We start from the raw sequence: 110,436 nt of genomic DNA, 5'->3' as shown, positions 1-110,436 counted from the left end.
GCGCGGGGTCGCGGCGCTGGAACCGCGGCGGTTCGACCCGGCGCTCGCCGTACGGGCCGTGCTGACCGGGCTGGCGGCGAGCGCGCCCGGTGCCGAGATGCTGCTCTCGATCCTGACCGGCCGATGAGCGTGGACTACGACGGGCGCGTGTTCCGCCCGCTGAACAACCCGCCGGGCTCGCCGACCGGGCTCTACCGGCAGCGCGGGAACCTGATCTGGGCCGAGTTCGGCGGCGGCCGGCTGCACTTCGGCCGGCTGGTCGGCACCTGCGACGAGGGTGGCACCATCACCGCGACGTACTGCCAGCTGGCCACCGACGGATCAGTGACCGCCGGCAGCCTGCACAGCGTTCCCGGCCGGACCGCCGAGGGGGTGCTCACGCTCACCGAGCACTGGCACCGCCTCGACGGCTCGAAGGGGATCTCGGTGATCGAGGAGGTCGACGCCGCACTGGCGCCGGCCTCCCCCACCACCATCGAGGTCGCTCAGCCGAGGTAGTCGCGCCAGGGACCGGTGATCGCGAAGGTGATGCCCGGGGTCTGCATGTTGACGAAGAGCACCTTGCCGTCGTCGGAGAACGTCGGGCCGGTGAACTCGGAGTCGTTCAGCATGTTCCGCGCGATCGCGTACGTCGGGCCGCCCGGCACCGAGCTGAGCACGTGGCTGCTCTGCAGGCCGTCCTCGGCGAGGATCAGCGAACCCCACGGCGTGACGGTCACGTTGTCCGGAGCGTCGAAGTTGAAGTCGTTGTACTTCGCCGCGGAGCCCTGGTCGGCGGCCGGGTTGGCCGGGAAGTAGGTGACCAGCTGGATGGTCTCCTTCTCGTAGTTGTAGAACCAGACCATGCCCTCGTGCGGGACGCCGTCGGCCGGGATGTCGGTGGTGCCCATCTTGGCGAACGAGTTCACCACGTACACGCCGTCGTGGGTGCCGTAGACGCCCTCGAACTTCTTGCCGCGGGTGACCTGGCCGTCGGTGAACTGCTTGCGGGTGGACACCGAGACGGCGTCGCGGTCGGGGACCTTCACCCAGGCCACGCGGAACGGACGCAGCAGCTGCGCCGACGTCAGGTACGCGACGTCCGGGATCGGCTTGCCGTCGTCACCGAGGATCGCCATCGCCTCGAGCGTGCCGAAGTCGACGTCGGCCAGGTCCTTCCAGCTGCGCTGGTCGAGCCGGTACTTGCGCGGGCCGGTCCACCGGTAGAACAGGCCGTTCGGGCCGGAGGCGTCCTCGGACAGGTAGATGTGCTCGCGGTCGTTGTCGATCGCCAGCGCCTCGTGCGCGTAGCGGCCGAGCGCCTTCAGCGGGACCGGGTTCGCGGTCTTGCCGTCGCCCCAGACCTCGAAGACGTAGCCGTGGTCCTTCAGGCGGGAGGTGCCGTTGGCCTTGCTCTCGGTCTCCTCACACGTCATCCAGGTGCCCCACGGGGTCGGGCCGCCGGCGCAGTTGGTCAGGGTGCCGGAGATGCCGACCCACTCACCCTGGTTCTTGCCGTTGCGGTCGACCGAGATGACGGTGCAGCCGCCGGCCGCGCCGACGCCCGCGTCGTACACGGTGCCCTTGATCTGCGGGACACCGAGCGGGTCGTTGCCGCCGATCTCGTGGTTCTGGATCAGCAGGTAGTCGTGGCCGTCGGAGAACGCGGCGGTGCCGTCGTGCAGGCCCGGCGTCGGCTGGCCGCTCTTCAGCTTGGTCTCACCGGCGCGGGTGACGATCGTGTACTTGAAGCCCGGGGGCAGCGCCAGCAGACCCTTCGGGTCGTCCATCAGCGGCGGGAACGGCTTGTTCTGCGGGAACGTCCCGCCCTTCTCCTGGGGCGAGGCCTGCGCCAGCGACGGCACGGCACCGACAGCGGCGAACCCGACCCCACCCACAGCTGCTCCACGCAGCACTGCACGACGATCTAAAGACATGGCGACCTTTTCCTCAAACCCGATGGCGCTCCCCACGCGCCCTGATCACCCGATCCTTGCCTGACAGATCAGCCGTCCGGCAAACAGCACCTGAACAAATTCCGCTGCTCGATCCGGGGCGGGAAAGTTTGCTGAGGCTAACCTGTTCTGCGGTATTTCTCTGGGTTATCTGTTCACTACAGCCGGCAGAATTCTGGCGCCCGGGACCGGGCCCTCGGCCTGGCGGACCATCCGGCAGAGACCGGATTCGGACAGTTCCACGGCCAGGTCGACCGCGCGGCGGCTGTCGGCGGCGAGAAAGAGGCAGGTCGGGCCGGAGCCGGAGATCATCGCGGCGAGCGCGCCCTGGTCGAGGCCGAATTGCAGGGTGGCGGCCAATTCCGGGCGCAGCGAAAGCGCCGCCGCCTGGAGATCATTGCTGACGGCAACTGCGAGGGCCGCGGGGCGGCCGGAGAGGAGAGCCGAGAGGAGCTCCGGGCGGACTTCGGGGGCCTCGACGCGGCGGAGCGGGCGGAGGCGGTCGAGCTCGGCGTACACCTCGGGAGTGGACAGGCCGCCGTCGGCGATCGCGAAGACCCAGTGGAAGGTGCCGCGGGACATCACCTCGGTGACCTGCTCGCCGCGGCCCTGGCCGAGGGCGGTGTGGCCGACGAGGCAGAACGGGACGTCGCTGCCGAGCTCGGCCGCGAGGTGCTGGAGCTCGGACTGCGACAGCTGGAGACCCCACAGGCGGTTGCAGGCGACCAGGGTCGCCGCCGCGTCCGTGGAGCCGCCGGCCATGCCGCCGGCGACCGGGATCGTCTTGCGGATGCTCAGGTCGACGCCGTCCTCGACGTCGTACTCGGTCTGCAGCAGCCGCGCGGCCCGGACGGCCAGGTTCGAATCGTCGGTCGGTACGTCGACGGCGAAGTCGCCGACCACCTCGACGGTGATGTCGGCGTCGTCGCGCAGGGTCGCGGTGACGTCGTCGTACAGCGCGACCGCCTGGTACACCGTGGCCAGCGGGTGGAACCCGTCCGGGCGCGGCGGACCGACCGACAGACCGAGATTGATCTTGGCCGGCGACCGCACGGTGACCTGGGCTGATGGTGGCACGGCCACACCCTAGGACATCAGTTGCCCTCGTGCAGTCGCGAACAACACGTCGCGATCAGGTGAGTTTGCGGCGGGCGTCCGCGAGTGCTGCGAACTCGGTGATCCCGAGCATCTCCCCGCGCAGACCGGAGTCGATCCCGGCGGCGGCGAACACCTCGTCGAGCAGCGCGCGGTCCGGGATCCAGCGGGCCAGCGCGGACCGGACGGTCTTGCGGCGCTGCGAGAACGCGGCCTCGATCACCGTGAAGACCTCCTCGCGGGAGGCGGTCGTTGCCGGTGGCTCCCGTCGGGTGAAGGCAACGAGTCCGGAGTCGACGTTCGGCGCCGGCCAGAAGACGTTGCGCCCGATCGGGCCGGCCCGGCGGACGTCGGCGTACCAGGCGGCCTTCGCGGACGGTACGCCGTACGTACGCGACCCAGGAGGCGCGGCCAGCCGGTCGGCGACCTCGGACTGGACCATCACCAGCCCGTGCCGCAGCGACGGCGCGATCGCGAGCAGGTGCAGCAGGACCGGTACGGCGACGTTGTAGGGCAGGTTGGCGACGCAGGCGGACGGCGTACCGATCGCGTCGGCGCTGACCTCCATCGCGTCGGCCTCGACGACGGTGAACGCCGCGGCCTGGCCGGGCGCGTACTCCGCGATCGTGGACGGCAGCTTGCCGGCCAGCAGCGGGTCGATCTCGACCGCGGTCACCGCGTGCCCCTCGGCGAGCAGCGCCAGCGTCAGCGAGCCGAGCCCGGGACCGATCTCCAGCACCGTCTCACCGGCCGGATCGAGCTCGGCCGCGCGGACGATCCGGCGCACGGTGTTCGGGTCGATGACGAAGTTCTGGCCGCGCTGCTTGGTCGGCCGCAGCCCGAGGCTGTTGGCCAGTGAACGCACTTCCGCCGGACCGAGCAGTCTCGGTCCGGCGGAAGTGGATGATTCGGTGTTGCTCACACGGGTCAGTGTGTCACGCGCGCTTGCCGCAGACCGGCCAGTCGCCGTACCCGCCGCGCGCGGCGCGGACCTTCTCGGCGATCGCGATCTGCTGCGCCTTGCTCGCCTGGTACGCCTCCGGGGCGTACTTGTCGCCGCCGTAGTTCACCCAGGTGCCCTTGCTGAACTGCAGGCCGCCGGAGTACCCGTTGCCGGTGTTGATGTGCCAGTCGCCACCGGACTCGCACTCGGCGATCCGGTCCCAGGCGCTGGTGTCACCGGTGGCCGGCTCCTCGTCGGAGGTGCCGCCGTCGGCCTTCGGCTTGGTGCCGACCGTGACCAGCTCGTCGACCGGCTCGGAGACGGTCTTGGTGGCCAGCGTCTTGGTGGTGACCAGCTTGCCGTCGACGTAGGTGAGCAGGTAGTCGACCGTCTTGCTGCCGGCCTTGCCGGGCTTGGTGGTCTTCTTCTCGCCCTCGGTCAGCTCGGCCGACTTGGTCTCCTTCTTCTCGAAGGCGATCGCCTCGGTCCTGGTGACCTTCTTGACGTCGACCTTGACCACGGTGATCCGGTTGACGCCCGGCTTCAGCGCGGTCGCGACGGCCGGGGTGATCCGGTCGTCCTTGTCGTAGCCGACCTTCGCACCGGTCAGCGCCTCGCCGACGGTCATCGCCATCGACCGCACCGAGACGACCTTGCCCTGCCGCACGAACTGCACGGTCTTCGGGGTCCGGACCTCCAGCGACAGCCCTTCGCGCCCGATCGGGGCACTGCGGCTGGTGGACAGGAACGCGCCGTCGTAGCGCAGTCCCAGGTCGGTCAGCGCCTCGTTCACGCTGTCGGCCGTGGTCCAGAAGTTCTTCGTGGTGCCGTCTTGGTTGACGGTCAGCTGGCGGCCGTACTGCACCGCGATCTCCTGACCGTCCTGCAGCTCGGCGTCCAGCGCGGGCGCGACCAGGTCACGCTCACCGACCTGGATGTCCTTGGCCTGCAGGGCGTCGGCGACGGTCGAGCCGAAGGTGTGCACCTTCTGCACCTGGCCGTCGATCGACAGACTCACCGTCTTGCTCTTGCTCGCATAGGCCACGCTGCCGCCCACGACGGCGATCGCAGCCGTCGCACCGACGGCCGCAATGATGGACTTACGCACTCATGCTCCCAGGTAGGGCTACCCGGGCACGGGGTCCGACAGCACAGGCAGGCACCGAGATCGCCGGGCTTTGTGGACCCGGAGAACTTGGTCTCCGCCGAGGGGCGTGCTGCCCGGAACCTTCCCCGATCCCGGCCAACATCACGAGACAGTAACGAAGAAGTCCCGAGAGCGCCAATCCTCTCCCCCGGCGCGCCGGAAAAGGTGTAATGGGCCGACTACCCGGCGTGTCGGCCCCACTGGCCGCGGTGGACCACTTCGGCGGTGCCGCGGCGCCCTCGGCGCAGCGACGGCGACCGCCGATCGGGGGCCGGGTAGCCGATCGCGATCACCCCCACGAACAGCTGCTCCTCCGGTACGCCGAACTCGGCCTTCACGGCCGGCAGCAGCGCGCTCGGTACGCCGAAAAAGCACGCTCCGAGCCCTTCGTCCACCACCGTCTGCAGCATCAGCAGCGAGGCCATCCCGGTGTCCACGAACCAGTACGGCGCCGCCCAGCGCGACTCGTCGCGGTCGGTCCGGCCCTTGTCGGCCTCGGCGTACCGGTCGAGGTACGCGGCCTTGTCGGCGAAGGCCAGGATCAGCAGCGGCGCACGGCGCAGCCCTGTGACCCATCGCACATACTTCGCGTCGACGTCGGCGGCCGTGATCGCCCAGTACCGGTCCCGGTCGGCGCCCTCGAGGACGAGGAACGCCCAGCCCTGGCTGAACCCGGCCGACGGCCCGCGCAGACCGTTCTCCAGGATCCGCTCGCGTACGTCGTCCGGGATCTCCCGGGCCGGGTCGTAGTCGCGCACCATCCGGCGCCGCCGGACGACCTCGGAGAACTCCACTACCAGCGGCCGCCGAACGCGCGGAACGCGTTCTCGGTGAGCGCGCCGCACAGCTCCGCGACGGAGATGTTCAGCACGCCGGCCATCTTTCGTACGGTGTGCGGGATCAGGTACGACGCGTTCGGCTGCCCGCGGTACGGCGACGGCGTCAGGTACGGCGCGTCGGTCTCGACCAGCACCCGGTCCAGCGGCGTGACGGCGAGCGCGTCCCGCAGCGACTGGGCGTTCTTGAACGTCACCACCCCGGCGAAGCTGAGGAACGCGCCGCGCTCGACGCACTTGCGCGCGAACTCGGTGTCGCCGGAGAAGCAGTGCATCACCAACCGGTCCGGAACGCCTTCGGTGTCGAGGATCTTCAGGATGTCGTCGTGCGCGTCCCGGTCGTGGATCATCAGCGTCTTGTCGAGCCGTTTGGCCAGCTCGATGTGCGCCGCGAACGACTCGTGCTGCGCCGCGCGGCCGTCCTCGCCGGTCCGGAAGTAGTCCAGCCCGGTCTCGCCGATCACGCGCACCTTGGGCGAGCTCGAAGCCAGCCGCTCGATCTCGGCCAGCGCACTGTCCAGCTCGCCGGCCTCCTTCAGCTTCGGCGCCTCGTTCGGGTGCAGCGCGACACCGGCGATCAGGTTCGGGTGCTGCTCGGCGGCCTCGACGGCCCACTGCGCGCCCGGCAGGTCACAACCGACCTGCACGATCCGCGTCACCCCGACCGACGCGGCAAGCTTGATCGCCTCCGCGGCACTCAGCCAGTTCCCGTCCTCGCCGTCGGCGATGTCCAGATGGCAGTGCGCGTCGACCACCGCCATCGGCAACTGGTCCGGCACCGCCGGCCGACTCCGGTCCCGCGACCGCCCGTCCTCCCCGATCGCCGCACGCTCCCTGGTCGGCCGCTCGACCTCCACACCGTCAGACATGCCGCCCAGCCTACTTACTGCAGTCGGAAGATCTTCACGTCACCGTTCTCGTACGCCGGTACGCCGAGCCGCGCCGACACCGGCCCGGCCCGGAGGTCCGCGATGATCCAGTCCACCCCGTGCTGATCCCGCAGCCGGGCGAGCAACTCAGACGTCGGCCGCTCGACGGCCGCCAGGCTGTCGGCGAGCCGGTCGGGCCAGGGCGGCGGCTGGGTGAGGAAGCTGGTCTGGTTGTGCGTCGCCTCCAGGTTCTTCGGCGCGTAGGCCCAGGCCCCCAGGTACTGCTGGACGCCGCTCAGGCCGGAGGTCCAGAACGCGTCGTCCGGGCAGCCCGGGCGGAAGCGCACCGGCATGCAGAACACGTTGCTGACCGCAACGTCTCCGGGCCGGGCGGCGCCGGCCAGCCAGATCATCGCCAGCTGCTCGTTCTCGGTGAGGTAGGTCCGGCTGCTCTCGTTGGCCAGCACCGGCCGACCCGTCACCGAACGCTGCACGTTGTTGGCGAAGGTCGCGAGCTGACTCGGGAGGCTCGCGGCGACGACCAGCACGACGACTTCGAGGAAGACCAACGACCGGGAACGCTGCCTGGTGAGCACGACGACGATGACCCCGACCACAGCCAGGACCTGGAACGGCACCACCAGAGCGACGAGGGCCGCCCCCACCGTCGTCGGCACCTCGGGCGCGGGGAACCAGAACAGCCGGATCAGCCAAGCCGTCGTCAGCCCCCCGATCCCGGCGACGAGCAGCGGCCGCCACCTCGTCGTCTCGTCGACCAGCGTTGAGGCCAGGGCCACTGTGCCGACCACACCGAGCCCCGTGACGGTCCGGACGAAGTGGTACTCCGAGTAGCCCGTGTGGGAGAAGACGAGAGTGATCCCCGTGCCCGCTGCGACGCACCCCGCCAGCCACCAGTACGCCGGATCGCGGCGCGCCGGGCTGGCCGCCGTACCGAGCAGAGAGAGGAGGCGAGCGGCGTTGATGAAGAAGTAGTAGGCAACGAGCACCACGACGAACAGCACCAGCCGGGCTTCGCCGGTCGCCAGCGAAGGGAGGACCCATCCGCCAGTCGCTGGGTAGGAGCGGTCCCCGGAGACCGAGGGGTAGAACGGAAGGGCGCGGAGCGCCGCCAGGAACTGGATCCGGCTGCCGCCCGTACTGCCCGTCAAGCTGAAAGTCGCCGCGACCAGGAACGCGCCGGCCGTCACGGCCAGGCAGACAACGCGCCAAGGCATCCGGCGTTCGTTGATCCAGGCGAAGAGACCGACGACCACCGCGCCGACCAGCATGATCGGCAGCAGCGTCGGCTTGGTGCCGGCCGCGAGCGCGATCATCAGGATCAGCGCGGCCCAGGTCCCACCCGTGGCCTGTTTGCGCAGGATCAGCACCGTCGGGCCGACCAGCCCGAGCATCACCACGGCCGCCAGCGCACCCGTCGGGCCCTGGACGACCTGCGCCGGAGACACCTCGGCGCCGGGCCTGGAGACGAGCTGCAGCGTCCCGGGAAGCACTCCGGTCAGTACGCCGGCCACAGCGCCGGCCCACGGCTTCCCGCTCAGCGCCTCTCCTGCCGCCCATCCCGCCAGGACCAGGCTGATCACGAACGTGAGCTGCCAGTGGTGCATCAGGACGTGCGACGGTTCGATGTTCGCCATCACCGACTGCCCGGCGATCGAGGCGTTGGCGAACCAGTGGTAGATCAGCGGCTCGCCCAGGACCGACGGGTCCTGCGGAGTGATGTCGTGCTGCAGCACCTGGATCAGGCCGAGCTGGTACCAGACGTCCTGGTGCCGGTCGAAGGCGATCGGGGGCAGCGGCCAGGCCCGGAGCACGCCGACCACGGTCCGCAGGACGGCGAGCAGCAGCATCGAAGCCAGCACCGGCTGCCACCACTGCGGGCCCGGCCGCCAGGTCAGCTGACGCCGGAGCCCGGGCACGGCGAAGAAGACGAGGTAGAACCCGAGGGCCGGAATCCATTGCAGGACAGGCATTCCGAGCCCCGTGCACGCCGCCCACACGATCAGTTGCCAGCTGATCCCGAGCACCGCTCCGAACCCCAGGTCCTGCGGCAGCGATCGCCCGCCCGTCAAGACCCGCCAGAGCATGACCCCCGGGATCAGCACGGTCAGCAGCCAGGTGATCAGGTACCTGATCGTCTCCGCGACCGGGTCGCCGACGCCCGAGGTCAGGACGACGGTCACGACGGGCAGGGCGATCCACAAGGCGGGCCGAAGCACACGCACCGACATCAGTGGTTCCCGCTACTCCCGCCTGACAACAAGTCGTTGCAGCTTAGCGAACCGCACGCCCGCAGCCGCCACGGCGCGACGGGAGGAGATCGCCTCCCCGGATCAGCCTGACTCGGCAACCTTCTTGACGCCCTGGACGAGCATCTCCCACATGCCGCGGGAGTGCTCGGCCTCCTCCTCGGAGGCGTTGTTGTCCTGGCTCAGCGACAGCTGGGTCGGGCCTTCACCGGTCAGCTCGTACGTCAGCGTGTGGTAGTTCTCCGGGACGTCCGGCTGGCCGCCGAGCGGGCTGTAGTGCGTCACCTTCAGCAGCCGGCCGGGCTCGACCGCGAGGATCTCGCCCTTGTCCTGGTACGCCTTGCCCTCGTACTCGCCGGACCAGGTGATCGGGCTGCCGACCTTCCAGTCGGTGTCGACGTCGGCCCCGAACATGAACTCCTTGATCGCGGCCGGGTCCAGCAGCACCTCCCAGACCCGCTCGGGCGACGCCTCGATCTCGACTCGTGCGGTGGCCACATGTCCGGCCATAGGTCATCAACTCCTTCAACCCCGACGCTAGGCCGGTACCCAGCGGCGGTCTTGGAGAAAAGCGTCACTCCAGGCGAGCCAGCTCCTCGTCGACCACCGACGGCGCCAGTTTCGCGAAGACCGGCCGCGGCACCGCCACCGGCGTACCCGGTACGACGGCGCGCGGCGCCCAGGCCTCCGTTCGCCGGTAGTCGCCGCTGATCACCGGGTACCCAGGTCCGCCGTCCAGGTCGCTGACCTCGCGCACCTCCGGCCGGTCCGTGATCGCGCCGGTCCCGCCGAGCGTCTCGTGCACCTGCTGCGCCGCGTGCGGCAGGAACGGCGCGAGCAGCCGGTTCGTGTCGCTGACCACCTGCGCGGCGACGTGCAGGATCGTGCCCTTGCGCTCCGGGTCGGACTCCTTCCACGGCGCCTGCTGCGACAGGTACTGGTTCGCGTCCGCCGCGACCTTCATCGCCGCCCCGATCCCCTGCCGCAGCCGGTGGTGCTCGACATGGTCCCCGACGACGCCGTACGCCGTCCGCGACGCCGCGAGCAGCTCGTGGTCGGCCGTGGTCAGCTCGCCCACGGCCGGGATCGCGCCGAAGTTCTTCGCGATCATCGACGCGGTCCGGTTGACCAGGTTGCCCCAGGTGCCGACCAGCTCGTCGTTGTTGCGGCGGACGAACTCGGCCCAGGTGAAGTCGGTGTCCTGCGTCTCCGGGCCGGCCGCCGCGATGAAGTAGCGCAGCGCGTCCGGGCCGTACCGCTCGAGGACGTCACGGACGTAGATCACCACCGAGCGCGACGAGGAGAACTTGCGGCCCTCCATGGTCAGGAACTCGCTGCTCACCACCTCGGTCGGCAGGTTCAGTACGCCGTACCGGCCCGGGTTCGCGTTGTGGCCGAGCAGCTCGGCCGGCCAGATCTGGGCGTGGAAGGTGATGTTGTCCTTGCCCATGAAGTAGTACGAGCGGGCGTCCGGGTCGCACCACCAGGCGCGCCACGCGTCGTCGTCACCGCTGCGGCGGGCCCACTCGACGCTCGCCGAGAGGTAGCCGATCACCGCGTCGAACCAGACGTACAGGCGCTTCGCCGGGTTGTCCTCCCAACCCGGCAGCGGGACCGGGATACCCCAGTCGATGTCGCGGGTCATCGCCCGCGGACGGACGTCGTCGAGCAGGTTCAGGGCGAACTTCAGCACGTTCGGCCGCCACGCGGTCCGGGTCTGCAGCCAGGAGCCGAGCTGGTCGGCGAGTGCGGGCAGGTCGAGGAAGAAATGCTCGGTCTCGACGAACCGCGGAGTCTCGCCGTTGATCCGGCTGCGCGGATCGCGCAGGTCCGTCGCGTCGAGCTGGTTCCCGCAGTTGTCGCACTGGTCGCCACGGGCGGCGCCGTACCCGCAGATCGGGCAGGTGCCCTCGATGTAGCGGTCGGGCAGCGTGCGGCCGGTCGAGGGGGAGATCGCGCCCATCGCCGTACGCGGGATCAGGAATCCGTTGCGGTGAACGGTTTTGAACAGCTCCTGGGCGACGGCGTAGTGGTTGCGGGTGGTGGTCCGGGTGAACAGGTCGTACGAGAGGCCGAGCCCCTGCAGGTCCTCGACGATCACCCGGTTGTACCGGTCGGCGAGCTCCCGCGGCGCGACGCCTTCGCGCTCGGCCTGCACCAGGATCGGCGTCCCGTGCTCGTCGGTCCCCGACACCATCAGCACGTCATGACCCATCATCCGCTGGTACCGGCTGAACACGTCCGAAGGAACCCCGAACCCGGAAACATGCCCGATGTGCCGAGGCCCGTTCGCGTAAGGCCAAGCCACCGCGGCGAGGATGTGCGTCATGCGCCGACTGTAGGGCGGTCACCCTTCGGAGGGCGACCGGTTAACGGCCGACGGTGGTTGCCCCACACCCGGGCGGTGGGACTCCCTGGCTTGCCCACCCGCCCCTGTGTGGGCTCGTGGACAGGCGGCGGCGCCGGGTTGGTGGGCACGGCCGACGGTGGGTGCCCCACCCCCGGGCGGTGCGACTCCTCAGCTCACCCACCCGCCCCTGTGGGCTCTTGGATACGCGGCGGCGCCGCCGGGTTGGTGGGCACGGCCGGCGGTGGTTGCCCCACACCCGGGCGGTGCGACTCCTCGACTCACCCACCCGCCCCTGTGTGGAGAGGTGGCACATGTGCCGGCGGTCAAGGGCCGGCGTTGCACCAGCGCCGGCCGGATCCCGACCGACGCCGACGACCGGGGGTCGGGCTGGCGCTGGTGCGGGTGATCCGCCGCCGTCAGTTCGACCTCGGCTCCATCAGCGCCGCTGCATCCCTCCGGCCGAAGCGGACCTCACCCCCGCCGACCTGCCCGGCCGCATCACAAGCAACCCGACCGGGCAGCACCTCCCTCACGGCACCAGAACGAGCTTCCCCTTCGCGTGACCCGACTCCGAGATCTCCTGCGCCTTCGCCGCCTCAGCAAGCGGGAAGGTCTCCGCGACCCGCACCGACAGCTTGCCGTCGGCCGCCAGCTGCAGCTGCTGCGCCAGCCCCGTCTTCACGGCGTCCGTCTGCGCCCCGCTGACCGAGATCTCGACGCCCAGCTCACCAGCCCCCATGTCGGCGATCGTCACGATCCGCTCGGTCGTCCCGCGCAGCTCGATCGACTCCTTCAGGCCGCCCAGCCCGGCCGCGTCGAACACCGCGTCGACCACCGGCGCCACCGCACGCACCCGCTCGACCAGCCCGTCGCCGTACGCGACCGGCGTCGCGCCGAGCGACCGCAGGTACTCGTGGTTCGCCTCGGACGCCGTACCGACGACCTTGACCCCGGCAGCCACCGCCAGCTGAACAGCGATCGCGCCAACAGCACCCGCCGCACCGTGCAGCAGCAGCGTCTCCCCCGACTTCACCTGCAGCAGATCCAGCACCCGCTGCGCAGTCTCACCAGCAACCGGTACGGCGACCGCCTGCTCGAACGACACCCCGGCCGGCTTCAGCACGGCGTTGCCGACGATCGCGTGCTGCGCGTACCCGCCGGTGGCCGCCCACCCCACGACCTCGTCGCCGACGGCGAACTCGGCACCCTCGCCGGCCTCGTCCACGACACCGGCGACCTCAGCGCCCGGAACGGCCGGGAACGTGGTCGGCATCATCGCCTCGAACCAGCCGCGCCGGACCTTGTAGTCCATCGGGTTCACCCCGGCCGCCTTGACCGCGATCCGGACCTGTCCCGGCCCGGCGTGCGGTGCGTCGATCTCCCGGCTGCGCAGCACCTCGGGACCGCCGAACTCCTCGAACACGATCGCTTCCATGACACCCGTCCTTGTAGTTGAGCTCTCAATTACTACCTGTCGACTACCAGCGTGAACCCGCCCACGGCATTCCCGACTGGCCTTTCGGCCAGTCGTCCGCCGTCCGGAAGGACGGGTAGGTGGATAGGTCAACCCACGTACTGTGGGTGCATGGAGAACTCCCAGGCGGTGACCGTCATAGCCACCGCGGCCCGGCTGGTCCAGGTCGAGCCGATGCAGATGATCGGTGCGCTGTCCGAGGCCCTGGCCACGCTGGTCCCGCACCGCGCGGCCGCCCAGCTCTCACCGCAGTGCGCGGGTTCCCCGATGAACGCGGCCGGCGACGAGCGGATCACCGCGCTGATCACCGGTGCCGAGCTCGCGCCGTTCCTCGGCTCGGTCAACGCCGGCCAGCCCTGGCACGGCCAGGCCCCGATCGGCGGCACCGACCAGACCGTGCTCGCGATCGCCAGCGATCACGCCCCGCGCGGGTCCGTGCTGGTCTTCGTGCTCGACCCCGACACCCGGATCCCGGCCGAGACCCTCCTGCTCGTCCAGACCCTCTGGGACCTGGTCACCGCGCACTTCCAGCGCCTCACTCTCGAGGTCGAGCCGAGCGTGCTGGCCCAGGCCCGCGCGGTCGCGATGGCCCGTGAGGTGGTCGCCGCCGAGCTGTCCGACGCGCACACGGCCACGCTCGCGGCGCTGCTCGGCGTACTGCGGAACCGCCAGATCGACGATGCCGAAGCCCGTACGACGGCCGTCGACCTCGCGCTCAACGCGCTGGCCGACCTGCGCACCGACTCCCAGCGCGACCGCGCCGACGCCGGCGAGGAACCGGCCGGCCGCGCCTTCCAGCGCCTGGCCGACTCGCTGCACACGCTGGTCCGGCACCTCCCGGTCGAGCTGGAACTCGATGCCCCCAGCAACGATCGTCTGCTCCCGTCGGACCTCGCGCACGCCGCGCGGGTCGCCGTGCGCGCCGCCGTACTCGCGATGCTCGGTCAGGACGGCGTCCGCCGGATCCGCGTCGGCTGGCGCCTCAGCTCGACCGGCCTGCAGGCGACGGTCCGCGACGACGGCCCCGGCGTACTGGACGACCGCCTCGACCTCGGCCGGATCGCCGAGCGTCTGCGCACTCAAGGCGGCCGCCTCGACGTCGAGGCCGTCCCCGGCTGGGGCCTGACGCTGCGCATCATGCTGCCGGTCGCGCTGTCTGACGTCGCCAAGACCGCCCGCGCGCTGACCACCACGATCTCGGCGGCCGGCAAGGTCCTCGCCGCCGAACCGCTCGCCGCCCTCGGCCAGCGCGAGCTCGAGGTCCTCGAACGCCTCGCCCAGGGCCAGCGCAACCGCGTGATCGCCGACAGCCTGCACATCACCGAGTCCACGGTGAAGTACCACGTCGCCAACATCCTGACGAAGCTCGCGGTGACCAGCCGCACCGAAGCCGCCGCCCTGTACCTGGCGACGGCTTCGGCCTAACGGTCCGCCAGCCGTGCCGCGCGGCCGCGCAGGTACCGCTGCTCCGGCACACTGATCCATCGCGACGGCGACCGGCGCCAGCGACCCCAGGGTGACTGCAGTTTCGGACATCGCGCTCTCCTCTCCCGGTCCCGGTCAGCGCCGGACCGCGGCGAGGACGCTGGCCAGTACGCCGAAGACGAGCGGAAGGACCGGCGGCGTTCCGAGCGCCACCACGTTGGTGACCGCCGCCCCGGCCATCAACGCGGCCAGGCCGGTCGCGGCCAGGCGGCTGAGCCGCGGGACCAGCAGACCGATCCCGCCGGCTACCTCGAGGACACCGACCAGCAGCCGGAGCCACTGCCCGGCACCGATGTCGTCGAACATCGCGACCAGTTGCGGGTCAGCGGCCAGCTTGGCCGCGCCGCCCATCACGAACTGGGCGCCGAGGCCGATCCGGAGCAGCCACACCCCCGCCGTGACGATTCGGCGGGTGGTGGTGCTCTGCAGCGCGAAGGTGTTCATGGTTCTCTCCGATTCTCAGGTGAGTTTTCACCCGGTTATCGGAGTTGTCGGAGCCGTTCTCCACAACCGGACCGAAAAAGCTTCAGGCCTCTTCGGTCAGCCGCGGGAACAGCGCGTCGCCCTTGACCAGCGTCGAGCCGGCCGGGAGCTGACTCCACGTGCCCGCGTCCTGCACCCGCTGGTCGCCCAGTGCGCCGAGCTTCGCCTCGGCGCCCAGCAGCGTCCACAGCTTCGCGGCGGTCTTCGGCATCGTCGGGTGATGCAGTACGGCGACCGCCCGCAGCACCTCGGCCGAGGTGTAGAGGATCGTCGCGAGCCGCGCCTTCTGGGACTCGTCCTTGGCGACCTTCCACGGCTCCTGCTCGGAGACGTAGCCGTTCACCGCGCCGACCAGGTCGTTGATCGCCGCCAGCGCGTCGTGGAACGCCAGCGTGTCCATCGCCTTGTCGGCCACAGCGACGGTCTCGGCCAGCTTGTCGGCGAGCGCCTGCTCGGCCGGGCCGTGGTCGGTCGGCTCGGGCAGGACGCCGTCGAAGTACTTGCCGACCATCGCCGCGATCCGGGAGGCCAGGTTGCCCAGGCCGTTCGCCAGCTCCGACGTGTAGACCGCGTTCAGGTGCTCCCAGGAGAACGAGCCGTCCGAGCCGAACTGGATCGTGCGTAGGAAGTAGTACCGGAACGCGTCCGAGCCGAAGTGGTCGGTGATCTCCTTCGGCGCGATCGCGGTCAGCTTCGACTTGCTCATCTTCTCGCCGCCGACCAGCAGCCAGCCGTGCGCGAAGACCTGCTTCGGGACGGCGACCTCGGCGGCCATCAGCATCGCCGGCCAGATCACCGCGTGGAACCGGAGGATGTCCTTGCCGACCAGGTGCACGTCGGCCGGCCACAGCTCCTCGAACCGCTCCGGGTCGGTGCCGTAGCCCGCGGCGGTCACGTAGTTGAGCAGCGCGTCGATCCACACGTACAGGACGTGCTTCTCGTCCCACGGGACCGGGATGCCCCAGTCGAAGGTCGAGCGGGTGATCGACAGGTCCTGGAGGCCCTGCTTCACGAACGAGATCACCTCGTTGCGCGCTGAGGCGGGCGCGACGAAGTCCGGCTGCGACTCGTACAGCGCGAGCAGCTTGTCGGCGTACGCCGAGAGCCGGAAGAAGTAGTTGATCTCCGAGACCGTCTCAAGCTCGGTGCCGTGGATCATGCACCGCTGGGTGCCGTCCTCGTCGGTCCGGATGTCCGCCGGGAGCTTGAACTCCTCGCAGCCGACGCAGTACAGGCCCTCGTACTCGCCCTTGTAGACGTCGCCCTTGTCGTACAGCTTCTGCCAGAACTCGCGGACCCGCTCGGTGTGCCGCGGCTCGGTGGTCCGGATGAAGTCGTCGTAGTCGACGTCGACGTCGACCCAGGCCGGCTTCCAGGCTTCCTCGACCAGCTTGTCCGTCCACTCCTGCGGGGACATGCCCTGGGCCTGGGCGCTGCGCAGCACCTTCTCGCCGTGCTCGTCGGTACCGGTCAGGTACCACTTGCGCTCACCGCGCTGGGCGTGCCAACGCGTCAGGACGTCTCCGGCGACCGTCGTGTAGGCGCTTCCGATGTGGGGAGCGGCCGTCACGTAGTAGATCGGCGTGGTGACGTAGTAGGGCTTCTCGGACATGCCTCAAGCGTAGTGCTCCGGGCCAGCGCCTTTCACCGGGGTTCGCGGGCAGCCAGTACGGCGTCGTACACGGTCCGTTTCGGTACGCCGTACCGCTTGGCCACGTCGGAGATCGCCTGCTTGCGCGGCGTACCGGCCTCTTCGTCGACCGCGACCTCCGCGGCCAGCTCGGCCGGCCCCAGCTTGCGCGCGGACGGGTCGACCCCGGCGACCACCACGGTGATCTCCCCACGCACCCCGTCGGCCGCCCACTCGGCCAGCTCCCCGACCGGGCCGCGCTTCACCTCTTCGTACGTCTTGGTCAGCTCCCGGCACACCGCCGTACGCCGGTCCGCCCCGAACGCCTCGGCCATCGCCTCCAGCGAGGCCGCCAGCCGGTGCGGCGCCTCGAAGAACACCATCGTCCGCCGCTCGTCGGCCAGCTCCTGCAGCACCTTGCCGCGCTCACCCGCCTTCCGCGGCAGGAACCCCTCGAAACTGAACCGGTCCACCGGCAGCCCGCTCAACGCCAGCGCCGTCAGCACCGCCGACGGCCCCGGCACCGCGGTCACGTCGACCCCCGCCTCGATCGCCGCCGCGACCAGCCGGTACCCCGGGTCCGACACACTCGGCATCCCCGCGTCGGTCACCACGACCACGGTCTGCCCCTCACCCAGCGCCGCCACCAACTCAGGCGTCCGCTCCCGCTCGTTCCCCTCGAAGAAACTCGTCACCCGCCCGTTCACGACGATCCCCAGCTCGGAAGTCAACCGCCGCAACCGCCGCGTGTCCTCCGCCGCGACAATGTCCGCCGATCCGAGCACCCGAGCCAACCGAGGCGTCGCGTCCCCCAGATCCCCGATCGGAGTCCCCGCCAAGATCAGTCGCCCAGTCACGCGAGCCATCATCGCAGCCCGGCCCGGCGGTGTGGGGAGACGGTTGACCAGGGCGTCCGTACGATGGCGGGCGTGACTGCCGTGATCGAAGACCAGGGCGCGGGTTCGGAACCGGCGCGGGAGACGCTCGGACGGGACGCGTTCGGGCGGGAGCTGCCGCCGGTGAAGCAGCGGCTGTACCCGCCGATGCCGCGGGACTTCGAGGGTGGCTGGATCGCGACGCTGGCGATCACGGCGTTCGCGGCGATCCTGCGGTTCTGGAACCTGGGCAACCCGGTGAAGTTCGTTTTCGACGAGACCTACTACGCCAAGGACGCGTACTCGCTGCTGAAGTTCGGGTACGCCCGGCAGTTCATCGACAAGCCCGAGGGGATCGCCGACAAGCAGATCCTGGCCGGCAACCTGGACGTGTTCAAGGACACCCCGAGCCTGACCGTGCACCCCGAGGTCGGCAAGTGGATGATCGCCGCCGGTGAGCACCTGTTCGGGATGAACACGTTCGGCTGGCGGTTCATGCCGGCCCTGTTCGGCACGCTGACCGTGCTGCTGGTGATCCGGACCGTACGCCGGATGACGCGCTCGACGCTGATCGGCGCGATCGCCGGGCTGCTGCTGGCCGTCGACGGGCTGCACTTCGTGATGTCGCGGGTCGCGCTGCTCGACATCTTCCTCGCGTTCTGGCTGGTCGCGGCGATCTCCTGCCTGGTCGCCGACCGGGACTGGACGCGCCGCCGGCACGCCGAGTCGCTCGACGACGGCACCGGTCCCGCCAAAGAAAAGGCAACTGGCCGGCGTGCGGTCGGCCGGCTGCTGCTGGTCCGGCCGTGGCGGATCGCCGCGGGCGTCTGCTTCGGGCTCGCGCTCGGCACCAAGTGGTCGGCGGTCTGGGTGATCGCGGGGTTCGGGATCCTGGTCTTCGCCTGGGACCTCGGCGCGCGGCGGGCGATCGGCGTCCGGCACGCGTTCTGGCGGTCGGCGATCGTCGACGGGATCCCGGCGTTCCTGAGCATCGTGCTGGTCGCGCTGGTCACCTACACCGCGACCTGGACCGGCTGGCTGCTGCACGACAACGCCTACGACCACGACTACGCGTCGAAGAACCCGGCGCACGGCGTGATGAAGGTGGTGCCGGACGACTTCCGGTCGCTGATCCACTACCACCAGGAAGTGCTCGCCTTCCACACCGGCGACTACATCAAGAACGCCACCCACCCGTACTCGTCGCACCCGGCCGGCTGGCCGATCGTGGCCCGCCCGATCGGTTTCGACGCGGTCAACGACATCAAGCCCGGCACCAGCGGCTGCACCGCCAATGAGGGCACGAACTGCCTCTCGGTGATCTCCGCCGTCGGTACGCCGCTGCTGTGGTGGGGCGGAGCCCTGGCCCTGCTCGCGTCACTGGTCCTCTGGATCGCCCAGCGCGACTGGCGCTTCGGCGTACCGATCGTGGGCTACCTGACCTGCTGGGTGCCCTGGTTCTTCTTCGACGACCGGCCGATCTTCTTCTTCTACGCCGTGACGATGATCCCGTTCACGGTGATGGCCGTCGCGCTGATCCTCGGCAAGATCCTCGGCCCCGCCAAGGCCGCCTTCCAGACGGCCACCCCGAGACGCCTGATCGGCAGCGCCGTCGTCGGCGCCTTCGTCGTCCTGGTCGTCCTCAACTTCGCCTACATCTGGCCGATCCTCACCGACAAGGTCCTCCCACACCCGGACTGGCTGAACCGCATGTGGTTCAAGTCCTGGATCTGATCCGGACGCGCGCCCGCCACCCGGCCAGCACCAGCCCCGCACCGACCACCAGCAGGACCACGAGCGAGACGGCGGTGTCACGCGCCCAGTCCCAGTTGTCCCGCCCGTCCTCGACCCGCATCACCACCTGCGGGTCGGCCGGCAGGTACTCCACCCGCATCGGAAGCCGGTACTGCGAGAGCGCCGACGGCTCCGACCACCCGGTCAGCCGGCGCTTCGCGGCGTCGTACTCGGCGTCGTGCAGGTCGCTGTCGGAACCGGTCAGAACCGCGGTCGCCAACAGCCCGTCACCGGTCCGGAAGGTGACCCGGACACCGAGAAACTCCGACTTGACCCCGCCGCCCCTCCCCCCGAACCGTTTCTCCTCGTAGCCGACCTCGACCTTCTCGACGGCGGCGATCCGGCCGTGGTTCTCGAGCTTCCACGCGGCGAACAGCTCGCTGAACGCGTCGTCGATCAGGACGACCGAGAACAGCGCCAGCAGCCATCCGAGCAGCACCGGGCCGAGCAGCAGCCCGTGCAGGACGCGCTCGCGTCTCGTCCGCATCTCCACCCCCAGGTCGGTCGGCAGCTTAGGGCGTGCTGCTGGCCATCTCGGCTTCATCCGCGGGTTCGCTGCCGTTCCGTTGCGTCCCCCAGGTTGTATCGGTGAACAATTCAAAACTCAACGTTCGTCTGCTGAGTGCCGGCATGCTCGTCGCGGCTGTTCTGGCTGCGGTGCCCGCGACGGCCAGTGCCGGGCACGACCCGGTGCGGATGAACCAGGTGCAGGTCGTCGGGACGCACAACAGCTTTCACACCGAGATCACCGACGCCGAGAAGCTGATTCGGGAGCAGGCGAAGCCGGGGTCGGGGACGGGTGGTGAGGAGTACTCGCACGCGCCGATCGCGCAGCAGCTCGAGCAGCAGCATGTGCGGTCGGTGGAGCTGGACCTGATGCTGGACAACCCGACCGGTGGGCGGTTCACCAACCCGTTGCTGCGGCAGCTCAGTGGTGAGGGCGCGTGGCACCCGGAGGTGATGGACCAGCCGGGGATCAAGGTGATGCACGAAGAGGACGTCGACTACCGGTCGACCTGCCTGACCTTCGTCGAGTGCCTGCAACAGGTGAAGGCCTGGTCGGACAAGCACCGCGACGCCGTACCGATCACCATCCTGCTGCAGTTCGACCAGGGCAACGGGCCGGCGTTCCCCGGGCACCCGACGCAGCCGCTGCTGCCGTGGACGAAGGACGCGTTCGCCGCTGCCGAGAAGGAGGCGCTGTCGGTCTTCCCGCGGAACCGGATCATCACCCCGGACGACCTGCGGCACCGCAACCTGACGCTGCACGACTCGGTGCAGAAGTACGGCTGGCCGACGCTGAAGGAGTCGCGCGGCAAGGTGCTGTTCGGGATGGACAACCTGCGCAACGAGTTCCTGTCGGTCAGCGAGCCGAGCCTGAACGGCCGGCTGTTCTTCACCAACGCCCAGGACGACGCGAACGCACCGGACGCGGCGTTCATGATCCGCGACGAGGCGCCGCAGCTGCACGACCTGATCCAGAGCCTGGTCAAGCAGAACTTCCTGATCCGCAGCCGCGCCGACTCCCCCAACGTCGAGGCGAAGTCCGGCGACACCACCCGGCGCGAGGCGGCGCTGACCAGCGGCGCCCAGGTCGTCAGCACCGACTACCCCGGACCGGGCATGTCAGCGCGCTTCGGCGCCGGTTACTACGCCGAGCTGCCGACCGGCAACGCCGTCCGCTGCAACCCGGTCAACGCTCCCCGAGGCTGCAAGGACGCAGACCTCGAAAACACTAGCTATTTCTTCTTCTTGGGTTTGAAGACCTTCGCCCCGACCCCGCCGAACAGTGCCAGCCCCTTGAGCACCACGACCGGCGCGGTCGGGTCGATCTCTTCCTGACCACCGGAGACGCCGTACCCGCCCATGATCCCGAAGCCCTGGTTCCGGATCTCGACGCCCTGCGGTACGACGATGTCGATGCCGCCGAAGATCGCGAACGCGTAGACCGTCACCTCGCGGCCCTCGAAGATCGCGTTGCTCATGTCGAGGTCGCAGCCGCCGAACATCGCCAGCACGTTGGTCCGCCGCTTCACCCGCCAGCGACCCTTGCGCTCGCTGCCGCCGAAGATCCCGACCACCAGCTCGAAGCTGTCCTCGGAGTTGGCCGGGGGCTCGATCGGCACCCGCCCGGTGGCCGGCGCGGGCACCGGCATCGCGGCGGCCGGGCGGAACGGCTGGCCCGGGATCGCGAGGTCGACGGTGATCGGCTCGAGCTCGCCGAGGGTGCGCGCGTTCAGCGTCTGCTCGAGCCGCTCCGCGTGCTCGTCCTGCGACAGCCGCCCGCTCATCAGCGCGTCCCGCAGCACCTCGACGACCTGGTCACGATCGGTGTCGGACGCCCGCAGGTGCGCGTGCGGGTTCTGGCGCTCGGGCAGGTTCTCCATAACCCCGACGATATCCCGCACTCCGGCCACCGGGAACGCGAAAATCCGTCTCCCAGGGTCCCCGGGACGAACCCCAGGGACCCGCTCCGGGGATCCCCCGATTCGCCTCAGCGTGCGGCGGGCTCACCGACCAGTCGCCGCAGCTCCGCGAGCTGTTCCGGCGCCCCGGTCAACGCGTCGACCAGCGGTCGCAGAGCGGGATCGTTCAGCTCCGGACAGTCCGCCGCGCCGACCAGCGCGAGCAACCGCGACAGCTCGTACGTCGTACCGACGCCTCCGGCTTCGAGGCGCTCCCGCCACTGCGGTGTCAACCCCGGTACGGCGGACAGCGGCTCGTTGAAGTGGTGCGTCGCCAGCGAGTAGCAGACCTTCCACGGTTGGGAGTCCGCGGCGATCGACGCGGCGAGCTGCTGCTGCCGGGTGCGCTCCTCGGGGTCGAACGGGAACGTGTCGGTGTAGAGCCCGTTCAGCAGGTCGGTGGTCCACTCCTTGCTCTCCTCGAGCAGGTACATCCGGTAGCTGTAGTCGACGAACGCGTTCGGCGCCTTGGAGTTGCCGCGCAGCCACACCTCGCTGCCGACCTGGACGCCGTCGCCACTCGTCGTCGACCAGCTCGACTCCAGCGCGAGCTTCACCCCGGCGCCGACCTCGGCCTCGCCTTTCAGGTCGAGCAGCTCCGCCTCCACACCCGCCGAGACCAGCGTGCTGAGCTCGAAGCTGAACCCGTGCTTGGTGGTCGCCGAGCTCGTCGTCCCGAACGTCGCGACCGTCTTGGTGTCGTAGCCCCACGAGCCGGTCAGGTAGCCGGTGCCGCGGCCGAGGTCGATGATCGAGCGCCGTTCCAGCGCTTGGTGCTCGTCGTCGCTGAGCACGTAGCTGGACAGCATGCCGGGCACCGGCCGGTGCGCCGGGTTCATCAGGTACGGCACGGAGATCACCGACACGTTGGTCGGCTCGATCTGCAGCACGGCGACCGAGCCCTCCGGCGAGCTGCCGTCGGCGGAGCGGTAGCTGTACTCGTAGCCGGTCCAGTCGGCGTTCTGGAAGACCAGCACACCGGCCGGCTGCACGGCGTACGGGTGCAGCTCGGACCCGTCGCCCTCGATCTCGGCGCCGGCACTGATCGTCGCGACCGCCTGCGTGCTCTCGATCTTGGTGTACGCCCCCTTGTACGCCGCCTGCAGCGAGGCCTCGATCTTCAGCCAGGCCTTGACCTCGAACAGCTTCCACAGCCCGACCCCCGCGGTGCCCTTGACCGAGGTCTTCGCGACCAGCCCGGCCGACCAGGTCAGGTCCATCCCGGTCGCGCGGGTCCGCGTCCCGGCGTACGTCGTGAGCGCGTAGCCGGGGCCGTTGAAGTACTTCAGCGGGTCGTAGTGGTCGGCCATGTTCAGGTTCTCGTTGGGGATCGGCGGCGGGCCCTCGATGATCCCGAGCAGCAGTTGCTTGCCGGGCACCCGCGGCCGCGCGGTCCGGGTCAGCGTCAGCCAGGTCCGGGTGTCGTGGACCTCGCCGATCCTGCCGTTCCCGTTGTAGTACAGGACTCCGGCGTGCAGCGGCACGACCAGGTCCTCCAGCTCGGGGTTGACCGGGCTGGGCGTGCTGGTCGGCCGGCCCGCGCCGACGATCACACGGAACGCGTTGCCGCCGTACCGGACGTGCTTGGAGCGGCCCTTGCTCATCTGGTCGATGATGCCGAGCGGGTCGGCGGCGCCGGTGCCCTTGGTCCAGTCGTCGCGCGGGACCGGCGGCTTCGCGGTCGGCGAGCCGACCAGCCGGACCGCTGTGTTCGTGTACCAGTTCGCGGTACCGGAGTGGTCGATGAAGGAGAGCAGCGCGGAGTTGTCCGGCAGGGCCTGTACGGCGGGGAACCTGATCGCGCTGCCGGTCCAGCGCTGCGGGTGCTCGGACAGGCGGCCGATCTGCAGCCCGTCGCCGATCGGCGCGGTCCAGCAGCCGAGCCGCCAGGTCGAGCCGTCCTTGCGCTTGGCAATGATCACCAGGGCCGGGCCGTCGGGGCCGAGCACGACCTCGCAGCTGACCTCGCAGTCGTTCTCGTCGAGGCTGCCGTCACCGGAGTCCTTCGACAGCGGCAGCGGGACGGTCCGCAGCGTGGTGCCCTCCATCCAGGTGGTCTGGTCGAGCGCCGCCCACGGGATGGTGACGATCTGCAGGCTCGCCTTCTGGTGCGGTGTCGCGCCGACCAGGACGACGCCGTCGGTCAGGCCGACCGCCCCGAAGGTCTTCATCACCTGCAGCGGACCGGCCTCGGTCTCCAGCTGCCGGACGACGAGGACGCCGGAGCCGCCGTCCGGGATCTGGTCGACGCCGTACCAGAGGTTGTCCGAGCGGGGCTGGCGGTAGAAGACGTGCCGGAGCTGGTCGACTCCCTCGGCCCGGTTCAGCACGACCTGAACCGGGCGGTCGGAGTCCGGGGACGCGGCCGACGTGGTCAGCTTGGTCCGGGCACCGTCACCGGTGCCGTCGGCGTGGTAGCGCCACAGGCAGCCTTCGCCGCAGATGTAGGCGTAGACGGCCTCGTCCGGCATCGTGACCGCGCTGACGTTGGCGACCGGCATCGGTCTCACCACTTTCCGTGATCGGAATTTCACAGTAAGTAGCGCAATCGCCGAATGTCACTACTGGTGATCGCCGGTTTCGGAGCGTATAAGGGGTCAGGCCTGGCTGCGGACCCGCAGCGCGAGCAGCAGGGCCAGGAGGGTGATCGCCGCGAAGGCGGCCGCCGTACCGGGGTAGCCGGCCAGGCCGAGGCCGAGGCCGCCGATCGCGGCGCCGAGGAAGGTGCCCAGCGACATGCCGGCGGCGTTGACGCTGAGGGCCGAGCCGCGCAGGTCGCCGCTGCGGCGGACGAGCAGGGTGGTGACGCAGGCGGCGACGGTCGCGTGACTGGCGCCCATCAGCGCGGTCAGGACCAGCGTGGTGGGCAGGGTCGGTGAGAAGTAGAACGCGCCGACGCTGACCAGCGCGACCGCGACCCCGGCGACCAGCAGCTTGTCGGGAGTGAGCCGATTGTTGTCCTGGGCAAGGAATCGGCCGGCGAACAGGTTGCCGAGGAAGAACGACGCGCCACTCAGCGACCAGACCAGCGCGAACCAGCCGGGCTCGAGGGAGAACTTCTCGTCGTAGAAGGCGGCGAGGTAGGCCAGGTAACCCATGAAGGCGGCGGTGCGCAGCATCGCGACGGCGAGCAGTGGGACGCCGCCGGGGATCCGGGCCAGCGCCCGGTACGTCGCCAGGTAGCTCATCCGGACCGCGCCGTCGGCGCGCAGCGGCGCCTGGCGGCCGCGGCCGCGCCAGAAGAACGCGACGGACAGCGCGAGCGAGGTCACCGCGGCGGCGACCAGGTTGCCGCGCCAGCCCCAGACGATCCCCGGTACGGCGAGCACCGGCGCCGCGAGCATCGCCATCATCGACGTGGTCGCGGAGACCAGTGTCGCGGCGCGGCCCGCGGCGGCCGGAGAGGTGAACCGGTCGGCCGCGGCGGCGCCGATCGAGGGGCCGAGGATCGAGGTCGAGGCACCGATCAGCAGGCAGAACGCGGCCAGGGCGAACACGTTGCCCACGGCACCGAGCAGTGCGGAGAGCCCCAGCAGCGCGAGACCTCCGGCGGCGACCAGCTCGCGCGGGAAGCGGTCGATCAACGGCGCGAGCGCGAAGCCGACCACGAGCGCCGCCAGGCCGCCGAGCCCCCGCAGCCCGCCGATCTCGGCGACGCTGCCGCCGGCCGCGTCAGCGATCGGCACCAGGTACATGCCGAAGACGGTGAACGGGATCAGGCTGACCGTCGAGGCCAGCAGGAACGGCCACAGCCGCCGCGCCATTCGGAGGTCGCCCGGGACCGCCTCGGTGGCTGCTGGGTGGTGGGCGTCGATCGTGGTCGAGGGCGCAGCGGGGTTTCTGCTGTCGGTGCTCACGTACGGGATCCGTCCTGGAGGTGGTAGCGGTACAGGCTCGACGGGCGGGAGCTGAACTGGGAGAAGGGGAAGGGCTCGGCGGACACCGCGGTGACACCGGAGCCGAGGAAGGCGCGGGCGACCGCGCTCCCGGTCTGAGCATAGACCGCCAGCGGCTTCGCTTGCTCACGGCAACGGTCGACGAGGACGTCGAAACTCCCGTTGCTCAAGGTCATTCCGGTCGCGACGACCGCGTCGGCGGCGTCCAGAACCTGCGTCATGTCGCGGGAAACCGGCACCCCGGACGCGGTCTCGCGCAGGTTGAAGTCGCACGGCAAACAGATGCCACCTCGTGACGTGATCGCGTCGACGAGCGGGTTCACGACACCGATCAGTGCGACCTTCGCACCGGGCGCGACGTCGAGCAGGCCGGCGACGGCCGCGTCCCGCGCGCGGGCGCGGACGTCCGGCGTACCGGCGGGCAGCACGATCTCCTCGGCATCAGCGGTGTGGTGCGGCTCGACCGAGGCCAGGTAGGCGTCCAGCGCGGCGATCCGGACCGGCAGCGGCGCGTCCTTCAGCAGGTCCTCCAGCGAGACCCCCGACGTGTCCGCGCAGTACGACGGATCGAGCTCGCCCTCCTCGAAGGCGCACGCCCCGAAGACCTCGCCCACGCGCAGCAGCACGTAGTAGTTCTTGTACGTGACGTCGGCGCCGGGCAGGCGCGTCGTGTTGTGCAGCCAGAACGCACTGGTCACCGACACGTCAGCGGGTGCGGGACCGCGCTCACCGGCGAGGACGGAGGAAACCAGGGCAGGGACGGATTCGATCATGGGAGATCGGCCAGCCTTTCAGGGCGATAGGTCAGGGCGGACAGCTCGGGACGACCCGCAGGCTGGAAGCAGAACAGCAGCGACCGGCGGTCCGTCGCCGTCCGGTTCGGGGCGGAGCGGTGCACCATCATCCCGGGGAACATCAGCACCGACCCGGCCGGCGCCTCGACGGTCACCGTCGGCCCGCCGACCGCGCGCGGGTCGACGAGCAGCCCGGTCGGGTCGGCGGGATCGCGCGGTGCCGGACCGCCCAGGTGGCTGCCCGGGACCAGCGTCATCGCACCGTTGGCGACGGTGTTGTCGTCGAGCATCACGATCGCCGTCCCGATGTCGTACGCCGCCGCGCCCGCGCAGCAGTACCAGTACGGGAAGTCCTGGTGCCAGGCGAACTCCGACCCGACGCCGGCCCGCTTGAAGTTGAGCTTGGCCACGAACGGCCCGAGCGTGGATGCCCCCAGCAACGAGCCCATCGGTGTGGTCAGCCGCGAATCGGTCCAGAGCGCGTCGATCACCGGGGACATACGGGAGACCGGCGCCAGCGACCGGACCGCCTTGCCCGGCGCGTCCGGCTCCCAGTGGATCGTGGTGCCGTCGATCTCCTCCAGCCGGTGCCCGTCCGGCCAGACCGTCACCGTCGTCTCCCCGGCCTCGGCGGCGGAGACGACCCGCGCGTGCACCTGCTCGACCGCGTCCCGCAGGCGCCCGACCTCGGTTGCCGTGAACAACTGCGGCAGCAGCACATACCCCGACATGACCACCAGGCTAATGCGACGGAGTCGCAGAGGGAAACTGTTCGCGCTGCGTCCAGGCCGATTCGCGCCGGTCCCAGGACATCGCCGACCACGGCACCGCGAGCTGTTCCAGCGAGTCGATCTCGCGCGGCCGCATGGTGGCCATCGGCTTCGCCTCGGCATGCCGGGAAAAAGCGGACTCGACGTACCGGGTGCCGGTGTCGGCGGCCAGGAACACGTGCTGCCGGCTGCTGTCGCAGTTGTGCTCCCACAGCGCGGACAGGTACGCCGCGCCGGCGGACAGCCCGGCGAACACCCCGGAGGTCCGGAGCAGGTCGACCGCGGCCGACATCGCGTAGTCGAAGGAGACCCAGTGCAGCCGGTCGTACAGCTCGTGCCGGACGTTGCGGAACTCGATCGAGCTGCCGATCCCGGCGATGATCATCTCCGGGTCCTGGGTGTGCCCGGCGCCGAACGTGATGCTGCCGAACGGCTGCACGCCGACCAGGTTCACGTCCCGCCCGCGGTCGCGCAGGAACGCGGCGATCGCTCCGGTCGACGCGCCGGTCCCGACGCCGCCGACCAGGCACAGCGGCTCGGCCGGCGCGATCTGGTCGACCAGGTCGGCGACCGCGCCGTACCCGAGGTAGTGGATGTCGTCGTGGTACTGCTGCATCCAGTGGTACGTCGGGTTGTCGCGCAGGATCTCGGCGATCCGGCGGACCCGCAGGTTCTGGTCCAGCTGCAGGTTGTTCGACGACGGCACCTGCTCGACGGTGGCGCCGAGGATCTCGAGCTGGATCTTCAGCGTCCGGTCGACAGTGGTCGAGCCGACGATGTGGCACCTCATCCCGTACCGGTGGCAGGCCAGCGCGAGCGCGTGCGCGTAGATCCCGCTGGAGCTGTCGATCAGCGTGTCTCCCGGCCGGACCGCGCCGGTCTCCAGCAGGTGCCGGACGGCGCCGAGCGCGGAGTACACCTTCATCGTCTCGAACCGCAGGCAGATCAGGTCGTCGCCCACGCGGATCGGGTCCGGGTCCTTGATCGCCTCCGCCAGATGGTCGTGCAGCCGGGCTGGGCCAGGGATCGTCACTGCGGGGTGCTCCTCGTGTCAGTACTAGTGGTCAGCACAGGCGGAGGCGGGGGTTCGTGTCCGACGCGCGCGGCTCTCACCAGCCGGCGGGTCACCTCATTGGACGGTTGGTACATCACGGCGGCAGGAGGTCCCTGCTCGACGATGCGGCCGGCGTCGATCACCAGCACGTCGTCGGCGACGGCGGCGACCAGGCCGAGGTCGTGGCTGATCCAGACCAGCGCGGTGCCCTCGGCCTTGAGCTCCTGCAGCAGCTCGACGACGAGCGCGGTCCCGTGCTCGTCGAGCGCGGTGGTGATCTCGTCGCAGATCAGGACGTCGGGCTTCGCGAGCAGCGCGCGAGCCAGCGCGGCCCGCTGCAGCTCGCCGCCGGACAACCGGCTCGGCGGGCGACCGGCGACCATCGCCGACACCCCGAGCCGAGCCAGTACGGCGACCGCCGCGTCGCGGGACTCCAGCGGCCGGAAGCCGCGGAGCCGCTGCGCGGTCCGGGCGACCTGGTCGACCACCGGGCGCCGTTCGTCGAACGACCCGCGAACCTCCTGCCACACGTACTGGACGCGCCGGTTCTGCTCGGCCGAGCGCTTCCGCAGGACGGGAAGGGCGGCACCGTCGAGGGTGATCTCCCCGGCGTACCGTTCGTGCAGGCCGGCCAGGCAGCGCGCGAGCGTGGTCTTGCCGCTCCCGGACCGCCCGACCACGCCGACACAGGCTCCGGGCAGCACGCTGAGGTCGACCTCTCGCAGGATCTCTTCCCGCCCACGCACCCGCGCGGACAGCTTCGTTGCCTGGAGCAACGGCTCGGCGGTGTGGATGGTTCCCCGGCCGACCGGGAGCTCCGGAGCTTCGGGCAGGACGTCGTGGTCGCCGGCGGCGACCACCTGCCCGGCGTCCAGGACGACGACGTGGTGGGCGAGCGCGCGGACCAGGTCGAGATCGTGACTGAGCAGCAGGATCCCGAGCCCCTCCCCCGCCAGCTCGCGCAGCTCGTTGACCAGCTGCAGGCGGGTGATCGAGTCGAGTCCGGTGCTGGGCTCGTCGAGGACGAGCACGCGCGGCCGGCAGGTGAGCGCCTGGGCCAGCGCGATCCGCTGGCGCTGGCCGCCGGAGAACTGGTGCGGGAAGCGGCGCAGGGTCTTGCGGTCCTGCGGCAGCTGGGCCGCGCGGAGCGCTTCCGGTACGACATCCTGGCCCGGGTGGTGGAGCTTCTGCAGCTCGTGCAGCCCGGCGCCGATCCGGCGGGCGGGGTTCAGCGCGCTGCCCGGATGCTGCGGCATGTAGGCGACCACGCTCCCGCGGACGCGGGCCGCGGCCGCGGTCGGGCCGTTGCTGTCGACAACCACTCTCCCGGCGACCTCGACCAGGCCGGACAGTTGCACGCGATCCCCGTGCTCGCCGAGCAGGGCGAGCGCCGAGGTCGTCTTGCCGGAACCCGAGGCGCCCACCAGGGCAGTGACCTGTCCGGCATAGATCTCGAAGTCCACCTGATCGACGAGGATGGATGAGCCGACTGTGGCTCCCAAACCGCTGACACGGACCAGTGCACTACTCATTGAGAAACCTCCGCCATCCGGCGGGTGCGGTGCACCATACGATCGGCCAGCAGGTTGAAGCCGAGCGTGAACGCGACCAGCAACAGCGCGGGCGCCAGCACGGCCCACGGCTGCAGCAGCAAGCCCTCCCGGTTCCGGCTGACGCTGACCGCCCAGTCCGGCGCGGTCGGGCTGAGTCCGAGCCCGAGGAAGTTCACCGACGCCACCAGGAACACCGCGAGCGTGATCCGCGTCCCGACGTCCGCGGCGACCGGCCCGAGGACCGCGCGCCCGACGTACCCGAGGTGGATGCCGAACCAGCTCTCCCGCTGCATCCGCAGCGCCTCCACGACCGGGCCACTCGCCGCATCCAACGCAGCAGCACGCACCAGCCGCGCGACGGTCGGCACGTTGACAGCCGCCACGGCCAGCGTGATCGCCAGCGCCGAAGCCCGCCAGCCGACCGCGACCACGCTGATCACCAGCAACGAGGGCAGCGGCAGCAGCACGTCCAGCGGCCGGATCAGCAGCTCGTCCAGCCAGCGATGCCGCGTCGACGCCGCGACCAGGCCGATCAACCCACCGACCAGGTAGGCGACAGCGACCGCCCCGATCGCCATCCCGAGCGCTGTTCGTCCACCGACCAGCAACAGTTGCAGCACGTCGCGGCCGAGCCCATCCGTCCCCAGCGGATGCCCGGCGCTCCGCTCGTACGGCAGCCCTGGCGGCGGATCCAGCGGGATCAGCGGCCCGAAAGCGGCCACCAGCAACGGGATCAGGACCAGCAGCAGCGAGACGGCGACCGGCGTACGGGCTCTCATCGCAGCAGCTCCGTCCGCGGGACCAGCCGGTTGCAGACGAGATCCGCTCCCAGGTTGATCACCAGCGCGGCCACCGCGAGCACGAGCGTCAGGCCCTGTACGACGGGCAGGTCCCGCGTCTCGACACCGTCCACCAGCGCCGTCGCGAAACCAGGGATCGCGAAGATCGCCTCCACCACCAGCACCCCACCGAGCAACGTGTCCCCGGTCCGCGCCAGCTCCTGCACACCAGGAACCGCGGCGTTCGGCAGCACGTGCCGCAACAGCAACCGGCGCCGCGGCACCCCGAGCCGCCGAGCCTGTACGACGTACTCGGCGTGCAACGCGTTGATCGTCCCCGCCCGCACCTGCCGCGACAGCAGGCACACCGTCCGCCCCAGCAGCACACCGACCGGCAGCACCAGCAGCACCGGGCTCGCCAGCAGGTCCCCGCCGACCCAGGTCGCCGGCAGCCACCCGAGCTTCAGCGAGAACACCGCGACCAGCACCACCGCGATCACGAAGTCCGGGATCGCGCTCAGCGCCAGCGTGATCGAGGTGATCGTCCGGTCCAGCCGTCCGTTCTCCCGCGTTCCCATCAAGATGCCGAGGGCAACAGCCACCGGTACGACGACCGCCAGCGTGGCCACCGTCAGCACCAGCGTCGCGCCGACCGAGGCCTTCACGATGTCGAGCACCGGCCCGCCGCTGATCAGCGACGTCCCGAGATCACCGCTGAGCACGTTCCCGACCCAGGTCGCGAACCGTTCGACCGCGGGCTGGTCGAGCCCGAGCTGCGCCCGCAACGACGCCACCTGCTCCGGCGTCAGCGTCTCGGTGAACCGCATGTCCGCCGCGTCACCGGGCAGCAGCGAGGTCAGCACGAAGACCAGCACCGACAGCACGGCGAGCTGGAGCACCGCGAGGGCCGCCCGTTGGGCCGCGTAGGCCCGCATTCAGGCCAGCCACACCTTGTCGAACCGGCCCTGGTCCAGCGTGTTCGGCGGCACCGCCTGCACCCCCTGGACCTTCGACGACACCGCGACCAGGTAGTCCGGGTGGCCCCAGGCCAGTATTCCGCCCTCGTCGCGCAGCGTCTTCTGCAGTTCGGCGTACTTGGCCGCGCGGGCCGTCTCGTCGGTCAGCACCTGGGCCGCGACGAACGCCGCGTCGAACTCCGGCCGCCGCCAGTGCGTCACGTTGAACGGCGATTTCGACAGCAGCCGGTCGGTGACGTACTGCGGGATCGGCATCGCGCCGGAGCGGTGGCTGCCGATCACGCCCTTGGTCAGCAGGTCCTTCTGGTACGTCTGGGTGCTGCCGGTGGTCACCTTCAGCTTCACCCCGGCCTCACCGGCCTGCTCGGCCAGCAGCGTCGCCGCCTCGACGAACCCGGCCGACGCGTCGGCGGTGAAGATCTCGATCTCCTTGTTCACCAGGCCGGCCTTCTTCAGCAGCGCCTTCGCCTCGTCGAGGTTCCGCTCGCGCTGCGGCAGGCCGTCCGGGTAGTACTGGTAGCCCTTGCCGAACAGGTCGTTCCCGACCACACCGCGCCCGGCCAGTACGACGTCCACGAGCCGCTGCCGGTCGACGAGCAGCTTGAAGGCCATCCGGACGTCGGGGTTGTCGAACGGCGCCTGGTCGGTCTTCATCACGAACGCGTGCATCGTGCTGCCCTTGGCGGCGACGATCCGCACCGTCCGGCCGGCCTCGGCGGTCCGCGCGAAGGTCGCGGTCATGTCGTTCGCGTACTCCGCCTGCCCGCCCTGCAGCGCGTTCGCGCGGGCCTCGGCATCGGCGGACAGGATCTGCAGCTCGTCGATCCGGGCGGCGCCGTCCCAGTAGTCGGCGTACCGCTTGGCGACCAGCGACCGGCCGGCCTCGAACGAGACGTAGGTGAACGCGCCGGTGCCCATCGGCTTGGTCGGGTCCTTGAACCCGTCGGGCACGATCTGCGTGCCGATCCCGGCCAGCAACGCCGGGAACTCGGCGTTCGGCGCGGTCAGCGTCAGCTCCACGGTCCGCTTGTCGACGGCCCGGCAGCGCTTCAGATCCAGGGTCGCGAGCGACGACTGGGCGACTCGCTCGGGCACCGACGGGTCGGCCATCCGGGCCAGGCTGTAGAGCACGTCCTCGGTGGTCAGCGACTTCCCGTTGTGCCAGGTCGCGTCCCGCAATGTGAACCGCCAGGTCGCGGCCTGCGCGTCCGGCTCCCACTTCTCCGCCAGCCGCGGCACCGGCTTCAGGTCCGGCCCGAGCTCGACCAGCTTCTCGTAGATCGCCTTGTGCCGCGCGATGTCCACGAACAGGCTCTGCACGTGCGGGTCGAGCACCTCCTTGGCGCCACCCCCGGCGTACACGGCCCGGAGCCGCCCGCCCTGCTGCGGCTGCGCGGCAGCCGATCCCCCGCCACTCCCGCAGCCGGCGATCGCGGCCAGCCCCAGTCCCCCGGCCAGCCCCAGGAACCCACGTCTGTTCAGCGCTTCGGACATCAGTTTTCCCTCACGGTGCGATGGGTCCGGCGAGTTCCCCCCGCCGACGTCGATCGATCCTGCCGTTAATGAAAATCGTTGTCAAATTCAGCGCGCATCTGAACGAGACTCATTCTTGACGGCCGACCAGCCCTTCGCTGCCCGTGACGGCGTGTCACCGGCCGCAACCTGCGAGTACTGGCAGTGACCACCACTTCCACGCGAACAGCCCCTGCGCTCACGGCGAGCGCAGGGGCTGGGGAACGGTACGGATCAGGCGGCGGCCGGCCGGCGCAGGTGGGCCAGCGCGCCGCTCCACTCGACGACCTGATCGAGCACGGTCTGGACCTCGGCGACGTGGTACTCGGCCGGGGCGAACTCGCTGTAGTTCTTGAAGTCGGTGGCCAGCGACAGGGCGACCTGGGAGCGGACGTCGGCGACGCGGAGCTCGCCCATCACCAGGCGCAGGTGCTCGACGGCGCGGGCACCGCCGACCGAGCCGTAGCTCACGAAACCGGCGGCCTTGTGGTTCCACTCGGCGAACAGGAAGTCGATGGCGTTCTTCAGCGCGCCCGAGGTGGAGTGGTTGTACTCCGGGGTGACGAAGACGAAGCCGTCGAAGGAGGCGATCTTCTCCGCCCAGGCCAGCGTGTGAGGCTGGGTGTACTGGCCCATCGCCGGCGGCATGGCCTCGTCCAGGTGCGGCAGCTTGTAGTCGGCGATGTCGACCAGCTCGTACTCGGCGTCCGAGCGCTGCTTGGCGATGTCGAGCACCCACTCGGCGACGGCCGCGCCGTTGCGGCCGGGGCGGGTGCTGCCGAGGATGATCGCGATCTTGGGCATGTCAGTCCTTCGAGAAGCGGGAGTGTTTTGGTGATGCATCACCAAAAATAGCAAATCGAGATGACATGTCAACCTGATGATCGGGAAAGGCCCCGGAAGCGGGTCGGCGCGGGTTCAGGAATCGCTGTCGGACGACGGACCGGTGCTGCAGAGATCGCGCGTCGGCAGACCACTCAGGACACGGTCGAGCAGGACCGCGAGCAGGTCCTGCTCCTCGCGGCTGAGCTTGTCGAACAGGTACGTCCGGACGGCGTCGACGTGGTCCGGGGCGGCGGCCTCGATCGCGGCGCGGCCGGCCGGGGTGATCCGGACCATCGAGCCGCGGGCGTCGGACGGGCACTCCTCGCGGACCACCAGGCCGCGCTTCTCCATCCGGCTCACCTGGTGCGACAGGCGGCTGCGCTCCCAGCCGACGGACCGGCCGAGCTCACGGGTCCGGAGCAGGCCGTCCTCCGCCGAGGACAGCGGGTGCAGGAGGGCGTAGTCGGCCGCGGAGACCCCGCCGTTCGCGGTCATCCGGGCTTCGAGAGCGGCGGTCAGCTCCCGGTAGGAGTCACGGTACGACTGCCACAGCTGCGCCTCACGCGCATCGAGCCACTGCACCTCAGCCATCTACCAAGCATACGGGCTGGTTGACAGATCACCGATCTCTTCACGGGGTCCGGGAGAGCGCGACCGCGAGCCCGACCGTCCCGGCCATCACCACGAGCTCGACCGCGACGAGCCGGTAGAACAGCGCCGGACGGTCCGCCAACGCGGGCAGCGTCGCCTGCCGGTGCCGCCACCCGATGGCCACCAGTACCGCGAACGCGACGGCCTTGGCGAACACCAGCGCGCCGTACCCGGTGGTGACCCACTGGGTGATCAGCCCCCAGCCGTCCTCGCGGCCACCGAGGTGGATCTCCGCGGTGAGCAGGCCGGTGACGCCGATCGTGATCGCGCAGACCAGCGCGAGGTAGCTGAAGTACTCGATCGCCGTCCGCTCGCGGGTGTAGCGGACCAGCGCGCCGAGGCCGCCGATCCACGCGGTCGCCGCGAAGACGTGCACGACCAGCGAGGCGGTCGCCAGCACGCTCCAGAACGCCGTCCGCTCGATCGCGCCGTGCCCGGTCAGCAACGGCCCGGCGATCGCCAGCGCGATCAGCAGAAGGCTGACGCGCGCCGTACGGACAGTCCGGCATCCACTCAGCACCACAGCCAGTACGGCGGTCAGCGCGACCGCAACCGCCAGCGCCCGCACCTGGTCGAGCTGTCCCGCCGCCGCGGCCTCTTCCGCCAGATGCGACAACGGCAGCCCGAGGATCACCGACGCGGTCACCACCAACCCGCCGATGCTCGCCACCGCCCAGATCCCTGCGGCAACGGCAGCATCCTGAACAGCCTTGAGCCCTTGCACACCGAGCTTTCCACCCGCTTCGGGCTTCAGCAGCAGCACCGCCGCGAGCACCGCGCCACCGCAAACGATCGCAGCACCATCGGCGAGCAGTCGCAGTACCGGCACCGCCCACGACACCGGCAGGCTCGCGCCGTGCAGTCCGGCCGGCAACGGCTTCGGAGCACCGCCGGCAGCCAGCAGCGCGACGACGCAGACAACGATGCCCGAGGCAACTACTCCGGCGACGACCGGGCGCCTCGGCAGGACCGGGGCGCTCATCCGGCCGGACGCTTCGTCAGCGTCATGCGGCCGGGCGGCGGCGGACGATGACGATCGCCAGCGCGACCACGACCAGCATCACCAGCGCCATCGCGACGATCGTGACCACGTTGGAGTTGTCGTCGGGCGGTGCCGCCGCCGGCGTGACCGGGGAGTTCGGGTCGTGACCGGCGTGGCTGACCGTGAACGCGCCGGTGACCGTGATCGGGTGCCCGTCGGCCGACACGATCCGGGCGTCGACCTGGTACCGGCCGGTCTCGATCATCGCGCCGACCGGCTGCGTGACGGTGTTGTCGATCACCTGGATGTCGCCGAGCGCGACGTTCACCCCGGTCGGCGACTTCACCTGCAGCTGCGCGCCGGTGCTGCCGACCGGCTCGTTGAAGGTCAGCACCACCTGCGTCGGCGGTACCGCCATCGTGGTCCCGTCGGCCGGCGTCATCGAGTCGAGCTTGGCGTGCGCCGCCGCCGTACCGGTGGAGGACACCAGTACGACGAGCGACGCGGCCAGGACAGCGAGGACTTTGCGCACGGTCAGTTCGCCTTGCCCGGACGGCGGACGGCGAGACCGAGCGCGATCAGACCGAGCACCAGACCGGCCCCACCGAGCGACCGGGCGAGCACGTCCGAACCCGCCTCGTCGTCGTCATCGCCGTCGTCGGTGTCCGCCGCCACCGGCGTGATCGCGGCCGCGAGTTTCAGTGACGGCGCCGGGTGCTCGGGCTTGTCGGAGTCGCTCTTCGCGATCTCGGCCCACTTCACCACCTCGCCGTCGCTGTAGGTCTGCTCGGCCGGGAAGCTGAGCGAGTCGACGCCCTCCGGGATCCGCCCGACCGACAGCGCGAACTCGTCGAAGTCGTTCGCGGGTACGCCGGCACCGGTCGACGTCCAGGTGACCGTGGTGATCGCCTTGGTCAGCGTCACGTCGCCGATCTTCACCGGCGAGGGCAGCGTCTCGGTGGTCTTGACCACCTTCCAGCCGTCCTTCACCTGCGCCCCGACCAACGCGAACGGATGGTCCTTCGGCAGCGAGACCACCAGCTTCGTCGTACTGGCGGTGTCGGACTCGGTCGGAACCCGGAACACCAGCTTGGCGTAGCCGCCCGGCTTGGCGTCCGGCGACGAGACCGTGACGTGGGCCGAGGCGGAGGTCGCCGCACCGACCAGGACGAGCGCGGAGGCCGCGGAGATCGCGGCGGCGCGCAGGGCAACTCTTCTGAACATGGGTGAGCCTTTCGCGGACGCACGGGAGCCGGTCCCGCGCGGGCGCGACCGGTTCAGGACGGAACGGGGACTGCCCGTCCGCGCGGTGGTCCGCGCCGCGACACACTCGAGGTCAGCCAGTGCTGCCCGTACTCCGGTGCCGCCCGTACGACGCCAGGTGCACGGTCTGCGCTTGGGATTGCCACGACCCGCGCGGGCAGCGCCGGGAGCAGCCGCGCGACGATCCGGCGTACGCGGGTCACCCACTGGTGCGTCCGGTCGATCAGGCCGATGCCGACGAGCAGGACGACCAGGTGCGCCGTCGCCATCGTCAGCGAACCGGCGGCGCCGCCGCTGTGCATCATGTGGTGCGCCGAGTCGAGCGAGAAGTGCACGACGAGCTGGATCGCGGCCAGGACGACGATCGCGAGCTCCTGCCGCCCGGCGAGGTGGTCGCCGAGCAGCCAGCACGCCGCCGCGAGCGCGAGCAGCTGCGGCAGGGCGGTCACCATGACCTCACCACCGGCGACAGCATGGCCGAGCACCGCGACGCCGACGCTCAGCGTCAGCACCGCGGACGTGGCTGTCCTCGCGGCGTGCAAAACGGGTCACTTCCTTGCCTGGGCGGGGGCGGCCGTGGACCGCCGTCTCCATGGTTCCACAGGCGCGCCGCCCTGTGACCGGGGGTGGCGCGTCCCGTTTCAGTGGGCCGCGGTGAACTTCCGGACCGCCTGCTGGAACGCGGCGGGCTCCTCCAGGTGCCCGAAGTGGCCGCTCTCCTCGAGCACCACCAGCTCCGAGCCGGGGATCCCGTCGTGCAGCTGCCGGGCGAACTCGATCCCGCAGATGAAGTCCGCGAGGCCCGCGATGATCAGCACCGGCACCGAGATCTCGCCGAGCCGCTCCCGGACGTCCCACTCCGCGGGCTTGCGGTTCGGGTCGACGGTGAGGTCCAGCGTCGGGAGCCAGTCGGCGAGGCTGTCCTCCATCGCCGGGTAGTCCTTGAAGTAGACCGGCAGCAGGCGACTGAGGTTGTCGAAGTGGCGCTCCTTGGTGTCCGGCAGATCGTCGTCCTCCTGCCAGGCCTGCAGCACCTGCTGGGCGAGGGCGTCGTTGTTCCGGGCGGCGACGTACTCGTCGACCTTGCGGCTCGCGGCCTCGTGCAGTTCCGGTCCGTTGAACGCCATGCTGTCGTAGACGATCACGCCGGCCAGGTGCTCGGGGTGGTCGAGGGCGATCTGCTGCGCGACGAAACCGCCGTGCGAGTGACCGAGGAAGTACGCCTTGTCGACGCCGAGGTGCTGGATCAGGCGGTCGGAGTAGTCGGCGTACCGCTCCATGCTGTAGTCGCCGTCGGGCTGCAGGTCGGAGTGGCCGGTGCCGACCGGCTCGACGTACACCATCGTCAGGTGCTGCTCCAGCTCCGGCATCCGCAGGTACTCGTAGTGGATGCCGGGGCCGCCGGGATGGACCAGGCAGACCGGGCCGTTGCCGGCCACGTGGTAGGCGAGCGTGATCCCGTCGACCTCGAAGGTTTCCATGTCCACCAGTGTGCCTCGCGGCCCGGGGTGATCGGCGATGATGGGGGTCATGAGCAACGATGCGGGCGTCGCGGTACTCGAGGTCGGCGGGAGCCACGTGACCGCGGCGGTGGTGGTTCCAGGCGTGTGGACGGTCGAATCGGTCCGCCGGACGCCGCTGGACTCGAAGACCTCGGCGGACCGGATCGTGGCACAACTTGGCCAAGCGGCCGCGCAGTTGCCGTTGGCAAACGGCCTCGCGCTGGCGCTGCCCGGACCGTTCGACTACGCGACCGGGGTCGCGTGGTACCGCGGGGTGGAGAAGTTCGACTCGCTGTACGGGCACGACCTGGGCAAGTCGCTGCGCGAGCTGCTCGACCTCGACCGCGTCGTCTTCGTGAACGACGCCGAGGCGTTCGCCGTCGGCGAGTGGACGGCGGGGACGCTGCAGGGCCTGTCCCGCTGCGTCGGCGTCACCATCGGCACCGGCATCGGCACCGCGTTCCTCGCCGACGGCCGCGTCGTCCGCACCGGCGACACCGTCCCACCCGGCGGCGAGCTCTACCGTACGACGTTCCGCGGGAAGCCGCTGGAGGACTGGATCTCCGCCCGGGCCATCCTCGCGGCGTACGGTTCCGCGCCGGGTGTGAAGGAGGTCGCCGACGCGGCGCGTGCGGGTGAGTCTCGCGCCCTGGAGGTGCTGGTCGACGCGTTCACTTGTCTTGCTCAGGCTTTGACTCCGTGGCTCGACCGCTTCGAGGTCACCCGCGTCGTGCTGGGCGGCTCGATCTCGGGCGCTTTCGACCTGGTCCGCGACGTGTTCGACTTCGACGTGACGGTCACCGAGGACACCGAGCACGCAGCGATCATCGGCACCGCCGCGGTCGGGTACGGTGCCTGAGTGCCGCCACAGAAGATCGCCACGCCCCGCCTTCGTTCCGACCTCGACCGGCAGGCTCCCGCGGTCGACGAGATCGAGGACGAGGACCGGTTGCTGGATCTGGAGCTCGAGGACGTGGAGCTGCGGGGACTGGCGGCCGAGCACCTGGAGATCAGCGGGTGCCGGCTGACGCGGTGTGATCTCGGCGGGTCCGACCTGGAGAAGGCGGTGCTCGTCGATCTCGTGCTCGACCACTGCGATCTGGCCAACGCGCGCTGGTCGGACGCGTCGGCGAGCCGGGTCGCGATCAGCTCGTCACGGCTGACCGGCTTCGCGGGACCGGCGCTCAACCTGCAGCACGTGACCGTGCGGGACAGCGTGCTCGACTTCAGCTCGTTCCGGTTCGCGAAGTTCGTCCGGACCGAGTTCACCGACTGCCGGCTGCAGAGCGCCGACTTCGTCTCCGCCGACCTGTCCGGCACGGTCTTCCGGCACTGCGACCTGACCGGCGCCGAGTTCTCCCAGGTGAAGGCCAACGGCGCGGTCTTCGTCGACTGCACCTGGGAGGGAGCCCGCGGCATCGCGAGCCTCGGCGGCGCGACGATCGCGAACTCCTCCCCGATCGACGCGCTCGCCGTGACCCTGGCGATGGCCTCGGCCCTCGGGATCACCCTCGGCGACCCCGACGACTTTCAGCCGTTGTAAGGATCGACCAGCAGCTTCAGCGTCCCGCTCGCCTTCGCGGTGACGGTCACCGTCCGCGATTCACCCGGCAGCAACCAGAAATAGTTGTCGCTGTAGAGCGCCGGCAGTACCCGTTCGTTGTTCCGGTCGCGCAGTGACAACCGGATCAGCGGCGCGACGGTCTTCCCGTCGTTCCGGATCGTGGCGGTGAGTTTTCCCTTGCCCGCGGTCGTTCTGACGTTCAGCCGTGCTCGGCCCAACGTGTTCAGCTGCTGTACGTCGGACGCTGCGCGGTAACGCCAGTACGTGTTCTCCGACAGCACCTTGCCCCGGGCATCCGTCAGCTTCAGCCGCAGCAGGTGCAACGCGGGGAGCTCGTCGCCGAAGGCAACCACGAACGAGTCAGCCTTGCCCGAGGCCCCCACTGACACGGCTTCCTGCTGCGTCTTGAGCCGCTTCCCCTGCAGATCGAACAGCTCCGCCGTCACCGTCGCATCGAGCGGCGCCGTCGTGTGGTTGATCGCGGCAACCTTCCAGCCCGGCAGACTCGCCTGGACGTGGATCGCCTCGCACCCCTTCCGGGCGCCGTAGTAGCTCCCGTTCACGTCGAGGTCGTAGTCGTAGGTCTGCCACACCGTGCTGTGCCAGGCGGGATGCGACATCCACAGCAGCAGCGCCGACGCGTCCTCCCACAGGTGCGCGTTCCAGGCCTCGAACATCGCCCGCATGTTCTCGTAGTTCACCAGCTGCGCCTTGCGGGTGAACTCCTCCAGCCCGCTCGACGACCCGAGCCGCTCGTCGATCGCTTGGAGGTACGTTTCCGGCCGCTGGTTCCCGTGCGTGGACCAGTCGTGGTGGTACCACGGCGTCCCGATCGGCCAGCCCTCGTCATCCTCGCCGACCAGGTTGCGCATCGACTCGACGACCGGGATCGTCGGCATCCCGATCTCGGTGTGGAAGCCGAAGTTGAACGTGTCGTAGGTGTTCGCGTCGAAGTACTTGGCCGGGTCGACCCAGTAGTACGGCCCGTGCCCCGACACGAATCCCGCCGCCGAGTCCGGCAGGTACAGGATCTCGTCGTCCTCCTCCCGGACGGCGGCGCTGAGTCCGGCCTCGATCCCGGCCGGCGGGTGCTGCTCGTTGGCGCCGCACCAGATCACGATGCTCGGGTGCGTCCGGTACCGGACAATGGTGTCGCGCGCGATCTCGACGTACCCGGGCAGGTCGTCGGAGAACTCGCCGGCCTCCCAGAAGTCGTTCCAGACCAGGATCCCGTTCTCGTCGCAGGCGGCGTAGAACTCCTCACGCGTGCTGGAGCCGATCCAGTTCCGGATCATGGTGAAGTTCATGTCCCGGTGCAGGCCGACCAGCTCGCGCATCCGTTCCGGCGTGACGCGGCGGAGCAGTTCGTCGTACCCCCAGTTGCCGCCACGGCAGAAGATCTGGACGCCGTTCACGCTGATCTTCAACGGGACCGGCGCGTTGCTGACCTCCTGCACGTCGGTCCACTCGTCGCCGTCGTCGGAGACCTGTACGACGAACAGCGACGCGTACGCCGTCTCCCAGAGCAGCTCGAGCCGGTCGAACGTCTTGGCGGCGCCGAGGTCGACCTGGATCCACTGGTCGTCGGTGTACTGCGACGCCCAGCGGCTGCGGTCGTTGCCGTCGATCGCGTTCGGCGCCGGGCTGCCATCGTCGGACGAGGCGGTCGCCGTACCGGCCCTGGCCAGGTCCTCACCGTCGCCGTTCTTGATCGCGAGCGTCCACAGCGAGTAGCCCCAGCCGGTCGCGCGGCGCCGGCCCTGGATGCGGACGAACCGCTTCGTCTGCTGCGGGAGCTGCACGGTCTGCGGCGCGGAGTTGGTCGCCGGGTCGACCTTGATCGGCAGGTCGTAGCTGTAGCCGAACTCGCGGATGCCGAAGGTGGTCTTGCGGGTGTCGCTGGTCCGGCCGCCGATCGCGACGGTGGTGGTCAGCGTGTGCAGCGCGGGGTCGCCGTAGCCGTTCGGCCACCACAGCTTGGGGTTCTGCACCGTGACGGCGTCGAAGGCGACCTGCGTGCTCTCGCCGGCCTTCAGGGTGACGGTCTTCGTCAGCGTCGTACCGTCGAAGGCGGCCTTCACGTTGACTGTGCGGTCCGCTGCTGCCGCGTTCCGCAGCGGCACGGTGATGGCGACGGTTGCTTTCGCGCGCTCCGGGACCTTGGTCACGACGCGGGCGTCACCGAGTACGACGTCACCCGTCGACCGCAGCCGCACGTGGTTCCAGATCCCGGCGGCGCGGTCGCGCACCGCGGGCATCCAGTCCCAGCCCGACGCCGACAGCAGCGTCGGCGAGTCCTGCCAGAGCTTGCCGGACTGGACGAACGCCTGCCCGGCGTCGCCCTTGTCGCCAGGCTGACCCGGGTGCGGCATCGGCGTGATCCGGACCGCCAGCGCGTTCTTGGCCTTCAGGTTCACCTCGAACGCGGCCCGGGCGAACGGCGACTTCACCGTGCCGACCTGGACGCCGTTGAGCCACGCGTCGGCCTGGTGGTTGATTCCGTCGAACTCCAGCCAGATCCGTCGGCCCGCGCTGACGTCCAGCCCCTTCGGCAGGTCGAACGCGCGCCGGTACCACCAGCTGTGCCGGCTGAGCGCCTCCGGGATCTCCAGGTTGTTCATGCCCTCCACCGGGTCGGGGAAATGCCCCTGCTCGACCAGCGTGGCCAGCACAGTGCCCGGTACGACGGCCGGCAGCCAACTGGACGTGTCCTGCCCGGTGCCGCTCAGCGTGGCGCCATCCTGGGTGGCGGCGAAGTCGTCCATGGTCAGCGACCAGCCGGACTCCAGCGGGACCGTGCCGTCGGGCTCTGCCTTCAGCGCGGGCGGTGTGCCGTGGTGGGTGCCCCAGGAGGTCCAGCCGGTCGCCGGGGGACGACTGGTGGAGGCGGTGCCGTACACCTGGAACCCGTTGAGGCCGAGCGGGTTCGCGTTGGCCTGCTTGGTTCCGGTGAGCCGGACGTAGCGAGCGTTGACCGGCGTGGTCAGCGCGACCTGCACCTGGCCACCCGGGCTGTTCGTCGCCTGGTGGACCGTGCGCCACGTCGTACCGTCGGTGGAGGTGTCGACGCGGAAGTCCAGCGCGGAGCTGGAGAGGACCTCATGGCCCTGCGTCTGCCCATACGGGTTGCCGCCGGACAGGTCGAAGGCAGGGTCACCAGCCTTGCCTTCGAAGGTCAGCGTGACCGCCTCGACCCGGCAACGCGCCTGGAGGTCGACGACGATCCACTGCGGGTCGGCGCTCGCTGCCCGCCAGCCGGAGCCCTGTACGCCGGTGTGCGCCAGCCCGTCGACGGCGAACTGGGCCGGCGTCGCGGCGTACGCGGTCGAGGAGACCTTCACCGGGCGGTTGAGGGCCAGGTCGATGCGCGCCGCCGTGCTCGCGGCCAGCGCTTGCTCCGGCAGGACCGACCCGACCGAGATGCTGGCGAGCACCCCTCCGGTTCCGGCCATGAATGTTCTACGTGACAGCGTCATGCGTCGCTCCCAGGGCGGTGGGGTTACTTGAGGTTCTCAAGTATCTCCTGCTCCCGGGCGCTGTCCAGGTTTAATTCGTAAGAATTACCGGCCGGCCCCACGTGTCGTCGGCGTCGTCGGCGGTCGCCCGCAGCTCCTCCGCACACTCCCCCGCCGGGACGGCGACCGTGAACTCGCCGCGCTCGGCGTCGGTCCCGGTCTTCGCCAGCTCCGACCAGCTCTCGCCACAGCGCTTCTCGACGGTGACGCCAACCCCGCCGTACGGGACCAGGCCCTTGTCGTCCGGCGAGTACCTCAGTACGACGTACGTCGACTCGACCCCGCCGTCCTCCTGCGGGATGCTCGCCACCGGCTGGATGTCGGTCCCGAGCCGGATGTCCACGTCGACCGGCTGCGCCTCGACGCCCTGCGGGCCGCGCCAGGTCCGCTTGCCGAGCGGATCACCGTCGTACACGTGCACCTTGGCCAGGTCGGACTCGACGAACTCGACACCGTCCAGGTGCTGACTGCCCTGCCAGCTCTCCCACATCCCGGCCGCCGGACACGTCGACTTCGCCATCAGGAACGCCGCCGGCGTGAACACGTGCCCCTTCACCAGCCCCGACGCTTCCTTGGTCACCATCAGCGGCGGCTCCTCACCGCTGCCCCGCCCGGCCTCCGGCGGCGCCCCTTCGAGCAGCAGCTCACACCCCTTGGCCTCGGCCCGATCCTGCACCGCGTTCCCGTGCCCCGCCGCGACCCCCGCCATCGCGAACGCCAGCACGAACAGTCCCGCCGCCACGCGCTGCCTCACGCCACTCACCTCCACGCGCCCACCCGACGCACCTACCCTGGCACACGCCACCCCCAAGGCGCCGCATCTGTCCTGCGCGAGGAGATGTGGCTCGCCCGGCGGCGGATTTCCAGCCCGTACGAGGGGCAGATCTGACATTTGATCAGGTGTAACGTGGCTCACACGCCGGCGCCGTACGGGCCGGTGGACGACGCCCCGGGGGTGACTCGCCATGGACCACGGCGTGCCGGAACAGCTGATCAGAGCAGGTGGAGCCGCGCTGATGATCGCGGTCGACGACGCGACCCCGGGCACCGCGGTGGTGACCCTGACCGGTGCCCTCTCGCTCTCGGCCGTCCCCCGCGTGCGGGACACGTTGATGAAGTGCGTGGCCGAGCACCCGACCGCGATCGTGGTCGACCTGAGCCTGGCCCGCCTCGACCAGCCCTACGCCCTGAACGTCTTCTCGATGGCCGCCCGCCGCGCGGCGCTGTGGTCCGGCGTGCAACTCATCCTGGCCTCCGGCGCGGCGCTGGACGCCGTACCCACACCCTCGCTGGAAACGCTCGGCCGCTTCGTCCGCATCCACCCGACCCTGCCCGAAGCCCGAGCAGCGGCCCGCCGTACTCCGCTCCGCCACCTGGCAGTCATCGCGCTCCCACCCCACCAGTCCAGCGCCCACAACGCCCGCACCTACGTCACCGACGTCTGCACCACCTGGGGCTGCACCACCCTCCTCGACGACGCGGTCCTCCTGACCAACGAACTGATCTGCACCGCCCTCGACAACTCCACCGCAGACCTCACCCTCCGCCTCGAGCTCCGCGGCCATCTCCTCACCGTCGCCGTCACCGACAACACCCCACCCGGCCCGCACCCCGTCGACCCCCTCCGCATCCGCATCATCACCGAGCTCGCGAAGGCCTGCGGCTCCTCCCCGACCAGAACCGGCACCCGCACCAACTGGGCCGTCCTGCACTCCCCCGAAGCAGGCCCCGAGGACATCAGCCCCGGCTCTCTCCACCGCCCGCACCTGCCACCCGCGAGCCCCCACACCGGCCGCAGCCAGCTGCACCCCTGGCCCTAGGTTGCCCGAAGCAACAACCCGGACAACGCAAAAGGTCCTCTCCGGCATCGGAGAGGACCTTTTCCCTGGGTGGAGCTGAGGGGATTCGAACCCCTGACCTTCTCATTGCGAACGAGACGCGCTACCAACTGCGCCACAGCCCCAGACCACATCGCTCGGTGTTCCTTGCGACCGCGAAACTCTAACACGGTCGAGGTCGGGATATGAAACCGGGATCAGTCGCCGACCGCGCGCTTGATCTCGGGCTCGACGACCGGCTCCTCGGCGACCTCGTCGGGGACGATCGGGGGCGCGACGGGCTCGGGCTCGACGATGCGGGCCGACGAGAAGACCTCGGGGCCGGACAGGTTGATCGTGCGCACCGTGCGGTCGGGGGCCTTCTCCTTCAGGACGTACGTCGGGAGGGTGACGGGCACCGGGTCCCAGAGGCCTTCGGAGGAGATCGGCTTCGGTTCGGGCTTCGGCGGCTCGGTGTCGGGGAGCTTGACCTCGACGGTCATCTCGTTGTCCGGCGACGACGGGGGCGCCACGGCCGGGCCGCGGTCGTGGCGGGCGGCCGCGCGGGCCTTCCGCTCGGCCAGGACCAGGGCACGCTCGCGCGCCTGCCGGCGCAGCTGCACCCGGGTCAGTACGACGAACGCGACCATCAGCGCGACCGGGATCGACACGCTCCACCACAGCAGGATCCCGAGCCCGGCCAGCGCCGTCATCGACAGCAGTGAAAGGGTCAGGATCGACAGCACCCGCCGGCGGCGCATAGCGGCCACCCGGCGGGCTCGGTTCGGGACGTATCGAGGCGGCGGAGGCTCGGCCAGCGGCGTACCGGTGGCAGTCACCGTCGCGCCGTGCACCGACGTACCGGTCACGGTGGTCCCGGCCGGTGTGGTGACACCGGCACCGGGCGGCCGTACGGCGTAGCCTCCGTCGGTCCGTGACAGCACGCGCGCGGCCGACGACGAGTACGCCTCCGCCGAGCGGCGCCTGCTCGCCTCGTCGTTGCGCTTCAGCATCATCGGGACGAGATAGGCAGCCCAAGCGGCGACGATCGCCACGTAGATCAGCCCTGTCGTCCCCATGCGACGACGCTAAGACCACGGGCGGGTCAGGTCGGGTACGTGGGACGGTGTGTCGCAAGAAGACTCGTGTGACTGGTGTGAACAACCACGGAGCGTGATCAGGTCAGCCGGGCCACCAGACCGGGCCCGACCTCCTCGGCGTTCAGGGCGAAGATCCGGTGGTCGCGCCACTCGCCGTCGATGTGCAGGAACCGCGGCCGCTCCCCCTCGTACCGGAAGCCGAGCTTGTCGACGACGCGCAGGCTGGCCTTGTTCTCCGGGCGGATGGCGACTTCCAGCCGGTGCAGCCCGAGCGTGAACCAGCAGTGGTCGGCCGCCATCGCCACCGCGGTCGGGACGATGCCGCGGCCGGCGTACTGCTCGTCGACCCAGTAGCCGAGGTTCGCCCAGCGAGCTGAGCCGTAGGTGATGCCGGAGACGGTCAGCTGCCCGACCAGCGGCCACCTGGCGCGCGCACCGGCGCCCGCCGCACCGCCGTACGTGATGACGAAGGGCAGCATCCGCCCGTGCCTGGCCTGCCGGTTCCAGTCGCGGGCCATCGCCCGGAACGTCCGCGCACCGTCGTCGGCACCCGGCGGCTGGGTGGCGTCCCACGGCCGCAGCCAGCTGATGTTGCGCTGCCGTGCTGCACTCCACTCGGCGCCGTCACCGGCCCGCAGCGGTCGCAGCCCAACCTGTCCGTGCTGCAGCTCCACCGGCCAGTGGACAACCGCCATCAGTCGTCGTCCGTCCGGACGTGGTCACCGCCGGCGACCTGGTCGACAGCGTGCCGCAGCAGCGGCTCCAGCACCACCAGTCCGTCCTTGACCCCGCCCCGCGAGCCCGGCAGGTTCACGATGACAGTCTTGCCGGCGATACCGGCCACACCACGCGACAGCGCTGCAGTGGGCACGCCCTGCGCGATGCCGTAGGCCCTGATCGCCTCGGCGATGCCAGGGATCTCCTTCTCCAGCACCCCGGCGGTGCGCTCCGGCGTCTCGTCGGTCGGCGAGATCCCGGTCCCACCGGTCGTCACCACCACCTGGTACGCCGCATCGACAGCAGCCAGCAGCGCCTCACCCACCGGCGCCCCGTCCGGCACGACCTGCGGTCCGTCGACGCTGAAGCCCCACTCGGCCAGCCGCTCGGCGATCAGCGGACCGGTGGTGTCGGAGTAGATCCCCGCGGCGGCCCGGTTGGAGATGCTGACGACAAGGGCTTTCACGCGCGCTCCCAGTGACCGGTCTTGCCGCCGTCCTTCGTCTCCACCCGTACGTCGGACAGCACCGCCGCCGGGTTGAGCGCCTTCACCATGTCGATCAGCGCGAGCCCGGCGACGCAGACGGCGGTCAGCGCCTCCATCTCGACGCCGGTCCGGTCAGTGGTCTTGACGACCGCCTCGATCAGCACCGCGTCGTCCGCGACCTCGAGCGCGACCTTCACGCCGGTGACCGCGATCGGGTGGCACAGCGGCACCAGGTCCGGCGTCCGCTTCGCCCCCATGATCCCGGCGATCCGGGCCACGGCCAGCGCGTCCCCCTTCGGTACGCCGTCGCCGCGCAGCGCCTCGACCACCTCGGCCGACACGTAAACCTTGCCGGAGGCAACTGCTCGCCGGGCGGACTCGGTCTTCTCCGAGACGTCGACCATCCGGGCGGCGCCGGAGGCGTCGACGTGCGTCAACCCGCCCGCACCCGCGTCCGCGGCGTGGTCAGCCGCGCCTGGGCGGTCCTGCGTCATCCGGTCTCCTCGTCCAGCAGCCAGAGCTCGACCTGCTCGCCGGCCCGGACGGAGGTGACGTCCTCGGGCACCACGATCAGGGCGTTCGAGCGGCTCAGCCCGCCGAGCAGGTGTGAGCCGTGCCCGCCGACTGTACTGGCCATCCAGCCCTCGTCGCCGGAGGTGGCCGCTGCGCGGACGAACTGCCGCCGGCCCGGCGGCGAGCTGAACCCGTCCAGGCAGACCCCCTGCACGCTGGTCCGCCGGTACGGCATCTGGCCCATCAGCTTGCGCAGCGCCGGCCGGACGAACACCTCGAACGACACGTACGCCGACACCGGGTTGCCGGGCAGCGTGAAGATCGGCACCTCGTCGTCGCCCATCACCCCGAAGCCCTGCGGCTTGCCGGGCTGCATGGCGACCTCGGGGAAGTCGATGGTGCCGAGCTTGGTCAGCACCTCCTTGACCACGTCGTACACGCCTTTGCTGACGCCGCCGGAGGTGATCACGAGGTCGGCTCGGACCAGCTGGTCGGAGAGCGTGTCCATGATCTTCTTCGGGTCGTCGTCGACGATGCCGACCCGGTAGACCACCGCACCGGCCTGCCGCGCCGCAGCGGCCAGCGTGTAGCTGTTGGAGTCGTAGATCTGCCCCTCGCCCAGCCGCGTACCTGGTTCGCGCAGCTCGGCACCGGTCGACACCACGACCACTCTGGGCCGCGGACGCACCTTCACCCGAGCCCTACCGACAGCAGCCAGTACGGCGACCTGCCGCGGCCCCAGCACCGTGTCGGCGTCCAGCACCTTGTCGCCGGCCTTCAGGTCCTCACCGAACCGGCGGACCGAGGCTCCGAGCGCCGGCTGCTGAGCGATGCGCACCTGCGCCGCGCCGCCGTCGGTCCACTCCACCGGTACGACGCTGTCGGCGCCCCGCGGCATCGGTGCGCCGGTCATGATCCGCACACAAGTCCCCGGCGTCACCACGATCGGCTCGCTGCGCCCGGCGGCGATCTCGCCGACCACCGGCAGCGTCACCGGCTCCTCCTGCGACGCCCCGGCCAGATCGGCCGTCTGTACGGCGTACCCGTCCATGGCGGAGTTGTCGAAGCCCGGCAGGTTCACGCCGGACACCACGTCCTCGCAGAGCACCAGCCCGAGCGCCTCCATCAGCGGCTGCTCGAAGGGAGGCAGGGCGCGCACCCTACCGAGGACTACTTCCAGGTGCTCGTCAACGCTGCGTCTCACACCTGCGACTCTAGTCGCTCCGGATGTGCGCCCCAGACCATCCTCACGTCCGGCGCCTTCTCCTCGTTGGCGCTGCCGTCGGTACGGCGTACTTCGGTGAACCCGTGCCGGCTGTAGAACGCCTGCGCCCTGGTGTTGGTCTGGAACGTCCACAGCGCGAGCCCGCCGGGCCGCAGGTCCTTGGCCAGGTCGACCAGCGCGGAGCCGATGCCCTGACCGGCGACCGGCGGGTCGACGTACAGCTGGTCGAGGTCGTCACCGTCCAGCGTCAGCACCGCGACGATCCGGCCGTCGTCGAGCGCCACCCAGGTCTGCCCGTCCGGCAGCAGCACGTCGGCGAACCACTTGCGGACCGCGGGCTCGGTGTGGATCGCCGGCGGCAGCTGCGAGCCCTCGGCGTGCCGGGCGGCCCACCAGACCGCCGCCGCCTCGTTGGTGTCCCACGGCTCCAGCGGCCGGATCAGCAGGTCTTCCATCAGGTCCCCCGGTCAGCCGACGCGGTTGTCGGGCGGTCAGCCGCGCAACTCGGTGCCGTCGGCGATCTCCAGCCGCTCGCCGTCGGCCGCGCTCACCTCGACCTCCCCGACCACCACCACGTCCTTGCCGAAGGCAACATCACCGCGGACCTCGAGCCGGTCCGCCCGGACCAGCGACGGCGGCCCGGCCGGGAACCGCGCCTCGAAGTCGGCCAGGATCTTGAAGTGGTCGCCGTCCAGGTCGACGTACGGCTCGTCGCCCTGGTGCGTGGTGGTCAGGTCGCCGGCCTCGTCCAGGTCGTAGACGTCCGACCGCAGCACCAGCAGGTCGTTGGTGGTCTTCACCGGCTTGAACCGGCTGCGGTCGACGACCACCGCCTGCGACCCGTCGAAGGTTTCGATCGCCGTGCCCATCCCGGTCTCCAGCTGGATCACCTTCGGCGAGCTCGGGTCGGCCGGGTCGACGGTCTTGCGGTTCACGATGATCGGCAGCCCGAGCACACCGTCGTGGCCGGCCATCAGCTCGGCCAGCCGGTCCAGGTCGATCCACAGGTTGTTCGTGTTGAACGTGGTGTGCAGCTTCGTGTTCTGGAAGGAATCCACGTCGTCGGGGTGCACCTGCGCGCTGTCGCGCAGGATCAGCCGGCCGTCGGCCTTGCGGACCGCGACGTGGCCGCCCTTGCGGTCCGAGCGGGTCCGGCGGCAGACCTCCATCCCGAACGGCACGTCGTGCTCGGCCATCCAGGCGGCGATCCGGCCGTCCGGGGTGGCGCCGAGGTTGTCGGCGTTGGAGATGAACGCGTGCCGGAAGCCGTGCTCGCGGAGCGTGTCCAGCATCCCGGAGGCGACCAGCGCGGTGAACAGGTCGCCGTGGCCGGGCGGGCACCAGGCCAGCTCCGGGTCGGCCGGCCACTCCGCCGGGGTCAGGTCGTCGGCCAGGAGCTTGGGCTCCATGTTCTGCTGGAAGTCCAGCGGGATGCCGTCGACCGGCAGGTCGTCGTACTTGCTCAGCACGGCCAGCGACTCGTCCTTGGTCCGGAACGAGTTCATCAGCACCAGCGGCAGCGGTACGCCGTACTGCTTGCGGGTGGCCAGGATCTGCTTGGCGATGATGTCGAGGAAGCTCAGCCCGTCCTTGACCGGCAGCGCGGACTTCGGCCCGGTGACGCCCATCGAGGTGCCCAGGCCGCCGTTCAGCTTGATCACCACGGTCTCGGCGAGCGCCGCGCGCATCGCCTCGGCGTCGGTGTCCAGGTGCTCCAGGTGCGGCAGGTCACCGACCGGCTCGATCTCGTCCTCGCGGATCGTGCCCTGCTGCCCCGCCTCCAGCAGCCGGTAGTAGTGCGAGAAGACCGTGATCGCGACCTCGGCCGCGCCGGCCGCCCGCATCTTCTCCTGTGCCTGCTGAAGCCCCGCCTCACTCATGACCCAACCCTAGGGGACGGTGTGTGGGGCGCGAATGTCGAGTGGCGTGCTTCATACAATCCAGGGGTGATCTCCACCAAGGCTGCCGTGCGGCAGTCACTTCTGGACGCCCGTCGCTCGCTCCCGGCCGGTCGGGGGCTGCTGGACGCCGCCCGGGCGACCGAGCAGGTCCAGCAGGCTCGGCGGGTCGCGCTGTACGTGTCGAAGGGCCCGGAGCCGCAGACCGGTTCGCTGATCGACTGGCTGCTGGCCGGCGACCACGAGGTGCTCCTCCCGATCCTGTACGCCGACAACGACCTCGGCTGGGGCCTCGCACCGGGTGCGGCCGACCTGGTCCCGGGCCGGCTGGGGATGTCCGAGCCGCGCGTGGACCTGGGCTCGGAGGCGATCGCGACGGCCGACCTGGTGATCTGCCCGGCGCTGGCGGTCGACCGGACCGGCGTACGGCTGGGGCGTGGCGGCGGTTCGTACGACCGGGCGCTGGCCCGCGTGCCGGCCGGCGTACCGGTGTGGGCTGCGGTGTTCGACAGCGAGATCCTCGACCACCTGCCGAGCGACCCGCACGACCGGCCGGTGCACGCAGCGCTCACACCCAGTGGCCTAATCCAGCTGACCTGACCCAACTCCGGCTGGTTGGATGGCCGGATGACTACGGAACGTGCAGCCCAGGCCGCTGAGACCGCCGCAGCCGCAGGACGCGAGCTGGGCCTGGAGGTGACCGAGCCGACCGTCCTGTACGACGTGTTCTCGGCGGTGGTGCACCTCAAGCCGTCGCCGGTCGTGGCACGCATCCCGCTGGTCCTCCCCGGCTCGCTGCTCGACCCGGAGCAGGCCGGTGCTCGCCAGCAGCGCGAGCTGGAGGTAGCGCAGTGGATCTACGAGCAGGGCGAGCTGGTGGTCCGCCCTAGCCCACTGGTCCCGCGGCGCTCGGTGCAGCGCGACGGCTTCTCGATGTCGTTCTGGGAGTACGTCGAGCACGACAAGTCGACCGAGCCGGACTACACGCAGGGTGTGGTCCGCTCTGCGGCGATGCACGCGTTGCTGGCGGAGTACCCGGCTGAGCTGCCCTGGTTCGCGCCGGTGACGCACGCCGTACCGGAGGCGCTGGAGCAGCTGTCGGCCGACACACCAGTGCTGACCGCTGGGGACGTGGACCGGGCCCGGCGCGAGTGGGAGCTGCTGGAACCGCTGTGCTCGACCAGGGAGGCCTGGGAGGAGGCGTTCCCGGGCTCGCAGGTTCAGGCGATCCACGGCGACGCGCCGTACTACAACATCATCCCGACCGCGCAGGGCGTGCTCTGGTCGGACTTCGAGGACGCCAACCTCGGTCCGATCGAGTGGGACCTGGCCGGCGTACCGCCGGAGTACGTGGAGGTCTACAACAAGGCAGCTGCCGAGCTGGGCCGGCCAGTGCTCGACGAGCGGGCCCAGGTCGCGGCGAACCTCGCCCGGGCCCTCCAGCTGCTCGCCGTACTGCCGCTCACCCCGCAGATGCCCGGCATGGCCGACGCGCTGGAGCCGCTGGTCGGCCACTGGCGGGCCATGCCGTTCGCCTACGGGTTGGAGTAGCCGCTACCGCTCGGGCTTGGTGAAGGTCAGCGTGTGCTCGCGCTTGGCCTCCACCGCACCCTTGCTGAACGCCCAGGGCAGCGTCTCGCCCTTGACCCACAGCTCGGTCTGGTCGGTGTAGTTGCCGGTGAAGGCGTGGCCGGAGACACCGGTCAGGTTGATCCAGCGCGACTTGTCGAAGTCGGACAGGTCGACGACCATCCGCATCGACGGCGTCGCGGTCACGCCGTACCCCTCGGAGGCGTCCCAGCCGGTCGCGTTGACCACGGAGGCGCCGCCGCCCAGCTCGTACGGGCCGCGGTTGAACAGCTTGTCGACCACGCCGATCCCGGACTTGCCGAGCGTCTGGTTGGTCAGCGTCAGCTTGTGCAGCCGCCCCCACTGCCAGTTGCTGGGCTCACGGGCCATCTTGGTGGTGATCTCGGCGCGGCCCTGCTCCAGCGCCTCGCGCAGGATGTCGTCGCGGCTCTCCCGCTGCGGCGTCCGCAGGTCGTCCCACCACCAGCTGTTCGGCTGGACCAGCAGGTTCCGGATCACCTCGAACCAGCGCGAGCCGCCGTCCGGCCAGACCGCCTCCGGCAGCTGGTCGTGGAAGGTCAGCGCGAGCAGGTTGCGCCAGACGATGTTGAAGTACGCCGCCGGCGCGGAGTCGGCCGGCTGGGTGAAGTCCCAGCCCTTGAGCGTGTCCTGGCCCTGCTTGTCGAACTCGTCGTTGATCCCGATCCGGAGCAGGTACGGGACCAGGGTCTCGGCGTTGCGGTTCTTGGTGTCCAGCTGGATCGAGGTCATCGCGTTGACGTCGAGCTTGCCGGCCGCCTGGATCCGCTCCAGGATCTGCTGCGAGCGGTAGCCGTAGTCCCAGTCGCTGGTCAGGTCGTAGCGGTAGGACTTCGGGACGACGGCCTGGTTCGCGGTGACGATGATCCCGTCGGCCGGGTCGAACTCGGTCGGCATCGCCTGGAACGGGATGAACCCGGCCCACTCGTAGCGCGGGTCCCAGCCGGGGACCGGCCAGTCGCCGGTGCCGACCCGGCGGATCGGGACCTTGCCCGGCGCCTGGTAGCCGATGTGGCCTTCCTTGTCGGCGTACACGAGGTTCTGCGAGGGCACCTCGAACAGGGTCGCGGCGGTCCGGAACGCCGACCAGCTCTGCGCCTTGTTCATCGCGAAGATCGCGTCCGCGGTCCGGCCCGGGGTGAGCGCGGTCCACTTCAGCGCGATCCCGTACGGCTCGGTGCTCTTGCCCTTGGCGGCCAGCTCACCGGCCTGCTCGGCGTCGTCGTCGACGTCGGAGATCAGCGGGCCGTGCCGGCTCTCCCGGACGATGATCCGCTCCGGCTCCTCGCGGCCGGCCACCTTGAACTCCTCGGTGCGCAGCTTCAGCGGCTCGACCTTGCCGTTGTAGAGCGCGCCGTTGCCGGACAACCGCTCCAGGTACAGGTCCATCACGTCGGGGTCGAGGTTGGTGAAACCCCAGGAGATCGCGCTGTTGTGGCCGATCACGACCCCGGGCAGACCGGAGAAGCTGAAACCGGACACGTCGAACGGGCACTGCGGGCTGAACTTGTTGCAGTGCAGCCCGACCTGCGTCCAGATGCCCGGCATGGTCGCACCCAGGTGCGGGTCGTTGGCCAGCAGCGGCTTGCCGGTGGTGGTGTGCTCGCCGGAGACGACCCAGGAGTTGGAGCCGACGCCGTCACCGCGGCCGAGCAGCAGCGGCAGGCCCTTGGCGACCTTGTCCACGCTGTCCAGCGACTTCAGCAGCTCCTTGCTGAGCATGGCCCGGTTCGGCGCCTGGCTGTCGACCGGGGCGGTGGTGAACTTGCCCTCCTCGTCGACGGCGCCGCTGGTCAGGATCGGCTCGTTGCGCTGGTACGGGTACGCCGGGTAGAGGCTGTCGATCGTCTTGGGCGGCAGCGACGCGGCCAGCTTGGTCCGCGTGATCTCCGCCTCCATGTTGCCGCCGAGGTCCCAGGCCATCGCCTTCAGCCAGGCCAGCGAGTCGGCCGCCGTCCACGGCTCGGGCCGGTAGTCGGTGCCCTTCAGCGACAGTACGGCGTACTCGAGGCTGAGCCCGGAGCCGGAGTGCTGGTCGAGGTAGGAGTTCACGCCGCGGGCGTAGTCGTCCAGGTACTGCCGGGTGGCCGGGCTGAGCAGCCCCAGCTCCTTCTCGGCGACCCGGCGCCAGCCGAGCGTCCGGACGAACTTGTCGGTCTCCAGGGCGTCCGGGCCGAACAGCTCGGAGAGCCGGCCGGCGGTGACGTGGCGGCGGAAGTCCATCTCGAAGAACCGGTCCTGGGCCGCGACGTAGCCCTGGGCGGCGAACAGGTCGGCCGGCTTGTCGGCGTAGATCTGCGGGATGCCGTTGCCGTCGCGGACCACCTCGACGTCGGCGTCCAGGCCGGTCAGCTCGATCGTGCCGTCGTAGGAGGGGAAGGAGTGGCGGACCACGAAAATGCCGGTCCCGGCCACCACGAGCAGCAGGGTGGCCAGCGCAATTCCGCTGATGACGAGTAACCGAAGCAGGCGACGCACGGACCCAACCGTAGAGAATGCCGCCGCGCACCCCAAATGCTGATACCGGTCCTTAACGCTGCGTACTCACACCGCCGGGGCCCGCGGCGTTCCAGAGTCATGTTCAGCGAGCTCGAGTTCCTGCCCGTTCCGGCCACCGATCTGGACCGGATCCGATGCAACGGCCACGACGACCACGGCAACCCGCTGGTCGCCTTCGACGCCGGGGAGGGCGCACCGCTGCGCTGCTGCCTGCGGATGTCCACCGAGGGTGAGCAGATCACCCTGATCGCCTACCGGCCGTCACCGCTCGGCGGACCGTACGCCGAGGTCGGGCCGGTGTTCGTGCACGCGTCGGCGTGCCCCGGGTTCGTCGGGCCGGAGTTCCCCGCCGACTTCCGCGAGCGACGCGCGGTGCTGCGGCCGTACGACGCCGCCGGGCGGATGCTCGACGGGGTGCTGGCCGAGCCCGGGACCGCTCCCGGTGAGCTGAAGCGGCTGTTCGACGACCCGGCGGTGGCGCTGGTGCACGTCCGGAACGTCATCGCGGGCTGCTGGAACTTCTCGGTCCGCCGGGCCTAGCCGGGTCGTCCGTCGGCGCGGTCAGCGCGTACACCGCGACCGCGCCGACGCTGTACCGGTGCTCGGCCAGCCCGTCGAGCTCGCCGGACGGGCGGTCGAGGTTGGTGTCGAACACGAGCCAGCGGACGCCGTACTGGTTCCAGAGCTGGTCCAGGACGCGCCGGGTCGGCCGCTTGAAGGCGCGGTCGTTCAGCTGCAGGAGGGGCTGGTTCCAGAACGGGCCGTAGAGGGCGTCGGCGTTCCGGCGGCTCTGGGCGGTCGGCGTGTAGGCCCAGCCCTCGACGAGGACCCGGCGTTCGGCGTACGCGGAGAGCCAGAAGTTGCGGGCGTCGCAGGTGCGGTCGGTGTAGACGGGGGTGCAGTGGGAGTTGGTGGCGAGCCGGTCTGTGGTGGCTGAGTGGTCTCGGATGTAGCGGGCAGCCTCGGCTCCGCCGGAGGGGACCTGGCGTCTGGCCTGGCGGCACTCGGGGCGGTCGGGTCCGGCGACGCAGACCTGGTCGGTGAGGGTGGTCAGCATCGTCTTGGGGACGTTCACGGCCGCTACGCCCAGGACGATCAGTACGCCGAGGCCCAGCGCTACTCGACGCTCCGCTGTCCATCGCAGCACGACTACCGCCAGACCTGCCGCCACGAGGACGGCCAGCCATGGCCAGACGAGTTGGAAGGCCACCGCCGCCACCCCCTGTGCGCTGCGCGGTCTGCGCGGTGTCAGAGACGCCAGGACCTGCGCCAGCACCATCCCGACTCCCAGGGCCAGCAACACCCTCGGGCCGATGTGGCGGAGGCGGAGGTCCTTCAGCAGGACGGTCAGTCCCCAGGCGGAGGCGGCGATGGCGAACGGGAAGGCTGCTCGGAGGAAGTCGAGCTGGCTGGGCTTCAGGAGCGCAGCTGCTGCTACTCCGGCTGCTGCGAAGCCTGCGAGGAGGATTGCGGCCGGGTCCTTCCAGCGGCGGGCGAGGCCGAGCATGCCGAGGCCGGCGAGCGACCAGGAGACGAGGAGCGTGGCGCCCGTCGTACCGAGGACTGCGGCGGCCATCAGGTAGCGGCTCTCGAAGCCGACCTGACCGGCGAGGGCACGGAAGGCCTGGCCCGGGCCGAAGGCGACTCCGGACGAGCCGGTGGTGAACAGGACGAAACTTAACGTAGCGAGGACAGCCAGACCGAGCCCTGCCGAGGTCCGGTCGAGCCTCCGCTCGGTGATCAACTTGCCTGCGGCGACCAGCGCTACCGCGACCACGAGCATCGGTACGAAAGGCGCTTTGGTGCCTGCGAGCGCTGCCAGGCCGACGACGAGCAGGAGCCAGTTGCCGCGGTGCTGGTCCTGGCGGAGCAGGCAGACGATCACCCAGACCACCGGGAACGCCAGGACCACGGCGAAGGCGTGGGTGGGGCTGTACATCAGCGCCGAGCTTGAGTACGCCGCCTGGCTGATCAGGTCGCGTCCGCCCCAGCCGTAGACGTCGAAGCTGGTCACGGTCACAAGCAGCCAGGCCGCGAGCGGGCCGGCCCAGGACTTGCGGGCGAGCCGGGTGGCCAGGGCGGCGACCGAGAGGATCGGGACCAGCGCGGCGGTCACCGGCATCAGGCGGCGGAGCAGGAGGTCGAGTTCGATGCCGGTCTGCCAGTTGGCCGCGGCCAGCTCGGCGTGGAGGAACCAGTGGTCGTTCAATTGCTCGCCGAGGACGAACGGGATCTGGCCGGGGAGGTGGTGCTTCAGCTCGGCTGCGAGGGCCAGGTGGTACGGCAGGTCGGCGTACTGGAAGGCGGCGTCGGGGAACGCGATCGGCTCGATCTGGAGACCGGCGCGGGTGATCACCCAGAGGCCGAGCGCTGCTGCGCCTGCTACCGACCAGCTCCACCACAGCGGTGCCGGCGGGCGCGTGCTGCGCCAGTACGGTCGGAGTTTCTTGAGCAGGCCGAAGGTGGTGACCGCCGCGACCGGCACGATCAGCGGCAGGAGCGGGAAGCCGATCGCGCGGCCCGGTAGGTAGGTCAGGATCGAGAGCGCGAGCCCGAAGCCGGTGCCGAAGGCCAGGTCGGAAGCGAAGCCGTCCTGGTTGCCGCGGAGCAGTCGCCACAGCAGGACCCCGGGCAGCATGATGCCGAGGCTCAGGTAGGCGCTGTACGCCAGGACTGCGCCCCACGGCGTCCCGTACTGCGCGAGCAGCACCGCGGCGCCCGCCCAGACCGCCGCCCCCGGCAGCGCTCGACCGGCCCCTGCGCGCACGGCGCTGCCCAGGCCCCTCCCCAGTGGTCCCACGACCGTGGAGACGCTCGCCGGGGGTGGTTGGGTTGCACGGCTGCCGGAAGTGGCCGAAATCCGGTCTGGACCGCCGGAGTTGGAATACTTCGGCGCTCTGACGCATTATTAGCAGTCGAGTAGTAGGAGTGCCAGACGTCCTGAAGGGGAAGAACGTGCCGACGTACCAGTACCAGTGCACCGACTGCGGCGAAGCGCTCGAGGTCCGGCAGAGCTTCACCGACGACGCCCTGACCGTCTGCCCGAACTGCCAGGGCACGCTGCGCAAGGTGTTCAACGCCGTGGGCGTGGTGTTCAAGGGCTCCGGTTTCTACCGCACCGACAGCCGCTCGTCGAGCACGAGCACGGTGAGCGCGAAGTCCGACTCGTCGTCGTCCTCGTCCTCCTCGTCGGGCAGCAGCTCGTCGTCCTCCTCGTCGTCCTCGGACTCGTCGAAGTCGTCTTCGTCGTCCTCCTCCTCGTCGTCGGGCTCGTCGGGCTCCAGCAAGACCAGCGCCGCCTGATCCCCGCCGGCCCGGGCGGGCCTGTGGACAACTGAACGGGCGTTTCGGGGAAAACTCGTACTTTCCCTGGCATGACGAACTTCTGGCACGACCTCATCCGCGCCGCCCGCTGGCACCGCCGGCTCCTCGCCGGCCTGTTCGCGGCGGCCGCCGTGTACTTCGGCCTCGCCTCCTTCGCACCACCGGCCGCGGCCTCCGCCCCCGTCCTGGCCGCCGCCCGCGACCTCCCCGGCGGCGTCACTCCGGCCCCCGGCGATCTCCGCACCCTTCGCCTCCCACCGGCGGCAGTCCCCAGCGGAGCCCTGCAACCAGGCGCCGACCTCTCCGCACGCATCCTGGCCACGCCAGTGCGCTCCGGTGAGCCATTGACCGACGCCCGCTTCCTCACCCCCACAGCGGTTCCGGCAGGCCTGGTCGCCTATCCGTTGCGCCTCGACGACCCCGACATCGCCGCGCTGCTCCGCCCCGGCGACCACGTCGACCTGTACGCCGCCTCAGCCACAGCAGCCCCCGCCGCGACCGCGTTGGCGACCGCCGTACGAATCCTCGCCCTGCCGGCCCCGACCCGCTCCGCGGGCGCCCTCGTGGTCCTCGCCACCACGCCCACCACGGCTGCCCGCCTCGCCCAATCCACCGCCAACAGCAAAATCTCCGTCGCCCTGACCCCCGACACCAGCTGACCAGGACGTCACTGAGCGGACATCTGCGGCTACGATCCGCAGTCCCCCGGCGCGGTCCCTCGCCTGTCCCCGAGCAGAGTCCTACGTTGACGAGGTACAGATCGCCGCGGGTCCACCGGGACCCTCTCGTGGAGGCAGAAAGAGATGCTCAAGGGCTTCAAGGAATTCCTGATGCGAGGCAACGTCCTCGACCTGGCGATCGCCGTCGTCATCGGCACCGCCTTCGCCACCGTGGTGAAGACCGTCGTCGACAACCTGGTGAACCCCCTGGTCGCTTCCCTCGGCGGCAGCAACGTCGACGGCCTCACCTGGCAGATCGTCGACGGCAACAAGGCGTCCACCATCGACTTCGCCGCCATCATCAACGCCTTCATCGTCTTCTTCCTGACGGCACTGGTCGTCTACTTCGTCCTCGTCGTCCCGATGAAGAAGATCCAGGACCGCCGAGCCGCCGCAGCCGCCGCCAAGGGCGAACCCGAGCCGGAGCCCGAACCCCTCACCATGGACCAGCAGCTCCTGATCGAGATCCGCGACGCCCTCAAGTCCCGCCAGCAGTAGCCCTTCCGCTTGCCTACACCTGGCTGACGGTCGGGAACTGCATCCAGGTGTAGGCGACCGGCTGGTTCTTGTTCCACTCGTCGGCCAGGTCGGCCGGCACGTACTCGAACCCGACGCGGCGGTAGGTCCGGATCGCCACGTCGTTGTCCGGCCGAACCCTCAGGAACACATCGGAATACCCAGCCTCCAGCGCCGGACCCAGCAGCGCTTTCACGAACGCCGTCCCGATCCCCCGCCCCCGCGACCCCGGTCGCACGATGATCCGGGCCAGTTCGACCTCGTCCTCCTCGTCGTCCAGCCACAGCTCGGCGTACCCGACCGGTTCGCCGTTCACGTAGTACAGGTACGACCGCACATCATCCGCGGCCTTCGGCCAGCTCCCGACCAACTCCATCGGGAACGGGTACGCGTTCCGCCCCGACAGCAGCCCGACCTCCTGCGCCGAGGTCGCCCACCCCGCGACCTCCGCAGCCTGCCCCACCTCGAACGCCCGCAACTCCATGCGCCAAGCATCACGTGATCCCCGCCGAACCACCACGCTTTATCCGGGGCTCAACACGTAGGCGTCAACCAGCGCGGCTCATCCACCCCCGGCGAACGCAGCGACGGTCGCCACCAACCGATCCCGCTGAGCCTCGAACCCCGGCACCGGCGGCTCCAACAACCCCGGCAGCTCCACCGCCGACGGCATCAACCGCAGCAGCGCATCCACCGTTTTCCTTTGGTGCGAAGGGTTTTCCGGCACCGAAGGCAGCACCCCGATCGGCATCCCCGGCCGCCAAGGCCCGCGGTACTCCCCCAGCTCCACCAGCTGCGCGTCAAGCACCCCACGCAACGTCTCCCCCGCCAACAACCCGTCAGCCACCGCCCCCGAAGCCCCGCGCTCCATCAACCCAGCCCGCCCCCGAGCATCAACGACCGGATCCCCACCGGTCGCCGGCCAAGCAAGCAGCAACCGCCCAACCGCCTCCGGATAAGCCAGCGCCAGCAGCACCGCCACAGTGCACCCGTTCGAAGCCCCCACCACCGTCATCGGCTCAGGCCCCAGAAACCCGCCGAGCGCAGCAACCTCCTGCCCCCAACTCACCGGCCGCCGCACCCGATCCGGCGCCACCACCGTCAACCCAGCGGCCTCGAGGCCGCCCACGATCCCCCGCCGATACCAGAACATCTCGGCATCGGTCCCGTCCCACAGTCCCCCGTGAACCAGCAGCACCCCAGCCGCCACCGATTCACTCACGAACCATGATGCGGAGGTACCTCGCGCAGGATCCGTTCGTCGTCGTCGCTCCCGTTGTCCCGCTCGCCCCAACTCCGGGCGTCGTCGTCACGCGTCTGCTCAGGAAACAGCGGCTCGTCGTCCTCGTACGGCGTACTCATGCCCCCAGATTACGGGAGCCCACCAGCAGGCCCACGACCGTCAGCAGATACGCACCTCGGCCCGAGGCCGGGCTTCCTCAACGCGGCCCTGCTCGCAGCGGGTTCGTCGTGTCCGGGGCTCGGGCTTCATCGCCCCTGATCCAGCAGCTGGCTCTGCGATTTCTCTTTCCGGCCGCAGCGACCTCAGCCCCTGCCGACCCTCCCGGCCGCATCGCAAGCAACCCGCGTTCAGTCCTGCCCAGGAATCCGCGGCAGGTTCCCCTGCTGCCCGCCCTCGATCTGCCCCTGACCGCCCTGCCCCGGCGCGACCTGCGGATTCGCCGCCTGCAGCAGCGGCGCGATCCCCGGCTCGCTCTGCCAGCGCTCAGCGCCGAGCACCGACCAGGCCGTCAAGACCGACAACGTAGGAGTAGCCAGCCCACCCAACTGCAGCGGCTCCGCCTGCTGGAAGCCGAACGTGACGGTCCAGTTCGCCGGATCCGGATAGAACTCCTGCACCGAGTTGTAGTAGAAGCTCAACCACCCGCGCCGCTGCAGATGCGTCATCAGCCGGTAGTTGGTCGCGATCAGCTGCACCTCTTCGAGGTCACGCCACAGCAGCTGCATGTCGCGCCGCGCCGCGGCCTTCCGGCTCGAGTTCACCGCGGCGTTCGCGGCCATCATCCCGAGCACGAAACCCGTGCTGCCGAAGAAGAATCCGCCGCTGCTGTTGTAGCGTCCGTCGCCGCCGTACAGCCGCGCGTAGTGCACCGAGGTCTGCAGGTACGCGACCTCCCCGGGCTCCAGAACGATCCCGTACAACGGCAGCGCCTGCGGCTGTCCGCCACCGCGCAGGAAGCGCGCCCAGTCCTGCCCGAGCTGCCACTCCTCCTGCTCACGGCGTGCGAGTTCGGCCGAGTCTTTCCTCTTGCCCACGTCCGTCCTTCCTCCGGCTGCACCCGGCATCATCCCATTTCTCCAGGGTGAACAGCGCGCACCTGTTACAGCTCTGCTGCTTTTGCCACTCGATCCGGCCCGTGACCGGATAGACGCGCCTCCGTGACACTCCTGCCACGGTCTGTGAGACCTGGTTCGACCATCATGGTGGTCCTTGCCAACCCGGAAGGACCGAGTCGTGAGTGCATCAAGGACACGGGGCCTGATCGGAGCGTCGTCACTGGTAGCCGTCCTCGCCGTCACCGCCGCCTGCGGTGACGAGAGCGGCTCCTCGGGACCCGCCGCCCAGCCCAGCGCAACACCCACCCCCACCCCGACGTTGCCGACCGAGAGCGTCACCCCGCCCACCCCCAGCGGAACACCGAGCACGGACTGCCCGGAGACGATCACCGCGATCCGCAAGTCCGTCGACGCCGCCGTCTGGGGCAAGGGCAGCGCGAAGTCGGCGTTCCAGCCGGTCAGCGTGACGATCTGCCAGTACGACGCCCAGGCGTCCGGGCAGGACTACGCGACGGTGACGACGAAGCGGATGGCCGGCCAGGCGACCGCGTTGTTCGCCCTGGTCAACGCCGCGAAGCCGGAGCCGAAGAAGCCCGGCTTCTGCACCAAGGAGCTCGGCCCGACGTACGTGCTGCGGTTCACCGACAACGAGCGCGGTGTGCTGTCGTTCACGGCCGAGGCGTTCGGCTGCCACCGCCTGGTGGCGACCTCGTTCGAGGGCCAGGGCAAGCCCGGTGACCTGCCGGCGCCGCGGTCCGCCACTCCCGAGCTGGTGAAGTCGCTCGGCCTGCGCTGACCCTGCACCGGACGCGCCCCCCGAAGCCGTCCGGGACGGGGTCATCCCGCCCGCCTTGCGGGTCCCCCTGGGGTCGACCCGCAAGGTGGGTGGCAGAGCCTTGCCCCAGCACCGCGTTACCTGCACCCTGTTCGGCAAGGAGCCCTTCAGGGAGGCCGTATGCGGCTGGTCGCACTGGCAACCGCGCTGCTGCTCGTCTGCTCTGCCTGCTCCGACCCACCCGAAGAGACTCCGCCGCCGAACGTCGCGCGGCAGTGCGACAACATCCCCGGCTTCACCTGTACGACGCTGAGCGTGCCGCTCGACCACTCCAAGCCCACCGGCCAGAAGCTGGAGCTGAACGTCGCGGCCGCAGCGAACACCGACGCACCCCGCGGCGTACTCCTGATGCTCACCGGCGGCCCTGGGCAACCAGGCCTCCCGCTGGTCTCCCGCATCCGCTCGTACCTCGACCCGGCCGTACTGCGTGAGTACCAGCTCGTCATGTTCGACCAGCGCGGCACCGGCGCCAAGGGCATCGACTGCCCGGAGCTGCAGGCAGCGGTCGGCGGATCGGACTTCCTCACCCCGCCGGCGAACGCCGTCGACGCCTGCGCCCGCCAGCTCGGCCCGAGCATCAACTTCTACGGCACACCCGACACCGTCGACGACATCGAGCTGCTGCGCCGCTCGCTCGGCCGCGACCAGCTCACCCTCAACGGCACGTCGTACGGGAGCTTCACCGCGGCGCAGTACGGGCTGAAGTACCCGGACCGCGTCCGCTCGCTCGTGCTCGACTCGGTCGTTCCGCACCGCGGCTTCGACCCGTTCGGCGTCGACCTGATGGCCCACACCGGCGAGGTCCTCGCAGCAACCTGCAAACGCGACCCAGCCTGTACGACGGACCCGGTGGCCGACCTCGCCTGGCTGGTCCAGCGCGGCCGCCTCGACGGCGCACCGGTGAACGGCACCAGCCTGATCGAGTCGCTGTCGATTCTCAGCCTCAACTCGGTCAACCCGTCGCTCGAGGGCATCCCGAAGGTCCTGCACGACGCCCGCAACGGCGACACCGCCGCGCTGGAGGAGATGTTCCTGCGCGCGACCAGCCGCGGTACGCCGTACGACGAACTGTCGGCAGGCCTCCACCTGGCCACCCTCTGCTCCGACCTGCGCTTCCCCTGGAAGCCCGACACCCCAGCGGCCGACCGCACCAACCTGCTCAACGCAGCGGCCGCCAAGCTCACCCCCTCCCAGCTCCACCCGTACGACGTACGCACCGCGCGCAACCAGCTGGTCGTCGACGGCTGCCTGCGCTGGCCGGCCACCCGCGCGTCGACGTACCCGGCGAGCCAGGAGCTGCAGCCGCGGACGCTGATCCTGCACGGCAGCAACGACCTGTTCTGCCCGACCGAGTGGGCGGAGTGGGAACGCGACCACGCCCGTCAGGCGGAGCTTGTCGTCGTACCGGGGAGTGGGCACGGGGTCCAGCGCAGCCAAGTGGACCAGACCGGAAGGGCTCGGGTCAGAGCGTTCCTGCTGGGCTGAGATCCAACTGTGCGTGATTGTCTGCAGCACCTTGTGCGGCTCGATGCGTCTAATAGTCGTGAGGTGTTGTACGCCCAGTCGGGGAGTTGCCGGTGGAGTTCGAGGAGTACGCGTCCGCGCGCGGGCAGGAACTGGTCCGTCTCGGGTTCACCATCTGCGGCGACCACCAGCGCGCCGAGGACCTGGCCCAGATCGCGCTGATGCAGGCGTTCCGGTCCTGGCGCAAGGTGCAGCGGGCCGACGACCCGCACACCTACGTCCGGCGGATCCTGGTCAACTCCTACCTGTCGATGACGCGCCGGCGGTCCTTCACCGAGGCACCGGCGGCCGACCTCGACCCCGACCGCACGGTGCCCGACCCCGCCACCGACATCGTGAACTCCGACGACCTCTGGCGCGCATTGGCCGGGTTGTCGGCCCGCGAGAGGGTCGTCCTGGTGCTGCGCTACTACCAGGACCTGGACGACCGGACGATCGCCGACCTGCTCGGCATCAAACCGTCCTCGGTCCGCAGCCTGGCGAGCAGAGCGCTCGGCACGCTGCGGAAGGCGAGGCAGGCCCACCGCGTCGACGAGCGGTTGCCGTGAGCAGCCGCGGGCGCACCCATCCTGTGAAGAGGTTGCCGTGAGCAGCACCGAGCTCGAGGAAGACCTGCGCGCGACGTTCGACCGCGCCGCGGCTTCCGTCCCACCAGCCCCCGACCTGGTCACGCGGGCCACCGACGGCGTCCGCCAGGCCCAGCGGCGTACGTACGTCGCCACCGGTGCGGCCGTCGCCGCGGTCGCCCTGATCGCGGGTGCCGGGTTCGCGCTCGGCGGCCTGCGCGACTCGACCGACTCGCAGCCCGCCGCGGCCAGTCCTTCGGCCGCGGTCACCAGCGCGCCGGCCGCGGACGCGTCCAAGCTGGCGGGCACGTGGCAGCCGCTCAAGCTGGAGGGGTTCAACGCACTGAAGACGGCCCGGCCGGACAACCCGTCCCTGACCTTCAACTCCGACGGCACCTGGACGGGCTCCGACGGCTGCAACGGGATCAGCGGCACCTTCACCATCGGCCAGCGCGGCGAGTTCACCGCGAAGGCCGGCCCGCAGCGCCTGATCGACTGCGACGCCGTACCGCACACGGCTGTCCTGCAGGCCGCCCGGCGGATCTCGGCGGACGACAAAACGCTGCGCTTCTACGCCGGCGACGGGCGTGAAGTTGCGATCTACGCTCGCAGAGGGTAGCGGTATTTGCTTGCGGAAAGTAGTCAGCACTTGACTATCCGAAGTCCTTCCTTGAAGGATCTACGCAGGCCTGTCCACCGATAAGGGGAGCTCAGTGCGACTCTCAGCAACCGTCCCGCTGCTCGCTCTCGGCTCGTTGTCACTCGTCGCAGTCGCTCTGCCCGCCGGATCCACTCCGCTCCCCCGGGCCGCGGCGGCTCCCTCGACGGTTGCTGTCTGCAACCACAACGACCCGGTCTCGACCGCCGAACACTCCCAGCGACTCTCCCAGCCGACCAGCGCCAAGGACTCCCGGCCGCTCGGCCAGGCCCTCGGCGAAGGGGTCTCGGCCGCGGTCCGCTCGATCGAGCCGCTGGACGCGACCGGCCGCCCGAAGTCCGGCCTGCCGTACGGGTTGAGCGCCGGCGTCATCGGCGTACTGGGCACGCAGGAGACCGGGTACAAGGTGGTGCTCGACGACTCAGTGGTCGACGAGAAGAAGTACCAGGCCGCCGTCCAGAAGAACGTCCCGGCCGCGGGTAAGCCGATGCTGACCGTCGAGCGCAGCTGCCGCTCGGCGCGCTCGGTCGCCGCCGCCTGGAAGGCCGTCGGCGGCCGCGCCTGGTCCGCCGACGCCGCGAAGACCACCTTCACCGCCGACCTCGACCCGGCCAGCGAAAACGTCGTCGTCGAGTACGACGCCGCGACCACGTCGCCGGCCAGCGCCGAGGCGCTCGACGGGCTCGACGGCGTCGACGCGGTCCCGACCGGCGTGGCCCGGACGAGCCGCTTCAACGACACCCCCAAGGGCGGCCACTGGGGCGGCGCGCGGATCACCTCCGCGCTGAAGAACTGCACCGCCGGCTTCTCCGTGGTTCGCAAGTCGAACAACACCCGCGCCTCGGTCACCGCCGGCCACTGCGGCGGCCCCGGCACGATCTGGCGCAGCGGCTCGAACTACTACGGCACCACCTCGGTCCGCTCCAACTACCCCGACTACGACCAGGCCCTGATCACCGGCAGCTCGTACGGCGCCAAGATCTGGACCGACGGCCCCGGCGACTCCGCCGACACCCGCACCGTCAAGGGGGGCGACGACCCCGCGGTCGGCGCCTCGGTCTGCCAGTCCGGCTCGTTCAGCACGTCGCTGTGCGGCATCACCGTCCGCTCGCTGAGCGCGAAGTACTGCGACTCCGACGGCTGTACGACGTACGTGATCCGCGCGACCCGCAACAACCAGATCGCCATCATCGGCGGCGACTCCGGCGGCCCGGTCTACTCCCGCCCGACGTCGACCACCGCCACCATCCGCGGCCTCGCCTTCGCCGGCTCCGGCTGCAACGCCTCGCGCTGCACCACCTTGTACGCCGAACGCTACAAGTCGATCGCCGGGCACCTCGGCGTACGGGCTCTGACCGGGTGAACTCCCCGGCGCCCGCCGCCGCCCTGACCGCGCGACCGCTTAGTGTCGGCCGGTGACCTCCCCACGCCTGCACACGCTCGACCAGCTTCTCGAGCTCCTCGACACCGTTGTCGCCTCCAGCACCCGCGGCGACCGCTCCCAGAAGTCCGCCGCCGACTTCTGGACCACCATGCTCACCAAGCCCGGCCACCCCCTGGCCACACAGCTCCCCGACGAGCCCCTCGTCGACTGGCACGCCCGCGGCCTCCTCGGCGACCTGTCGAATGCGCGAGTCCTCGACATCGGCTGCGGCTCCGCCCGCAACAGCCGCTGGTTCGCCGACCAGGGCGCAACCGTCGAGGCCATCGACCTGGCAGCGCCGCTCCTCGACGCGATCCGCCCGACGATGCCGCCCGCCGTACAGCTGACCGCCCTCGACTTCCTCCGCGACCCGCTCCCCACGGGAACCTTCGACGTCGTCTACGACTCAGGCTGCTTCCACCACATCGCCCCGCACCGCCGCCTCACCTACCTGCAGCGCCTCGCGACTCTCCTCCACCCGGGCTCCCGCTTCGCGATCATCACCTTCGCCACCGGCCTGGTCGACACCCCCACCGACCAGGAGATCCTCACCGACGGCGACACCGGCGGCGGCATGTCCTTCACCCTCGAAGACCTCCGCGAAACCTTCGCCACCCTCACCCCCGTCGAGCTCCGCGCCGTACAGGACGATCGCGAAGGCACCTTCGGCGCCGACTTCCTCAACGCTGCACTGTTCGCAGCCCCTGATCGAGCAGCCGACTGAGCACACCCACCCGACTCTTCCCAAACGTTGCCTGAGGCAACTCAATCACCAGACCCCGTACGCCGGCCGGCGCGATCTCCACCGCCCACCGCACCGCATCCTCCCCAACTTCAGGCGCGCCGGCCGCCAGCTCCTCAGCCAACGCCATCTGCACCGCCGGCCCCAGCACATGCTTGACCTGATGCGGACTCACCAAATCGTGAACGTACGCCGCCCCCGCCGCATACCCCGCAGCCCGAGCCGCCGCCGTCCGCACCGGATCCCCCACCTCCCGAGCAGCCGATAACGCACCCCAAGCCGCGTCCCGAATCCCCTTCGTCCGCTCCCCACCGGCCGCGAACCCCTCAGCCGCCTCCACCGCACCCCGAACCCGCGAATCCTCGACCAACCCCACCACCCGCGCCGCACACTCCGCAGCCCACCCCGCCAGCACCCGCCGATCCGCCATCTCCACAACCTCAACCCTAGCTTTGAACCCCGTCGTGGAGACTCCTCGCAACCCCCTCGCTCAGCCCACCCCCAAACCCTCAAACGCCCGCAGATACCTCCGCCGATAAACCCGCTGCGCCACCAACACCGCCGGAAACACCACTCGCCACCACCCCCGCCCAGCCCGAGTCACCGACCGCACCGTCAACCACACCACCCCGTCCCCCGCCCGATGCACCACGAACGCCTCCTCCCCCACAACGGGATGCCCCACCCGTGTCCCATACGCAAACCCGCACCGCTCCCGCGTCCCCACCACCTCCACCACCCGAACCGGCTCCCGCACCCGAACCGGCCCCACCCTTACCACCAACACACAGTCCTCCCCCACCACAGCAACCTCCGCCCCCTCCACCCCAAACCCACTCCGCGTCTTAACCCCCCACCGCATCACCGCCTCAACAGCCGCCTCCCAAACCCGCTCCCCCTCCCCCACCCGCACCGACCCCTCAAACCCCCGAAACCCCTCCGGCGCCCCCACCCACACCGCTTCCCCCACCCCCGTAGCCCCCACCGGCGCGTAGTTCACCTCACTCATCCCCCCATCCTCCGATTCCGCTAGGCTGTCCCATCGTGCGCCCCCGTAGCTCAGGGGATAGAGCGTCGGTTTCCTAAACCGTGCGTCGCAGGTTCGAATCCTGCCGGGGGCACCTCATCGACGCTCCTCGCGGGCCCTCTGCACTGTCAGACTCTGCTGATGGAGGAACGGCAAGGGGAGGAATCCGAGGTCACGGTCTCGGATGAGCCGCGTGCGGGTGTGATGCGGCAGTTGTTCGACATCAACAGCTTGTACTACTGGGGCCCGGGGTGGGTTCGGTGGTTTGTGTTGCGGTTCGTGCTGTTGGTGATCGGGACCGAACTCGGTGCGGTGTTGTGGCGGGTTGTGGTCGACTCCGGTGGTAAGCGGTCGTTCTTCGAGCGGATGCTCACGAACGTCTACATCTGGGCCTGTCTGATCGCCACGTTGATCTACGCCATCGTCGACCGACGGGCTCGGCGGCGGGAGGAGCAGTGGCGGTACCAGGCGTAGGCGAGTAGCGCGCAGAGGGTGCCGTTGAGGATGCCGGCGGTGACGTCGGTGACGTGGTGCATGCCTCGGTAGAGGCGGGAGAACGCCACGAGTAGGGGCATCGCCAGGCAGACGATGATGGTGGTCCAGCGGAGCCAGGTGGTTTCGATGCGGGTCGCGAGAAGCGCGAAGGCGACGTACAAGCCGGTGGAAGCTCCTACGTGGCCGCTGGGGTAGCTGGCGGTGGGTGGGGAGGCGTCGAGTTTTTCCACCTGGGGGCGGTCTCGGTCCACGACCTTGGCCGAGATGAGGAAGATCAGGCCCTGCATGGCGATCGCAACCGGTGGGACCAGGGCGAGGCGGAGGTCTCGGGTTCGCCAGAGGATGAGCGACGCCACGACGATGCAGACGGCGATGACGCCGATGGTGTTGCCGATCTGGGACCAGACGGCGGTGATGGTGTTCCAGGTGCCGGTCCGGTCGGTCGCGAGGTCCTTGTTGACGGTTTCCTCGGAGTGGCTGAGGGCTTTGAGGGGGCCTTGGAGGGCGAGGCCGAGGCCGATGATCACGCCGCCGAGGGCTACGCCGGGTGCGACGGTCCGGGTGAGGAGGTCGACGCCGTCCTGCCGATGAATCCGATCCATGAAGCGAACATAATGCCCAGGCCGAGTACGTGCCCGGCGAGAATGTCGGACGGGAAGTGGGCACCGATGAAGAGGCGGTCGAGGCCGACGATCACCGGTACGACGACCGCGAGCGCGACGGCGATGCGGCGCTGGGTGGTGGTGAGCAGCGGCCAGAGCAGGAAGACCATCACCGCGGCCGCGAGGGTGATGTTGAGGGTGTGGCCGGACGGGAACGAGTAGCCCTCGGCGTGCGGGAGCGTGTCGTCGACCAACGGCCGGGCCCGTTGCGCGATCGGTTTCGCGATACCGCCGATCGCCCAGCCGGCCATCATCGTGACGAATGCCCAGAGCGCGCGGCCCTTGAGATTGCGGGCCTTCCAGGTCCAGATCGCGACGCCGGTCGCGACGGCGTACACGAAGATCGGCAGGCTGACGACCTGGATCACGGTGAGCAGCGGGATCAGCCCGTGCCGAATGCTGAACCCGGTCGACGCGCGGATCGCCGCCTGGTCGGCGCGGATCAGCGGGTCGAACTGCTGCCGGACAGCGAGTCCGAGCAGCACCACCGGCAGCGCGAACACCAGCATCGCGACGACACCGCGCAGCAACCGCCGCCGCCGCGTCTGCACGACGGCGACCGCACCAGCCCACCGCGTCGCCATGGCCACCCTGTACCCATCGGGCGCAACTTGCCCCAAGCGCCTACCGCCGCCGCCCGGCCTGCCCTTTCCTAGTTGAGTTTACAGAGGAGAGGGTTGGGCGGCGGGCGGTTATCCACAGGCCTGCGGAGCGCTCCTCACTGGCGCGTCACGTGAGAGTTCTCGGAAGCCGAGGCCGTAGTACAGGCCGCGGGCGCGCGGATGGCCCGGTGCGCCGAGGCAGACCACGGTCGCGTGCGTCGCCCCGGCGTCTCGGGCCAGGTGCATTGCGTGCAGCATCATCGCCTGGGCCAAGCCGAGTCGGCGGTACGCCGGGTGGGTGCCCACTGGCTCGAACTCGACGGTTCGATTCGCCGGGTCGAACCACATGATCGCCGAGCACGCCATCGTGCCGTCGGGTGCCTCGACGAGGACGTGCAGGTCTGCTCGGTACGCCGCTGTCTGGCGGACGCCCTCGTAGCGTTCCAGCGTGTAGTACGACGGCGCCCACGCGTCGACATGCGCCTGTACGGCGGCCTCCGGTGAGACCTCGTCGGCGGTGCGGAAGCGGAAGCCAGCAGGCAGCACCGGCTCCGGCAGCTCGGCCAGCTCCCGCCGGTTGAGCTGCGTCCAGTCGCCGTCGTCGGCTAGCGCAACCTGGTCGGGCTCGTACCCGTGGGCCTTCCACCGCTCCAGCGCGAACGTCTCCGCGGTCGTCGGGCACGCCGTGCGCTCCAGGCCGCGCGTCACCTCGTCGTACGACTCGATCAGCTCGTCGACGAGCTCCAGGTGGTCAGGGCGGACTTGGTAGGTCAGCGACGCCCCGGTGATGTCCCTGACCGACCCGTCCGTACGCCGGATCCGCCGCGGCAGGAACGCCCAGCTCCACGCGACCAGCTCGTCGCCGGCGAACCAGAGGCGTCGCCGCCAGGCAGCGCCGTCGGCGGACCAGCCCTTCCCCCAGATCCAGGCCAGCTCGCCGTACGACGCGCCGGCGCTGATCAGGTCGGGCCGTACGGCGGTGACGCGCTGGGCAAGGCCCTGCATGAGTGGGAGGTCCGCCGGGCTCATCAGCTCCATCGCCGTACTGTCTCAGCAGACCAGTGCGCCGTCGAACGGTTTAGCTGGGGTCGGTGACGTCCAGCAGGTAACGCTGCGCCGGAGTGAGCCGCTGGTACGTGTCGGCGCGCAGGTACTCCTGCTGGTTCAGCTGCTGCGGGAGGTGGCGCAGGGCGAAGTACGAGTGCATCGCTCGGCGGGGGTGGGTGGTGTGGTTCTGGGTGCCGCCGTGCCAGAGGTGGCTGTTGAAGATGACGACGGTGCCGGCCTTGCCGGTCAGCTGGATCTGGTCGGGGTGGGTGGCGGCGGGGTCGGGCATCTCGTCGGCGGGCATCGTGCCGCGGCGGTGCGAGCCCGGTACGACGCGGGTCGCGCCGTTGTCCGGGGTGAAGTCGTCGAGCAGCCAGATCGAGTTGCAGACCTCGTACTCGCCGGGGGCGACCGGGTGGCCGAAGTCGGCGTGCAGCGATTGGTGGCCCTGGCCGGGCAGGGCGGCGCGGCTGTTCAGGGAGGAGAGCCGGAACGACGGGCCGAGGACGTGGCGGATCGCGGCCAGGACGCGGGGGTGGCTGAAGCAGACCTCGAACATCGGGTCCTTGTTGATCAGGTCGGCCAGGCGGTCGGTGCCCTGCTCCTGGTGGACCTCGAGGCCGGCCCGTTCGCCTTCGGCCGCGGTGAGCTCGGCCATCCGCCGGTTGACGGCGTACACCGCCTCGAGGGTCAGGACGTCTTCCAGGGGAAGGAAGCCGTCGCGGTCGAGCTGGTCGCGCTCGGGATCGGTGAGCAGGTCGCCGGTCACACCGAGGTCGCTCAGCGCGGTCGCCATGTCCATCAGGGGCTCCTTCGTGGAATCGGAAACGATTCCAGCATCGAGGCGTTGGGTTCGTGGGGCAAGATGGCCCGGGGCGGTCAACGGGCGAAGGTTGGGGCGGAGTGTCGGTGGGTACGGGCGACGGGGTGTTGGTAGCGAAGCGGTACAGGCTCGGTGAGTCGATCGGGCGAGGTGGCATGGGAGAGGTCTTCCGTGCCGTCGACGAGGTTCTGGAGCGGCCGGTCGCGGTCAAGCTGCTGCTGCCGACCGACCGGGATTCGAGCGCCAGCGAGCGGTTCCAGCGCGAGGCGCGGGCCGCGGCGCGGTTGAGCGACCCTCATGTGGTGTCCGTGTACGACTTCGGGCAGCACGGGGACGGGTTCTTCCTGGTGATGGAGCTCGTCGAGGGCCGTACGGCGTCCGGCGAGCTCGAGGAGCACGGCCCGCTGGAGAAGGACCGGGCGATCGACATCGTCGAGCAGGCTGCTGCTGGGCTGGCGGCGGCGCATCGGGTGGATGTCGTGCATCGGGATGTGAAGCCTGGGAATCTGCTGGTTGCGCAGGACGGGACTGTGAAGGTCGCGGACTTCGGGATCGCGCACGTCGCCGATCAGGCTGGTACGACGCTGACGGCGACCGGGCAGATCGTGGGGAGCTCCCACTATCTGGCGCCGGAGCGAGCGCGCGGTGGGCGGGCTGGGCAGCCGTCCGATGTGTACTCGCTGGGGTGCGTGCTCTATCAGTTGGTGATGGGGCGGCCGCCGTTCACGGCTGAGCATCCGACCGGGATTCTGTACCAGCACGTCGATGCCGAGCCGGAGCCGGTGAGCGCTGAGCGGGCGGAGCTGGCTGGAGTATTCGAGCAGGTGCTGCTGCGGATGCTGGCCAAGGATCCGGAGGCGCGGCCTCCGGCGGCGGAGATCGCTGGTGGGGCGCTGCGGGGTGCTGGGGCTGGTGGAGGCGACTGGCGCGGGGTTGCGGCGGTGCCGACTGCGGTGGATGTCGCGGCGGCGGGCGCTGGTGCAGCAGCAGGCGCAGGAGCAGGCACTGGTACGGCGGCAGGCGATGGCCCCGAGGACCCGACCGGTGAGCCGGCGCCTCCCGCAGGCCCGTCGCAGACGCGCTCCAAGGCCATGATGATCGCCGCAGTCGCCGTACTGGCCACTGCCGCGGCGGCGACGGCAGCGATCCTCATCTTCACCAACGACCCGGACCTCCCGCCATCGACCGACCTCCGCCCTGACCAGACCCCCACCGCACCAGCCGCCGGTACGACGGGCCCGAGCACCTCCAACGACCCGACCCGCACCAACCCGACCGGCCCAGCCACCACCGGCCAGCCAACGCAGACCCCCACTCAAACGCCGTCCAGCACCCCCACGCCAACAACCACCCCGTCGGGCACACCAACCCCCAGCACGACCCCCTCCTCCCCCAACCCGAGCACTACTCCCAGCACCCCGCCCCAGAGCACCCCGACCCCCGACAACACCCCGTCGAGCACGCCTCCGCCCGACACCCCCACTCCGACCCCGCCGGCCGGCACCCCGACCCCACCCGCCGAGCTGGCCAACTAGTTGAGTGGTTTTCCTCATGCGCGCACGCCCGGCCGGCCCCAGGATCTTGCGTATGACGAAAACTGTTCAGCCCTCGCAGACGGGGGCGTTCTACGCGCAGGCCGTGGCATCGTTCGGGCTCTCGATGGGGGCGATGGTGATCGGGCTGATCTACCTGCCCGCCGAGCCGTGGGTCAGGGGGTTCCTCGCGCTCGGTCTCCTGTACGTCGTGACCTCGACGGTCGTGCTCTGCAAGGTGGTCCGCGACCGCCAGGAGCTCGCGGGGGTGTCCAACCGGGTCGACCAGGCCCGCCTGGACAAGCTGCTGAGTGAGCACGACCCGTTCAAGGTGGAGGTCTGACACTTGGGGGACGCGGCGCGGTGGCGGCTGGAGGCGGTGCGGCCGCTGCTGGCGGCGTACGCCGGGACGACCGGCGTGGACGCGGTGATGGTCGGCGGGTCGACGGCGCGTGGGGACGCCGATCGGTGGTCGGACGTCGAGGTGGGGGTGTTCTGGGATCGGCCGCCGACGACTGAGGAACGGCGGAGCGTCCCGGCAGCGGCCGACGTACGGCTGGTGAACCAAGGGCCGCCGTGGAACGACCAGCTCCACCTCGGCACGAAGGCCGGGCTGATGGTCGAGGTCGAGCACAACCTCACCAGTTCGGTCGAGCGGACGCTGGACCGCGTGCTCGGCGACCACACCACCGACGGGACGGCGCTCGGGCTGGTGCAGGGGATCGTGGACGGGCGCGAGATCGCCGGCGTGCGGGCGGACGTCGTACGGCGGTGGCAAGCGCGGGCCGCGGAGTATCCGCGCGGGCTGGCGGTTGCGGTGGTCGAGTACAACGGGGCGATCGAGAAGTTCTGGCGGCTCGCGATGTTGGCGGAGCGCGAGAATCCGTTGCTCGTGGCCCGGGAGCTGGTGCGGATCTCGAACCAGCTGCTCAACGTGCTGCATGCGATGAACGGGAAGTACTGCGGGCACGTGCTGGCTTTCAAGCGGCTCGACGCGATGGGGCTGGAGATCGCGCCCGCTGATCTCCCACGCAGGTTGAGGAAGGTCTTCGCGGAAGACGGCGCGGAAGTGCTGCGGGAACTCGTCGAGGAGAGCTTCGACCTGGTGGAGATTCACCTGCCGGAAGTCGATGTCGAGCGGCTCCGCCGGATCTTCCGAACTCGACGTGAACCGTTGGAAAGCCTGCCCGGGCAGGGTTAACGTGGCCTGGTGCTGGGGGCACGCCGGGTCCATTGAGCGTGCGAAAGGGGCGGGACAGTGGGGACGATCACGACCAGCGACGGTACGGAGATCTTCTATAAGGACTGGGGTAGCGGGCAACCGATCGTGTTCAGTCACGGGTGGCCGTTGTCGAGTGACGACTGGGACGCGCAGATGCTGTTCTTCCTGCAGCAGGGGTACCGCGTCGTCGCGCACGACCGGCGCGGGCACGGGCGGTCGACGCAGACCGGTGACGGGCACGACATGGACCACTACGCCGACGATCTGCGCGCCGTCGTCGAGCACCTCGATCTGCGCGACGCGATCCACGTCGGGCACTCGACGGGTGGCGGCGAGGTCGTGCACTACCTGGCGCGGCACGGTGAGGACCGCGCGTCGAAGGCCGCGATCCTGTGCGCCGTACCGCCGCTGATGGTGAAGACCGACGCGAACCCCGAGGGTCTGCCGAAGGACGTGTTCGACGACCTGCAGGCGCAGCTCGCGGCCAATCGGTCGGAGTTCTACCGCGCGTTGCCGAGCGGGCCGTTCTACGGGTTCAACCGCCCGGGCGCCGAGCCGTCCGAAGCGGTGATCGCGAACTGGTGGCGCCAGGGCATGATGGGCGGCGCGAAGGCGCACTACGACGGGATCGTCGCGTTCTCGCAGACCGACTTCACCGAGGATCTGCGCCAGATCGGCATCCCGGTGCTGGTGATGCACAGCGAGGACGACCAGATCGTCCCGTACGTCGCCTCCGGCCCGAAGTCGGCCGAGCTGCTGAAGAACGGCGTCCTCAAGACGTACGCCGACTACCCGCACGGCATGCCGACCACCCACGCCGACGTGATCAACGCCGATCTGCTCGAGTTCCTGCGGTCCTAGCGGGGCTCGACGTAGACCCAGTCGCCGTTCTCGCGGGTGAACAGGCTGTTCTCCTGCTGGACGCCGCCGGCGTACGACGCGCGGAACTCGACGGTTCCCTCGCTGTGGAAGGCGGTTCCGGCGGTCGTGCCGACGATCTCGAGGCCGGTCCAGTCGGTGGCGTCGAGGGTGAGGGACGGCGGCCGGGTCTTGGCCGACCAGGTGCGGAGCAGGTAGCCGGTGTCGCCGACCACGAACGCGGAGTAGCGCGAACGCATCAGCTGCTCCGCGGTCGCGGCGGTCTTCTCACCTCGGTGGAGCATCCCGCAGCAGGACTCGTACGTCGTACCGGATCCGCACGGGCAGAAGACCGCCGAACGTCGTTTCGCCATGGCGACGATTGTCGCCTACGGCGTCAGCGCTGGGTCGGGTCGATGTGCGAGGTGGCGTTGTCGACGTGGCCCTGGACGGTCTCGCCGGCCTGGTCGACGTGGCCCTGGGCCGCTTCGGTGACCTGGTCGACGGGGACGTCGACGCCGGTCACACCGGTGAACTGGTCGGCCGCGCCCTGGGCGTTGTCGACGTGGCCCTGGGCCTGGTCGGCGAACCCGTCGACGTGGCCCTGGGCCTGGTCGGCCAGGCCGTCGGCGTGGCCCTGGGCTTGATCGGCAACGCCTTGGGCCTGGTCGGCGACGCCTTCGGCCTGGCCGGCCACGCCTTCAGCGGCGCCGCCGAGGTGGTCGGTGACGCCGCTGACGTCGATACCGGTGGCCTCGGTGACCTTGTCACCGGCGCCCTGCAGCATCTCGGTGGCCTTGTCCTTGAACTTGTCGAAGATGCTCATCGCGAAATCCTTCGGGTCTGGAGGGTTGGGGACGAGCTAGGAGTTCACCAACCTACAGACCGCGTTCAACTGAACGCTCAACGTTGTCAGGCCTCCGACGGCGGCGTCCCGTCGTCGTGCTTGACCTCACGGTCGGCCAGGCCGGACTCCTCGACGGTGCCGTCGCGTTCGAGGGCCTCGTTGATCTCGGAGTCGGTGACCTGGTGGGTCTTCTCGAAACGGGTCGGGGTCAGGTTCTCGTACCGGTTGCTCGGGTTCGTCATCGCTTTCCCTCCTACCGCATTGAACACCTCAGGTACCCCGCCGCACACCAGTTCGCACCGACGCCTTGGGTGGCGACAGTTCGCGATATATCGTCGAACTATCGCAACCTCTGGCAAGGAGACGGTGATGGGTGGATCGGCGTACGCGGCGGGATGGCCGTTCGGGCAGGCGGGGTTTGGCCGCGGCTGCTCGTCGTTCGAGGATCTCAAGGAAGAGCTGCGGGCCGCGATGACCGGCCGGCAGCGGCACGGCGGTGGGCACCACCAGGCGTTCGGCGGGATGTGGGGTCCGGGCTTCGGCGGGCCGCCGTGGGCCGGCGGGCCGGGTCCGCGCGGCTGGCGGCAGGCGAAGGCGCGGCGCGGCGACGTCCGGGCGGCGATTCTCGCCGTACTGGCCGAGGAGTCGATGAACGGCTACCAGATCATCCAGGTGGTGGCCGAGCGCAGCGGCGGGGCGTGGAAGCCCAGCCCTGGTTCGATCTACCCGACGCTGCAGCAGCTCGAGGACGAGGGCCTCGTGACGGCGGACGCGGCGACCGGGCGGCGAACGTTCTCGCTGACCGACGAGGGGCGCACATACGTCGCCGAGCACGCCGACGAGGTGTCGGCGCCGTGGGAGGCGATGAGCGCGGGCACTGACGACGAGAACGGGCTGAAGCCGTTGCTCGGGCAGGTCGGCGGGGCCCTGTGGCAGGTGCTCGCGACCGGTACGCCGGAGCAGCAGGCGAAGGCGCGCAAGGCGCTGATCGAGCTGCGCCGCACGCTGTACGGCATCCTCGGCGACGACGAGCAGGAGAGCTGATGAGCTCGCCGGAGCGCCTCGGCGCTGGGTGGGGCAAAGCCGAGCGGAGCGGCGCGTTGCGGATCGGCGATGCCGAGCGCGACCAAGCCGTTGCGGCGTTGGGTGATCACTTCGTCGCCGGGCGGCTGACGCAGGACGAGTTCGAGGAGCGCAGCGAGCGCGCGACCAAGGCCCGGTACGACGACGAGCTGGCGCCGCTGTTCGCGGATCTGCCGGACCAGGCCGTCGTACCGGTGCAACCTGCGTGGGCCGCGGGTCGGGGACGGCAGCCGTCCTGGGTCGCGCAGGGCCGGCCGCCCGCGTTCCTGTTCGTGCTGCCGTTCCTGATGGTCGGGCTCGTCATCGCGAGCGTCTCGTTCGCGGCACCCTGGGTGCTGTGGGTGTTCTTCTGGATCGCGCTGTTCGGCGGCCCGATGCACCACCGCCGGCACCGCCACAGCCAGCGCCGCTGATCAGGTCCCGCGGGTTCGCGTCCGCGGGATCTCCTGCGCCAGCTCGACCACGAACCCGTCCGGGTCGGCGAGGTGGACCGTCCGATGACCCCACGGACGGTCCGCCGGTCCACTGATCACGTACGCCGCCAGCCGCGCCGCCTCCGCGTCGACGTCGTCCACCAGCAGCACGATCTCCGCGGCCGGCCCGGGCGCGACCGGCCCGCCGGTGAGCCACTCGGCGCGGCGCCGCTCGTACAGGGCGAACCGCGGCGCCTCGGTGCCGAACTCGGCGTACCCGGCGTCGGTGAACCGGTACGGGAGCCCGAGAACGTCGCGGTAGAAGGCGATCGAGGCGTCCAGGTCGCCGACGTACAGGATGACGTAGCCGATGCGGTGCACCCGATCACGCTAGACGATGCGGCCGGTGGCGCCGGAGGTCGCTAGGCTCGCGCCCGTGAGTACTCGTGAAGACCGTCCGAAGCCGCGCCGCCGGGGCCGTGGGTTCCTGATCTTTCTGGTGATCGTGCTGATCATCCTGGTGGTCGGCGACCGGGTCGCGGAGTCGGTGGCCGAGAAGCGGCTGGCCACCGAGGCGGTCAACGAGGCCGCCCAGTACGACGTGACCGCGGCCAAGACGACGGCGGAGATCGGCGGCTTCGGGTTCCTGCCGCAGCTGGCCAAGGGCGAGTTCTCCGAGATCACCGTGACGATGGACCAGCCGAGCGTCTCCAAGGTGTCGGCCGAGGAGCTCACGATGGTGATGCAGGGGATCCAGATCCCCCGCGAACTGCTGACCGGCGACACGAGCGCGACGGTGACGGTCAGCCGGGCCGACGTACACCTGAAGATGTCACCCGCGGCGCTCACCAAGCTGACCGCGGCGGCGAGCGGTATCGAGGGCCTGGTCCTGTCCGCCGTCGACGACAAGCTCCAGGCGAAGCTGACCGTCCGCGGCTTCGACGCGATGGCGACCGTACGACCGGAGGTGAGCAACGGGCGGATCGGCCTGGTCGTCGAGAACCTCCCCGAGAGTGTGCCGGCGCGTGTCCGCACGGTGATCACTGCGCTGCTTGCGCGAGGAGTGCGGATCCCGGATCTGCCGTTTGGTGCGCGGGTGACCGCTGCGGACGTTCAGGGTCAGTCGCTGCTCGTCACCGCGACCGCGACGGATGTGCAGCTCTCCGGTTCCTAGTTTCCTGAGCAACAGCTTGCCGGTGCAGGAGGACCGCCAGGGAGCTGGTTGAGTCCACCCATCGAGGGGTACCGCAGGAGAATGACTGACTCGCGCCTGCTCGAGACCGCGCGGTTGCTGTCTCGGGCGCTGACTCCCGGCGACCTCGATCACACGTTGCGTCAGATCACGACCGCGGCGGTGGAAGTTCTGCCCATGGTCGAGTACGCGAGCATCACCGTGTTGCAGCACGACGGGAAGCTCACCACCGCGGCGCCGACCGATCGGGTGCTGCTGCCGCTCGACGCCGCGCAGTACGAGCTTCGTGAGGGGCCCTGCTACTACGCGGCCGTGGACGAGGCGCATGTCATCTCCCCCGATCTCGCCAACGACCCGCGCTTCCCGCGGTACGCCGGGGTCGCCGTGCCGACCGGGATCCGGGCTCAGGCCGGGCTGCGGCTGTACGACGCCCCGAAGTCCAAGGGCGCGCTGAACCTGTACTCGTCGACGGTCGGTGCCTTCGAGGACTTCGAGTCGCTCAGCCGGCTGTTCGCCCATCAGGCCGCGACCGCGATCGCGTACGCGCAGGAGATCGACGACCTGCAGCAGGCGATCCACACCCGCGGAACGATCGGCCAGGCGGTCGGCATCGTGATGGAGCGCTACCAGCTCAACGACGAGCGCGCATTCGCCTTCCTCACGCGGCTGTCGCAGGACAACAACATCAAGCTCCGCAACGTCGCCGAGGAGATCGTCAAGGAGCTCGACACCCGCGGCAGCTGAAGACCCCGAAGGGCCCGGCGCTGTGGCACCGGGCCCCTGGTCTCAGCGAGGTCCTACTGACCGGCGATCGTGAACTGCGAGCCGGGTTCGACCAGGACGTTGCCGTCCCTGGAGTTGGTGATGGTGACCCCTGTCAGGGTCGCGTTGCCGCGGGCGCCGCCCATCGCGAGGATGCCGGAGCCGTTGTTGGACTTGTCGATGCGGACGTTGGTGAGGGCGACGTTCGGCATCAGGCCGCCGCCGGTCTTGAACTGGATGCCGTCGTACGTCGAGTCGACGATCTCGGTGTCGCGGATGGTCACCCCGGGGATCGGGAGGTTCTGCGGGAACAGTGTGATCGCGCCGAACTCCTGGTCCTCGTTCCAGAACACGCCGCCGCAGCGGTACAGGCCGTTGTTGGCGATCAGGGTCTGACCGGAGAACGGCAGCGGGTCGTGGTCGGTGGCCAGCATGATGCCGGGGTAGTTCATCGTGTCGTAGATCAGGTTGTTCTCGATCTTGTTGTCGTAGCCGCCGTAGATCGCGATGCCGTTGGCGCGCCAGGGCAGCTGGACGGTGTTGTTGGTGAACGAGTTGGTGTGACCGATGTCGACCGACTGGTCCTTGACGTACTTGTTCGCCCAGACCGCGAGCGCGTCGTCGCCGGTGGTGCGGAACGACGAGTTGAACACCTTCGAGTTCCGGGTGCCGTTGCTGAAGTTGATCCCGTCGGCGTAGGTGTTGCGGATCCGCATCCCGCTGAACTCCAGGCCGTCGGCCGGGCCCCACAGCTCCTGGATGTTGTCGTAGTCGCGGCCGACCCAGACGCCGACGTTGGCGTGCTCGATCCAGACGTTGGTGATCTTGGTGCCGACGCCGAACCGGCCGTTCAGGCCGACACCGCCCTCGGCGTTGCCGTCACCACCGCGGATCCGGCCCGACCCGAAGATCGCGAGGTCCGAGATCTGGGTGTTCTTGTCGATGTCGAAGCCGAAGTTCCCCTCGTGCGGGTGGTTGATCCCGCCGGCGTTCTGCGGCTCGGTCGTCGAGTACAGCTGCGAGTACCACATGCCCGCGCCGCGGATCGTGGTGTTGCTGATCCCGACCTGGTTGTACTGACCCCGGTTCAGCGGGTCGTCGGTGAGGATCTTCTTCTCCTGCCGCCACTGGCCGGCCGGGATCCAGACGCAGGAGATCACGCCGTTCTGGTCGTCGGTGACGGCGCGCTGGATCGCGTCGGCGTCGTCGATCCCGTCGTTCGCGACCGCGCCGTACTGCGTGATCGACGTGCACCCGGCCGGCTGGCTCAGAGCGGGAGCGACCTGCTCGAGGTCGATCGTGTCGATGATGTAGAACGACGCGCTGTCGCCGGCGTCGCGCTGCAGCTTGAACTTCGTCCCGGCCGGGTACGACGTCCCGAGCAGCGCGCTCGACTCGTCGAACAGGCGGCGCGCGTCGCCACCCGGCGTGTTGGTGAGGCCCTCGGGCTGGTCGGTCGAACCGTACAGCCAGCTGTGCCGCGACGACAGCGTCAGCTTGCGGCTGAAGGTGCCGTTCACGTACAGGCTGATCGTTGCCTCAAGCCCCTGTCCGTTGGCCGAGTCGGGGATCGAGTTGCGGACCACGATCGAGTTCGACTGGTTGGTCGAGGTGAACTCGACGAACTGGCCCTGGCTGTTCAGCCGCACCGAGCTGCGCCCCGACGACTCGGTCGCGAAGTTGGTGTGACCGAAGGTGCGCAGCGGGTCGGCGACGAGCAGCTGACCGGTGTAGTTGGCCGCTTCCGCCTCGTACGACGTGTACGGTACGGCGGCGCCGCGGCCGACCACGATCGCCCGGGCGAACACGTTGTTCGTCTCGTTGGTCTCGGCAACGACTCCGGTCGCGTCGGCCGTGGCCGTGATCGTCGCGCCACCGTTGGTTGCCGTCCACGTCCCACTGATCGCGACGTTGCTGGTGGCACCGGCCGCAACAGCCGGTGCGTTCCCGTTGAGCGTCGTACCGCCGACGACCACGCGGGTCACCGAGGCGGCCGAGGCCGACGTGCCCCGGTTGTTGACGGCAACGGTGAAGCTGACCGCCTGGCCGATCGCCGGGTTGGCCGGGTTCGTGGTGATCCCGGTGACCTGGAGGTCCGGGCCGGGCGCCTGCGCAATCACCAGTTGCGTCGGCGCGGTGAACGCGTTGTTGTCGTTGTTCTGCTCGACGACGGTGTTGGTCGGGTCGACGACCGCGCCGACGGCGTACGAGCCCTGGGCGCGAGTACCGGCGTTGAAGGTGACCGTGGTCGAGGCACCGGCGGCGAGCGCGCCGACCGGGGAGCTGCCGACGACCGTGCCGCCGAGGGTGAAGTTGACCGTGGTCGCGGGCGCCGCGGCCGAGCCGATGTTCTGGACCGTGCCGGACAGCGTGATCGGCGAGGTCTCGCTCGGCGAGGCCGGGGTCCAGGTCAGGCCGCTGACGACCAGGTCCGGGTTCGGCGCCGCCGTACCGATCACCTGGAGCTCGGCGACCTGGCCGCCCGGGGCTCCGGTGTTGCTGAAGAACTGCAGCCGCAGGTCGGCGACCCGGCCGCTGACCGGGATCTCGACGGTGTTCTGCGCCGACGGGTTGAAGGCGTGGTTGGCGCGACCGGACAGCGAGGTGAACGCGGTCGCGTTCTGCTCGCGGCCGAGCACCTCGAAGTTCTGGGTGCGGGCGCCCCAGGCCTGGTCGGGGTTCAGCTTGACGACGACCGAGCTGACGTCGGCGTTCGAGCCGAGCTTGACGGTCAGCGTGGCCGGGAAGCCGTTGGACTCCCAGTACGTCGCCACGTTGTTGTCGTTGGCGTTCGCGGCGACGAAGGTGTGGATCGTCGACGACGCCTCGATCGGCTTGCCGGTGGCGAGGTTCGCGCCGCCGCCCTGGCCGGCCCGGCGGACCCGGTTGCTGTCCCCGGATTCGTTGCCTGCAGCATCTTTCGCCCGGACGTAGTACTCGACGGTCGCCGAGGAGGGCTGGTTGTCGGTGTAGGCGAGGACATTGCCGGCGACCGTGGTGACGGCGGTGTTGTTGCGGTAGACGACGTAGCCGGTGACACCGACGTTGTCGGTCGCGGCGGACCAGGCGAGCCGGATCTGGCCGGACGACGGCTCGGTCAGCGCCAGGTTGCCGGGCGCGGTCGGCGCCTGGGTGTCGCCGCCGGTGTCCGGGCCGTGCACCTCGAACTCGGACAGCTGCCCGGCGGGCCAGCCGGTGTTCGCGGTGATGTTCAGCCGCACGTACCGGACGCTGGTCGCCGGGAAGGTGATCGTCACGGTGTTCGCGTTGGCCGGCGTGAAGGCGTAGCCGGTGCTGGTGACGATGTCGCTGTACGCCGTGCCGTTGCTGCTGCCCTGGACCGCGAGGGTCTGGGTCCGGGCGCCCCACGACGCCGGGAGCTTCAGCACGACGCGGTCGATGCTCTTGGTGGCGCCGAGATCGGCGCGCAGCCACTGGGGGAACTGGTTGTTGTTGCTCTCCCAGTAGGAGTTCTGGTTGCCGTCACCGGTGTTGGTGGCCGGGTACTCCCCCAGTTGGCTGCTCGCGGACAGGGTGCGCGGGAGCGCAGCCGCGGGGGCGGCGGCTGCGGTCGGGGCGGACGGGGTGGTCGCGGTGGTGGTGCTCGCGGAGGCGATGGCCGGTGTGGCACCGGCGAGGATCAGGGCTGCGGAGAGCAGGCCGCTGATCAGCCGCCTGCGGGGCTGGCTCCGTTTCATGGACGTCCTCAGGTCTGGGCGGGGAACTGCAGTCTGAGCTACGTAACTTGCGCTGTGTTGCCAAGTTCTTGCGCCGTAGGTAGCCAAAGCTTGCAGGCGCAACTGCTGTTCGTCAACGGCTCGTCACTGGTGGCACACAGCAAAAAGCCACCTACCGGTCAGGCAGGTGGCTGGGTTCGGTGAGCTGATTCAGGACTTACGAGCGAGAACGGCCATCACCAAGCGAGTGACACCGGTGGGCTTGGCGCTCTGATCACCCGTCGGACAGGAGTCGGCGATCGTGGTCAGCCCAGGAGGCAGCAGCTCCAAGCCTTCGACCAGCTCGGCGACCTCGGCCGGCGTACGGAAGGCGATCGGCTGGACCGCCGGGCGAAGCGCCTCCTCGACCGCGGCCGAGAACTCCGCCAACCGGCCGCCGTCGCGCGGATTGATCGGGTGCGTGAGCGCCAGGTACGACCCCGGCGCCATCTCCGACAAGTACCCCTGGACCGCCTGCCGCGCGCGGTCCTGGCCGGGGATGTGGTGCAGCACCAGACCCTGCAGTACGCCGACCGGCCGACTCAGGTCGAGGACCTTCGCGATCACCGGGTCACCCAGCACCGCGGCCGGGTCGGTCAGATCGGCGTCGACGAAATGGACGGTGCGCTCGTCGGCGAGCAGGGCGAGGCCGTGGGTGACGACGGTCGGGTCGTTGTCGACGTACACGACGGTGGCCTGCGGGTTCAGCCGCTGGACGACCTGGTGGGTGTTGTCGGCGGTCGGCAGGCCACAGCCCAGGTCGAGGAACTGGTCGACGCCGCCCTCCTTGACCGTGGTCTCGATCATCCGGGCCTGCCAGCGCCGGTTCTCGCGGACCAGGTTCGGGATCTCGGGCGCGACCTTGAGCAGCTCGGCGTACAGCTGCCGGTCGACCTCGAAGCTGTTCTTGCCGCCGAGCAGCAGGTCGTAGACCCGGGCCGCGTTCGGGCGGCTGGTGTCGACGTCGGGCAGGAACGAGCGACCGCTGCCGTCCACCACCACTCGCCGTCACCTCGCCCGCGCCCGAAGGATCCGAAAACCCCGATTGTCGGCGAGGTTATCGCACCTGACGGGCGGCCAGAACCTCCTGCCCGGCGGAACTACCGGACGTGATCGTTCCGGTGCACAGAAACCGCTTCCCGTTCCATCGGTAAACGCTTGCCACGCGTCGGGCGGGCCTCCAGACTGACGCCACCCGTCCCCGCCGAGAGGTGGTGACGGGACCGCCCCGACCGACCACGGAGGACCGCCCATGCACCGCCGTACTTTTCTCACGTCGACTGCTGCCCTCGCTGTCACCGGCCTGACGGCCGCACCTGCCCGCGGCGCCATCACCACCCGCGCCCGCGCGACCCGCGCCCGCACCCTCGAGGAGCTCCGCGCCCAGATCGCCTCGGCCGGCCCGGGCGCGACCATCACCCTCGCCGACGGCACGTACGACGTACCGGCCGACCGCCCGCTCGCCGTCAACGGCCGCCGCGGCACCGCGAGCGCCCCGATCACGATCGCCGCCGAGCACCGCGGCCGCGCGGTCCTGACCGGCCAGCGCGGCTTCACCTTCGCCGACTCCTCCTACGTGACCGTCAACGGCTTCGTCCTCAAACAGCGGTCGACCATCGAGCTGCCGCTCAGCTGCCACCACCTGAGGCTCACCCGCAACGACGTCCAGCTCACCGACTCCGACGGCCTCAACTGGCTGCTCGTGAAGGCCGACCACACCAAGCTCGACCGCAACCACTTCCACGGCAAGGCCACCCTCGGCGTCTTCGTCGGCGTCGAAGGACCGAGCGGTGACGGCATGGCCAAGGGCCTGCACATCCTGCGGAACTACTTCTCCGACCACACCTTCACCGGTGACAACGGCGGCGAGCCGATCCGGCTCGGCCTCAGCGGCCGCTCGCTGGCCGACGCCGGCGCCCTGGTCGAGCAGAACCTGTTCGAGCGCGCCAACGGCGACCCGGAGGCGATCTCCGTGAAGTCCAGCGGAAACACCATCCGCGACAACACGATCCGCAACAGCCTCGGCGGCATCGTCCTCCGGCACGGCAACCGGTCCCGGGTCGAAGGCAACTTCATCCTTGCCGGGAGCAACGGGATCCGGATCTACGGCAACGACCATCTGATCGTCAACAACTACGTCGAGCGGGTGGCCGGCGCCGGGATCGTGCTCGGCAGCGGCTCGGTCCGCGACCACCTGGCCAGCGACTCCCCGGAGAGCCGGCGCGGCAACGACGCCCCGGACCGGGTGACGATCGCGCTGAACACCGTGCTCTCCTCCGGCTCCGCGATCGTCGGCGAGAGCCAGCGCACGCTGCCGCCGCTGGGCTGCACGATCTCCGACAACCTGCTGGTCGGCGACTCCGGCGAGCTGGTCGCGATGCCGTACCAGCAGGGCATCACCTGGTCGGGCAACCTGGTCTGGGGTGCGGCCGGCAACGGCAACCTCCCGGCGAACGGCTTTCGCCGGGTCGACCCGAAGCTCACCACGTCCGGCGTACGGCGACTGACCGCGGGCAGCCCGGCGATCAACGCCGCCAGCCGGTCGTACCCGACGGTGACCCGCGACCTCGACGGCCACCCGCGGTCCGGCCGGGCCGACGTCGGCGCCGACGAGTACGGCACCGCGGCGCCGCTCAACCGCCCGCTCAACCCGTCCGACGTGGGACCGAACGCCGCCTGAGCGATGATTTCTTCCGGGTTGTCCCGTCTCAACACCAGACAACCCGGAAGGAATCCTGATGGCCAAGACCCTGTACTCCGTCTCCATGTCGCTCGACGGCTTCATCGCCGGCCCCGGCGGCGACATGTCGTGGCTCACCGACCACCTGGGCCCGAACCCGCTGGTCGGTGAGCTGATCGGCGACATCGGTGCCCTCCTGGTCGGAGCCACGACGTACGGCGGCGACGATCCGCACAAGGACGACGAAGGCGCCGGCCAGGCGTTCGGCGGCGGCTGGGAAGGACCGCAGTACGTCGTCACGCACCACCCCGGCGCCGACACCGACGACCTGTTCTTCGTGCCCGACGTGCTCACCGGGCTCGACCGCGCCGAGGCCGCTGCCGGGGACAAGTACGTGAACGTCATGGGCGCGGACATCGCTCGGCAGTGCCTCGAGGCGGGCCGGCTCGACGAGATCCTGACGATCGTCGTACCGGTCCTGCTCGGCGGCGGCACTCCCCTCCACCGCGGCGACCAGGTGCAGCTCGAGCGCATCCACCACAGCGCCGTACCGCAGGCGAACAACCTGTGGTTCAAGGTCAGTAGTCGCTAGCCGCCGAGAACATCACCGGCCGGACGTCGACCCCCGCGCCTTCCAAGGTCGCCTCGGGCAGCAACGCGGCGAGCTCCACGGCGCGGGCCGCGGAGTCGACGTCCAGCAGGTAGTAGGCATGGATCGGCGGCCCCGGCGTCCCGAGCGCGATGCCGAGCGACGGGTCCGCGAGCGTCTGACCGTCGACGAGCTCGCCCGCGTCCTGGGCCGCCCGCCGGAAGGCTGTGTGGTCCGGCGGGCAGGGCTGGTCGGCGGCGTGCAGGATCACCAGGTACCTCATGCGGCGGGCTCCGATCGTCAGGCGCTGTCACCCAGGGGTCGTTTCCGGGCCGCGGATTTTGACATCATCGGCGGATGATCCTGGCGACGGAGCGGTTGGTGCTGCGCAGATTCACCGAGGACGACGCCGCGGCGTTGTCGGCGTACCGGTCGGTGCCGGAGGTGGCCCGCTACCAGTCCTGGGACGCGCCGTTCTCGCTGGAGCAGGCGGTCGACACCGTGCGCTCGTACGCCGAGGGCGATCCCGACGCGCCGGGCTGGTTCCAGTACGCGATCGACCTGGACGGCGTACTGATCGGCGACATCGGGCTGCACCTGGCCGACAACCTGCAGCAGGCCGAGATCGGGTTCACGCTGGCGCCGGCGTACCAGGGTCAGGGGTACGCCGCCGAGGCGGTCGGCGCGCTGCTCGACCGGCTGTTCACCGAGAAGAACCTGCACCGGGTGTCGGCCGAGTGCGACGCCCGCAACGACGCGTCGGCGCGGCTGCTGGAACGGCTCGGCTTCGAGCGCGAGGGTCTGCGCCGCGCCGCGAGCTGGTGGAAGGGCGAGTGGACCGACGACCTGCTCTTCGGCCGGCTGCACCCGGACTGGCCTAGGAGCTAGTCCCCCGGACCGCCCAGGCCCGCGCGGTCAGCCGGATCGACCCGTCGGGCTCGGTCGGAAGCCTTTCCTGCAAGGCGGTCCGGATCTCCTCGCGGGTCCCGTCGTCGACCGTGCTCAGGTACGCCGGCGCCGCACCCTGACCGCCGAGGAACGGCGTCCAGTAGTCCTCGAACGAGGTGAACACCGTCGGCACCGTGATTCCCCGGCTCGCCACGTCGGCGAAACCGGCCCCGGTGAACATCTCCTCCAGCGCGTCCGGCCGGCAGAACGGGAACCGGGTCGCCTCGTTCAGATCGCGCCACGCGGGATCGACCGCGCCCGCGACCTCCCAGAAGTGCGTCATCAGCTGCATGCCCTCGGCGTAGTCCCACACGTACGCCGCGACGACGCCGCCGATCCCGTGCAGCCTGCGCAGCAAGGCCTCCCGATCCGGCACGAAGTTCAGCACCAGCCCGGAGACGACGACGTCGAACGACCCGTCCTGCAGGTCCTCGGCCGCCCGGACCTCGAACGTCGCCTCGGGGACGGTCCGGCGCGCGTACTCCAGAAACCCTTCCGAGCGGTCGATCCCGAGCACCGACGCCGGTTCGGCATCCCGGACGACGGTGCCGGTGAGCGCCCCGGTCCCGCAGCCGACGTCGAGCCAGCGCAGCCCGGGCGGCTGCTCGAGCCAGGCGACGAACTCCGTCGCGACCAGCCGGCTCCAGCGTCCGACGTACGGCTCGTACTGCTCACCACTGGCCCATCGCTCCATCCCCGCAGGCTAGGTCTCAAGCAGCGATCGCGGGAAGGGACAAGCCCGTCAGTTCCTCGGCCTTGGCCCACAAGCGCAGCGAAACCTCGTCGTCGAGCGCGGTCCGCGGCGTCTTCGCGACGTCGGCCGGGCCGACCAGGCCGAACAACCCCGACGGCCCGTAGTACGAACCGGGTTGGGCGGTGGGATCCGTCGCCGCGACGAGCAGCGGCTCGGCGCCCTGCTCGACCCCCTGCGAGGGCAGCGGGTTCCAGCGGAAGAGGATGCGGTTCGCCAGCGCGGGTCGCTCGCGGCCGAGGGTGGCGCCCGCGGTCTGCAGGTTCGTCCGGGTGAAGCCGGGGTGCGCGATCGTGCTGAGCAGCGGCCAGCCGCGCTCGGCGGCGATCGTCGCGAGCCGCCGGCCCATCATCAGGTCGGCCAGCTTCGACTGCGAGTACGCGCGGGCCGGGCTGTACTTGCGGCGCTCCCACTGCAGGTCGTCGAACTGGATCCGCCCCCAGTTGGCGACGCCGCTGCTCATCGTCGCGACCCGCGGCGCGGGCGCCTGCAGCAGCAACGGCAGCAGCCGCAGCGTCAGCGCGAACGGCCCGACGAAGTTGCTGCCGAACTGCAGCTCGAACCCGTCGGCCGTGCTGTGCCGCTCCGGCGGCGTCATCACACCCGCGTTGTTGACCAGGAGATCCAGCGGTACGCCGTCCGCGAGCAGACCGTCGGCGAACTCCCTGACCGATGCGAGGTCGGCCAGGTCGATCCGGCGGACCTCCAGCTGTACGCCGGGGTGCCGCTCGAGGATCTCGGCCCGGGCCGCTTCGCCCTTCGCGACCGTGCGCACGGCCATCACCACGCGGGCGCCGGCCGCGGCCAGCCGGCGCGCGGTCTCCTTGCCGGTACCGCTGTTGGCGCCGGTGACGACGGCGTACTTGCCACTCTGGTTCGGGACGTCGTACATGATCGCGCTCCTTTAAAAGACTGCCGGTCTGTTGTTGACGACGCTAACAGACCGTTGGTCTGATGACAAGAGACCAGCGGTCTGTAGACTGGCGGCATGACCTTCCAGCGGGCGCGCAGCGAGGAGCAGCGGGCCGAACGGCGACGGGTGATCCTGCGGACGGCGACGGAGATGCTGGCCGAGCAGCCGGTCGCCCAGCTCACGCTGAACGAGCTGAGCCGCCGCGTCGGCCTGGCCAAGTCGAACGTGCTGAACTACTTCGAGTCGCGCGAGGCCGTGCTGCTCGAGCTGATGAACGTCGAGACCGCCGCCTGGCTGGACGCGCTCGAGACCGAGCTCGCGAAGGTCGATCCGGCGGCTCCGATCGAGGAGCGCGGCGAGCAGCTGGTGAGCACGCTGGTGGCGACATTGACCGCGCGGCCGATGCTGCTGGAGCTGACCAGCGCGCAGGCCGCCGTGCTGGAGCACAACATCTCGACGGAGATCGCGCTGCAGTACAAGCGCGCGGCGTCGGCGGACTACCGGCGGATGGTCGCGGCGGCGCTGTCCGCCGTACCGGAGCTGGGCGAGGAGGCCGCGGCGCGCTTCATCGCGTCGGCGGCGTTGCTGGCCGGGGCGTACTGGACGCACTCACGGCCGTCGGCCGCGGTGCTCGCGGCCTACGAGGCCGCACCAGAGCTGACCGCGATGCGGATCGAGTTCGAACCCGCACTGCGGTTCGCCCTGGACGGCCTGCTGTTCGGGCTGGCGCCTAGGGCAGGTAGTAGTTCGGGTTCGGGAGCTTGAAGGTCCGGTCGGCGTAGCCGCCCTTGAGGTCGCTGAACTGGTCGCCGAAGTTCGCGACGATGTCGTAACCGAGCGACTCGATGTGCGCGCGGGTCGCCGACTTGTAGTGGATCGTCGTGCAGGACCCGTTCGGGTCGGCGGCGCAGGCCTTCTTCAGGTACGCCGGGTAGTCGGTGACGGCCGGCTTGGTGAACAGCCCGTCCTCACCGTTCTTCAGGCCGGTCGGCTTCGGGTAGCCCGCGTCGATCCCGACACCGTCCGCGGTCAGGTTGCCGAGCGTCGCCTGCTCCTGCGCCGCACCGCGACCGGTCAGGAAGAAGATCGCGTAACCCTCGCGCTCGGCGGTCCTCACCAGATCGACCATGCCCGGCACAGCCGGGAAGCGCTGCTCGGTGACGTACTGCCCGTTGCTGGTCGGGTTGAACGCCCAGTTGCTGGCGATCTCGTAGTTCCAGGTGGCCAGCGCGGTGTCGTCGACGTCGAGCAGGATCGCCTTCGTGCCGCGGGTGTGGTGCCGCGTCGAGATCCACCGCTTTCCGTCGGCAGCGACCCCGCGCGCTTCCTTCGCGTAGTTGCTGTCCGCCGCGAACTCCCCGCTGCCGAGCGGGTCGCCGTAGTAGTTGCGCAACTGCTGCCGCAGTACGTCGATGTTGGTGACCTGCCGCTCGGTGCGCGGCGTCGAGGTCTGGATCGCCGGCTGCTGCGCGGCGACACCCGCTGAGTAGGCGACCCCACCGGCGACCGAGGCGATCGCCACGGCCGCCCCGGCGACCAGCAACGGCCTGCGCCAAGAACGCTTGAACATGATGTCTCCCCACAAAAAGATTGCTGACCAATGCAAGCTAACCCCTCAGCGGTCATCCAGTCATCGAGACACCGGCACCGGCCGCGTGGCAGTGGTTTAGATTTCAGTTTTGACAGGAGTCTTCTTAAGGGTGGCTGATGACGCGGGGTTCCAACTTCCGGCTGTACTTCGCGGCGAGGACCACCTCGTTGCTCGGGGACGCGATGATCCCGGTGGCGCTGTCGGTCGGGGTGCTGGACGCCGGGTACGGCGCGACCGGGGTCGGGTACGCGCTCGGCGCGTGGCTGGCGGCGGTGGCGTTGTGCATGTTGTTCGGTGGCGTGCTCGCCGACCGGTTCACGCCGCGGCGGATGATGGTGCTCGCCGACTTCGCGCGGTTCGGGCTGCAGGCTCTGACGGCGGTGCTGTTCGCGGTCGGTACGCCGTCGCTGCTGCTGATCGTGGTGCTGCAGTTCCTCAGCGGCGCGGCGACGGCGATGTTCCAGCCGGGCGTCGCGAGCATGGTGCCGCAGGTCGCCGACGACGTGCAGCGGGCGAACGGGACGCTCCGGATCGCGGAGTCGATGGCCGGTGTGCTCGGGCCGGCGCTGGCCGGCGTACTGGTGAGTGTGTCCGGGCCCGCGGTCGTCTTCGCGATCTACGCCGCGACGTACGCCGTGAGCGGCGCGTGCCTGCTCGCGCTGAAGCTCGACACCGCGCCACTGGGGATGGCCTCGTCCTTCCTCGGTGAACTGGCCGCGGGCTGGCAGGCGTTCCGGGAACGCACCTGGCTCTGGTCGGTGATCGCGATCTTCGGCCTGTACGGCTGCTTCGTCGTCGGTACGTCGTTGCCGATCGGCGCCGAACTGGTGATCGGGCACCTGAGCTCGACCGCGCTCGGCCTCGGCCTGGCGGCGTTCGGCGCCGGCGGCGCGATCGGCGGGACGGTGGCGATCCGCTTCCGGCCGCGGCGGCCGCTCGCGGTCGGTTCGATCGGGTGGGCGCTGTTCGCGATCTATCCGCTGATCCCTGCGCTTGAGCCGAGCCTTGCGGTGCTGATGATCGGCTGGTCGATCGCGGGCGCCGGGATCGCGTTCTGGTCGGTGCTGTGGTCGACCACCGTCCAGACGCAGGTGCCGCCCGACCTGCTCAACCGCGTCTACGCGTACGACGTCGCCGGGTCGCTCGTGACGATGGCGCTCGGGCGCACGCTCGCCGGACCCATCGCCGGGGTGACCGGCGCGGTCCCGCTGATGGTCTTCGCCACGGGGCTCGGGCTGGTGTGCGCGGCGCTGCTGCTCGTCGTACCGGCTACTCGCCGGCTGCAGGTGCGCTGACGGTCTTCACGTACCGGTGGCAGGGGACGGGGAGAGTGCCGCCATCGACCGCGGCTTGGTACTCGAAGGCGCCGTCGTCGGTCCAGCCGGAGCGTTCGTAGAACCTCCGCGCCCGACTGTTGCCGGTAGCAACGGCCAGCCAGGCATTGGAGTGTCCGCCTCGTGCTACTTGACGTTCTGCCTCGGCGAGCAGAACGCCCGCCACACCAGACCCGCGATGATTCGTCCCGACGTAGACCTGTTCGACCTCGTCGCCTTCGACGATCACGAACCCGGCAACTACTTGGTCCACCACAGCAACCGTAGTCTGACCGACTCGTTCGGCGGCTCGCGTCCAGAACGTGTCCTTCGTCCGGACGGCGGCGAGCTCGTCCGGGACGTTCCCGTCGTGGCCGTCGTGCCAGCCGGTGAACCAGATGGCGGCGACGGCCTCGGCGTCTTCGGTGGTGGCGGGGCGCACGTGCATGCGCCCCACCGTGCCACTTACTGCGGGTCGTACGCCAGGTTCGGGCGCAGCCACCGCTCCATCTCGGACAGTTCGAGCCCGCGGCGCTTGGCGTAGTCCTCGACCTGGTCGCGGCCGAGCCGGCCGACGCTGAAGTACCGCGCGGACTCGCTGGCGAAGATCAGGCCGGAGACCGCCGCCGCCGGGGTCATCGCGTACGACTCGGTCAGGCCGAGGCCCAGCTTCTCGGCCTCGATCAGCTCGAAGAGCTCCTTCTTCTCGCTGTGGTCCGGGCTCGCCGGGTACCCCAGCGCGGGCCGGATGCCGCGGAAGCGCTCGGCGTGCAGGTCCTCCAGCACCGGGACGACGTCCGGCTCGAACCACGCCTTGCGGGCCTCCAGGTGGATCCACTCGGCGAACGCCTCGGCCAGCCGGTCGGCCAGGGCCTTCACCATGATCGCCCGGTAGTCGTCGTTCTTCGCCTCGTACGCCGCCGCCAGCTCCTCGGCGCCGTGGATCGCGACCCCGAAGCCACCGAGGTGGTCGCCGGACGGCGCGATGTAGTCGGCCAGGCAGCGGTTGTGCCGGCCGGCCGGCTTCTCGGTCTGCTGGCGCAGCATCGGGAACGACAGCCCGCGGCCGTCGAGCACGATGTCGTCGCCCTCGCTGTGCGCCGGCCAGAATCCGTACGCGCCCTCGGCGGTGAACGAGCCGTCGGCGATGATCTGGTCGAGCAGCGTGTTCGCGTCGTCGAACAGCTCCTTGGCGACCGGGTTGTCCAGGATCGCCGGGTACTTGCCCTTCAGCTCCCAGGCCAGGAACAAGAACTGCCAGTCGATCATCTCGCGCAGCGTCTCCAGGCTCGGCGTCTCGCGCCGCAGCCCGGTGAACGCGGGCACCGGCAGTTCGCCGTACTCGACCGGTTCGGCGTTGGCCCGCGCCTGCTCGACGGTCAGCAACGGCGCGCGCTGCTTGTTCGCGTGCTGCTCGCGGAGCCGGTCCTGGTCCTCACGGTTGCTGATGGCCAGCGCCGCCGCGCGGTCCTCGTCGAGCAGGTCCGACATCACGCCGACCACCCGGGACGCGTCCAGCACGTGCACCGTGGTCTGGTCGTACGCCGGGGCGATCCGCACCGCCGTGTGCTGCTTGGACGTCGTCGCGCCGCCGACCAGCAGCGGCAGCTTCAGGCCGCGGCGCTGCATCTCCGCGGCGACCGAGACCATCTCGTCCAGCGACGGCGTGATCAGCCCGGACAGGCCGATCGCGTCGGCCCCCTCGGCGATCGCGGTGTCCAGGATCTTCGCGGCCGGCACCATCACGCCGAGGTCGATCACCTCGTAGTTGTTGCAGCCGAGCACCACGCCGACGATGTTCTTGCCGATGTCGTGCACGTCGCCCTTGACCGTGGCCATCACGACCTTGCCCTGCCCGCGGAACGCCTCCTCGCGGCCCTCCAGCCGGGCCTGCTCCTTCTCGGCCTCCATGAACGGCTCCAGGTAAGCGACCGAGCGCTTCATCACCCGGGCGCTCTTCACCACCTGCGGCAGGAACATCTTGCCGGAGCCGAACAGGTCGCCGACGATGCTCATCCCGTCCATCAGCGGGCCCTCGATCACCTGCAGCGGCCGCGGGTACTGCTGGCGGGCCTCCTCGGTGTCCTCCTCGACGAAGTCGACGATGCCGTGCACGAGCGCGTGCGACAGCCGCTCCTGGACGGTGCCCTCGCGCCAGGTCAGGTCGACCTCGCGCTTGGTGCCCTGCCCCTTCACGTTCTCGGCGAACGCGACCAGCCGGTCGGTGGCGTCGTCGCGGCGGTCGAAGATGACGTCCTCGACCAGCTCCAGCAGGTCCTTCGGGATGTCCTCGTAGACCGCCAGCTGACCGGCGTTCACGATGCCCATGTCCAGGCCGACCTTGCCGGCGTGGTACAGGAACGACGAGTGCATCGCCTCGCGGACGACGTCGTTGCCGCGGAACGAGAACGACAGGTTCGAGATGCCGCCGCTGATGTGGACGCCCGGACAGCGCTCCTTGATCTGCGGCAGGGCCTCGATGAAGTTCTTGGCGTAGCCGTTGTGCTCGGACATCCCGGTCGCGACGGCCAGCACGTTCGGGTCGAAGATGATGTCCTCGGCCGGGAAGCCGATCCCGGTCAGCAGGTCGTACGCGCGGGCGCAGATCTCGACCTTGCGCTCGACGGTGTCGGCCTGGCCCTGCTCGTCGAAGGCCATCACCACCGCGCCGGCGCCGTAGCTCATGATCCGGCGGGCCCGGTCGAGGAACTCCTCCTCGCCCTCCTTGAGGCTGATCGAGTTGACCACGCCCTTGCCCTGCACGCACTTCAGGCCTGCCTCGAGCACCGACCACTTCGAGCTGTCGATCATGATCGGGATCCGGGCCACCTCGGGCTCGGTCGCGATCAGGTTCAGGAACGTGGTCATCGCCTGCTCGCTGTCCAGCAGGTCGGCGTCCATGTTCACGTCCAGCAGGTTCGCGCCGCCGCGGACCTGTTCCAGCGCCACGTCGACCGCGGCCTGGTGGTTGTCGCCCTCGATCAGCCGGCGGAACTTCGCCGAACCGGTCACGTTGGTGCGCTCGCCGATCATCACGAAGCCGGTGTCCTGGCCGATCGAGAACGGCTCCAGGCCGCTGAACCGGGTCCGGTCGTACGGCGCGGCCACCGCGCGCGGCGTCACCCCGCGGACCGACTCGGCGATCGCGGCGATGTGCGCGGGCGTCGTACCGCAGCAGCCGCCGACCAGGTTGACCAGGCCGGACTGCGCGAACTCCTCGATCATCCCGGCGGTCTGGTCCGGCGTCTCGTCGTACCCGCCGAAGGCGTTCGGCAGGCCGGCGTTCGGGTGCGAGGCGACGTAGGTGTCGGCGAACCGGGCCAGGTCGGCCACGTGCGGACGCATCTCGTGCGCGCCGAGCGAGCAGTTCACGCCGACGACCAGCGGCTTGGCGTGCTCGATCGAGCTCCAGAACGCCTCGACGGTCTGGCCGGACAGCGTGCGGCCGGACAGGTCGACGATCGTCACCGAGATCCACAGCGGCAGCTCGGGAGCGACCTCCTGGGCGGCGGCGATCGCGGCCTTGCAGTTCAGGGTGTCGAAGATGGTCTCGATCAGCAGCAGGTCGACACCGCCGTCGCGCAGCGCGGCGATCTGTTCGGCGTACGCCGCCTTGACCTGCTCGAACGTCACCGCCCGGTACGACGGGTCCTCCACGCGCGGCGACAGCGACAGCGTGACGTTCAGCGGGCCGATCGAGCCGGCCACGAACCGGCCGCCGAACTCGTCGGCGGCCTGGCGGGCCAGCCGGGCGCCTTCCAGGTTCATCTCGCGGACCAGGTGCTCCAGCCCGTAGTCGGCCTGGCCGATGCTGGTCGCGGTGAAGGTGTTGGTGGTGGTGATGTCGGCGCCGGCGTTCAGGTACTGCCGGTGCACGTCGAGGATGACGTCCGGCCGCATGATGTTCAGCAGGTCCGGGTCACCGGTCACGTCATGGGTGTGGTCAGCGAAGCGGTCGCCCTTGTAGTCCTCCGGCGTCAGCTTCGCGCCCTGCAGCATCGTGCCCCACGCGCCGTCCAGCACCGCGATGCGCTGGTCGAGCAGGTCTCGCAACGAGCTTGTGGTCACCCTTGGCCTCCAGAAGATTCCCGGAGGCGCCCTTGCGTGTGCTGATCAGGACGAGCGTGGCGGGCCTCCGGCCCGTTGCAGCGCCTCTCGGCCCAAGGAAAGATCGTACTGGCCCGATCGCCCGGAAACACCACAAAATGTCCAGTTAGTGAGACGGGTGTCCATTCTGGTCGATCAGGTGCTGCAGGGCCGGGCCGTAGAGGTCGGCGAGCAGCTCCGGGTCGGCGGCTGCCGCGTGTCCGGACTTCTGGACGGCGAGCAGGGCGCCCAGGCCGAGCAGGTGCGCGACGATCAGCTCGGCGCGCAGCTCGCGGTCGGCGCCGTCGAGGTGGTCGGCGAAAACTCGCACGACCTGCTCGTGGAAGCGGTCGCGCATCATCTTCCGCTCGTCGCCGTCACCGGCCGCGAAGACGACCCGGACCATCAGGTCGCTGTCGTGCTCGCGCCGCCAGCGGACCAGCGTCAGCACGGCGTGCCGCCCGAGTTCGGCCTTCGGCGCCGCGACCAGCAGCTGCCCCGCGTCGCCGAAGTCGGCGACGACGTCGAAGAGCTGATCCTTGCCGCCGTAGTGCTTGACGATCAGCGAGGCACTGACGCCGGCGTCGGCCGCGATCCCCCGCAACGTCACCGCGGCGTACGGCTGCCGCGCGAACGCACGCTTGGCCGCCCTGAGGATCGCGGTCCTGCCGTCGTCGCTCACGTCACGGTCTCCACCAGTACGGCGGCTTTGCGCCGCGCAGGAATCAGCAAGGTGAGAACGATCGCCACCAGCGCCGCCGTACCGGCGATCACGAACACGATCAGGTAGGCATCGAGCGTCGGCGCCGTACGGCCCGCGTTCGTCGCCACCACCGTGCTCAGCACCGTCGCGACGACCGCGCTGCAGACAGCCTGCCCGATCGTGCGCATCAACGTGTTGAGGCCGTTCGCCGCGGCCGTTTCGGTCACCGGCACAGCATGCATGATCAGAGCGGGCAACGCCGAATACGCGACCGCCGTCCCTGCCGAAACCACGGTCGCCCCGGCGACGATCGCGATCAGGTTCTCGCTGGTGAACAGCCGTACGACGTACCCGGCAGCCATCAACGCGGCCGCGAACGCCAGCGTGAACCGCGGCCCGCGCGCGGCGGAGATCCGAGCCGAGACCGGTGACAGCAGCACCATCGCGACGCCACCGGGGAGCAGGCACAGGCCGCTGACCACGATCGACGCGCCGAGTCCGTAGCCGGTCGAGACCGGCTCCTGGACGAGCTGCGCGGTGGACAGCGAGTTCGCGTAGAAGGCGAAGCCGATCAGCAGCGCCGCGAGGTTGGTGAACAGCACGGCCGGCCGCGCGGACACCCGAAGGTCGACCAGCGGGCTCGCCGTACGCAGCTCGAAGAACACCCACAACGGCACCACCACGAGCGCCCCCGCGAAGGTCGCGATCGTCGCCGCCGATCCCCACCCCCAAGCACTCCCCTTGGAGACAGCCAGCAGCAGACAAACCAGGAACGCGCTCAGCCCTAGCGCCCCCAGTACGTCGAACCGCCCACTGGTCCGCAGCTTCGACTCCGGCACGATCAGCAGCACAACCAGGATGTCGAGCACGCCGAGCCCCGCGCAGATCCAGAACATCGTGTGCCAGTTCGCGTACTCGACCACCAACGTCGCCGCCGGAATCCCGAACGCGGCCCCGACCCCGAGCGTCGAGCTCATGATCGCGATCGAGGGAATCACCCGCTCGGCCGGCAGCTCGTCCCGCAGGATGCTGATCCCCAGCGGCACCACGGCCACCGCCGCGCCCTGGAACGCTCGCCCGACGACCAGCACCGCAAGCACCGAATTCGTTGCACAAAGCAACGACCCCAGCACCATCGAAACCAGCGCGACCAGCAACACCTTGCGCTTCCCGTACATGTCCCCCGCCCGCCCGAGCAGCGGCGTGAACACGGCGCCGGTCAGGAGCGTCACCGTCAACAACCAGCTCACATCTGCGGGCTTGCTGTGCGTCAGCCCCGGCAACTCGGGGAGCAGCGGCACGACGATGGTCTGCATCACCGAAACGAGCACGCCACAGGAGGCGAGCGCGGCAAGAATCAAACGAGGGTGGGCGGCGGGCCTGACTGTCAACGGAGCGTCCTCACGGCAGAGATGAACAGATGTTCACCTCTAGAGTAAACAGCCGTTCACCACCGGCGCGACTCCGGACCCGCCACGCTCCGGCCGGGCCGCCGGGGCAAGCGCCGCCGGGCCCGATGCGGCCCGAGTAGGGGTGGTGGGCTGCGGACGTCCACCACTCAGTAACCACCGCTGGGCGGTGCGGTCGCAGGCGCGGTGGGCTCAGGCGGGGTGAGCCGTGGAGGGTTGGTGAGTGGTGGAGGTCCGGCCACCAAGGCAGTCGGGCGAGTCAGCGGGGGCGGCGAGCTGAACCATCCACTCTCGCTCACCTTTGGCCCACCGGGACGACTCGGTATTGGCCCATGGCCGTGGGCCGGTGCGGCCCTAGGGTGCTGGGGTGACTCGGATATTTCTGGCAGGGGCTACAGGGGTTGTCGGGCGGCGGCTGGTGCCGCGGTTGGTGGCGGGCGGGCATGCGGTGACCGCGTTGACGCGGCGTACGGCGGACGTGGAGGCGCTGCGGGCGCAGGGGGTCGAGGCGGTGGTCGGGGATGTCTTCGACGCCGGCTCGCTGCGGGCCGCTGTGGTTGCGGCGGCGCCAGAGGTGGTGATGCAGCAGCTGACGGATCTGGCCGGGCTCGACTTCGCGGCGAACGCTCGGCTGCGGAAGGTCGGGACGCGGAATCTGGTCGATGCAGCTCAGGCGGCGGGGGCACGGCGGTTTGTCGTGCAGAGCATCGCTTGGGCGTACGAGGCCGGGGATGAGCCGGCGTCGGAGGGGACGCCGCTCGATGTGGATGCCGAGTCCGAGCGGCGGCGTGGGACGGTCGACGCGGTGCGGACGATGGAGGAACTGGCGGCGACGCTGCCGGAGTACGTCGTACTGCGGTACGGGACGCTGTACGGGCCGGGGACTTGGTATGCGCCGGATGGGCTGACGGTCGATCAGGTGCGGGCTGGGCAGCTAGTGGCGAACGCGGACGTGAGCAGCTTCCTGCACGTCGACGACGCTGCGGGTGCCGCGGCCGAGTCGCTCGGCTGGCCGTCCGGCGCGGTGAACGTGGTGGACGACGTGCCGGCGGCGGCGAGCGAGTGGGTGCCGGCGTTCGCGCGGGCGGCGGGGCTGACGGGACCAGAGCCGGTGAGTGCAGAGCGGACCGGCTGGGCCCGGGGTGCAGACAATTCGTACGCGCGCAAAGAGCTGGGGTGGACGCCGCAGCACAGCTCGTGGCGTGAGGGGTTCGGTAGTGCCTGAGACAGACAGCAGCCGGGCCCGGGGCGCCTGAGGGGGGAGGCGCTGGCCGGGCCCGGGTTGTTCGGTCCGCTGGTGGGGGGAGGCGCTAGCGGACCGGGCCGGTGGTCAGTTCGATGTCGGCGGTGTGGTGCTGGCCGGACTGGTCGGTCCAAGTGACTGCGACCTTGTCGCCGGGGTGGTGCTGGTTGAGGGCGGTGGAGAGGGCTTCTGGGGAGTCGATCGTCTTGCCGCCCAGGGCGGTGATGGTGTCTCCCGCCGCCAGGCCCGCGGCTTCGGCCTTGCCGTTGGCGACCACGTCGTTGACCACCGCGCCCTGGGTGCCGTTGGTGAGGACGGTGATGCCGAGGATCGGGGAGTCGCCGATGTGGACGTCGGCCGAGGACTGACCGGCCTCGATCTGGTCTGCGATGGCCATCGCCTGGTTGATCGGGATGGCGAAGCCTTGGGTTTGGCCGGTGCCGCCGCCGTCACCCTGGGACTGTCCGCCGTTGCCCTGACCGCCGTCGCCCTGCGACTGGCCGTTGCCGAAGCCCCCGTTGCCCTGGTCGCCCTGGGACTGGCCGTTGCCGAAGCCGCCGTCGCCTTGGCCGAAGCCGTTGCCCTGGCCGAAGCCGCCGTCGCCGAAGCCCGGGGCGGTCGGGTCGAACGCTGTCTGACCGGCGCCGCCCTGGTTGCCGTTGCCGCCCGAGCCGGCCACGTCGACGCCGATCACCTCGCCGGCGGAGTTCGCCAGCGGGCCGCCCGAGTCGCCGGCCTGGATGTTCGCGTCCGTCGCGATCAGGCCGGTCAGGTTCTCGGGGTTCTGGCCCGACTCGTCCGTCGCGGTGATCGCCTGGTTCAGCGCAGTGACGTCACCAGGCGCGTAGCTCGGTTGGCCGCCCTTGCCGCCGGCGTTGCCGATGCCGACGACGTCGTCGCCGACCTTGACCGTCGAGGAGTCGCCGATCTTCGCGGTCTGCAGCCCGGACGCGTCCTTCAGCTTGAGCACCGCGATGTCGTGGCTGTCGTCGTACCCGACGACGCTGGCCTGGTACGTCTTGCCGTTGCCGACGTCGACCACGCTGATCTGCGTCGCGCCCTGTACGACGTGGTGGTTGGTGAGCACTTCGCCGTCCGGTGTCAGCACGATCCCGGTCCCGGCCGCCCGTGCTCCCTCGAAGCCGAGGACGGTGTTGATGTTGACCAGACCGGGCGAGACCTTCGCCGCGACGTCCGCGGGGGTCAGCACCTGGGCGAGCTGCGAGGAGTTCGCGACGTGCTGGTCGATGCCCCAGGCGACCGAGCCGGCGACCAGCGCGGCCGCGAGGCCGAGGGCGCCGACCATCGCCGGCAGCCGGCGCCGCCGCTTCGGTGGCTGCGGCTGCTGCCACGGCCCGTACGGCGGCGGGGGGTACTGCCCTTGCTGCCAAGGCCCCGGCTGCGGGTACCCGTACGACACGTACCCCGGCTGCTGCTGATCGTTGTGCCCCTGCTGGTCCATCGTCCCTGCGCCTCCTCAGGCTGTTCCTTCCTGAGATCGAGTAGACCGCGCGGACCTGAGAACGCGATCGGACGAACAGAGGAATCAGCTGAGAATCCGGTGTGCCCCGCGACACACGCCGAGGGCAACTACTTCAGCAACCGCCGGACCGCCTCGACGACCGCCGTACGACGGATCTCGCGCGCGGGCATCCCGGACTCGAACTCCGGGTTCATCGAGGACCAGCTGGTCGCGATCGCCTGCACCAGCGACAGCAGCTCGACCGGGCTGAAGTCACTCACCAGAGTCCCGGCCGTCCGCGCCCGCTCCAACTCTTCGAGCCGAGCCTCGTTGACCTCGAGCACCACCTCGAGCCGCGCACTCCCCGGCCGCTCCAGCCGGTACCAGACCGCCAGCCGCAGGTGATCCGGGGACGCCTCGAAATAGTCGAACACCCGCCCCGCGTACGCCGGCAGGTCGTCGGCGCTGAACCCGACCTCGGCCAGGTACGCCCCGACGTACGCCGTGAACACCGCGTCGAACAGCCCGTCCTTGTTACCGAAGTAGGCGTAGATCATCGCCTTGTTGCACCCGGCCAGCTCGGCGATCTTGTCCACCCGGGCGCCGGCGATCCCGACCTTGGCGAACTCCCCCGTCGCCGCCGCCAAGATCTCCCCCCGCGTCCGCTCCGCATCACGTGTCCGCCTCATCCTCGCAGCCTAGCAACCAACTGGTCAGTTGCTTAACTGCCCCGAAGGGTGTTTCATGGATATATCCAACCAGTCAGTTAGTTAGCGAGAAGGAAACCAAGATGTCCAAGACGTGGCTGATCACCGGGAGTTCCCGCGGTCTCGGCAGGGAGTTGGCGGTGGCGGCGCTCGAGGCGGGCGACCGTGTCGTGGCGACCGCGCGGACGCCCGAGCAGCTCTCCGACCTCACCGGCAAGTACGGCGATCAGGTGCGCGCCGTCGCGCTGGACGTGACCGACGCGGCGGCCGCTCGCGCGGCCGTTCAGGTCGCGGTCGACGAGTTCGGCGGGCTCGACATCGTCGCGAACAACGCCGGCTACGCGAACAGCGTCGCGATCGAGGAGATGGCCGAGGACGACTTCCGCGCGCAGGTCGAGACCAACCTGTTCGGGGTCGTGAACGTGACCCGGGCGGCGCTGCCGGTGTTCCGGGAGCAGCGCGGCGGGCACTTCCTGCAGTTCTCGTCGGTCGGCGGGCGGGTCGGCGGTACGCCGGGCATGGGCGCGTACCAGACCGCGAAGTTCGCGGTCGAAGGGTTCAGCGAGGTGCTGAACAACGAGGTGAAGCCGTTCGGCGTGAAGGTCACCATCATCGAGCCGGGTGGGTTCCGGACCGACTGGGGTGGCTCGTCGATGACGATCCCGCCGGTCGGGGCGGACTACGCGTCGACTGTCGGCGCGATGAACACCTACCGCCGCGAGACCGACGGCACCCAGCCCGGGGATCCGGCGAAGGCCGCCCAGGCGATCGTGGAGATCGTCAACCTCGACAACCCGCCGCTGCGACTGCTGCTCGGCAAGGACGCGCTCGAGGCGGTCCGGAAGTCCTCCGCCGCCCGCGCCGAAGAGGCCGAGCAGTGGGCCCACGTCAGCACATCCACCGACTACTGAGTCAAGAACGAATCGATCATCGCGTTCACCTCGGACGGGTTCTCCAGCGCGGCCAGGTGCGCGGTCTTCTCCAGTACGGCGAACGCCGCGCCCGGGATCGCGTCAGCCATCGCCTGCGTCTCGGCGACCGGGAACGTCGCGTCCTCGCGGCCGGCCACCACAAGCACCGGCGCCGTGATCGTGCCGAACAGCTCGCGCTGGTCCGGCCGCCGGGGCACGACGCTGGTCACCGCGTGCCGCACCGAGGAGACGTCGGCCCGCGCAGCAAGTTCGTTGACGAAGGCAACGGCCTCGGGTCGTTCGCGTTTGCTGGTCGGCCCGAGGAACGCGTCCCGCACGGGCCCGACCAGCGGCCCGCGCATCCCGCCGAGCAGCTGCGCCGCCCGCACCAGTACGCCGTACTCGGCCTTCTGCCGCAGGCCGGCCGGGGACGCGGTCGCGTTCATCAGCACCGCGCGACCGACCCGCGACGGGTGCAGTGCGGCGAACGTGCCGCCGATCATCCCGCCCCACGAGTTGCCGACCAGGTGCGCCCGCTCGATGCCGAGGGCATCGAGAATCTGGACCACGACCTGCGCACAATCAGCAAAGCTGAACGAACCGGTCAGCGGGCTGCTCCCACCATGACCCGGTGGGTCGACCAGCACCACCCGGAACCGCTCGGCGAAGTACGCGGCCTGCGCGTTCCACAGCGTCCCGTCCATCAGCAGGCTCGGCCAGAACACCACCGCCGGCCCCTCACCCGCGACCCGTAAGCGGATCCGCCCGAGCACCGTCTCGACGTACTGGTCTTCCATGCGCTGGACTCTAAGCTCCCGCGAGCCGGGCCGCTACTGTCCGGGCATGCTCGGCGACCTCGGGTGGTGAGACGACCTCGACGGCGACGCCGAGCAGTCCCATGTAGAGGACGAGCTCGTCCAAGGAGTTCGAGCCGGTTCGCACCAGACAGGTCGTCTCGTCGACGGGCTCGATCGTGGCGACCGTCGACGACAGGCGGTCGCCGACTGCGAGGCCGGAGGCGTGCACGCGGAAGACAGCTTGGTACTTGTACCCACCGGACGCGATGCCCTGCGAGGCCTCGGGGATCTCGCGCGGGGTGAACCGCGGCCCGGTCGGAATCCTCAACGTCATCCGATCCAGCCGATAGGTCCGCCAGTCGCTCCGATCGAGGTCCCACGCCGTCAGGTACCAGCGCCGCCCGGTGTGGAGGAGCCGGTGCGGCTCAGTCGTCCGCACACTCGCCGTCCCGTCATGCGACCGGTAGTCGAACCGCAACCGCTGATGATCCCTACACACCGCAGCAACCGCCAGCAACACCTCCGAGTCCACCACAGACCCCTGAGCAGCCGGTACGGCGACCGACTGCAGCAGCCGCACCCGGTGCCGCAGCCGCGACGGCAGCACCTGCTCCAGCTTCGCCAGCGCCCGCACCGACGACTCCTCCAGCCCAGCCACTCCCCCGGCCGCCGAGCTCCGCAGCCCGATCGCCACCGCGACCGCCTCCTCGTCGTCCAGCAGCAGCGGCGGCAGCGACGCCCCGGCGCCCAGCCGGTAGCCGGCGACACCAGGGACCGCCTCGACCGGGTAGCCGAGGTTGCGCAGCTTGTCGACGTCCCGCCGCACGGTCCGTACGCCGACGCCCAGCTCATCGGCGAGCGTCGTACCGGACCAGTCGCGCGGGGTCTGCAGCAGGGAGAGCAGCTTGAGCAGCCGCGCCGAGGTTTCCAACATGTCCCGAAGTCTGCCAGCCAGCTAGGACCGAAGCTGTCCTAACCGGATGACAGAGTCGTAGCCATGACGACGATCACCGAGTTCCGCCTCGACATCCCGCAGAGCACCCTCGACGACCTGCAGCGCCGGCTGACCGACGCGCGGCTCCCCATGAAACTTCCGGGCGACGGCTGGGACACCGGCGTCCCCGTCAGCTGGCTCAGCGGCCTCGTCGACTACTGGCGCACGGAGTACGACTGGCGCAAGATCGAGCAGCAGCTCAACGAGTTCCCGCAGTACACCACCGAGATCGACGGGCAGCGGATCCACTTCCTGCACGTCCGCTCGGCCGAGCCGGACGCGCTGCCGCTGCTGCTGACGCACGGCTGGCCGGGCTCGTTCGTCGAGTTCGTCGACCTGATCGGTCCGCTGACCGACCCGGTCGCGCACGGCGGCGAGGCGGCCGACGCCTTCCACGTGGTGATCCCGTCGCTGCCCGGTTTCGGCTTCTCGACGCCGGTCGCGGACGCCGGCTGGACCACCGAGCGGATCGGCCGGGCCTGGGCCGAGCTGATGAGCCGGCTGGGCTACGACCGGTACGGCGTCCAGGGCGGTGACATCGGCGGCGCGGTCTCGCCGGAGGTCGCCCGGGCCGACCGCGGGCGCGTCGTCGGCGTGCACGTCAACGGCGGGCCGGCGCTGCCGCCGTTCCCGCTGCCGAACGAGGAGCTCGCGACGCTGACGCCGCTGGAGCAGGACCGGATCGCGCGGGTCGGTGAGTTCATGCAGGAGCAGTTCGGCTACATCGCGATCCAGTCGACGCGGCCGCAGGCGCTGGCCTACGGGCTGGTCGACTCACCGGTCGGGCAGCTGGCCTGGATCATGGACAAGTTCCGCGAGTGGACGCACCCGCGGGCGACGCTGCCGGACGAGATCATCAGCCGCGACAAGCTGCTCACCAACGTGATGATCTACTGGCTGACCGGCTCGGCCGGTACGGCGGCGTACGTCGGGTACGCCCAGGGCGGCGCCTGGGGTGCGCAGCTGGAGAACTCCGGCGTCCCGACGGCGGCGATCATCTTCGCCCACGACGTCTGCATCCGGCGCTACGCCGAACGCGAGAACACCATCGTGCGCTGGACGGACGTCGACCAGGGCGGCCACTTCGCCGCCCTGGAGGAGCCGCAGCTCCTGCTCGCCGACGTCCGGGAGTTCTTCAGGACCGTTCGAGGATGACGATCTGGATCTTGCGGTCGGTCTTGGTCGTGTAGGTGTTGTAGTCCGGCCAGACCTCGACCATCTGCGGCCAGATGCGGTCGCGCTCGTCGTCGGTGGCCACCCGGGCGTGGGCCGCGAACCGGTCGCCCTTGATCTGGACCTTCACGTCCGGGTCCGCGACCAGGTTGTGGTACCAGCCCGGGTGCTGCGGCGCGCCGCCCTTGGAGGCGACGATGGCGTAGCCCTCGTCGACCTGGCGGTAGATCAGCGCGTTCTTGCGCTCCTCGCCGGACTTGGCGCCGATCGTCGTCAGGACCAGGATCGTCGCGCCGTGGTCGCCCCAGTCGTAGCCGACCGCGCCGTCGCTGTCCTCGTACGCCTTGACGTGCTCGGCTCCGTACAGTTTCTGCTCTGCCATACGACGTGTAGCCAACCGGACACGCGATCTATTCCCGGCGCGGGACCGGAATCCGGGCCAGGTCGGCGGCGATCACCACCTCGCCGCCGAACTCGGCGCGGGCCTCCTCCTCGAACGGTTTCATGTCGGTGTAGCGCTGCGAGAAGTGCGTCAGCACCAGCGTCCGTACGCCGCACTCCCGCGCGACGCGCGCGGCCTGCCGGGCGGTCAGGTGCCCGAAGTTCCGGGCCAGCGTCGCCTCCGAGGACAGGTACGTCGACTCGATCACCAGCAGGTCCGCACCGTCGGCCAGCCGGAAGACGCCCTCGCACAACCGCGTGTCCATCACGAACGCGAACCGCTGCCCCCGCCGCGGCTCGCTGACCTGCTCGACGGTCACCGTCCGCCCGTCCACCACCAGCGACCCGGCGGCCTGCAACCGCCCGACGGCGGGCCCGCTCACGCCGTACGCCGCCAACTGCTCCGGCAGCATCCGCCGCCCGTCGGGCTCGACCAGCTGATAGCCGAACGCCTCGACCGGGTGCTCCAACCGACGGACCCAGAGCTGCCCGAACGAGCCGACCGAGAGCAGCCCTTCCTCGTCGATCGGCTCCTCGCGCAGCTCGGCCCGCTCGAAGAACGACGCGGCGTACCGGAGCCGGGTGAAGTACTCCTGCCCGGACGCCGGGTAGTGCGCGTGCACCGGATGCGGTACGCCGTCCAGCGACAGCCGCTGCACCACCCCCGGTACGCCGAGGCAGTGGTCGCCGTGGAAGTGCGTGACGCACAGCCGCGTGATCGCGCCGGCCGCGACCCCGGCGTACAGCATCTGCCGCTGAGTGCCCTCGCCGGGATCGAAGAGGAACCCCTCGGAGTCCCAGCGCAGGAAGTAGCCGTTCTGGTTCCGCTCCCGGGACGCCACCTGGCTCCCGGTGCCGAGCACAACTAGTTCGCGCACGCCCTCACAGTAGTGCGAACGCCTTCAGGAACAGCTCGACGTGCTGGGTCTCCCAGATCAGCGGCGGCCGGATCTTCAGCACCTGACCACCAGGTCCGGTCGTGCCGACCAGTACGCCGTGCTCGCGCAGCCGCTCGGCCAGGTCGGCCGCGTTCACACCGGCCTCGTCCGGGATCTCGACGCCGACCATCAGCCCCTGCCCGCGGACCTTCGCCGCCGGGTGGATCGACGGCGCGAGCTCGGTCAGCCCGGCGAGCAGCTGCGCGCCGACCGCACCCGAGCGCGCGACCAGGCCGGACTCCTCGATCACGTCGAGCACGGTGTTCGCCGCGACGCAGGAGACCGGGTTGCCGCCGAAGGTGCTGAAGAACTCGTCAACGGTCGCGAACTGCTCGGCGATCTCGCGGCGGGTGATCAGCGCGGCGACCGGGTGCCCGTTGCCCATCGGCTTGCCGAGCGTGACGAAGTCCGGCGTCAGCCCGTAGTCCTCGAACCGCCACAGGTGCCGCCCGCCGCGGCCGAACCCGGCCTGCACCTCGTCGGCGAGGAACAGCCCACCGGCCGCGTGCACCGCATCCTGCAACCCACGCATGAACTCACCGGTCGGCGTCAGGATCCCCGCGCTGCTGAAGACCGAGTCGACCGCGAGCAACGCGACGTCGTGCCCGTCCAGCTGGTCGCGCCCGGCCTGCACCCGTTGCCGCGCGTCCTCCGCGGTCGGCTGGCGACCGTCCACAACCCGCGGCGCCTCGAAGGTGCCGACGTGCGCCGGACGCGCCGACGGCGGGTAGGTGTTGGTCGACCAAGCAGTCGTCGCCTCACTCACCCCGTGGTACGCCAGATCGGCGGCGATCGCGCCCGACCGCCCGGTGACGATCCGCGCCATCCGCCAGGCCAGGTCGTTGGCCTCGCTGCCCGAGTTCATGAACACGCAGGTGTCCAGCCCGTCCGGCATCGACGCGGTCAGCCGCTCGGCCAGCTCGATCGCGTGCGGGTGCAGGTACCGCGAATGCACATTCAGTACGCCGGCCTGCCGCGCGACCGCCTGCACCACGGCCGGATGCGCGTGCCCGACGACCGGAACGTTGTTGTAGGCATCGAGGTAGCGCTTGCCGTCGGCCCCTTCGATCCAGACCCCTTCGGCCCGGACGACCCGCAACGGCCGCCGGTAGAACAGCGGCGACAACGTCCGCCCCCCGAACACCAAGTCCCGGCGCCCGAGCAGGTCATCCCCTCCCGCAGCGCTCACGCGCAACGTGCCGCAAATCCGGTGGAATCGGTCTGCCAGCTCCCGCGGCGACAGCTCCGCCCACACATCGAGCACGTGCCAGCTCCCGGCGACCAGGCTGGTCAGGTACTCCTCGTTGCCCGGGTACAGCGGCGCCCGCCAAGCCGAGATCAGCGTGCTCGCCGCACACCGCGCGAGCACCAGCTCTCCGATCAGCTCGACCTCCGCCGGCTCCAGCGGCAGCACCCGCTGGTACGCGTCGAGGAACTCGCGCGCCGCCGGCCACGGGTCCTCGGACTCGCGCAGCAGCGAGGCCAAGCTGATCGCCAGGTCCGCGACCCGCGCGGTATGGTGCATGTCGCCGAAGTCGATCACCCCGTCGATGCCGTCGGCCCCGAGCAGCACGTTGCTCAGCGTCACGTCCGCGTGCAGCGTCAGCGCCGGCAACTTGCTCGTTGCCTCAGGCAAGGACTCGAAGCGATCGAGCAGACGGTGCATCGGAGCCCGGCGGCGCTGCTCGGGCAGGCGGTCGGCGTACGGGCGCAACGACGAGACCACGCGCGGATCCCAGTCCAGCCGGCGGTGCGCGGCCGGGTGACCGAAGCCCTGCAGGGCTTTGACGAGCCGCGCGCAGATCGTGCCGAACGACGCGGCGAACCAGCTCGGAAGCCGGACCAGATCACCGACCTGGCCGGGCATCACCGTCATCAGCCGGGTCAGGTGCCGGCGGCCGTCCGCGGCCTCGGCGAGCACCACCGAGCTGCCGTCGAGCGCGGGCAGCAGCCGCGGGATCGGCAGCCCGGGATCGGTCAGCTCGACGTGCCGCATCGCGGCGCTCTCCATCGCGATCTGTGCCGGGTCGTCACCGGTGTTGGAGATCTTCAGCACCAGCTCGCGACCGTCGTCCGCGACGGCGAGGAAGTTGCGGTCCCGCTCGCTGCGCAGCATCGTCAGCTCCGCCGCGATCCCGTACGCCGTCCGCAGCAGGTCGGTCGCCGCGGCGATCCCGACCTCGGGCGGGTCCTCGACCATGCTCGGCGTTTGCCCTGCGACGGTCTCCACGCTCACTCCTTCACCTGACGCTGCTCGCCCCGCGGAACACCAGCGGCGTCCGGGGCTGCGCGGTCTCGAAAGCTCCGCCGGCGGTCCGCCGGAGCAACTGATCGTGACCCGGCAGGACGAAGTCCGCCAGGGCGGCGACCCGCGCGATCGACGCGTTCGCCTGCTCCGGACCGGTCGGCTGCCCGGACGCCTGCCCGGACCGCAGCACGTCCAGCGTCGGTACGGCGTCGCCGGTCAGCACGACGGTCCCGTCGTCGGTCGCGACGCTGAGGCCGATCGATCCGGGCGTGTGCCCGGGCAGCTCGATCACCTGTACGCCGGGCAACACCTCGTCGCCTTCAAAGGTCTCGGCGATCGTCAGCCCGGCCAGCACCGAGCTCGTCCAGCTCGGCGTGTGCGGCCCGGCCGGGTTCGCCAGGAACGTCAGCTCGGCGGGGTGCACGACCACGCGGCTCGCGGCGAACAGGTCGATGTTCTGGATGTGGTCCCAGTGCCCGTGCGACAGCACGACGGTGTCGATGTC

Annotated in this window: 111 protein-coding genes and 2 tRNA genes (2 of these 113 running past the window's edge); 38 read left to right on the top strand and 75 right to left on the bottom strand. The window is 70.1% G+C overall.

Annotated elements, in window-relative coordinates:
• Positions 1-127, top strand: the final stretch of a protein-coding gene (locus ACZ6Z4_RS22890) for a class I tRNA ligase family protein (RefSeq protein ID WP_465567930.1). Its footprint begins 1,283 nt before the window's first position; only the last 127 of its 1,410 coding nucleotides appear in the window; its start codon lies off the left edge, out of view; the stop codon is at positions 125-127.
• Positions 124-498, top strand: a complete 375-nt coding sequence (locus ACZ6Z4_RS22885; protein WP_465567927.1) for an avidin-fold protein — start codon at positions 124-126, stop codon at positions 496-498. The genes ACZ6Z4_RS22890 and ACZ6Z4_RS22885 overlap by 4 nt, the downstream gene beginning before the upstream one ends.
• Here the strand turns inward: ACZ6Z4_RS22885 and ACZ6Z4_RS22880 are convergent.
• The 10 genes from ACZ6Z4_RS22880 to ACZ6Z4_RS22835 all read right to left on the bottom strand — a co-directional run bounded on the left by ACZ6Z4_RS22880 (position 486) and on the right by ACZ6Z4_RS22835 (position 12,876).
• Positions 486-1,877 (bottom strand): alkaline phosphatase PhoX, encoded by a 1,392-nt coding sequence (locus ACZ6Z4_RS22880; protein ID WP_465567924.1) that lies wholly within the window; start codon positions 1,875-1,877, stop codon positions 486-488. The genes ACZ6Z4_RS22885 and ACZ6Z4_RS22880 overlap by 13 nt on opposite strands.
• A gap of 204 nt (positions 1,878-2,081) precedes the next feature.
• On the bottom strand, positions 2,082-3,017 hold the full coding sequence (locus tag ACZ6Z4_RS22875; protein ID WP_363665508.1) for a 4-(cytidine 5'-diphospho)-2-C-methyl-D-erythritol kinase: 936 nt from the start codon (positions 3,015-3,017) through the stop codon (positions 2,082-2,084).
• Between the two features lie 49 nt (positions 3,018-3,066).
• Positions 3,067-3,951 carry a 16S rRNA (adenine(1518)-N(6)/adenine(1519)-N(6))-dimethyltransferase RsmA gene (gene rsmA, locus ACZ6Z4_RS22870; RefSeq protein WP_465567916.1) on the bottom strand — a complete coding sequence of 295 codons (885 nt, stop codon included), beginning with the start codon at positions 3,949-3,951 and terminating at the stop codon, positions 3,067-3,069.
• A gap of 13 nt (positions 3,952-3,964) precedes the next feature.
• Entirely contained in the window at positions 3,965-5,080 is a 1,116-nt protein-coding gene (locus ACZ6Z4_RS22865; protein WP_465567913.1) for a transglycosylase family protein, read from the bottom strand.
• 218 nt (positions 5,081-5,298) lie between these two features.
• Entirely contained in the window at positions 5,299-5,913 is a 615-nt protein-coding gene (locus ACZ6Z4_RS22860; RefSeq protein ID WP_465567910.1) for a nitroreductase family protein, read from the bottom strand.
• On the bottom strand, positions 5,913-6,824 hold the full coding sequence (locus ACZ6Z4_RS22855; protein WP_465567907.1) for a TatD family hydrolase: 912 nt from the start codon (positions 6,822-6,824) through the stop codon (positions 5,913-5,915). The genes ACZ6Z4_RS22860 and ACZ6Z4_RS22855 overlap by 1 nt, the downstream gene beginning before the upstream one ends.
• A 14-nt stretch (positions 6,825-6,838) precedes the next feature.
• Positions 6,839-9,073 carry a hypothetical protein gene (locus tag ACZ6Z4_RS22850; RefSeq protein WP_465567904.1) on the bottom strand — a complete coding sequence of 745 codons (2,235 nt, stop codon included), beginning with the start codon at positions 9,071-9,073 and terminating at the stop codon, positions 6,839-6,841.
• 102 nt (positions 9,074-9,175) lie between these two features.
• Positions 9,176-9,601, bottom strand: a complete 426-nt coding sequence (locus ACZ6Z4_RS22845; RefSeq protein ID WP_465567901.1) for an SRPBCC domain-containing protein — start codon at positions 9,599-9,601, stop codon at positions 9,176-9,178.
• Positions 9,602-9,665: 64 nt separating this feature from the next.
• Positions 9,666-11,420, bottom strand: coding sequence for a methionine--tRNA ligase (gene metG, locus ACZ6Z4_RS22840; RefSeq protein ID WP_465567898.1), 1,755 nt, complete (start codon positions 11,418-11,420; stop codon positions 9,666-9,668).
• Positions 11,421-11,970: 550 nt separating this feature from the next.
• On the bottom strand, positions 11,971-12,876 hold the full coding sequence (locus ACZ6Z4_RS22835) for an NADP-dependent oxidoreductase (protein WP_465567895.1): 906 nt from the start codon (positions 12,874-12,876) through the stop codon (positions 11,971-11,973).
• 150 nt (positions 12,877-13,026) lie between these two features.
• Between ACZ6Z4_RS22835 and ACZ6Z4_RS22830 the strand changes: the two genes are divergently transcribed.
• Positions 13,027-14,340: a LuxR C-terminal-related transcriptional regulator gene (locus ACZ6Z4_RS22830; RefSeq protein ID WP_465567892.1), complete on the top strand. Its 1,314-nt coding sequence runs from the start codon at positions 13,027-13,029 to the stop codon at positions 14,338-14,340.
• Between the two features lie 135 nt (positions 14,341-14,475).
• Here the strand turns inward: ACZ6Z4_RS22830 and ACZ6Z4_RS22825 are convergent, their stop codons facing one another.
• The 3 genes from ACZ6Z4_RS22825 to rsmI all read right to left on the bottom strand — a co-directional run bounded on the left by ACZ6Z4_RS22825 (position 14,476) and on the right by rsmI (position 17,379).
• Positions 14,476-14,844, bottom strand: coding sequence for a DoxX family protein (locus ACZ6Z4_RS22825; RefSeq protein ID WP_465567888.1), 369 nt, complete (start codon positions 14,842-14,844; stop codon positions 14,476-14,478).
• A gap of 82 nt (positions 14,845-14,926) precedes the next feature.
• Positions 14,927-16,495, bottom strand: coding sequence for a methionine--tRNA ligase (metG, locus tag ACZ6Z4_RS22820; protein ID WP_465567885.1), 1,569 nt, complete (start codon positions 16,493-16,495; stop codon positions 14,927-14,929).
• Positions 16,496-16,527: 32 nt separating this feature from the next.
• Complete coding sequence (gene rsmI, locus ACZ6Z4_RS22815) at positions 16,528-17,379, bottom strand: 16S rRNA (cytidine(1402)-2'-O)-methyltransferase (RefSeq protein ID WP_465567882.1); 852 nt, start codon at positions 17,377-17,379, stop codon at positions 16,528-16,530.
• A 54-nt stretch (positions 17,380-17,433) separates the two neighbouring features.
• On the opposite strand from rsmI, the gene ACZ6Z4_RS22810 reads away from it, so the two are divergent.
• A complete protein-coding gene (locus ACZ6Z4_RS22810; protein ID WP_465567879.1) occupies positions 17,434-19,122 on the top strand; it encodes a dolichyl-phosphate-mannose--protein mannosyltransferase in 1,689 nt (562 codons plus the stop codon).
• Here ACZ6Z4_RS22810 and ACZ6Z4_RS22805 read toward each other — a convergent pair.
• Positions 19,106-19,669 (bottom strand): hypothetical protein, encoded by a 564-nt coding sequence (locus ACZ6Z4_RS22805; RefSeq protein WP_465567877.1) that lies wholly within the window; start codon positions 19,667-19,669, stop codon positions 19,106-19,108. The genes ACZ6Z4_RS22810 and ACZ6Z4_RS22805 overlap by 17 nt on opposite strands.
• A 101-nt stretch (positions 19,670-19,770) precedes the next feature.
• Between ACZ6Z4_RS22805 and ACZ6Z4_RS22800 the strand changes: the two genes are divergently transcribed.
• Positions 19,771-21,024, top strand: coding sequence for a Ca2+-dependent phosphoinositide-specific phospholipase C (locus ACZ6Z4_RS22800; RefSeq protein WP_465567872.1), 1,254 nt, complete (start codon positions 19,771-19,773; stop codon positions 21,022-21,024).
• On the opposite strand, the gene ACZ6Z4_RS22795 is transcribed toward ACZ6Z4_RS22800, so the two are convergent.
• The 17 genes from ACZ6Z4_RS22795 to ACZ6Z4_RS22715 all read right to left on the bottom strand — a co-directional run bounded on the left by ACZ6Z4_RS22795 (position 20,922) and on the right by ACZ6Z4_RS22715 (position 38,184).
• Positions 20,922-21,569 carry a DUF1707 SHOCT-like domain-containing protein gene (locus tag ACZ6Z4_RS22795; RefSeq protein ID WP_465567866.1) on the bottom strand — a complete coding sequence of 216 codons (648 nt, stop codon included), beginning with the start codon at positions 21,567-21,569 and terminating at the stop codon, positions 20,922-20,924. The genes ACZ6Z4_RS22800 and ACZ6Z4_RS22795 overlap by 103 nt on opposite strands.
• Positions 21,570-21,676: 107 nt before the next feature.
• Entirely contained in the window at positions 21,677-24,148 is a 2,472-nt protein-coding gene (locus ACZ6Z4_RS22790) for a hypothetical protein (RefSeq protein ID WP_465567862.1), read from the bottom strand.
• 96 nt (positions 24,149-24,244) lie between these two features.
• The gene (locus ACZ6Z4_RS22785; RefSeq protein WP_465567860.1) at positions 24,245-25,504 is read right to left on the bottom strand and encodes an MFS transporter; all 1,260 of its coding nucleotides are present in this window, start codon (positions 25,502-25,504) and stop codon (positions 24,245-24,247) included.
• Complete coding sequence (locus tag ACZ6Z4_RS22780; RefSeq protein WP_465567857.1) at positions 25,501-26,316, bottom strand: Rossmann-like domain-containing protein; 816 nt, start codon at positions 26,314-26,316, stop codon at positions 25,501-25,503. Before ACZ6Z4_RS22780 ends, ACZ6Z4_RS22785 begins: the two co-directional genes overlap by 4 nt.
• Positions 26,313-27,068 (bottom strand): phytanoyl-CoA dioxygenase family protein, encoded by a 756-nt coding sequence (locus ACZ6Z4_RS22775; protein ID WP_465567854.1) that lies wholly within the window; start codon positions 27,066-27,068, stop codon positions 26,313-26,315. Before ACZ6Z4_RS22775 ends, ACZ6Z4_RS22780 begins: the two co-directional genes overlap by 4 nt.
• A gap of 10 nt (positions 27,069-27,078) precedes the next feature.
• Positions 27,079-28,140 carry a pyridoxal-phosphate dependent enzyme gene (locus tag ACZ6Z4_RS22770; protein ID WP_465567851.1) on the bottom strand — a complete coding sequence of 354 codons (1,062 nt, stop codon included), beginning with the start codon at positions 28,138-28,140 and terminating at the stop codon, positions 27,079-27,081.
• Positions 28,137-29,693, bottom strand: a complete 1,557-nt coding sequence (locus ACZ6Z4_RS22765) for an ABC transporter ATP-binding protein (RefSeq protein ID WP_465567848.1) — start codon at positions 29,691-29,693, stop codon at positions 28,137-28,139. Before ACZ6Z4_RS22765 ends, ACZ6Z4_RS22770 begins: the two co-directional genes overlap by 4 nt.
• The gene (locus ACZ6Z4_RS22760; protein WP_465567845.1) at positions 29,690-30,493 is read right to left on the bottom strand and encodes an ABC transporter permease; all 804 of its coding nucleotides are present in this window, start codon (positions 30,491-30,493) and stop codon (positions 29,690-29,692) included. The genes ACZ6Z4_RS22765 and ACZ6Z4_RS22760 overlap by 4 nt, the downstream gene beginning before the upstream one ends.
• Positions 30,490-31,428, bottom strand: coding sequence for an ABC transporter permease (locus tag ACZ6Z4_RS22755; protein ID WP_465567842.1), 939 nt, complete (start codon positions 31,426-31,428; stop codon positions 30,490-30,492). The genes ACZ6Z4_RS22760 and ACZ6Z4_RS22755 overlap by 4 nt, the downstream gene beginning before the upstream one ends.
• Positions 31,429-32,964, bottom strand: a complete 1,536-nt coding sequence (locus ACZ6Z4_RS22750; RefSeq protein ID WP_465567839.1) for an ABC transporter substrate-binding protein — start codon at positions 32,962-32,964, stop codon at positions 31,429-31,431.
• 252 nt (positions 32,965-33,216) lie between these two features.
• Positions 33,217-33,786 (bottom strand): NADPH-dependent FMN reductase, encoded by a 570-nt coding sequence (locus ACZ6Z4_RS22745; protein WP_465567836.1) that lies wholly within the window; start codon positions 33,784-33,786, stop codon positions 33,217-33,219.
• 114 nt (positions 33,787-33,900) lie between these two features.
• Complete coding sequence (locus tag ACZ6Z4_RS22740; protein WP_363665535.1) at positions 33,901-34,398, bottom strand: MarR family winged helix-turn-helix transcriptional regulator; 498 nt, start codon at positions 34,396-34,398, stop codon at positions 33,901-33,903.
• A 40-nt stretch (positions 34,399-34,438) separates the two neighbouring features.
• Positions 34,439-35,440 (bottom strand): CopD family protein, encoded by a 1,002-nt coding sequence (locus ACZ6Z4_RS22735; protein ID WP_465567833.1) that lies wholly within the window; start codon positions 35,438-35,440, stop codon positions 34,439-34,441.
• Between the two features lie 22 nt (positions 35,441-35,462).
• Entirely contained in the window at positions 35,463-35,972 is a 510-nt protein-coding gene (locus ACZ6Z4_RS22730) for a copper resistance CopC family protein (protein WP_363665537.1), read from the bottom strand.
• A 2-nt stretch (positions 35,973-35,974) separates the two neighbouring features.
• Positions 35,975-36,664, bottom strand: coding sequence for a YcnI family copper-binding membrane protein (locus ACZ6Z4_RS22725; protein WP_465567829.1), 690 nt, complete (start codon positions 36,662-36,664; stop codon positions 35,975-35,977).
• 53 nt (positions 36,665-36,717) lie between these two features.
• Positions 36,718-37,215: a hypothetical protein gene (locus tag ACZ6Z4_RS22720; protein ID WP_465567826.1), complete on the bottom strand. Its 498-nt coding sequence runs from the start codon at positions 37,213-37,215 to the stop codon at positions 36,718-36,720.
• A gap of 129 nt (positions 37,216-37,344) precedes the next feature.
• Complete coding sequence (locus tag ACZ6Z4_RS22715) at positions 37,345-38,184, bottom strand: alpha/beta fold hydrolase (RefSeq protein WP_465567823.1); 840 nt, start codon at positions 38,182-38,184, stop codon at positions 37,345-37,347.
• A 49-nt stretch (positions 38,185-38,233) separates the two neighbouring features.
• Here ACZ6Z4_RS22715 and ACZ6Z4_RS22710 point away from each other — a divergent pair, with 49 nt between their 5' ends.
• On the top strand, positions 38,234-39,064 hold the full coding sequence (locus ACZ6Z4_RS22710; RefSeq protein WP_465567820.1) for an ROK family protein: 831 nt from the start codon (positions 38,234-38,236) through the stop codon (positions 39,062-39,064).
• Positions 39,065-39,748, top strand: a complete 684-nt coding sequence (locus ACZ6Z4_RS22705; protein WP_465567817.1) for a pentapeptide repeat-containing protein — start codon at positions 39,065-39,067, stop codon at positions 39,746-39,748. It begins immediately after the preceding gene.
• Here ACZ6Z4_RS22705 and ACZ6Z4_RS22700 read toward each other — a convergent pair.
• Together ACZ6Z4_RS22700 and ACZ6Z4_RS22695 are read right to left on the bottom strand one after the other, a co-directional pair.
• On the bottom strand, positions 39,736-43,245 hold the full coding sequence (locus tag ACZ6Z4_RS22700) for a discoidin domain-containing protein (RefSeq protein ID WP_465567814.1): 3,510 nt from the start codon (positions 43,243-43,245) through the stop codon (positions 39,736-39,738). The genes ACZ6Z4_RS22705 and ACZ6Z4_RS22700 overlap by 13 nt on opposite strands.
• A gap of 70 nt (positions 43,246-43,315) precedes the next feature.
• The gene (locus ACZ6Z4_RS22695; RefSeq protein ID WP_465567811.1) at positions 43,316-44,038 is read right to left on the bottom strand and encodes a hypothetical protein; all 723 of its coding nucleotides are present in this window, start codon (positions 44,036-44,038) and stop codon (positions 43,316-43,318) included.
• 223 nt (positions 44,039-44,261) lie between these two features.
• Between ACZ6Z4_RS22695 and ACZ6Z4_RS22690 the strand changes: the two genes are divergently transcribed.
• Complete coding sequence (locus tag ACZ6Z4_RS22690; protein ID WP_465567808.1) at positions 44,262-45,104, top strand: hypothetical protein; 843 nt, start codon at positions 44,262-44,264, stop codon at positions 45,102-45,104.
• Positions 45,105-45,174: 70 nt separating this feature from the next.
• On the opposite strand, the gene ACZ6Z4_RS22685 is transcribed toward ACZ6Z4_RS22690, so the two are convergent.
• From ACZ6Z4_RS22685 to ACZ6Z4_RS22650, 8 genes are all read right to left on the bottom strand, one after another.
• Positions 45,175-45,247: transfer RNA gene (locus tag ACZ6Z4_RS22685), tRNA-Ala, on the bottom strand.
• A gap of 72 nt (positions 45,248-45,319) precedes the next feature.
• Positions 45,320-46,180, bottom strand: coding sequence for a divisome protein SepX/GlpR (gene sepX / locus ACZ6Z4_RS22680; RefSeq protein ID WP_465567805.1), 861 nt, complete (start codon positions 46,178-46,180; stop codon positions 45,320-45,322).
• 98 nt (positions 46,181-46,278) lie between these two features.
• Positions 46,279-46,896, bottom strand: a complete 618-nt coding sequence (locus ACZ6Z4_RS22675) for a GNAT family N-acetyltransferase (protein WP_465567801.1) — start codon at positions 46,894-46,896, stop codon at positions 46,279-46,281.
• Positions 46,896-47,384: a MogA/MoaB family molybdenum cofactor biosynthesis protein gene (locus ACZ6Z4_RS22670; RefSeq protein WP_465567798.1), complete on the bottom strand. Its 489-nt coding sequence runs from the start codon at positions 47,382-47,384 to the stop codon at positions 46,896-46,898. The genes ACZ6Z4_RS22675 and ACZ6Z4_RS22670 overlap by 1 nt, the downstream gene beginning before the upstream one ends.
• Positions 47,381-47,899 carry a cyclic pyranopterin monophosphate synthase MoaC gene (gene moaC / locus ACZ6Z4_RS22665; RefSeq protein ID WP_465567794.1) on the bottom strand — a complete coding sequence of 173 codons (519 nt, stop codon included), beginning with the start codon at positions 47,897-47,899 and terminating at the stop codon, positions 47,381-47,383. The genes ACZ6Z4_RS22670 and moaC overlap by 4 nt, the downstream gene beginning before the upstream one ends.
• The gene (gene glp / locus ACZ6Z4_RS22660; RefSeq protein ID WP_363665549.1) at positions 47,896-49,122 is read right to left on the bottom strand and encodes a molybdotransferase-like divisome protein Glp; all 1,227 of its coding nucleotides are present in this window, start codon (positions 49,120-49,122) and stop codon (positions 47,896-47,898) included. Before glp ends, moaC begins: the two co-directional genes overlap by 4 nt.
• Positions 49,119-49,598: a GNAT family N-acetyltransferase gene (locus tag ACZ6Z4_RS22655; protein WP_465567791.1), complete on the bottom strand. Its 480-nt coding sequence runs from the start codon at positions 49,596-49,598 to the stop codon at positions 49,119-49,121. The genes glp and ACZ6Z4_RS22655 overlap by 4 nt, the downstream gene beginning before the upstream one ends.
• 36 nt (positions 49,599-49,634) lie before the next feature.
• Positions 49,635-51,023, bottom strand: coding sequence for a UTP--glucose-1-phosphate uridylyltransferase (locus tag ACZ6Z4_RS22650; protein ID WP_465567788.1), 1,389 nt, complete (start codon positions 51,021-51,023; stop codon positions 49,635-49,637).
• Between the two features lie 66 nt (positions 51,024-51,089).
• Here ACZ6Z4_RS22650 and ACZ6Z4_RS22645 point away from each other — a divergent pair, with 66 nt between their 5' ends.
• Positions 51,090-51,641 (top strand): 5-formyltetrahydrofolate cyclo-ligase, encoded by a 552-nt coding sequence (locus tag ACZ6Z4_RS22645; protein ID WP_363665552.1) that lies wholly within the window; start codon positions 51,090-51,092, stop codon positions 51,639-51,641.
• Positions 51,642-51,668: 27 nt separating this feature from the next.
• Positions 51,669-52,592 carry a phosphotransferase gene (locus tag ACZ6Z4_RS22640; protein WP_465567784.1) on the top strand — a complete coding sequence of 308 codons (924 nt, stop codon included), beginning with the start codon at positions 51,669-51,671 and terminating at the stop codon, positions 52,590-52,592.
• Between the two features lie 3 nt (positions 52,593-52,595).
• Here ACZ6Z4_RS22640 and ACZ6Z4_RS22635 read toward each other — a convergent pair whose 3' ends face one another.
• A complete protein-coding gene (locus ACZ6Z4_RS22635) occupies positions 52,596-55,127 on the bottom strand; it encodes a penicillin acylase family protein (RefSeq protein ID WP_465567781.1) in 2,532 nt (843 codons plus the stop codon).
• Between the two features lie 99 nt (positions 55,128-55,226).
• Between ACZ6Z4_RS22635 and ACZ6Z4_RS22630 the strand changes: the two genes are divergently transcribed.
• Positions 55,227-55,688, top strand: coding sequence for a DUF1203 domain-containing protein (locus tag ACZ6Z4_RS22630; RefSeq protein ID WP_465567779.1), 462 nt, complete (start codon positions 55,227-55,229; stop codon positions 55,686-55,688).
• On the opposite strand, the gene ACZ6Z4_RS22625 is transcribed toward ACZ6Z4_RS22630, so the two are convergent.
• A complete protein-coding gene (locus ACZ6Z4_RS22625) occupies positions 55,648-57,915 on the bottom strand; it encodes a hypothetical protein (RefSeq protein WP_465567776.1) in 2,268 nt (755 codons plus the stop codon). The genes ACZ6Z4_RS22630 and ACZ6Z4_RS22625 overlap by 41 nt on opposite strands.
• 188 nt (positions 57,916-58,103) lie before the next feature.
• Between ACZ6Z4_RS22625 and ACZ6Z4_RS22620 the strand changes: the two genes are divergently transcribed.
• From ACZ6Z4_RS22620 to mscL, 3 genes are all read left to right on the top strand, one after another.
• Positions 58,104-58,451 carry an FmdB family zinc ribbon protein gene (locus ACZ6Z4_RS22620; protein WP_465569258.1) on the top strand — a complete coding sequence of 116 codons (348 nt, stop codon included), beginning with the start codon at positions 58,104-58,106 and terminating at the stop codon, positions 58,449-58,451.
• A 71-nt stretch (positions 58,452-58,522) separates the two neighbouring features.
• The gene (locus ACZ6Z4_RS22615) at positions 58,523-59,131 is read left to right on the top strand and encodes a CpaB family protein (protein WP_465567772.1); all 609 of its coding nucleotides are present in this window, start codon (positions 58,523-58,525) and stop codon (positions 59,129-59,131) included.
• A gap of 144 nt (positions 59,132-59,275) precedes the next feature.
• Positions 59,276-59,689: a large conductance mechanosensitive channel protein MscL gene (gene mscL / locus ACZ6Z4_RS22610; RefSeq protein ID WP_465567769.1), complete on the top strand. Its 414-nt coding sequence runs from the start codon at positions 59,276-59,278 to the stop codon at positions 59,687-59,689.
• A gap of 13 nt (positions 59,690-59,702) precedes the next feature.
• Here the strand turns inward: mscL and ACZ6Z4_RS22605 are convergent, their stop codons facing one another.
• From ACZ6Z4_RS22605 to ACZ6Z4_RS22590, 4 genes are all read right to left on the bottom strand, one after another.
• The gene (locus ACZ6Z4_RS22605; RefSeq protein ID WP_465567766.1) at positions 59,703-60,191 is read right to left on the bottom strand and encodes a GNAT family N-acetyltransferase; all 489 of its coding nucleotides are present in this window, start codon (positions 60,189-60,191) and stop codon (positions 59,703-59,705) included.
• A 78-nt stretch (positions 60,192-60,269) separates the two neighbouring features.
• A complete protein-coding gene (locus tag ACZ6Z4_RS22600; RefSeq protein ID WP_465567763.1) occupies positions 60,270-60,929 on the bottom strand; it encodes an alpha/beta fold hydrolase in 660 nt (219 codons plus the stop codon).
• Positions 60,926-61,069 carry a hypothetical protein gene (locus ACZ6Z4_RS22595; RefSeq protein ID WP_465567761.1) on the bottom strand — a complete coding sequence of 48 codons (144 nt, stop codon included), beginning with the start codon at positions 61,067-61,069 and terminating at the stop codon, positions 60,926-60,928. The genes ACZ6Z4_RS22600 and ACZ6Z4_RS22595 overlap by 4 nt, the downstream gene beginning before the upstream one ends.
• Positions 61,070-61,297: 228 nt before the next feature.
• Positions 61,298-61,984: a hypothetical protein gene (locus ACZ6Z4_RS22590; RefSeq protein ID WP_465567758.1), complete on the bottom strand. Its 687-nt coding sequence runs from the start codon at positions 61,982-61,984 to the stop codon at positions 61,298-61,300.
• Positions 61,985-62,183: 199 nt separating this feature from the next.
• On the opposite strand from ACZ6Z4_RS22590, the gene ACZ6Z4_RS22585 reads away from it, so the two are divergent.
• From ACZ6Z4_RS22585 to ACZ6Z4_RS22560, 6 genes are all read left to right on the top strand, one after another.
• Entirely contained in the window at positions 62,184-62,801 is a 618-nt protein-coding gene (locus tag ACZ6Z4_RS22585; RefSeq protein ID WP_363665562.1) for a hypothetical protein, read from the top strand.
• A 159-nt stretch (positions 62,802-62,960) separates the two neighbouring features.
• Positions 62,961-64,325, top strand: coding sequence for an alpha/beta hydrolase (locus tag ACZ6Z4_RS22580; protein ID WP_465567754.1), 1,365 nt, complete (start codon positions 62,961-62,963; stop codon positions 64,323-64,325).
• A 92-nt stretch (positions 64,326-64,417) separates the two neighbouring features.
• On the top strand, positions 64,418-64,912 hold the full coding sequence (locus tag ACZ6Z4_RS22575; protein WP_465567751.1) for a SigE family RNA polymerase sigma factor: 495 nt from the start codon (positions 64,418-64,420) through the stop codon (positions 64,910-64,912).
• Positions 64,913-64,949: 37 nt separating this feature from the next.
• Entirely contained in the window at positions 64,950-65,549 is a 600-nt protein-coding gene (locus ACZ6Z4_RS22570) for an META domain-containing protein (RefSeq protein ID WP_465567748.1), read from the top strand.
• 94 nt (positions 65,550-65,643) lie between these two features.
• Entirely contained in the window at positions 65,644-66,951 is a 1,308-nt protein-coding gene (locus tag ACZ6Z4_RS22565) for a S1 family peptidase (protein ID WP_465567745.1), read from the top strand.
• A gap of 52 nt (positions 66,952-67,003) precedes the next feature.
• Entirely contained in the window at positions 67,004-67,735 is a 732-nt protein-coding gene (locus ACZ6Z4_RS22560) for a class I SAM-dependent methyltransferase (protein WP_465567742.1), read from the top strand.
• On the opposite strand, the gene ACZ6Z4_RS22555 is transcribed toward ACZ6Z4_RS22560, so the two are convergent.
• Complete coding sequence (locus ACZ6Z4_RS22555; protein ID WP_465569257.1) at positions 67,692-68,183, bottom strand: putative immunity protein; 492 nt, start codon at positions 68,181-68,183, stop codon at positions 67,692-67,694. The two genes, ACZ6Z4_RS22560 and ACZ6Z4_RS22555, sit on opposite strands and share 44 nt — an antisense overlap.
• Positions 68,184-68,243: 60 nt before the next feature.
• A complete protein-coding gene (locus tag ACZ6Z4_RS22550; RefSeq protein ID WP_465567739.1) occupies positions 68,244-68,762 on the bottom strand; it encodes a DUF1990 family protein in 519 nt (172 codons plus the stop codon).
• A gap of 39 nt (positions 68,763-68,801) precedes the next feature.
• On the opposite strand from ACZ6Z4_RS22550, the gene ACZ6Z4_RS22545 reads away from it, so the two are divergent.
• A tRNA-Arg gene (locus ACZ6Z4_RS22545) sits at positions 68,802-68,874 on the top strand.
• A 47-nt stretch (positions 68,875-68,921) separates the two neighbouring features.
• Positions 68,922-69,254, top strand: a complete 333-nt coding sequence (locus ACZ6Z4_RS22540) for a hypothetical protein (protein ID WP_465567736.1) — start codon at positions 68,922-68,924, stop codon at positions 69,252-69,254.
• On the opposite strand, the gene ACZ6Z4_RS22535 is transcribed toward ACZ6Z4_RS22540, so the two are convergent.
• The 4 genes from ACZ6Z4_RS22535 to ACZ6Z4_RS22520 all read right to left on the bottom strand — a co-directional run bounded on the left by ACZ6Z4_RS22535 (position 69,194) and on the right by ACZ6Z4_RS22520 (position 72,388).
• Entirely contained in the window at positions 69,194-69,877 is a 684-nt protein-coding gene (locus ACZ6Z4_RS22535; RefSeq protein ID WP_363665571.1) for a phosphatase PAP2 family protein, read from the bottom strand. The genes ACZ6Z4_RS22540 and ACZ6Z4_RS22535 overlap by 61 nt on opposite strands.
• Positions 69,814-70,521, bottom strand: coding sequence for a phosphatase PAP2 family protein (locus ACZ6Z4_RS22530; RefSeq protein WP_465567733.1), 708 nt, complete (start codon positions 70,519-70,521; stop codon positions 69,814-69,816). The genes ACZ6Z4_RS22535 and ACZ6Z4_RS22530 overlap by 64 nt, the downstream gene beginning before the upstream one ends.
• Positions 70,522-70,629: 108 nt before the next feature.
• Positions 70,630-71,577 carry a GNAT family N-acetyltransferase gene (locus tag ACZ6Z4_RS22525; protein WP_465567730.1) on the bottom strand — a complete coding sequence of 316 codons (948 nt, stop codon included), beginning with the start codon at positions 71,575-71,577 and terminating at the stop codon, positions 70,630-70,632.
• Positions 71,578-71,617: 40 nt separating this feature from the next.
• The gene (locus ACZ6Z4_RS22520) at positions 71,618-72,388 is read right to left on the bottom strand and encodes a phytanoyl-CoA dioxygenase family protein (RefSeq protein WP_465567727.1); all 771 of its coding nucleotides are present in this window, start codon (positions 72,386-72,388) and stop codon (positions 71,618-71,620) included.
• Between the two features lie 101 nt (positions 72,389-72,489).
• On the opposite strand from ACZ6Z4_RS22520, the gene ACZ6Z4_RS22515 reads away from it, so the two are divergent.
• From ACZ6Z4_RS22515 to ACZ6Z4_RS22500, 4 genes are read left to right on the top strand one after another with little or no spacing between them, the layout of a single operon-like run.
• On the top strand, positions 72,490-73,944 hold the full coding sequence (locus ACZ6Z4_RS22515) for a serine/threonine-protein kinase (protein ID WP_465567724.1): 1,455 nt from the start codon (positions 72,490-72,492) through the stop codon (positions 73,942-73,944).
• A 52-nt stretch (positions 73,945-73,996) separates the two neighbouring features.
• Positions 73,997-74,284, top strand: coding sequence for a YiaA/YiaB family inner membrane protein (locus tag ACZ6Z4_RS22510; RefSeq protein WP_363665581.1), 288 nt, complete (start codon positions 73,997-73,999; stop codon positions 74,282-74,284).
• 3 nt (positions 74,285-74,287) lie between these two features.
• On the top strand, positions 74,288-75,142 hold the full coding sequence (locus ACZ6Z4_RS22505; RefSeq protein WP_465567720.1) for a nucleotidyltransferase domain-containing protein: 855 nt from the start codon (positions 74,288-74,290) through the stop codon (positions 75,140-75,142).
• A gap of 57 nt (positions 75,143-75,199) precedes the next feature.
• The gene (locus ACZ6Z4_RS22500) at positions 75,200-76,024 is read left to right on the top strand and encodes an alpha/beta fold hydrolase (RefSeq protein ID WP_465567717.1); all 825 of its coding nucleotides are present in this window, start codon (positions 75,200-75,202) and stop codon (positions 76,022-76,024) included.
• Here ACZ6Z4_RS22500 and ACZ6Z4_RS22495 read toward each other — a convergent pair.
• The 3 genes from ACZ6Z4_RS22495 to ACZ6Z4_RS22485 form a co-directional block, all read right to left on the bottom strand.
• Entirely contained in the window at positions 76,021-76,395 is a 375-nt protein-coding gene (locus tag ACZ6Z4_RS22495) for a YchJ family protein (protein ID WP_465567714.1), read from the bottom strand. The two genes, ACZ6Z4_RS22500 and ACZ6Z4_RS22495, sit on opposite strands and share 4 nt — an antisense overlap.
• A 23-nt stretch (positions 76,396-76,418) precedes the next feature.
• The gene (locus ACZ6Z4_RS22490) at positions 76,419-76,847 is read right to left on the bottom strand and encodes a hypothetical protein (RefSeq protein WP_465567711.1); all 429 of its coding nucleotides are present in this window, start codon (positions 76,845-76,847) and stop codon (positions 76,419-76,421) included.
• A gap of 86 nt (positions 76,848-76,933) precedes the next feature.
• A complete protein-coding gene (locus ACZ6Z4_RS22485; RefSeq protein WP_465567708.1) occupies positions 76,934-77,110 on the bottom strand; it encodes a hypothetical protein in 177 nt (58 codons plus the stop codon).
• A gap of 127 nt (positions 77,111-77,237) precedes the next feature.
• On the opposite strand from ACZ6Z4_RS22485, the gene ACZ6Z4_RS22480 reads away from it, so the two are divergent.
• Together ACZ6Z4_RS22480 and ACZ6Z4_RS22475 are read left to right on the top strand one after the other, a co-directional pair.
• Positions 77,238-77,912, top strand: a complete 675-nt coding sequence (locus ACZ6Z4_RS22480; RefSeq protein ID WP_465567705.1) for a PadR family transcriptional regulator — start codon at positions 77,238-77,240, stop codon at positions 77,910-77,912.
• Positions 77,912-78,364, top strand: coding sequence for a DUF1707 SHOCT-like domain-containing protein (locus ACZ6Z4_RS22475; protein WP_465567702.1), 453 nt, complete (start codon positions 77,912-77,914; stop codon positions 78,362-78,364). Before ACZ6Z4_RS22480 ends, ACZ6Z4_RS22475 begins: the two co-directional genes overlap by 1 nt.
• Here ACZ6Z4_RS22475 and ACZ6Z4_RS22470 read toward each other — a convergent pair whose 3' ends face one another.
• Entirely contained in the window at positions 78,365-78,745 is a 381-nt protein-coding gene (locus ACZ6Z4_RS22470) for a VOC family protein (protein ID WP_465567698.1), read from the bottom strand.
• Between the two features lie 55 nt (positions 78,746-78,800).
• Between ACZ6Z4_RS22470 and ACZ6Z4_RS22465 the strand changes: the two genes are divergently transcribed.
• Positions 78,801-79,538, top strand: a complete 738-nt coding sequence (locus ACZ6Z4_RS22465; RefSeq protein WP_465567695.1) for an LmeA family phospholipid-binding protein — start codon at positions 78,801-78,803, stop codon at positions 79,536-79,538.
• Between the two features lie 81 nt (positions 79,539-79,619).
• Complete coding sequence (locus ACZ6Z4_RS22460; RefSeq protein WP_465567692.1) at positions 79,620-80,300, top strand: ANTAR domain-containing protein; 681 nt, start codon at positions 79,620-79,622, stop codon at positions 80,298-80,300.
• A gap of 53 nt (positions 80,301-80,353) precedes the next feature.
• Here ACZ6Z4_RS22460 and ACZ6Z4_RS22455 read toward each other — a convergent pair whose 3' ends face one another.
• Complete coding sequence (locus ACZ6Z4_RS22455) at positions 80,354-84,016, bottom strand: CARDB domain-containing protein (protein WP_465567689.1); 3,663 nt, start codon at positions 84,014-84,016, stop codon at positions 80,354-80,356.
• A gap of 189 nt (positions 84,017-84,205) precedes the next feature.
• Positions 84,206-85,036, bottom strand: coding sequence for an SAM-dependent methyltransferase (locus ACZ6Z4_RS22450; RefSeq protein WP_465567686.1), 831 nt, complete (start codon positions 85,034-85,036; stop codon positions 84,206-84,208).
• Between the two features lie 250 nt (positions 85,037-85,286).
• Between ACZ6Z4_RS22450 and ACZ6Z4_RS22445 the strand changes: the two genes are divergently transcribed.
• Both ACZ6Z4_RS22445 and ACZ6Z4_RS22440 read left to right on the top strand, forming a co-directional pair.
• Positions 85,287-86,714: a polysaccharide lyase 6 family protein gene (locus tag ACZ6Z4_RS22445; protein ID WP_465567683.1), complete on the top strand. Its 1,428-nt coding sequence runs from the start codon at positions 85,287-85,289 to the stop codon at positions 86,712-86,714.
• 58 nt (positions 86,715-86,772) lie between these two features.
• Complete coding sequence (locus ACZ6Z4_RS22440) at positions 86,773-87,306, top strand: dihydrofolate reductase family protein (protein WP_465567681.1); 534 nt, start codon at positions 86,773-86,775, stop codon at positions 87,304-87,306.
• Here ACZ6Z4_RS22440 and ACZ6Z4_RS22435 read toward each other — a convergent pair.
• Positions 87,293-87,586, bottom strand: coding sequence for a YciI family protein (locus ACZ6Z4_RS22435; RefSeq protein ID WP_465567678.1), 294 nt, complete (start codon positions 87,584-87,586; stop codon positions 87,293-87,295). The genes ACZ6Z4_RS22440 and ACZ6Z4_RS22435 overlap by 14 nt on opposite strands.
• 74 nt (positions 87,587-87,660) lie before the next feature.
• On the opposite strand from ACZ6Z4_RS22435, the gene ACZ6Z4_RS22430 reads away from it, so the two are divergent.
• Positions 87,661-88,191 carry a GNAT family N-acetyltransferase gene (locus ACZ6Z4_RS22430; protein WP_465567675.1) on the top strand — a complete coding sequence of 177 codons (531 nt, stop codon included), beginning with the start codon at positions 87,661-87,663 and terminating at the stop codon, positions 88,189-88,191.
• Here ACZ6Z4_RS22430 and ACZ6Z4_RS22425 read toward each other — a convergent pair.
• Together ACZ6Z4_RS22425 and ACZ6Z4_RS22420 are read right to left on the bottom strand one after the other, a co-directional pair.
• Positions 88,181-88,945 carry a class I SAM-dependent methyltransferase gene (locus ACZ6Z4_RS22425; protein WP_465567672.1) on the bottom strand — a complete coding sequence of 255 codons (765 nt, stop codon included), beginning with the start codon at positions 88,943-88,945 and terminating at the stop codon, positions 88,181-88,183. The two genes, ACZ6Z4_RS22430 and ACZ6Z4_RS22425, sit on opposite strands and share 11 nt — an antisense overlap.
• 16 nt (positions 88,946-88,961) lie before the next feature.
• Positions 88,962-89,894 carry an SDR family oxidoreductase gene (locus ACZ6Z4_RS22420; RefSeq protein WP_465567669.1) on the bottom strand — a complete coding sequence of 311 codons (933 nt, stop codon included), beginning with the start codon at positions 89,892-89,894 and terminating at the stop codon, positions 88,962-88,964.
• Between the two features lie 96 nt (positions 89,895-89,990).
• Between ACZ6Z4_RS22420 and ACZ6Z4_RS22415 the strand changes: the two genes are divergently transcribed.
• On the top strand, positions 89,991-90,680 hold the full coding sequence (locus ACZ6Z4_RS22415) for a TetR/AcrR family transcriptional regulator (RefSeq protein WP_465567666.1): 690 nt from the start codon (positions 89,991-89,993) through the stop codon (positions 90,678-90,680).
• On the opposite strand, the gene ACZ6Z4_RS22410 is transcribed toward ACZ6Z4_RS22415, so the two are convergent.
• On the bottom strand, positions 90,646-91,485 hold the full coding sequence (locus tag ACZ6Z4_RS22410) for an HAD family acid phosphatase (protein ID WP_465567663.1): 840 nt from the start codon (positions 91,483-91,485) through the stop codon (positions 90,646-90,648). The two genes, ACZ6Z4_RS22415 and ACZ6Z4_RS22410, sit on opposite strands and share 35 nt — an antisense overlap.
• A 137-nt stretch (positions 91,486-91,622) precedes the next feature.
• Between ACZ6Z4_RS22410 and ACZ6Z4_RS22405 the strand changes: the two genes are divergently transcribed.
• Positions 91,623-92,801, top strand: a complete 1,179-nt coding sequence (locus ACZ6Z4_RS22405; protein ID WP_465567660.1) for an MFS transporter — start codon at positions 91,623-91,625, stop codon at positions 92,799-92,801.
• Here ACZ6Z4_RS22405 and ACZ6Z4_RS22400 read toward each other — a convergent pair.
• The 4 genes from ACZ6Z4_RS22400 to ACZ6Z4_RS22385 form a co-directional block, all read right to left on the bottom strand.
• On the bottom strand, positions 92,776-93,267 hold the full coding sequence (locus ACZ6Z4_RS22400; RefSeq protein ID WP_465567656.1) for a GNAT family N-acetyltransferase: 492 nt from the start codon (positions 93,265-93,267) through the stop codon (positions 92,776-92,778). The two genes, ACZ6Z4_RS22405 and ACZ6Z4_RS22400, sit on opposite strands and share 26 nt — an antisense overlap.
• A 17-nt stretch (positions 93,268-93,284) precedes the next feature.
• Positions 93,285-96,887, bottom strand: coding sequence for a methionine synthase (gene metH / locus ACZ6Z4_RS22395; protein WP_465567653.1), 3,603 nt, complete (start codon positions 96,885-96,887; stop codon positions 93,285-93,287).
• A 145-nt stretch (positions 96,888-97,032) separates the two neighbouring features.
• Positions 97,033-97,587 carry a TetR/AcrR family transcriptional regulator gene (locus ACZ6Z4_RS22390; protein ID WP_465567649.1) on the bottom strand — a complete coding sequence of 185 codons (555 nt, stop codon included), beginning with the start codon at positions 97,585-97,587 and terminating at the stop codon, positions 97,033-97,035.
• Positions 97,584-98,969: an MFS transporter gene (locus tag ACZ6Z4_RS22385; protein ID WP_465569256.1), complete on the bottom strand. Its 1,386-nt coding sequence runs from the start codon at positions 98,967-98,969 to the stop codon at positions 97,584-97,586. Before ACZ6Z4_RS22385 ends, ACZ6Z4_RS22390 begins: the two co-directional genes overlap by 4 nt.
• A gap of 415 nt (positions 98,970-99,384) precedes the next feature.
• On the opposite strand from ACZ6Z4_RS22385, the gene ACZ6Z4_RS22380 reads away from it, so the two are divergent.
• Positions 99,385-100,242, top strand: coding sequence for an NAD-dependent epimerase/dehydratase family protein (locus ACZ6Z4_RS22380; protein WP_465567646.1), 858 nt, complete (start codon positions 99,385-99,387; stop codon positions 100,240-100,242).
• Positions 100,243-100,327: 85 nt separating this feature from the next.
• Here ACZ6Z4_RS22380 and ACZ6Z4_RS22375 read toward each other — a convergent pair whose 3' ends face one another.
• Together ACZ6Z4_RS22375 and ACZ6Z4_RS22370 are read right to left on the bottom strand one after the other, a co-directional pair.
• Positions 100,328-101,722, bottom strand: a complete 1,395-nt coding sequence (locus ACZ6Z4_RS22375) for a S1C family serine protease (RefSeq protein WP_465567643.1) — start codon at positions 101,720-101,722, stop codon at positions 100,328-100,330.
• Between the two features lie 128 nt (positions 101,723-101,850).
• Positions 101,851-102,411, bottom strand: a complete 561-nt coding sequence (locus ACZ6Z4_RS22370) for a TetR/AcrR family transcriptional regulator (protein WP_465567640.1) — start codon at positions 102,409-102,411, stop codon at positions 101,851-101,853.
• Between the two features lie 101 nt (positions 102,412-102,512).
• Here ACZ6Z4_RS22370 and ACZ6Z4_RS22365 point away from each other — a divergent pair, with 101 nt between their 5' ends.
• Positions 102,513-103,340 carry an oxidoreductase gene (locus ACZ6Z4_RS22365; protein ID WP_465567637.1) on the top strand — a complete coding sequence of 276 codons (828 nt, stop codon included), beginning with the start codon at positions 102,513-102,515 and terminating at the stop codon, positions 103,338-103,340.
• On the opposite strand, the gene ACZ6Z4_RS22360 is transcribed toward ACZ6Z4_RS22365, so the two are convergent.
• Together ACZ6Z4_RS22360 and ACZ6Z4_RS22355 are read right to left on the bottom strand one after the other, a co-directional pair.
• Positions 103,334-104,137, bottom strand: a complete 804-nt coding sequence (locus tag ACZ6Z4_RS22360; protein WP_465567634.1) for an alpha/beta fold hydrolase — start codon at positions 104,135-104,137, stop codon at positions 103,334-103,336. The two genes, ACZ6Z4_RS22365 and ACZ6Z4_RS22360, sit on opposite strands and share 7 nt — an antisense overlap.
• Before the next feature lie 10 nt (positions 104,138-104,147).
• A complete protein-coding gene (locus tag ACZ6Z4_RS22355) occupies positions 104,148-105,071 on the bottom strand; it encodes a helix-turn-helix transcriptional regulator (protein ID WP_465567631.1) in 924 nt (307 codons plus the stop codon).
• Positions 105,072-105,134: 63 nt separating this feature from the next.
• Between ACZ6Z4_RS22355 and ACZ6Z4_RS22350 the strand changes: the two genes are divergently transcribed.
• A complete protein-coding gene (locus tag ACZ6Z4_RS22350; protein ID WP_465567626.1) occupies positions 105,135-106,286 on the top strand; it encodes an epoxide hydrolase family protein in 1,152 nt (383 codons plus the stop codon).
• Here the strand turns inward: ACZ6Z4_RS22350 and ACZ6Z4_RS22345 are convergent.
• The 4 genes in view from ACZ6Z4_RS22345 to ACZ6Z4_RS22330 are tightly spaced (at most 28 nt apart) and all read right to left on the bottom strand, a layout consistent with a single transcriptional unit that may run on beyond the window.
• Entirely contained in the window at positions 106,267-106,686 is a 420-nt protein-coding gene (locus ACZ6Z4_RS22345) for a nitroreductase family deazaflavin-dependent oxidoreductase (protein WP_465567624.1), read from the bottom strand. The two genes, ACZ6Z4_RS22350 and ACZ6Z4_RS22345, sit on opposite strands and share 20 nt — an antisense overlap.
• A gap of 28 nt (positions 106,687-106,714) precedes the next feature.
• The gene (locus ACZ6Z4_RS22340) at positions 106,715-107,623 is read right to left on the bottom strand and encodes a ribonuclease Z (RefSeq protein WP_465567621.1); all 909 of its coding nucleotides are present in this window, start codon (positions 107,621-107,623) and stop codon (positions 106,715-106,717) included.
• 4 nt (positions 107,624-107,627) lie between these two features.
• On the bottom strand, positions 107,628-109,913 hold the full coding sequence (locus ACZ6Z4_RS22335) for an aminotransferase class III-fold pyridoxal phosphate-dependent enzyme (protein ID WP_465567618.1): 2,286 nt from the start codon (positions 109,911-109,913) through the stop codon (positions 107,628-107,630).
• A gap of 10 nt (positions 109,914-109,923) precedes the next feature.
• On the bottom strand, positions 109,924-110,436 hold the 3' portion of the coding sequence (locus ACZ6Z4_RS22330; RefSeq protein WP_465567615.1) for an MBL fold metallo-hydrolase. Its footprint extends 180 nt past the window's final position; only the last 513 of its 693 coding nucleotides appear in the window; its start codon lies beyond the right edge, outside the window; its stop codon occupies positions 109,924-109,926.

Source organism: Kribbella sp. NPDC104740 (assembly GCF_055583505.1).
This window is presented reverse-complemented; position numbering and strand designations above follow the sequence as displayed.

Excerpts from the sequence above, each read along its gene's own strand:
- ACZ6Z4_RS22495 (WP_465567714.1), bottom strand. The coding sequence starts at position 76,395 with ATGGCGAAACGACGTTCGGCGGTCTTCTGCCCGTGCGGATCCGGTACG.
- ACZ6Z4_RS22655 (WP_465567791.1), bottom strand. The coding sequence starts at position 49,598 with ATGGAAGACCTGCTGATCCGGCCGCTGGAGCCGTGGGACACCAACGAG.
- ACZ6Z4_RS22835 (WP_465567895.1), bottom strand. The coding sequence starts at position 12,876 with ATGGAAGCGATCGTGTTCGAGGAGTTCGGCGGTCCCGAGGTGCTGCGC.
- ACZ6Z4_RS22745 (WP_465567836.1), bottom strand. The coding sequence starts at position 33,786 with ATGCCCAAGATCGCGATCATCCTCGGCAGCACCCGCCCCGGCCGCAAC.
- ACZ6Z4_RS22715 (WP_465567823.1), bottom strand. The coding sequence starts at position 38,184 with ATGGAAACCTTCGAGGTCGACGGGATCACGCTCGCCTACCACGTGGCC.
- ACZ6Z4_RS22530 (WP_465567733.1), bottom strand. The coding sequence starts at position 70,521 with ATGGCGACGCGGTGGGCTGGTGCGGTCGCCGTCGTGCAGACGCGGCGG.
- ACZ6Z4_RS22415 (WP_465567666.1), top strand. The coding sequence starts at position 89,991 with ATGACCTTCCAGCGGGCGCGCAGCGAGGAGCAGCGGGCCGAACGGCGA.
- ACZ6Z4_RS22640 (WP_465567784.1), top strand. The coding sequence starts at position 51,669 with ATGACTACGGAACGTGCAGCCCAGGCCGCTGAGACCGCCGCAGCCGCA.
- ACZ6Z4_RS22855 (WP_465567907.1), bottom strand. The coding sequence starts at position 6,824 with ATGTCTGACGGTGTGGAGGTCGAGCGGCCGACCAGGGAGCGTGCGGCG.
- ACZ6Z4_RS22605 (WP_465567766.1), bottom strand. The coding sequence starts at position 60,191 with ATGGAGTTGCGGGCGTTCGAGGTGGGGCAGGCTGCGGAGGTCGCGGGG.
- rsmI (WP_465567882.1), bottom strand. The coding sequence starts at position 17,379 with ATGGCTCGCGTGACTGGGCGACTGATCTTGGCGGGGACTCCGATCGGG.
- ACZ6Z4_RS22520 (WP_465567727.1), bottom strand. The coding sequence starts at position 72,388 with ATGGACATGGCGACCGCGCTGAGCGACCTCGGTGTGACCGGCGACCTG.
- ACZ6Z4_RS22615 (WP_465567772.1), top strand. The coding sequence starts at position 58,523 with ATGACGAACTTCTGGCACGACCTCATCCGCGCCGCCCGCTGGCACCGC.
- ACZ6Z4_RS22780 (WP_465567857.1), bottom strand. The coding sequence starts at position 26,316 with ATGATCGAATCCGTCCCTGCCCTGGTTTCCTCCGTCCTCGCCGGTGAG.
- ACZ6Z4_RS22485 (WP_465567708.1), bottom strand. The coding sequence starts at position 77,110 with ATGACGAACCCGAGCAACCGGTACGAGAACCTGACCCCGACCCGTTTC.
- ACZ6Z4_RS22825 (WP_465567888.1), bottom strand. The coding sequence starts at position 14,844 with ATGAACACCTTCGCGCTGCAGAGCACCACCACCCGCCGAATCGTCACG.
- mscL (WP_465567769.1), top strand. The coding sequence starts at position 59,276 with ATGCTCAAGGGCTTCAAGGAATTCCTGATGCGAGGCAACGTCCTCGAC.
- ACZ6Z4_RS22775 (WP_465567854.1), bottom strand. The coding sequence starts at position 27,068 with ATGTCGGGGTATGTGCTGCTGCCGCAGTTGTTCACGGCAACCGAGGTC.
- ACZ6Z4_RS22525 (WP_465567730.1), bottom strand. The coding sequence starts at position 71,577 with ATGGAGCTGATGAGCCCGGCGGACCTCCCACTCATGCAGGGCCTTGCC.
- ACZ6Z4_RS22370 (WP_465567640.1), bottom strand. The coding sequence starts at position 102,411 with ATGAGGCGGACACGTGATGCGGAGCGGACGCGGGGGGAGATCTTGGCG.
- ACZ6Z4_RS22360 (WP_465567634.1), bottom strand. The coding sequence starts at position 104,137 with ATGGAAGACCAGTACGTCGAGACGGTGCTCGGGCGGATCCGCTTACGG.
- ACZ6Z4_RS22350 (WP_465567626.1), top strand. The coding sequence starts at position 105,135 with ATGACGACGATCACCGAGTTCCGCCTCGACATCCCGCAGAGCACCCTC.
- ACZ6Z4_RS22420 (WP_465567669.1), bottom strand. The coding sequence starts at position 89,894 with ATGTACGACGTCCCGAACCAGAGTGGCAAGTACGCCGTCGTCACCGGC.
- moaC (WP_465567794.1), bottom strand. The coding sequence starts at position 47,899 with ATGACGCAGGACCGCCCAGGCGCGGCTGACCACGCCGCGGACGCGGGT.
- ACZ6Z4_RS22700 (WP_465567814.1), bottom strand. The coding sequence starts at position 43,245 with ATGACGCTGTCACGTAGAACATTCATGGCCGGAACCGGAGGGGTGCTC.
- ACZ6Z4_RS22740 (WP_363665535.1), bottom strand. The coding sequence starts at position 34,398 with ATGGCTGAGGTGCAGTGGCTCGATGCGCGTGAGGCGCAGCTGTGGCAG.
- ACZ6Z4_RS22435 (WP_465567678.1), bottom strand. The coding sequence starts at position 87,586 with ATGAGGTACCTGGTGATCCTGCACGCCGCCGACCAGCCCTGCCCGCCG.
- ACZ6Z4_RS22845 (WP_465567901.1), bottom strand. The coding sequence starts at position 9,601 with ATGGCCGGACATGTGGCCACCGCACGAGTCGAGATCGAGGCGTCGCCC.
- ACZ6Z4_RS22650 (WP_465567788.1), bottom strand. The coding sequence starts at position 51,023 with ATGAGTGAGGCGGGGCTTCAGCAGGCACAGGAGAAGATGCGGGCGGCC.
- ACZ6Z4_RS22795 (WP_465567866.1), bottom strand. The coding sequence starts at position 21,569 with ATGGAGAACCTGCCCGAGCGCCAGAACCCGCACGCGCACCTGCGGGCG.
- ACZ6Z4_RS22550 (WP_465567739.1), bottom strand. The coding sequence starts at position 68,762 with ATGAGTGAGGTGAACTACGCGCCGGTGGGGGCTACGGGGGTGGGGGAA.
- ACZ6Z4_RS22755 (WP_465567842.1), bottom strand. The coding sequence starts at position 31,428 with ATGCGGGCCTACGCGGCCCAACGGGCGGCCCTCGCGGTGCTCCAGCTC.
- ACZ6Z4_RS22475 (WP_465567702.1), top strand. The coding sequence starts at position 77,912 with ATGAGCTCGCCGGAGCGCCTCGGCGCTGGGTGGGGCAAAGCCGAGCGG.
- ACZ6Z4_RS22810 (WP_465567879.1), top strand. The coding sequence starts at position 17,434 with ATGGCGGGCGTGACTGCCGTGATCGAAGACCAGGGCGCGGGTTCGGAA.
- ACZ6Z4_RS22540 (WP_465567736.1), top strand. The coding sequence starts at position 68,922 with ATGGAGGAACGGCAAGGGGAGGAATCCGAGGTCACGGTCTCGGATGAG.
- ACZ6Z4_RS22425 (WP_465567672.1), bottom strand. The coding sequence starts at position 88,945 with ATGGAGCGATGGGCCAGTGGTGAGCAGTACGAGCCGTACGTCGGACGC.
- ACZ6Z4_RS22760 (WP_465567845.1), bottom strand. The coding sequence starts at position 30,493 with ATGAGAGCCCGTACGCCGGTCGCCGTCTCGCTGCTGCTGGTCCTGATC.
- metG (WP_465567885.1), bottom strand. The coding sequence starts at position 16,495 with ATGTCCGAGAAGCCCTACTACGTCACCACGCCGATCTACTACGTGACG.
- ACZ6Z4_RS22725 (WP_465567829.1), bottom strand. The coding sequence starts at position 36,664 with ATGTTCAGAAGAGTTGCCCTGCGCGCCGCCGCGATCTCCGCGGCCTCC.
- ACZ6Z4_RS22765 (WP_465567848.1), bottom strand. The coding sequence starts at position 29,693 with ATGAGTAGTGCACTGGTCCGTGTCAGCGGTTTGGGAGCCACAGTCGGC.
- ACZ6Z4_RS22630 (WP_465567779.1), top strand. The coding sequence starts at position 55,227 with ATGTTCAGCGAGCTCGAGTTCCTGCCCGTTCCGGCCACCGATCTGGAC.
- ACZ6Z4_RS22490 (WP_465567711.1), bottom strand. The coding sequence starts at position 76,847 with ATGAGCATCTTCGACAAGTTCAAGGACAAGGCCACCGAGATGCTGCAG.
- ACZ6Z4_RS22580 (WP_465567754.1), top strand. The coding sequence starts at position 62,961 with ATGCGGCTGGTCGCACTGGCAACCGCGCTGCTGCTCGTCTGCTCTGCC.
- ACZ6Z4_RS22850 (WP_465567904.1), bottom strand. The coding sequence starts at position 9,073 with ATGTCGGTGCGTGTGCTTCGGCCCGCCTTGTGGATCGCCCTGCCCGTC.
- ACZ6Z4_RS22365 (WP_465567637.1), top strand. The coding sequence starts at position 102,513 with ATGTCCAAGACGTGGCTGATCACCGGGAGTTCCCGCGGTCTCGGCAGG.
- ACZ6Z4_RS22375 (WP_465567643.1), bottom strand. The coding sequence starts at position 101,722 with ATGGACCAGCAGGGGCACAACGATCAGCAGCAGCCGGGGTACGTGTCG.
- ACZ6Z4_RS22510 (WP_363665581.1), top strand. The coding sequence starts at position 73,997 with ATGACGAAAACTGTTCAGCCCTCGCAGACGGGGGCGTTCTACGCGCAG.
- ACZ6Z4_RS22440 (WP_465567681.1), top strand. The coding sequence starts at position 86,773 with ATGGCCAAGACCCTGTACTCCGTCTCCATGTCGCTCGACGGCTTCATC.
- ACZ6Z4_RS22460 (WP_465567692.1), top strand. The coding sequence starts at position 79,620 with ATGACTGACTCGCGCCTGCTCGAGACCGCGCGGTTGCTGTCTCGGGCG.
- ACZ6Z4_RS22595 (WP_465567761.1), bottom strand. The coding sequence starts at position 61,069 with ATGAGTACGCCGTACGAGGACGACGAGCCGCTGTTTCCTGAGCAGACG.
- ACZ6Z4_RS22790 (WP_465567862.1), bottom strand. The coding sequence starts at position 24,148 with ATGCCGGTCGCCAACGTCAGCGCGGTCACGATGCCGGACGAGGCCGTC.
- sepX (WP_465567805.1), bottom strand. The coding sequence starts at position 46,180 with ATGGGGACGACAGGGCTGATCTACGTGGCGATCGTCGCCGCTTGGGCT.
- ACZ6Z4_RS22710 (WP_465567820.1), top strand. The coding sequence starts at position 38,234 with ATGAGCAACGATGCGGGCGTCGCGGTACTCGAGGTCGGCGGGAGCCAC.
- ACZ6Z4_RS22535 (WP_363665571.1), bottom strand. The coding sequence starts at position 69,877 with ATGGATCGGATTCATCGGCAGGACGGCGTCGACCTCCTCACCCGGACC.
- ACZ6Z4_RS22345 (WP_465567624.1), bottom strand. The coding sequence starts at position 106,686 with ATGGCAGAGCAGAAACTGTACGGAGCCGAGCACGTCAAGGCGTACGAG.
- ACZ6Z4_RS22430 (WP_465567675.1), top strand. The coding sequence starts at position 87,661 with ATGATCCTGGCGACGGAGCGGTTGGTGCTGCGCAGATTCACCGAGGAC.
- ACZ6Z4_RS22445 (WP_465567683.1), top strand. The coding sequence starts at position 85,287 with ATGCACCGCCGTACTTTTCTCACGTCGACTGCTGCCCTCGCTGTCACC.
- ACZ6Z4_RS22885 (WP_465567927.1), top strand. The coding sequence starts at position 124 with ATGAGCGTGGACTACGACGGGCGCGTGTTCCGCCCGCTGAACAACCCG.
- ACZ6Z4_RS22400 (WP_465567656.1), bottom strand. The coding sequence starts at position 93,267 with ATGCACGTGCGCCCCGCCACCACCGAAGACGCCGAGGCCGTCGCCGCC.
- ACZ6Z4_RS22480 (WP_465567705.1), top strand. The coding sequence starts at position 77,238 with ATGGGTGGATCGGCGTACGCGGCGGGATGGCCGTTCGGGCAGGCGGGG.
- ACZ6Z4_RS22805 (WP_465567877.1), bottom strand. The coding sequence starts at position 19,669 with ATGCGGACGAGACGCGAGCGCGTCCTGCACGGGCTGCTGCTCGGCCCG.
- ACZ6Z4_RS22455 (WP_465567689.1), bottom strand. The coding sequence starts at position 84,016 with ATGAAACGGAGCCAGCCCCGCAGGCGGCTGATCAGCGGCCTGCTCTCC.
- ACZ6Z4_RS22355 (WP_465567631.1), bottom strand. The coding sequence starts at position 105,071 with ATGTTGGAAACCTCGGCGCGGCTGCTCAAGCTGCTCTCCCTGCTGCAG.
- ACZ6Z4_RS22675 (WP_465567801.1), bottom strand. The coding sequence starts at position 46,896 with ATGGCGGTTGTCCACTGGCCGGTGGAGCTGCAGCACGGACAGGTTGGG.
- metG (WP_465567898.1), bottom strand. The coding sequence starts at position 11,420 with ATGACGCACATCCTCGCCGCGGTGGCTTGGCCTTACGCGAACGGGCCT.
- ACZ6Z4_RS22735 (WP_465567833.1), bottom strand. The coding sequence starts at position 35,440 with ATGAGCGCCCCGGTCCTGCCGAGGCGCCCGGTCGTCGCCGGAGTAGTT.
- ACZ6Z4_RS22830 (WP_465567892.1), top strand. The coding sequence starts at position 13,027 with ATGGAGAACTCCCAGGCGGTGACCGTCATAGCCACCGCGGCCCGGCTG.
- ACZ6Z4_RS22405 (WP_465567660.1), top strand. The coding sequence starts at position 91,623 with ATGACGCGGGGTTCCAACTTCCGGCTGTACTTCGCGGCGAGGACCACC.
- ACZ6Z4_RS22750 (WP_465567839.1), bottom strand. The coding sequence starts at position 32,964 with ATGTCCGAAGCGCTGAACAGACGTGGGTTCCTGGGGCTGGCCGGGGGA.
- ACZ6Z4_RS22410 (WP_465567663.1), bottom strand. The coding sequence starts at position 91,485 with ATGTTCAAGCGTTCTTGGCGCAGGCCGTTGCTGGTCGCCGGGGCGGCC.
- ACZ6Z4_RS22555 (WP_465569257.1), bottom strand. The coding sequence starts at position 68,183 with ATGGCGGATCGGCGGGTGCTGGCGGGGTGGGCTGCGGAGTGTGCGGCG.